Source organism: Sphingobacteriaceae bacterium, assembly GCA_016715905.1.
GTDB lineage: Bacteria > Bacteroidota > Bacteroidia > B-17B0 > Aurantibacillaceae > Aurantibacillus.
Genome location: JADJXI010000004.1, coordinates 346030 through 461372 on the forward strand (window position 1 = coordinate 346030; position 115343 = coordinate 461372).

Genomic DNA, 115343 nt, shown 5'->3' on the forward strand with positions numbered 1-115343 from the left:
GGGCGGGTGCAAACAACTCTTTGATTTATTTTAGTAAAGGAAAACGAGTAGAAATAAAATCGCACAAACAATCCATTGGAAAAACAGATAAAATTACGCCATTTCCTACACATCCTATTCCATTGGTGAAAGGAGATGTATTTTATTTATATTCGGATGGGTATGCAGATCAATTTGGAGGAGAAAACGGCAAAAAAATAATATTAAAAAATATGTTGGCCTTATTTGAAAATAATCATCAACTTCCGTTTCAAGAACAAAAAAGCATCATCACAAAATATTTTGATGATTGGAAAGGAAACCTAGAACAAGTGGATGACGTTTGTTTAATCGGAATTCGAGTTTAATTTCTACTTTTTAAGTAGTTTAAAAGCATGGCTCCATTTACCTTCTCGCATTCCGGGTATACACCAAAGCATGGCTAAAGGTTCTATTGCGCGAGCAGCTTCTACCATTCCCATATCTTCAATTTCCCAGCCAAATTTGGTAAGTATTTCTTTCACTTCTACTTTGGCTTGTTCATTATTTCCACAAATAAACATGCTGGGTTTAGTACCTCCAAAATCCGGCTCAACCATAAAAGCACTTCCAACGCAAGAAAAACCTTTTACAAAGTGAGCATCCGGACAAATTTCCTGCAACTCTTCCATTAACGATTTATTTAAATTACTGCTATACTGTAATACGCCATTAACCGGAGCTAAATCGGCAATCGGGTTTCCGGTATCAATAACGGTTTTGTTTTTTAAATTATCAATACCTATTTCCGTAATCGCATTTTTGGCAGCATGTCCTTTAACGGCCAATACTATAATATCAGCGCTCTTAGCGGCATCGGCAAAACTGGCAGTTTTAATATTACCTCCGATTTCAGCAGCCAGCGCCTTTCTTTTTTCTTCGCTCCTCGAAGCAATCGTGGTATCATATCCGTGTTTTAAAAAACCTTTGGCCAATGTTTTACCAACTGCGCCTGAGCCAATAACTGCAACTTTTTTCATAGATTATATTATTTAATTAATTACCATTCGGCAATAATGCTTTGTGAGCCTTTTACCACATCATTTAATTTTACATTTAATTTTGTACCAATTGGTAAAAATAAATCTACCCTCGAACCAAATTTTATAAAACCCATTTCTCCGCATTGTTCTGCCTGATCTCCTTCTTTACAATACCATACTATTCTTCTTGCAAGAGCACCGGCAATTTGTCGGAATAAAATTTCTTTTCCGTTATTATGTTTAACTACTACTGTTGTTCTTTCATTTTCTGTACTGCTTTTGGGTTCCCAGGCCGCTAAAAATTTACCGGGATGGTATTTAAAAAAACTAACTACACCTTTTACAGGGTAACGATTGATGTGTACATTTATTGGACTCATGAAAATACTTACTTGTAAACGTTTATCCTTAAAATATTCGTTTTCTTCTGTTTCCTCAATCACCACCACCTTACCATCCGCAGGTGCAATAATGAGGTTGTCGCCCTTGGTGAATTCCCGCTTAGGATCTCTAAAGAATTGGAGAATAACGATGAGTAAAAATCCACTTAATACATAGGCAAATAAATGCGCAATAAAAAATGTGGGAAAAAAATAATGGGCAATTCCGGTGATAATGGCTCCAAATATCAGTACTAATATTAAACTTACATATCCTTCTTTGTGAAATTTCATTGATAATCGCTTTTTGTTCAAATATAAGGGATAAATATCAATAATATTTCGCTAAAAAACATTGATTAAATCATTTGCTTTTTTACTTTTGTTGTCTTAAAAATTAAATCAATAGCAGCATGTCAAAAATTAAAGTAGCCAATCCGGTTGTGGAATTAGACGGTGATGAAATGACCCGTATTATCTGGAAATTTATTAAAGATAAATTAATATTACCTTATCTTGATTTGGATATCAAGTATTATGATTTAGGTGTTGAACATCGTGATGCCACTAATGATCAGGTTACTATTGATTCGGCAGAAGCCATCAAAAAATACAATGTGGGTATTAAATGCGCCACCATTACTCCGGATGAGCAACGTGTGGAAGAATTTAAATTAAAACAAATGTGGAAGTCGCCAAATGGCACTATCCGTAATATATTAGACGGAACTGTTTTTCGTGAGCCCATCGTTTGTAAAAATGTACCTCGTTTAGTGCCGAATTGGACCGCACCGATTTGTATTGGACGCCATGCTTTTGGTGATCAATATCGTGCCACAGATTTTGTAACTAAAGGAAAGGGGAAATTAACCGTAACCTTTACACCGGAAGGTGGAGGAGAAGCTCAATCTTTTGAAGTGTATAATTTTAAAGGAGATGGAGTTGCATTAACCATGTACAATACCGATGAATCAATAAAAGGATTTGCATACTCTTGTTTTAATACTGCATTAGCTAAAAAGTGGCCATTATATCTTTCAACCAAAAACACAATTTTGAAAAAGTATGATGGTAGATTTAAAGATATATTCGAAGAGATTTATCAAAAAGAATTTAAAGCAAAATTTGAAGCTGCAGGTATTGTTTACGAACATCGTTTGATTGATGATATGGTGGCTTCTGCATTAAAATGGAACGGTAATTTTGTTTGGGCTTGTAAAAATTATGATGGAGACGTTCAGTCAGACACCGTAGCACAAGGATTTGGTTCATTAGGTTTAATGACCTCTGTGTTAGTTACTCCGGACGGAAAAACCATGGAAGCTGAGGCTGCGCACGGAACAGTTACTCGTCACTATCGCGATCATCAAGCAGGCAAACCAACTTCTACCAACCCAATTGCCAGTATTTTTGCTTGGACCAGAGGTTTGGAATTCAGAGGTAAATTAGATAATAATCAAGAATTAATTAATTTCTGTCATGCATTGGAAAAAGTTTGTGTTGAAACAGTTGAATCAGGTAAAATGACAAAAGATTTAGCCGTTTGTATACATGGTAATAAAGTAAAGCATGGCGATCACTATTTATATACAGAAGAATTTTTAGCAGCAATTGATGCGAATTTAAAATTGGCACTTTCAAAAGCAACAGTCTAAAATTATTTGTACATAATTTAAAAGCCCCATCTGTCTTTGGCGAGATGGGGCTTTTTTTTTGTATAGTGAATATAAAACAAAGGATAAATTTGTGATGAACTGTAATTATCTCTATCTTTGCGTCAAATTAAAAAATCCATAAAAACAATGAAAAAATATTTTACATTAATTGCTTGTTTTGTATCTTTTTACAATACTGTTAAAGCACAAACAATTACTGCAGTTCCAATTGTAACGCTAACTGGAGCCCCAGGAACTCCAATGATGATTGCCTTTAATCCGATTTTTAACCTTTATTACGCAAGTTCAGGAGGCGGTGGATGTAATCAAATGACGACTTATACTAGTACTGGAGGAGCTCCTATTTCAAATACAAGTGTTTGTTATGACGCAAGGGGTACTTGGTGGAATCCTAATACTAATGTGTTAGAAGGAAACGGATACAACGGTTCAGGAATATATACGGTAACACTAAATGGTTCTGGAATTCCAACTAATGCAGGAGCTTTTTTTCCTGCAGGAAACATTCAGCCAGATCCACAAAGTATGGGCTCCTATGATCCTTCAACTAACAATATTATATACTATAATAGCGGTAATTTAATAAAGCGAAACAGAACCACCAGCGCCTTGGTTGCTACAATTCCTATAACAGGATTACCTGTTGGTTTTGGAAATTTAACTACAAATTGTGGATTCTTCACTGGAATTCCAGGAATCGAGTATGCAGTATATGATTATGTTAATAGAAGGGCATATCATATTAATTATAATACTGGCGCATATGTTTCTACTGTTCAATTCCCTCCAACTGCCGGTGCGCCATCCTATTACAACCTTTCTTATTCAAATAATATGTTCTTTATTTGTAATGCAAATGTTTGGCAAGGTTATAATATTTGTATTACTGCATCATCATCACCAAGTGCAATTTGTATAGGTTCTAGTGCTACTTTAACCGCAGAGGGAGGGAATAGTTATACTTGGTCTCCTGGAGGATTAAATACTGCTAGTATAGTTGTAAATCCAACTCTTACTACTAATTATACTGTTGCAGGAGTTGCTCAACCTGGTTGCCCTTCTACTGTTACGTTAACATTAAATGTCAATTCAATACCTACAATTGCTGTTAACAGCGGTACAATTTGTACTGGACAATCATTTACTATGAATCCTTCTGGCGCCAATACATATACGTATGAAGGTGGTAATGCTGTTGTAAGCCCTACTACAAATACGAATTATACAGTTGTAGGAACTAGTTCTGCTGGTTGTATTTCAAATGTCGTGACATCAAGTGTAACTGTGAACGCATCACCTATACCTACTATTACAGTTAATAGCGGTTCAATTTGCTCAGGAAATTCATTTACTATGTCTCCATCCGGAGCTGCTTCTTACACGTATCAAGGAGGAAATGCAGTTGTTAGTCCAACTTCAAACACTAACTATACAGTTGTAGGGACAAATACTGCTGGTTGTATTTCAAATGTTGTTACATCAAGTGTAACGGTTAACGCATTGCCTTTACCTACAATTTCAGTAAACTCAGGTACTTCTTGTGCCGGTGCTAATTTTACTCTGGTACCTTCAGGAGCAAATACCTATACTTTTCAAGGCGGAAGCGCAGTTGTTAGTCCAACTGCAAATGCCAGCTACACTGTAGTTGGTACAAATAGTGCGGGTTGTGTTTCTGCTACATTTGCTACAGCAAACATAACGGTTACAGCCGGTCCATCAGTTTCTGTTGCCGGTAATCAAACAATTTGTGTTGGAGAAACTACAACCTTAACTGCAAATGGAGGAGATTCTTATTTGTGGTTTAACACGGGTTCTAGTTCAAGCACAATTGCCGTTAGTCCAACTGTTACTACAGGTTATACTGTGCAAGGTACGTCTTCGGTGACGGGTTGTTCAAGTACATTTGTATCTAATGTTACAGTTAACTTGTGTACAGGTTTATCCAATCTGACAAACGAATTAAAAGGACTACAGGTTTATCCAAATCCTGCTGTAAATACTGTGATTGTTGAATTAAATAATGGTAAAGAGAAAAATATTATGCTAAGTGATTTATCAGGAAGAGTAATAAGCGAAAAAACAACTACTGATAATAAAGTTAGTGTTGATTTAAATAAATTATCTAACGGATTATACTTAATAAAAGTTCAAAGCGGAAATGCTGTAGAAACTATTAAATTAATCAAAGAGTAATCTTATTCTATAAATCTATTAAAAGCTCCGATCTAAACCGATCGGAGTTTTTTTATGATAATAATTAATAATTTATCTGTGCTGAAAGGTAAATTTCACTAGATTTATGGTAAAATTAAAGTAAAAACATGATAAAAAATTTACAAAATTTCAAGACAGGTTTAACTTTCGCAGTGCTATTTGCAGCGTGTGTTACAACCAAAGCACAATGCCCAACGCCTACGTCAGTTACGGCAACGCCAAGCATTATATGCTCCGGAGCAACAACTAGTTTGAATGCAACTGCTGTGGGTGCTTCTATCAATTGGTATACTGTTCCATCCGGAGGTTCGCCAATTGGTTCTAGTGCGAGTGGCGCTGATTTTAGTATAACTCCAGTTAACACAACGACATATTATGCTGAATCTTTTGTGTCTGGTATTAATACATTTACCTACACAGGAAGTCTTCAAAATTTTACCATTCCAGTAGGTGTTACTCAAATTACAATTACTGCTGTTGGAGCTGCAGGCGGATCTTTAACGGCTTATGGATTATATCCGGGCGGAATGGGTGCAAGTATGCAAGGTGTATTTGCGGTTACGCCTGGAAATGTTTTAAATGTTGTAGTAGGTGCAAGGGGTAATTCAGATCCGTCTTCAAGCGGTGGTGGAGGAGCTTCAGGTGTTGGTTTAGGAGCTACCCCTATGATTATTGCTGGTGGTGGTGCAGGTGTTGATTTCCAACAATATAATTACGCAGGCAGACATGCTGTAATAACAACAGCAGGAATAGTTGGTGGAGGAAGCGGAGGTGCCGGAGGAACAGGTGGTGCTGATGGAGGTAATTATACTTATAATGTAAATAATATTAGTAAAGGTGGGAGAGGTTGGAATTTTAATAATAATGGATCTTTGGGTGAGAATGGATATAGTATAAATACCACTTCAACTACAGGAACATGGGGATTAGGTGGAGGAGGAGGATCTGTTGGATATGGATTCTGTAATTGTGGCGGCGGTGGCGGTGGTTATTCAGGAGGTGGATCAGGAAGTGCTAATTACTCCGGTGGCGGTGGAGGTTCTTATAATTCAGGAACTAATCAAAATAATGTCGCAATGGTTGGGACAGGATTTGGTACTGTTACAATTAACATAGGTACAGCTTGTACTTCAGTTTCACGCACAGCTGTAGTTCTGTCTGTAACTCCACTTCCAACTATATCTGTAAACAGCGGTTCAATTTGCTCTGGTAATTCATTTACTATGTCACCTTCAGGTGCATCAACCTATACTTATGAAGGCGGTAACGCTGTGGTAAGTCCGACAACAAATACAAATTATACTGTAGTAGGAACAAATTCATTAGGATGTAATTCTTTACCTGTAACATCAAGCATAACGGTTAACGCATTGCCTTTACCTACAATTTCAGTAAACTCAGGTACTTCTTGTGCCGGTGCTAATTTTACTCTGGTACCTTCCGGAGCAAATACCTATACTTTTCAAGGCGGAAGCGCAGTTGTTAATCCAACTGCAAATGCTAGTTATACTGTAGTAGGTACAAATAGTGCGGGATGCGTTTCTGCAACATTTGCAACGGCTAATATAACCGTTACAGCCGGTCCATCAGTTTCTGTAGCCGGTAACCAAACTATTTGTGTTGGAGAAACTACAACCTTAACTGCAAATGGAGCAAATTCTTATTTATGGTTTAACACGGGTTCTAGTTCAAGCACAATTGCCGTTAGTCCAACTGTTACAACAGGTTATACTGTGCAAGGTACATCTTCGGTAACGGGTTGTTCTAGTACATTTGTATCTAATGTTACAGTTAACTTGTGTACGGGTCTATCCAATCTGACCAATGAATTAAAGGGTTTACAGGTTTATCCAAATCCTGCAATAAATTCAGTGATTGTTGAATTAAATAATGGTAAAGAGAAAAATATCATGCTAACTGATTTATCAGGAAGAGTAATAAGCGAAAAAACAACTACAGATAATAAAGTTAGTGTTGATTTAAATAAATTATCTAACGGATTATACTTAATAAAAGTTCAAAGCGGAAATGCTGTAGAAACTATTAAATTAATAAAGGAGTAATTTTACACCAATAATATATAAAAAGCTCCGATTTATACCGATTGGAGCTTTTTTTTGGAAATTATAAAAATCTGTCTTACATTTGAACCCATGAATAATCAATTACACGTACATCATCATGCTCTTACCCTCGGGTAGGCTTTGATGCTATTGTGTAATTCTTAAATAATTAACAACAGAACAGGCTTACCAAATGGTAGGCCTTTTTTTATTTTTAAACTAATAATAATTATGAAACTTAGAATAGCCATACAAAAATCAGGAAGACTAAACGAAGATTCCGTGAAACTTTTGAAAGAAATCGGAATCGAATTCTCCAGTCCCAACGGTAAATTAAAAACCGATGCTAATAATTTCCCCCTCGAATTATTCTTTTTGAGAGATGATGATATTCCACAATATGTAGCCGATGGGGTAGCGGATATTGGTATTGTGGGAGAAAATGTACTGATTGAAAAACAGAAAGACGTTCAAATCAAAAATAAACTGGGATTTGGTAAATGCCGTCTATCTATTGCAATTGATAAGTCGGCAATTTATAAAAATGTTCGCGATCTTCAGGGTAAACGCATTGCTACTTCTTATCCTGTGCTTTTGCAAAAGTATTTAAAGTCCAAAAAAATAAAAGCTGAAATTCACGAAATCAGCGGCTCTGTAGAAATTGCCCCGGGTATTGGTTTGTCGGATGCAATTTGTGACTTGGTGAGCTCAGGTAGTACTTTGCTTACCAACGGACTTAAGGAGGTAGAAGTAATTCTCCGTTCTGAAGCTGTTTTAATTTCCAATAAAAAATTAAATAAAGAAAAAAAGGTATTATTGGATAAATTGCTTTTCAGAATTGAGGCGAGTAAAAGAGCAAGAAACAACAAATATATCTTACTTAACGCGCCGAATAACAAATTAAAAAAAATTATTTCTATTTTACCGGGCATGAAAAGTCCTACGGTTTTGCCCTTGGCTGAAAAGGGATGGAGTTCCGTTCACTCCGTTGTGAATGAAAATGATTTTTGGGAAATTATAGAAAATTTAAAAGTTAACGGAGCACAGGGAATTTTAGTGGTTCCCATTGAAAAAATGATAATATAAGATAGAATGAAAATTTATAAATATCCGAAAGGAAAAAATTTGAGTCTTCTTTTAACACGACCTTTAATGGATACGGGTTTATTGGAAGAAAAAGTGGCCAAAATATTGCGCGAAGTAAAAAGTAAGGGCGATTCTGCTTTAAAAAAATTCTCCCTGCAGTTTGATCAGGTTAAGTTAAAAACATTGCAAGTTAGCGATGCGGAAATTCAGAATGCTATCCTGCAAATAAGTCCGGATTTAAAAAACGCCATTAAGTTGGCTGCTAAAAACATTAAGACTTTCCACGCATCACAATCTGAAAAATATAAAAAAGTAGAAACTACTTCCGGCGTAAGTTGTTGGCGTAAGGCTGTGGGAATTGAAAAAGTAGGTTTATATATTCCTGGTGGTACCGCTCCTTTATTTTCTACGGTTTTAATGTTGGGCATTCCGGCGGCTCTTGCCAAATGTAAGGAAGTAATTTTGTGTACACCTTGCGATAAAAACGGAAAAATAAATCCCGCAATTTTATATGCTGCTTCTTTAGTGGGTATTAAAAAAATCTATAAAGTAGGCGGGGCTCAGGCCATTGCGGCCATGGCTTATGGTACGGAATCTATTGAGCAGGTTTATAAAATATTCGGACCCGGAAATCAATATGTCACCTGTGCGAAACAATTGGTTTGTAAAGAAGGGATGGCCATTGATATGCCTGCCGGCCCCTCTGAATTAGCAATTTTGGCCGACTCATCTTGTGAACCTGCTTTTGTGGCTGCTGATTTACTTTCTCAGGCCGAACACGGAGCCGATTCGCAAGTAATTCTCATTAGTCAGGAAGAAAAGGTTATAAATAAAGTGAAGCAAATGGTGTTGACTCAATTAGAGGAATTGCCGCGAAAAATAATAGCAAAAAAAGCATTGGAGAATAGTAAATTTATTTTGGTGAAAAATCTGAAGGAAGGAATTGATGTAGTTAATGCTTATGCACCTGAACACTTGATAATAGCATGCAAGAAAGCAGAAGCAATTGGCGAAAAAATCACAAATGCAGGTTCTGTCTTTTTAGGAAATTTTACACCCGAAAGCGCCGGTGATTATGCTTCAGGCACCAATCATACCCTTCCTACCAATGCACATGCACGCGCCTACAGTGGTGTGTCCCTGGATAGCTTCCTCAAAAAGATAACCTTTCAAAAAATTACTGAAAAGGGTTTAAATAAAATTGGATTGGCCATTGAAATAATGGCAGCAACCGAGCAATTAGATGCACACAAAAATGCAGTTAGTATTCGTTTAAAGAAAAAATAAAATGAAATTTGATTTATTAAAAATTATCAGAAGCAATATTTTAAAGTTGACGCCTTATTCTTCAGCTCGTTCAGAGTTTAAGGGAAATGCTGATGTTTTTTTGGATGCGAACGAAAATAGTTTTGGTTCCCCGCTCAATGAAAATTTTAATCGTTATCCCGATCCTTATCAGCAAAAATTGAAAGATAAATTATCCACTATCAAAGGCCTTCCGCCAAAAAATATATTTTTAGGTAACGGCTCCGATGAGGCTATCGATATTTTATTCCGAATATTTTGTGAGCCGGGCAAAGACAAGGTAATAATTTGTCCTCCAACTTACGGCATGTATGAAGTTTCAGCTAATATCAACGATGTGTTATTGGTAAAGGTTCCATTGTTACCGGAAACATTTCAGTTGGATATAACTAATATTTTAAAAGTAATATCTGATCAAACTAAATTGATTTTTATTTGTTGTCCCAATAACCCAACCGGTAATGGGGTTCAGTGGTCGGATATTAAAATGATCATTGAAAACTTTCCGGGTATAATAGTGATAGATGAAGCTTACATCAATTTTGCCTCTTACCGTAGTTTAATTCCTGAATTACTCAATTATCCTAATTTAGTGATTCTACAAACCCTTTCTAAAGCGTGGGGACTGGCAGGATTAAGATTAGGAATGGCTTTCGCGTCGGAAGAAATAATTTCTTTGTTTAATAAAGTTAAACCACCTTATAATATAAATGAAGCCACACAACAATTGGCTTTGCAAGCGCTCGATAATATTCAAGCTGTGAATGAGTGGATTAAAGTTAGCGTACAGGAAAGAACGCGATTAAGAGATGAGTTGAGCACTTTGTCTTTTGTTTTAAAGGTGTATGATTCGGAGGCTAATTTTTTACTAATTAAAATGCAGGATGCTAATGCCGTTTACGATTATCTGGTGAATGAAGGCATCATCACTCGAAACAGAAGTAAAATTGAATTATGCGAGAATTGTTTACGTATTACGGTAGGAACAATGGAAGAGAATAAAAAATTAATCAGCACATTAAATAAGTTTAAATAATATGAAGAAGAAAGTTTTGTTTATTGATAGAGACGGCACGCTCATTGTGGAACCGAAATCGGATTTTCAGATTGATTCACTTGAAAAATTAGAATTTATTCCGGGCGCTATAACTTCTTTAGCTAATATAGCTAGGGAATTAGATTATGAATTGGTGATGGTAAGTAATCAGGACGGATTAGGAACATCATCTTTTCCCGAAGAAACATTTTGGCCGGCGCAAAATAAAATGTTACAAACTTTGACAGGTGAAGGAATAACTTTTGCGCAGATACATATCGATAAGAGTTTTGAAAAAGAAAATAAACCCACGCGCAAGCCCAACACCGGTATGTTGCTTAATTATTTTTCTGATGAATATGATTTAAAAAACTCTTTTGTAATTGGAGATCGAATAACAGATATTCAATTGGCAAAAAATTTAGGAGCTAAGGCAATTTTCATTATGAATGAAGTGCACGATCAAACCATAGATAAAAGTTTAGAAGATACTTTGGTTTTAAAAACATCAGCCTGGAATGATATCTATGTTTATTTGAAATTGCCTCCTCGAACGGTAAGTTTAGAGCGAAATACGCAGGAAACAAAAATTTCTATTTCCTTAAATCTCGATGGGAGCGGAAATGCTGAAATTAAAACAGCATTAGCCTTTTTTGATCACATGCTCGATCAGATTGCCAAACATGCAGGTATCGATTTAAAAATTGACGTAATAGGCGATTTGCAGGTTGATGAACATCATACCATTGAAGATACTGCAATTGCATTAGGAGAATGTTTGCTAAAGGCACTGGGAAATAAAAAGGGAATTGAACGCTATGCTTTTGTTTTGCCAATGGACGATTGTTTGGCGCAGGTTGCTTTGGATTTTGGAGGAAGAAGCTGGTTGGTGTGGGATGCTAAATTTAACAGAGAAAAAATTGGTGAAATGCCTACGGAAATGTTTTTTCATTTTTTTAAATCTTTTTCAGATGCGGCTAAATGCAATTTAAATGTAAAGGCGGAAGGGGAGAATGAACACCATAAAATTGAAGCTATTTTTAAAGCATTAGCTAAGTGTATAAAACAAGCGGTAAAACGTGATGAAAATAATATGCAATTGCCAAGTACCAAAGGATTATTATGAATGTAGTCATTATTAAATACAATGCCGGTAATGTGCGTTCCGTTTCCTTTGCTTTGGAAAGATTGGGTGTTCAATCTGTTGTTAGTGATATTCCGGAAATAATTGCAAAGGCTGATAAGGTTATTTTTCCCGGTGTGGGTGAAGCATCAACGGCCATGCGTTATTTAAAAGAAAAAAAATTGGATCAGCTTATTGTGAATTTAAAGCAACCGGTTTTAGGAATTTGTTTGGGTATGCAATTAATGTGCGCCTTTTCGGAGGAAGGAAACACGGATTGTTTGAAGATTTTTGATCAAAAAGTTTTGCTATTTAAAAGTGATACTAATGCATTTAAAGTTCCCCAAATGGGATGGAATAATATCGAAAACCTAAAAGGTCCTTTGTTTAATGGGATTAAAGAAAAGGAATACATGTATTTTGTACATGGATTTTACGTGGAAAAAGGTGTGCACAGCATAGCTACTACAGATTATATTTTGCCTTATAGTTCGGCATTGCAAAAAAATAATTTCTATGCCGTGCAATTTCATCCGGAAAAATCAGCGGAGGCCGGACAAAAACTAATTACTAATTTTTTGAATTTATAAAATGCAGATTATTCCGGCAATAGATATTATAGAAGGTAAATGTGTTCGCTTAACGCAAGGTGATTACAATCAAAAAATTATTTACAATGAAAATCCTTTGGAAGTTGCAAAACGGTTTGAGGATATTGGCTTATCTCGTTTACATTTAGTGGATTTAGATGGGGCAAAAAAAGGTGAGGTTGTGAATAGCAAGGTGCTGGAATCTATTGCTTCTAAAACATCGTTGGTGATCGATTTTGGTGGGGGTATAAAAACGCAAAGGGATATTGAAAACGTTTTCAATTCAGGTGCTCAGATGGCAACTATTGGAAGTTTAGCAGTTAAAAATCCATTTCAATTTCAAAAATGGATCAAAGAGTTTGGTTCGGACAAGATCATGTTGGGAGCTGATGTTCGTGATGAATCAATTGCAATTTCAGGGTGGCTTGAAAAAACGGAATTAAATATATTTGATTTTATACAATCGAATAAAGAATTTGGATTGAAACAATTTTTTTGTACCGACGTGAGTAAAGATGGTATGTTAGAGGGGCCAAGTATTGAATTATATAAAAAAATTATTAATAAGTATCCAGATTTAAATTTTATAGCAAGTGGTGGCGTTTCATGTTATCAGGATCTAGTAGATTTAAAAGAGATTGGATGTAAAGGAGTGATTGTTGGAAAAGCTATTTATGAAGGAAAGATTAGTTTAGAAGAGATCAATGGTTTTAAATGACGAAGTACGAATGTAGAAGTACGAATATAGAATGACGAATGTGGAAGTGTGAATGTAGAAGTACGAATTATAAGTATGAATAGAATTAATTTTTAGATATGAAACAAAATGATTTAAAGGATAGAACAAAAAGGTATGCCATCGTTAATTATAATTCGTCAATCTTCATTCTTAAATCTTCATTCTTAGATAGTAAATAGAAACCATGTTAACCAAACGCATAATTCCTTGTCTGGATATTAAAGACGGTCGTACTGTGAAAGGCATCAATTTCGTAAATATTCGAGATGCCGGTGATCCGGTTGAACTGGCCAAGTGTTACTCTGAACTGGGGGCTGATGAACTGGTGTTTCTGGATATCACGGCGACCAACGAAAAGAGAAAAACACTTTCTGAATTGGTAACTAAAGTAGCGGCAGCAATTAACATTCCGTTCACCGTGGGCGGTGGAATTTCTTCAGTTGAAGATGTTGAAGTTCTTTTGAATTCCGGTGCTGATAAAGTATCCGTCAATACCAGTGCATTCAAACGACCTGAACTCATCAATGAACTTGCCTCTCGATTTGGCTCTCAGTGTGTGGTTTTGGCAATAGATACGAAATTTGAAAACGAAGATTGGTTCGTGTATTTAAACGGCGGGAAATTAAAAACCGAAGTAAAAGCTATTGATTGGGCCAAGGAAGGAGCTAAAAGAGGTGCGGGAGAAATTTTACTCACCTCTATGAATAACGATGGTACAAAAAACGGATTCGCAAACGATATTACTCAATTAATTTCTGAAAATGTTTCTATACCGGTAATTGCGAGTGGTGGAGCAGGTTCTATGCAACATTTCGCGGATGCCTTCCTCATTGGTAAAGCTGATGCGGCATTGGCGGCCAGCGTTTTTCATTTTAAAGAAATTGAAATAAAAGCACTAAAAGAGTATTTAATAACTAAACAAATTGAAATAAGATTATAATATGAATATAGATTTTTCAAAAGCATCAGACGGACTGGTACCGGTAATTGTACAAGACAATCAAACTTTAAAAGTATTAATGTTGGGGTACATGAATCCCGAAGCTTTAACACAAACCATTTCCACCAAAAAAGTTACTTTTTACAGCAGAAGTAAAAAACGTTTATGGGTTAAAGGTGAAACTTCCGGTAATTTTTTAAATGTGGTAAGTATTAATCAGGATTGTGATGATGATACAATTCTAATAAAAGTTGCGCCTGAAGGTCCGGTTTGTCATACCGGTTCGGACACGTGTTTCAATGAAGAGAACAGGGGTAATTTTTTGTTTGAGCTGGAAGCTACGATTCAAAACAGAAAGAAGAATCCGCAAAAGGAATCTTATACCAATCAACTTTTTAATAAAGGAATCAATAAAATTGCTCAAAAAGTAGGGGAGGAGGCTGTTGAATTGGTAATTGAAGCAAAGGATGATAATAAAGATTTGTTTTTAGGCGAAGCTGCTGATTTAATGTATCACTATTTGGTCTTATTGGCGGCTAAGGGTTATTCATTAAATGATGTAACAACCGTACTAAATAATAGGAATAAGTAAATTTAATTTTTGATTTGTATTAAAATGGTTATTTTGGTACGATATTTTATACAACATGCGATTAACTTTAGTCCTATCTGCTCTGTTCTTGTTTTTAGCATGCGATTTCAAAGCTCAAGAAGGTAAAATTGACTCTTTAATTCTCGCTTTAAAAACAGAAAAAAATGATTCAATTAAAATAAATGCTTACATCGCTTTAGTAGGTCTTTCTAATGGTAATGCCGAAAAATTAACTTACTTACATGAAGCCATTGGTTTAGCCAAAAAAAACAAGCACAACAAAAGGATTTCCGGCTTAAGTTATTACTTGTCTAGAATTCATGAAATGTCAGGTAATCGCGATAGCTGTTTATATTATTTAAACAGTATGCGTCATTATGCCCAATTGGCTAATGAAAAAAGTTTGTTGGCGTATTTCTATATTCAAATAGCCTATATTAAAAGTGTTTATTTTAAAAATAATGAAAACCAACTGGTTTATTTGGATTCAGCCATCACGATTTATGAAGATTTGTATTTAAATCACAATAAAAATTCGACTCTATACGCTGAAGCTTTATGGCGTAAAACCGAAGCTTTAATGAATGCCTTAGGAGATCATGAAGTAGATGTAGTTAAATATGAAAAGGAATTAATTGAAATCAGGAAATTATTAGGCAAAGCACAAGTATTAAAAAAGGAGAATGGAGAGTTGATTAGTGAAACGGATACGGCAATACCGGATGGCTGGATGAATTATTATTTGTTAACGGGTAATAAAGATTCTAGCTTGTACTATGCTTTAAGGTCTGTAGAGATAAATAATAGATTAAATATTGATCCGGCTAGAATGTCTTATTCTTATGCCCGCCTTTCGCAAATCTATCAATCGCGTAAAGAATATAAAAAGGCAGAAGAAGCTACATTAACCGGTATTCGAGTTGCTAATGAACATAATTTGGTAAAAGAGTTAATTGATAATTATTCAATTTTAAGAAACTTATATTATTTACAAGGTGATTATAAAAACGCACATGATATACTGGTGCGAATTACTGCGTTTAACGACTCTGTTAATTCTAAAGCCGCACTCAATGCCGAAGAAGTTTTTCAAAGTCAGATGAAGTCTGAAAAATTACAACAAGAGGCGCTTCGTCAGGAAGAAAATGCTAAAATGCAAAAAACGGTAACTACGCTCACAATCGCCGTACTTTTTTTGGTTTTAATTTTTTCTGTTTTAATAGCCTTGCGCTGGCGAAAATCTATCGCGCAAAACAAAATAATTGAACAACAAAAATTTATAGTGGATCAAAAAAATACAGAGATTACGGAAAGTATTACTTATGCTAAACGCATTCAACAGGCCAAGTTACCCGCCATAGAAACCATTAAAGCCTCTTTGCCCAATTCCTTTGTTTTGTTTAAGCCTAAAGATATTGTGAGTGGCGATTTTTATTATTTCCGTGAAAAAGATGGCTTTCAGTTTTTGGCTGTAGCTGATTGTACCGGACACGGAGTTCCCGGAGCAATTATGGCAATGTTAGGTAGTGAAAGATTAGATGATGCCTTAAATCAAACCAATGATACATCCGAAATTCTTAAAATTTTAAATCAAGGGGTAAAGGCTTCTTTAAAACAAGATGATAGCGATTCTACTTCACGCGATGGAATGGATATTATTATTTGCAGAATTGATAAAAAAAACAACAAAGTTTGTTTTTCAGGAGCAAACAGACCTTTATGGATTGTGCGACATCAAACACAAAGTATTGAAGAATTTAAACCCACTAAATCGGCCATAGGCGGATTTACAGCGAATGAACAGGAATTTTCCAAAGCGGAAACTATGGTGCAAAGTAAGGACGTAATTTATTTATCAACCGATGGATACTCCGATACGTTTGGCGGGGCGAACGACAAGAAATTAACTTCCAAACGATTTAAAGAATTATTGATTTCCGTTCACTCTAAATCTGCAGATGAACAATTTGCATATTTATTAAACTTTATTGAACAATGGAAAGGTAAAATAGAGCAAATTGATGATATTCTGGTGGCCGGAATAATAATCTAATTTATGCTGACTAATGTTACTTGTATTTACCCCGGTAGAACAGAAATATTTTTGTCAGATTCATTTGTAATATTTAATACAGTCGAAGGTACTCGTAAGAGGTGCTAAGTGAACCATTAATATATCCCCAATAAACTTTATTTGAAGCAATACGATAATTTTCTGCGGTGAACTTTGATTTAAACTCATCGTCCCGAATTTTAATCAAAGCTTCAGTTTTAATGGTGGAGTCTATGAGGTAAGAAATTTTAGTCGCGGAAATCCGTGTCGTATCGTCATAAACAATAAATGTGCGACCATTTAAAGGAACGTGCTCGTCGAAAGCGCAAATTATTAAGGAAGTATTAATGGAGTCTGGAATTTTAAACTCTTCGAGTTTTTCAGGAGGGAGTCCGCCGTTTACATAGTCCTGAAGACTTGGAACAGTTCCAATAGGTCTTTGACGCTCGTCCGTGTTGTACTTATTGTTGCTTTCGTCGCAACCGAAGTTAATTAATAGAGAAAGAAAAGTTGTCAATAGGTATATTTGATTTTTCATGGTATTTATGTCAAATGCCCACTAACGTTTTGCAGCTACCCGAAGGGCGGGACTTTTACCACTCCCGATAGCTATCGGGATGATTTGAAAAACTAATGTTTGATTAACCACAAAACTGTCTTTGGAACACGAATCCCCGCCTTTTGGGTAGGTGCTGTTATATGCCGTTATTTTTTTAGTAAATATATTTTATAGTTTTTCTTAAATGAGTCGTTGATTTCCGCGCCTATTTCATAATTGTCTTTGTCGTCTATTGAGTCAAATTCTTTGTCATTTAATTTAATTTTCGTAATTGTTGCTTTGCTGATTCTTTCTTTATTTTTTCCAATTAATACATCACCCTTGTTAATGATTTGATTATTCGTTTTAAAGCAGACAACCTTCCCATCTTTAAAAACGTCAGTAATTTCACCTAACTCTATTCCAGTTGCTTCAAGTTCTCTATATAAAAGGTCCTTTCGCAATACCTCTATTAATGCAGAGGAATATGCTTCAAAAAAATCTAGATAATCTATTAAAATATCATTTTTAATAATCTCACTAGTTATGCCATGCGCTACATAATTTCTATACTCGGCTAAATCATTTAAAATCTGAAATGATTCATTAGGAATTAATTCGCTACTCTCACTCAAACCTAATTTTGTGTTTGAGTAGTTTATGAAGGATTCTACTTTTAATACCTTTTGACTTATTTGATTAATACCGATATGTGAAAAAGATTCTTCCACAACTTGCAATCTGAAATTTGCAGTATGCTGTGCGAACGCATCTTTATTCAATTGATATCCTTCATTAATATTTATACAAGTGTGCAAATTTTTAATTACATCTTCTTTTGTTAATGGTCCTCCGTATTTGGGTTGTTCAATTTTATTAAGTAGTGAAAGTGAAAGCGTAAAGTGATTTTTTAATATTGACTCTGGAAGATTTTTATATGAATTGACTAAGTTGTTCAAATTGTCAACATATGTAATAAGACAATTTTCAATAAATCTTTCAAAAGAACCATAAAGTGAAATTATTATGGAATTATAATTATACTGGAGCTTTGAAAGTTTGAACTTTTTTAACGTTTCTGAAAGTTCTAGAATTAATAGTTCCTCCTTCGTAGTTGGTGTATCCATGAATGTATCGTGAAGCTTAAATTCTGCTTCATAAAACAAAATCAAGTTTCTTAAATCCAAAATTTCTTGATGAAATTTAATCCGAATTACATCCATATTACTTCGAAAGTTCTTGAAATAATTCTCTTATCCGTTCTTCTCTTTTGCTAATTATTCCTTGATTAGTATTTCTGCCTTCGAAATCATCATAATATTTGGAATAAAAACTTTCAAGCAAAGTGACAATTCCATTCTTTTTTTCTAAAATTTTGCCTTTAGCGCCTAAGAACTCAGATGCAATAACAGTCAGTGGATCGTATACGGCAGTTGTCGGTCTGGAATACCAATTCCACTTTCCGTTTCTGTTTCTGTATAAACAAAATGCTTGTTCGCCTAATAATTCATACAAAAATTCTATAGTTTCATTAAACAGCTTACCCATTTCAATCAATGTTTCTGATGGTAATGAATTGCCGTATTTTAAATAGTTATTCAAATAGTCTTTCAGACTTCGAGTGTATTTAATCAATCCTTCTCGTTGTCTATTCGCGAAAAATCTTAATACAAGTTCAACATCACCCATGTCCCTGAATAGGTCATTTTGTATCAATTCATCGCTGGGGTTATTATTACTAATTTCATCTTCTGTTTGTTCTGGTATCTGCCAAGTTTTACAAAGGAATTTATTTCTCGCAAGTTTAATACACAGTTCATTTAATGGGCCATTAAAAACAGCATTTCTAGATTCTTGTGGCTCTAATTTGACGCCACCACTGTTTATCCTTTCAAATACTAGTTGTTTCAATTGCATTGCATCCAACTCATTTTTAGCTGTTTCTTGCAATAATATTATAGAAGATAAATATCTTCTATCGATACCCTTTTTAATCTGTATTGGTAATGATGAATACTTTTTCCCATTTAATTCTGGCCATTCCTCTAAGCCATCCAAAACGAATTCATCCTTGTAAAACTCCTTTATTGCAGTAAGCCTTTGCAATCCATCCATCACTTCGTAATGAGAATAACTGTCTTCATACAAAAAAATTGGCGGTATAGGTACATTCATAATAAATGACTCAATTAGTTTTGATTTCTGAGTGATATTCCATCTATGGCGTCTTTGAAACTCAGGATTTAGTTTATAGTCAGTGCCAGAAAGCATAACTACAATTGAAGGCAAAGGATACCTAGCTTGCTCTGTAATAATTCGGACTTCACCTTTAACATACTTCTGATTTATTTCTTCGTCTGACATTTTTAAGTCTACTGAAGGTTCTAAATGTTTAAAAACGATTTCTTCTCCTGCTATTAATTTCATATCTTTTTGTTTATAATAATGGCATATAACTTCCCGCTACCCGCATAAATAAATACTTACAATTGCTTACAAGTACTTAAAGGCCCTTAGCTTAATTTAAATTAAAGTTAAAACAATTTACTTTAAAATATAAGTAAAATATTAATTATTGAAAAATGTTTGGGCTTAGCTAATAATGGTTTTTAGACAATTTTGATAGCTTAATCCGGTTCATAGCTGTTATTGGTCGGATTATCTTTATATTGGGGTTAGTTAATACTCTTTTACTAAAATATCCGTGGGTATGCTTAATACTTCACTCAACTTGCGTATCATATCCAGCGTAAGTTTTCTTTTTCTGTTTAATATTTCACTCACACGGCTTTTTAATCCAATGGCTAAGGCTAAGTCTTTTTGTTTATAGCCTAATTGTTCCATTCTGAATTTGATGGCCTCAATAGGGTCGGGCAAATCAATAGGGTATTTATCTTGTTCATATTTTTCAATGAGCAAAGCCAGCAATTCTAATTCATCTCCTTCTTTTGTTCCTTTTTTTGCATCAAAAATTTTTTCCAAGCGGCCTAAGGCTTTCTGATATTCTTTTTCGTTCTTAATTACTTTGTATTCCATATCAAATTGTTTTTGCGTCTATTTTATCGTATTGTGGATGCGTTCCTATAAAACGAATCCATAAAATGCTATAGTCATAATTAATTTTAACTATTAATCTGTATTTATTTCCTTTTATATTAAATACCACCCGGTTGTTTTGAATAATACTGGCAGATGGAAATTCTTTTTTGATGTCACTCGGACTTTTCCATTTTGCCTTCAATGCTTCATAATACCAGGATTTTAACTGCGATTCACAATCAGTATGCCTGTTCCAAAATTCACGAAGTATTTTTTTGGCAATTACTCTCAACTTGATTAATACTTAGCAAATATACAAAAAGTTCCCGAAATGGGAATTATTTTAAGACTATTTTTAAAAGGTTTGCCACCAACAGTCGGTGAGCATGGTATTTCTATATTGTCGCGCAAACAACTTGATCTAACAGGCAGGCTCTTCGATTAAAGGGAAGTAAAGCGTAACTCGATCAATTCTTTACTTGTTAAAAATAGTCAAATAGGAACTTTTTCTTCATTTCTATTGAACTTATTGCTAGCTTGAGTGTACTGAGCTTACATGTCGCAATCAAATTCCTTAGCCAATATAGCTTGTGAGCAATTAATGAACTTCATTTCAGAAGGAAGAACAGAGGCTTTTGATGAATTGTACAAAAGGCATGCAGCAACGTTAACCAGGTATTTTTTTCGAATGCTGAATAATGATAAGGAACTTGCCCTGGATGCTGTGCAGGATCTTTTCCTTAAAATTGCTGAATCCCCCGGAATTTTTAATAGATCAAAACCATTCAAGACCTGGATGTTCTCTATAGCCTCTAATTACTGTAAAAATTTTTACCGCCATAAAAAAGTTGAACAAACTTATGTAGAGTTTTATATGCATGATAAGGGAAGTATATCCACTGAGATCGCCGATGTAATACAAAGTATAGACAGGAGATATTTGTTAAGGATGTTGGATGAAGTGCTTTTGGAACTTCCGATCGAAAAACGAGAAGTGATTATATTAAAATACCAGGAAGAGCGCAGTATTGCTGAAATTGCGGAGATCCAAAAATGTTCAGAGGGAACGGTAAAATCAAGGCTTCATCATGCAGTCAAAATACTACAGGAAAAATTAAATAAATTTAAAAATGAAAATTCCAATGAAAAATACAAAACAATTGGATGAGCTTTTACATGAAGCTCTGATGGAAGGCTGTGAGGATCTTGTTATGCCTCAGCTAAAAGATTTAGAGTTGGCAAGACAGGCTGTAGCGAAAAATGCAAAGATCATGGTTCCTGAGGCTACAGACCTATACTGGAGGATCGCCTATTTTTTAAACCGCAATTTTAAATTGTATCAAGTAGCTGCCGTTTTAATATTGATTGGAATAGCCGTTATTTTGTTTCAATACAAAAATGAAAGTAAAACAGAAGTCGGAAAACAGCCTATGGCAGCAATCACTAATCCTCCTGCTGTGAGTTTTACACTGATGGCTTGTATCGCATCCGATAAACTAAATAATAAAAACTAATTATGGAAGAATTGATTCAACAAACAAATGCGGGTTCGTTCAGGTACTTTCCTTTTTTCAAATCGAAGCAGCCCTATTTCATTTTGACTTTGCTAGCGTTAATATTCTATGTCACCACCTTGAACAATGAATATGCGCTGGATGATGGTATAGTGATTCATCAAAACGATTATGTGTTGAAGGGTGCGAATGGTATTCCGGATATATTAATGAATGATCAGTATCACAGTTTTTACGAGCGCATGAACGCTAAGGATCAGTTGATGGGTGGAAGATATAGACCATTGCCTACCATGAGTTTTGCACTTGAACAAGAATTCATTGGGAAATACAGGACAGGTCGTTATTTATTTTGTGAAGATTTAAATAAGAATGGTTTGCTGGATAAAGAACCGGTGAATTATTGGAATAAGGATAATCAGGCAGTTCATGGCTATGAATACAATGAAAGTATTGATTCGAATCATGACGGTATTACTCAAAGCACCGAGTGTAAATGGTGCTGGGACAGAAACGAAAATGGCAAGAATGATTATGAGGAAGACAGAAATCAGGACGGCGTATATAATGAGATTGATTGCCAGGTTTATGGTGCTTCATTAAGACATTTGAATAATATGCTTCTCTATCTACTGCTTTGTCTGGTCGTGTACATATTCTTGAAAAAAGTTGTGTTTACTTCTAACAGCGATATGGCTTTTTTAGGAGCTCTACTTTTCCTTATACATCCGGTGCATACAGAAGTAGTTGCAAACGTTAAGGGCAGAGAGGATATCCTTTCCTTACTATTCATACTTTTATCATTATTATACTTTGTTATTTTTGTCAATGAAAAGAAGATTGGTTCCGGTTTATTGGCTTCTTTTTTCTTGTTCCTGGCCTTGCTCTCCAAAGAGTATGCCTTGCTGATGCTTTTTATGGTACCGCTCACAATTTATTTTTTCAGGAATTCAGACATGGATAAGAGAAACAGACTTTTAGTTGGTACATTCCTTTTTACGCCTTTTTTGATCTATTTAATTATGCGTGCTAGTTTTGTTACCTTTTCGCCAGGCGTTGGGGATACAGAATTACTCAACAATTCATTTCTTCTTGCTAACGGTCAGCAGGCATTTGCCTCGCAGGTTTATGATCTTCTTCTTTATTTGCGTATAATGTTCTTGCCACATCCATTGGTATGCGATTATTCTTATGAAGCCTTGCCCTACAATGATTTTTCAAGCTGGAAATTTTGGCTGGCATTCTGTTTGAATGGAGGTTTACTGATTTATGGAATTAGAAAAAGTAAGCAAAGGCACGCCTTAAGTTACGGCATTCTTTTGTACTTCTTATTCCTTCTTCCGGTTTCTAATTTGTTTTTCAATACTGGAATTCGATTATTGGAGTCTAATCTATTTCATGCTTCCTTTGGATTTAGTTTGGCTTTGGCATGGCTGCTAATTGCCGGACTCGACAAATTGGAGAAATGGTCCTTTTCGAAAAAAAGGAATTTAGTTAACACATTGGCGATCGTGTTGATCATTCTAACTTTGATAAAAACTTGGGAACGCAATTGGGACTGGAAGAATGATATTACCTTGTTTATGAAAGATGTGAAGAATTCACCGAATTCTGTTTTGATTTTAGGAAATGCCGGTGCTCGCTGGATAGATCTTGCGGATACCAAGGAGATTACCGGTGTTGCCATTCCGGGTCAAGATCCAAATGTTTACAATGACTACAATGGTGTTCTCATGATTTCGGATGAAGAATTGAAAGAGAGTGGCGCCGCATCCAAGAGAGAATATGCCTTGAGAAAGGGAATTGGCTATTTAGAACGCGCTGTAGAATTGCATCCGAGATATGTAAATGGATTTTTGAATTTAGGTTTAGCTGAATTTAAGTTGGATAAGCATGATCGATCACTTTTTTATTGGAAACATGCGGAATACTTGTATCCAAACAATCCTTATCTGATGAATTATTACACCGTTGTGAATAATATTTTTATGCAGAAGGCTAAAGAAAATTTAGAACAAGGTGATTATAGTGAAGCGGAAAAATTGTATTTGTATTGCAAGACGATCGATGCGAACAATGCCGGTGCTTGGCGCGGATTGGAAGAGACTTACAAGAGAATGAATTTAAAAAGAGCTGAAGCAAATGCCAGAGATAGAGCAAGTGAGATTGAAGCGAATGCTCCCAAAGTAAAACAAAAAGCCAACAAGGAAAATGAATGTTGACAATGAAGGGGTTTATTCTTAAGGCAATTTAGCGATGCTTTTATAGCGGTTAAACAAAAACTTCAGTTTGATGCTCCATACGTAATGTATTGAACGCTGTCAGTCCGAAATTTACATGTGAAACTTATTCTTTAAGAAAGCTTCTGATAAGTCTGCCACCAACGGTCTGGAATCTCTCCGCTTACGGCCAGTTCGTAATCTTTGTAATTGCAGGGAATTAAAGTATGCCTCTCAAATTTTGAGCCTTTAATGGGCGGGTAAGGAATTTCCATCCACCATCTATCGCTCTTTTTACTTTTGTAAAAATTAATTTCGTGTTTTTCATTTTCCATTACCACATGAAAGCGCATGTAATCGGGATTGGTTCGTCCGGGAAAATCATTTTTACGGTGGTAATAACCATCCATAAAACACCAAATCATTTGCGCGGCTAAATGCGCGGTTTTTCCGCTGATATCAAATTCCGGATTGATTTCGTAAATGCCAATGGATGAAAGTCTATCATTCATACCTGCGTATCTTAAAATCTGACAGGCTTCTTCGGCATAAAATCCATTGGGAGAAGCATTGGGATTGGCCGGCGCATCGGCATGTTTAATGCTGGTGATATCAAAACTCAGCATGTCGGCTTGGCGAATGATGGGTTCTGCTTCTTCAATTTTATCTCGTATTTGTCCTAAACGATAAAAATCAAAATACAATTTAGTCATCATTCCCAAACTGTTTTGATCGACTAAATAAGATTGATAACCTACATTACTGTAATTGAATAAATAATTGGGCTGATGTAAAATTATTTTTCCGAGGTATGAGTGATTGGTAATATTTTCATCCGGATTTCCTAAATCAAAAACACTATCCACCGAAACCAGATTAATAGTTTGTTCTAAATCCTTATATCCTAAAAACTGGGCATAAGTTAAATCTTGCGAGCCACCTAAAATAATGGGAATAATATTTTTACGAATTAAATGATCAACACAAGAGCGAACGGCAAAATAGGTATCGTCTGTACTGTGGCCGGGCATAATATTTCCTAAATCGGCCACCTTGGTTGTAAAACCCGTGCCGTATAATTTGTATAAAAAACTGCGCACACTATCCGGACCATTATTGCAACCCGCATTATTTACCGCATTGCGATCTTCACACACCCCAATGATGGCCAGGTTGACTTCCTCTAAATCCGGAAAATCACCTTCGCTTTTATAAATCTGAAATTGCTGCCCGAATTGCGATTCATTGGTTTCAGAACCGTTTAAAATTTGTTCTAAGTTTAACGGCGATAAAAAATGCATTATGTCACTCATGAGAATTGTGTTTTCACGAATGTAAGGGCTTTGGAGCTTGGGAAATGCTCTGAATTGAAAGAGTAATTAAAAGGGGAATGTTGATGATTTTAGAAGGACGAGTTTAGAATGACGAAGTTAAATGACGAATATAGAATGTCGAATTAAGGATTCGCAAATCGTTCTTCTAACTTCTAAATTCGTACTTCGCACTTAGTGCCTCGTACTTCAAACTTCGTAAATCGTACTTTTAACTTCTAAATTCGTACTTCGTAAATCGTACTTCGTAAATCAACAATCTAAAATCTTAAAACGGTGGTTCATTAAAATCTTCAATATCATTTTTCTTGATGATATCTTTTGAATCTCCACTATCATCTGCTTTATCCCAGTTTCTGGATTGTACGGTTTTTGTTCCGTTGTCGTTTAAGAAGTCGGTGTTTTGTTCTAATCCTCCTTCACTGTTATTGCTGAATGAACTCATGCCTTCGGTATAATCCAAATCCGCAAATTTGGCGTACTGTCCCACAAAGCGAAGTTTTACGGTAGAAAGGGAACCATGTCTGTTTTTAGCAATGATTATTTCAGCTTTTCCTCTTGTTGGTTCATTGTCTTCATCTACTTCCAATCCGTAATATTCCGGACGGTAAATAAACATCACCATATCGGCATCTTGTTCAATAGCACCCGATTCACGCAGGTCACTTAATAAAGGTCTTTTACTGGAACCCGGACGATTTTCAACCTGTCGACTTAATTGTGATAAGGCAATGATGGGAATTTCCAATTCCTTAGCCAAACTTTTTAATCCTCTGGAGATGTGAGAAATTTCCTGCTCTCTGTTTCCTTTACCATCCGGTCCACCACTCATCAACTGTAAATAATCAATAATAATTAATTCCACCTTCTGATTTTCTTTCAAACGACGTGCCTTGGCTCTTAATTCAAAAATGGAAAGGGCAGGGGTATCATCAATAAACAAGGGAGCTTCCGCTAATTTTTTAATACGCTCGTTTAATTGCTCAAACTCGTGCATTTCTAAATTCCCTTTTAATATTTTATCCTGTTCCAATTCCGTTTCACTGGAAATTAAACGTTTTACTAATTGGATGGAGGACATTTCTAAACTGAAAATGGCAACCGGCTTATTCCATTCTACTGCTGCATTTTTTGCCATGGAAACTACAAAGGCCGTTTTACCCATACCCGGACGAGCAGCAAGAATTAATAAATCTGATTTTTGCCAACCTCCGGTAATTCTATCCAAGGCTAAAAATCCGCTGGGTACGCCCAATAATCCGTCTTTTTTATTGGCGGCTGCTTCAATTTCTTCAATTGCACGTGAAATTAATGTGCTCATTTTATCGTGCTGCTTGCGCACGTTAGAATCTAAAATTTCAAAAATATGACGGGTAGTTTCATCCAATAATTCAAACACATCCGTTCCATCTTCATAAGCCGTTTTAATCGTTTCGGTACTGATGCGGATTAACTCACGTTGTAAATATTTTTGCGCAACAATACGCGCATGAAATTCAATATTGGCAGAAGAAGCAATGCGATTGGTTAAAGAAGAAACATAATACGAACCGCCAACAATTTCAAGTTCGCCTGATCTTTTTAATTCCTGGGTAACCGTTAAAATATCAACCGGCTCTGAGCGATTGAATAAAGTGATCATGGCGTTGAAAACGCGCCCGTTTTGCTCTTTATAAAAAGCTTGTGGACTTAAAATGTCAATTACTGTACTTAAGGCTTCGCGCTCCAATAACATGGCACCTAAAACAGCTTCTTCTAAATCTATGGATTGGGGAGGTAATTTTCCCAATTCATTTACGGAAGTAACCGGAGTAAATAATTTTTTCTTAGTTTTATTTTGTTGATCTTGGTTCATAAAAGTCCTCTTCTTTTCTTTCTGGTGTTGGTATTTGCATTAACCGTTAAATTTGAACGGGGGGTAAAAGTGCAAATAATTCGTCTTTCTTAAATTTACGAAAGTCAATTGTTGTTTCATAACTTGTGTATAACGCTTTATTCACAATCTAACAACCAGTAAAATCAGTAGTTCCACGGCCTTGGGCCTGTTCATAATTCAAGAATACAGTTGTAAACAAAATGTATGTTCAATAAATGTTAATTCTTTAATGACTTTCATTCTCAATTAATTAAACCTTTGTGCCTGTTTGTACCTTTGTTTAATCCAATTATTCAACATTAATAATGCGCGTTCTGTTTGCCGATACCAATCATCCTATTTTGCACGAATTATTGCAACAAGCCGGTTACACCTGTGATTTATACTGGGATAAGTCGGTTGAAGAACTTAAAGTATTACTTCAAGATTACGATGCCCTGGTATTACGAAGTAAATTTCCGATTACCGAAGAGCTGATGAAAAGTGCACCACGTTTAAAATGTATTGGTAGAGTAGGTGCAGGTATGGAGAATATTGATTTAGCGGCTGCCAAAAAATTGGGAATTAATTGTGTAAGTGCCCCCGAGGGAAATCGGGATGCTGTGGGCGAACATGCTTTGGGTATGTTATTGATGCTTTTAAATCATTTAAAAAAGGCAGATGCCGAAGTGCGAAAACATATTTGGATAAGAGCAGAAAACCGGGGCTATGAATTGGGGGGGAAAACCGTAGGTATTATTGGATACGGACACATGGGCAGTAGTTTTGCTAATAAATTAAAAGGTTTTGATTGTAAAATTTTAGCTTACGATAAGTATTTAAAAAATTATAGGAATGAATTTGTGCGTGAGAGTGAAATGCAGGAAATTTTTGAGGAATGTGATATCCTAAGTTTACATACGCCTTATACGGAAGAAACAAAATATTTGATTAATGCTGATTTTATTAGTCAATTTAAAAAACCCATTTATATAATTAATACCGCGCGTGGTAAATGTTTAAAAACCGAAGATTTGGTTAAAGCTTTAGAGTCGGGAAAAGTTTTGGGTGCCTGTTTGGATGTGTTGGAATATGAATCAACCAGCTTTGAAAATTTTGATTCGTCACAAATTTCTTCAGCTCATCAATACATTTTACAGAGCGAAAAAGTGATTTTGAGTCCGCATATTGCCGGATGGACGCACGAGAGTAATTACAAGATGAGTAAAATAATTGCCGAAAGGATGATTGCTTGTTTATCTAAAATTAAAAAGTAACTTTTAATTCGGGTGTGGTAATGGTGTTGGATTTATTACCCGCCACATCGGTCACAAAAAATGTGTATTTGAAAGTTTTAACCGAATCGCCGCTACGGAAAGGCGACATGGGTAAGTAAATTTCACCGCGTATAGATTTGTTTTTATAACTGGCATCTTTAGGTTGAATGATGGTTTGCGTAATACGTGCGGTATCGTTGGTGATATTATCCTTAATGGCGGTAAATTTTCCGGTAGCAGAATTGAGGTAATAAAAAGTGCCGATTACATTAGGACCCTGAGTAGCGATATCCAAAAAAATATCGCCGTCGCCATCCTCGTAATTTAAAATCAAAACGGCCGTATCAATATTGGTTCTCACTTTCCAGGCTTGAAAATCGTTAAACTCTAAAGTAGGGATGGGACTTTTACTTGGTTTTTTTACACAAGAGCTAAAAACTACAATTACCGAGAATATTATGATAACAATACGGAACATTCTAAAATCAATACATAAATTTACAAAAAAATGATTTAAGGCCAGCAATGGATTTTACGGCAAACGATATATTTAACATTAATTCGAAGGAAAGATTCAATGAACTGGCGCTTCAGGTTTTTAAACACCAATATCAGCACAATAAAGTTTATCAAAACTGGTGTAGTTTATTGAAAACCGAAATTAACCGGGTACAATCCATTGATCAAATTCCCTTTCTTCCAATTGAATCGTTTAAGAGTCACCGGGTGATTTGCGAAGATAAAAGTGCCGATGAAATAATATTTACCAGCAGCAGTACCACTTCTCAAATCCCGTCAAGGCATCATGTACTCGATATTTCCATTTATAAACAAAGTTTTTCAAAAGGTTTTGAGTTGTTTTATGGTAAGGCAAATGAATATTGCATATTAGCCTTATTGCCCGGTTATTTGGAAAGAAAGGGTTCATCCTTGGTGTTTATGGTTGACGAATTAATTAAACAATCGGATCACGAGCTTAGCGGTTTTTATTTAAATCAAATACAGGAACTGAAAAGTAAAATCGAGCGTTTAAAACAAAGCGGACAAAAAACCATGTTGTGGGGAGTATCTTACGCCTTATTAGACTTGTGTGGCGAAGTGCATTTAAATGAAAACTTTATAGTGATAGAAACAGGAGGCATGAAAGGGAATAGGGCAGAGCTCAGTAAAAGCGAATTACACGAACAGCTTAAAGCCGGATTTGGAATTAAACATATTCACAGCGAATATGGCATGACTGAAATGTTGAGTCAGGCTTACAGTAAAAGCGATGGAATTTTTCAAGCTCCACCCTGGTTACAATTTAAAATCAGAGAAATTAACGACCCTCTACATCGAGCGACTGAAAATAAAACCGGGGGTATAGATGTGATAGATTTGACCAATTTCAATTCCTGTTCCTTTATTGCCACCAAGGATTTAGGAAGAATAAATGAGCGGGGTTTACAGTTGATGGGCAGATACGATGTAAGCGATGTAAGAGGTTGTAACCTGATGTATCCCGGGCTTTAAAATTCTTTAACCTCACATTGTTATTATTTTGTTTTAATTCAATCGTTATTTTGCATATATAAAAGTATTTTTGTTGCGCATGTATATTTTGTATTTAAAGGAAATTCGAAGTTTTTTAAGTTCATTGATTGGATACATGGCCATTGGCGTGTTTATCAGCTTAATTGGGGTATTTATGTGGATTATTCCATCAGAAAGTGGAGGCTCTAATATATTAGATAATGGTTTTGCTAATATTGATCCCTTATTTTATATCGCCCCCTGGGTTTATCTTTTTTTAATTCCAGCCATTACCATGCGCTCTTTTTCCGAAGAAAGAAAAAGCGGAACGCTGGAATTGTTACTTACCCGCCCCTTAAGCGACCTTCAAATTGTGCTGGCTAAATATTTTGCCGGATTAACCTTGGTTTTAATTTCATTATTACCTACGCTCATTTATTATTACAGTGTTAATGCGCTTTGTCAAAAAAACACCGGTATGGATACCGGCGGCATGTGGGGTTCTTATGTGGGCTTGTTTTTTTTAGGTGCAGGTTTTGTTGCAATTGGAACTTTTGCATCAGCCATTTCTGAAAATCAAGTTATCGCCTTTATTTTTGCTTTGCTGCTTTGTTTTGTATGTTACATTGGTTTTGATTTTATTGCCGATAGCGGCGTGTTTGGCAAATATGCGGCGCTCATTAAAAATTTGGGAATTAACGAACATTATACAAGTATGAGTCGCGGAGTTATCGATACGCGAGATGCCATTTATTTTATCAGTGTTGCCGCTTTGTTTAATTTATTAACCCGTCTTGTTTTAGAAAGCAGAAAATGGTAAAGACGAAAGAAGATAAAATAAACCGGAAAAGAAAAGACATCACCGCGCTTTTTATGCTTTTAGTTATAGTGGTGCTGATTAACTTTGTTAGTCATTATTTTTTCAAACGTATAGATCTAACTTCTGAGAAGCGTTATACCTTGGCGGCTTCTACCAAGGAAATGCTGAAAAAAGTGGATGAGGAAATTTTATTTAAGGTTTATTTAGAGGGGAATTTTAATCCCGGCTTTACGCGATTAAGAAATGAAGCCCGTGAAATTCTGGATGAATTCAGGGCTTATTCCAATGAAAATATTCAATATGAATTTATCAATCCGGCAGAAGAAGGATTAACGTTAGAAGAAAAAAACAGTATTCAAAAACAATTATTTGAAAAAGGAATAATTCCCGAAGAAATTATTGAAAAAAAGTCTGATAAAACATCCAACTTACGTATATGGCCGGGTGCCATTGCTTCTTATAAGGGGAGAGAAGCGGTTTGGCAGATTTATTCGCATCAGGCTTTAATTGGGGTTAGTTCTGAACAAAGCATCAATAACAGTGTACAAGAATTGGAATATTCTTTAAGCAATACCATTCGTAAATTGCAAAGAGATCGTAAGCCGGAAGTCACTTTTTTAGATGGACATAATGAACTGGATACCATAAGCCGTTATGATTTTGCTCGTTCCTTAAGTGAGTATTATAGCGTAAACCGAACCCTAATCAAGCAGGGCGTAGAGTTGGAATCTTTGAAGGGAACCGATGCTTTAATCATTGCTAAACCCGATAGCTCGTTTACCGACAAAGAAAAATTTATTATTGATCAATTTATTATGGAAGGGGGAAAAGTGTTGTGGTTGATAGATCCCGTTACCATCAATATGGATACGTTAAATCTTCGTGGTTTTTCCATTGGATTAAATCGTCCCTTAAATTTAGAAGATATGTTGTTTAAATACGGTGTTCGTTTAAATCCCGTATTAGTGCAGGATATGCAATGCGGTATGATTCCCATCAACATCGGATTTAAAAAAGGACAGGCCAATATTAAAATGTTTCCTTGGGTGCATACTTTATGGGTGTTACCTGATGTTGCTCATCCCATTGTAAAAAATTTAGATGTAATAAAAATGGAATATGTATCGAATTTAGATACGGTAACAGCACATGGCATTAAAAAAACGGTTTTGTTACGAAGTTCAAGAAACAGCAGAATTCAGCCTACGCCGGCTCGTATAGCTTTACAAATGGCCACCTTGCCGGTAAAAGAATCGCAGTTTAAAGATGGAAGTCAAATGCTGGCCTTATTGCTTGAAGGTGAATTTACCAGTTTTGCAGAAAATAGATTGCCAACTATTTTACGTTCTAATCCGGATTTTAAATTTTTGGAGCACGGTAAAAAAACAAAAATGATTGTGGTGGCCGACGGTGATATTGCAGCTAATGATTATCAAAGGTCAACCGGACAAGTTATGCCTTTGGGCTACGATAAATATTCCCGTCAGGTTTTTGCCAATAAAACATTTTTATTGAATTGTGTGAATTATTTGTTGGATGACGAAGGTATGTTGCAGTTACGTTCACGCGAAGTGAAATTAAGAATGTTGGATAAGAAAAAACTAAAATTGCAGCGCACAAAATGGCAAATGATTAATGTAGTTTATCCGATTATTTTAATAGCCTTATTGGGAACCGTACAGTTTTATGTAAGACGCAAGAAGTACGGAGTTTAGAAATAAATTTTAAACAAAAAATTTCTTTATCAATAAAGTCAAGTGAAGTGCTGTCCTACTCGTAGTAACTAAACTGTCAGTAGTAGTGCCGCTTTATCGTGGTATGCCTGCCTGCCGGTAGGCAGGTAGCGAGACCTAATTACAAAGAATCACTTCTCGATACGCCGATAAACATTTCCATATTCGGCTACTCGAAGCGACTAAACTGTCAGGTCGAGTAAAGCATGTGTATTCGGTGTGCTTGTATCGAGACCTTTCTTAAAACACAAAGTTTTAATTAAAACGCAGCGTTTTAATAGGGGTAAGTTTAGTTAAAATTAAAGTGGGTAAAAACAGCATGAGTAAACAAACTACAAATGTGCCAAGGTTTAAAAGTAAATAATTCAACCAATTTATATCAATGGCCACATGATCGATGTAATAGGTAACACTATCTAATTTCATGATTTCAAAATAATACTGAATATAGCAAAGTCCTATTCCCAAAATATTCCCCCAAAGCAATCCCTTACCAATTAAATTTAAACTCACATAAAAAAATATTTTACGCACCGATACATTATTCATACCTAAAGATTTCACCAAACCAACCATATTGGCACGTTCAAGAATTAAAATTAGCAGGGCTGTTATCATATTAATTACGGCAACTATAATCATCAATACAATAACTATTATCCCATTAATATCTAATTTATCCAACCAAATAAAAATATTCCCGTAAATTTCTTTCACACTGCGAATACTGTATTGATAACCCAATAATTCTTCCAACTCTAGCTTCAACTCATCCACTTTTTCAAAATCCTTTACATTTACTTCAAATGAACCGGCCATAGCATCATCCCAGTAATTTAATTTTTGAATTTGTCTTAAATCTACATATGTTAAGTTATTATCAAAGTCGGCAAAATCGGTTTTAAATATCCCGCATACTTGTAATTTACGAGAACGTTGTTCGCTTTTAATATAGGTTTCATTACTGGCACTATCTGTTACTTCATGTTTAACCATAAAATAAAACAGCAGCTTATCCTTTAATTTAATATTCAATCGATCAGCCAATACCTGGCTGATTAGTATTTCTTTACTTGAAGTTGTATCGTTGAATTGCAAACAAGAACCTTCGGTGATGTGTTGTTTAATATAATCGAAATTATAATTTTTGGTTACGCCCTTGAGCAATACGCCTTCGTTTTCTTCATCTGTTTTCAGAATAGCATTTTTAAATGCTGTTTTTTGCACGTTGGTTATGCCTTTGTAATTTTTTAACAGACTTAATGAATCGGCTGGTATATGAATAGGATCTTGTTCATTTCCCGGATTAATATTAACGCTTGTGATTACCAAATGCGTTGTTAGGCCCGTAATTTTTTTGATAATTTCTTTCTTAAAACCGCTTACAATACTAATAGTTAGTATCATTACTGCTACTCCAAGTACAATGCCAATTATAGCAATTTTAACGATTGGTTTAGAGATATTAGCCTTATCTTTAACAGCACCCGTAATTTTATTGGCTATAAACTTTTCTATATTCAATGATTAAAAAAAACAAAAATAAGCATTTCATCGGCTTGGTGTTTTTTCTGGCCTTGTTTGTGTCTAAGCTTTTTGCACAAGATACGCTGTTGATTAAACCTTTTGAAAGTGTTACATGTGGAAATGCTCGTTTTGATCTTTATTTACCCTTACTGAAAAATAAAAAAGTAGCCGTGGTTACTAATGTTACCGGTTTAGTTGGCAAAACCAGTATTGTAGATACTTTACTTAAACTAAAAGTTAAAGTGGTGAAAATATTTGGTCCTGAGCATGGTTTCAGAAGTAATGCGGATGCGGGTGAAAAAGTTGCCAGTAGCATTGATAAAAAAACCGGCCTGCCAATTATTTCTCTTTACGGTGCTAATAAAAAACCAAAAAAAGAACAAATGGCCGGTATAGATATTGTGATTTACGATATTCAAGATATAGGTGTTCGGTTTTACACCTATATTTCTACCATGACCTACATGATGGAAGCCTGTGCCGAAACTAAAAAAAAGTTTATTGTGCTCGATCGTCCGAATCCTAATGGATTTTATATTGATGGTCCGGTTATGAAAGACGAATTAAAAGGTTTTTTAGGATTACATAGTGTTCCATTGGTGTATGGCATGACTTGTGGTGAATACGCTAAAATGGTAAATGAAGAGGGTTGGATGAAAAACAGAAATATGTGTGAGTTGCTTGTAATTCCCATGCGGGGTTATGATCGTAATGCCAGTTATGATTTACCTGTACATCCTTCACCAAATATTCCTAATAGTACGGCGGTATTGTTGTATCCATCTCTCGGATTATTTGAAGGAACAATAGTAGGATTAGGAAGAGGAACTGATAAGCCCTTTCAGCATATAGGTCACCCGGACTTTAAAGACACTACGTATTCATTTATTCCAAAAGCTTCAAAAATTTCGGCTAAGCCCAAATATTTGAATGAAAAATGTTATGGTAAAGATTTGAGTAAAGAAAAATACTTGACTTTACATCCACGACAAATTGAATTGAGCTGGATACGATTAATGGCCTTGCAATTAAAAAGAGCCGATTTTTTCGATAAATATTTTGCTTCGCATGCCGGTAATCACGATTTAGAGAAACAACTTGTTTCCAGAATTAGTTTAGAGGATATACGAGCAAGTTGGAAAGCTGGTTTGGACAGCTTTAAAGTTATTCGGAAAAAATACCTGCTTTATCCGGATATAGGTCAATGATATAAGTGAAAAAGCCGGGTGGTATGAAGCGGAATATGGTATTTCTCAATTTTTGAATCTTTTTTTGGCTTTTCACCTTTAGAAAGCTATTTTTGCATAGATAAGAACATGGCAAATTTTGATTTGATTATGCCCAAAATGGGCGAGAGTGTGGCAGAAGCCACCATTATTAAATGGACCAAAAACGAAGGCGATTTTATAAAAATTGACGAAACGGTTTTGGAAATAGCAACAGATAAAGTAGATAGCGAAATACCTTCGCCATTTGAAGGGAAGTTGATTAAAAAATTATTTAAAGAAGGTGAAATTGTACAAGTGGGTGCAGTTATTGCACAAATAGGCAGCGATGCAGCAGGAGGAAGTTCAGAAACACCAAAATCTGTGGCACCGGAGACCAAAAAAGTGGAAGAGGAGGTGGTTAAAGTTGCACAGCCTTTACAAGAAAATAAAACAGCAGTAAGTGTCGATTATTCTAACTCCAACAAATTTTATTCGCCTTTAGTAAAAAGTATAGCCAAAGAAGAAGGTATTTCACTGGAAGAATTAGAAAGTATTAAAGGAACGGGACAGGAAGGAAGAGTAACCAAGGCAGATATTTTAGCGTATTTACCCAATAGAAATAAGGGAGCTTCATCCGGAAGCACACAAAAAGCGGATGTAAAATTAGAGGGCGGAACGGCCATGAACATAAATCGCCCGGCTGTTTCAGTTGGAGCAGGTGATGAGATTATTGAAATGGATAGGATGCGCAAACTTATTTCCGATCACATGGTAATGAGTAAGCACGTTTCACCGCATGTAACATCCTTTGTTGAAGCAGATGTTACCGCTTTGGTGATGTGGAGAGAGAAAATGAAAAAAGAGTTTGAAAAGAAAGAAGGCGAAAAATTAACCTTTACCCCTTTATTTATTGAAGCAGTAGCTAAGGCCATAAAAGATTTTCCGATGATTAATGTTTCCGTTGATCCAACAGGAACAAAAATAATTAAGCGTAAAAACATTAATATAGGAATGGCAGCTGCATTGCCAAGCGGAAATTTAATTGTACCGGTGATTAAAAATGCCGATGAGAAAAATTTGTTAGGTATTACAAAAAACGTGAATGATTTAGCAAGTAGAGCAAGAGCAAATAAACTAACCCCTGATGAAATACAAGGAGGTACTTTTACCCTAACCAATGTTGGTAATTTTGGTAATGTAATGGGTACGCCTATAATCAATCAACCGCAAGTAGCTATTTTAGCAGTAGGAACAATCAAAAAGAAACCTGCAGTAATTGAATCACCTTTAGGAGATATGATTGGTATACGTCATTTTATGTTTTTAAGTTTAAGTTACGATCATCGAGTAGTAGATGGATCATTAGGAGGAAGTTTTGTAAGAAGAGTGGCCGATTACTTAGAAAATTGGGATATTAACCGTACTGTTTAAATCAATAAAAAATGAAAAAAAATGTAATTCTTGTAGCGGCATTTGTAGTGATTGCCTTTGCTTGTAAAAAAGACAGAACTTGTGAATGTACGGTAACCAAAAAAGGAACTTCATCCACACAAGGAAAAGTGGAGCAGAATCTTTTCGGATTTCCGGTAGCTTTGGCCGATACCACATTTGAAACTAATGTAAGTGAAATTCAGACTTACGAAATAAAGATGGAAAAGGTGACCAAGAAAACGGCAAAAGGTAATTGTTATAAATACACGGAGCCCTACAACGAAAAAACAATCACTTCAGTTCCGGCGGCTTCATTTAATTTATCGGTAGTGGTAACGGATAAAGGTGAAAAAACTTTCGATTGTAAGTTGAAATAAACTAATCGTTAACTTCCGCTTCAGGATTACTTTCTTTATTGCCATTCAAAATATCATAAATCAACTGCGTTTGATAAGCCGCTTTATTGAGTTGATTGCTTAATACAATAATGGTTAGTGAATCGTTTAATTTCCGGTGAAAAGAAGAACGGTAGCCGTGCCACCAACCGTTATGATATACTTCAATATTTCCACCTTTTTTATAATCTTTTAATCTCCAACCAAAACCATAATTGGTTGCCACTTTTTCCTTACTATAAGCTTTGTAAGCCAATGATTGCGTACCGGCTGAAAGTATTTTGTTATTGTACATGGCTTCGCTGAATAAAAATAAATCGTAAGTTGTTGAGTACACACTTTTATCTCCCAAAACGTAATCGCTGGCATCAAATTCTACAGGTTTCCATCGTTCATCGTAAGGTTTGGCAATATTCGGATCGGTTAATTTAATTTTATCTATCGTGGTACTGTGTTTCATTCCCAGCGGAATAAAAATTTCATCTCGTATAAAATCGGAATATTTTTTCCCACTTACCTTTTCAATAAGTATGGCTAATAAAGCATAATTGGTATTGCTGTAATTGAATCGGCGGTTCGGACGTAGATAGCGACTTGGTTTTTTCTCAACAAATAAATCATACATGTCTTTATTGGTCATTTTATAATTTTCAATGTATAGCGAACTGTGAAAAGCATAGATGTAATTAGGCAATCCGGAGCGGTGAGCCAGTAAATGTTTTATAGTAATACCTTCATACGGAAAATCGGGTAAATATTCAGTTACGTTTTTTTCCAAATCAATTAATCCTTTTTCCATTAAAATTAAAACAGCGGTTGATGTAATAACTTTGGTAACTGAAGCGAGTTGAAATAAGCTAGAATCGTTAACTGGATTTTGTTTCTTTTTGTCGCAAACACCATAATGATTTCTGAAAAGTACTTTTCCTTTTTTGGCTACTAGCACACTGCCGTTAAATGCTCCAATGACGTTGAAGAAAGAAAAAACCGAATCTAGTCTGTTTTCCAAAATAGTTTTGGGAGATTCATTGTTGGCTTTTTCACTTTTCACCAACGCAGCTTTGTTTTGACTTATTTTTTTAGAATTGGAATTATCGGAACAATGATAATTGAATAAGGTTAGGATCAGTATGTAGACTAGTCTTTTCAAAAGGAATGAGTAGGTTATTTTTTTTCTTTAGTTGCTTTTTCACTCTCTTCCTCATCATCATTATATTTATCATAATCTAATTGATTCCCCCAAAAACTCATTTGTTGTTTAATCCAGGTTTTTCGTTTTTGAATATAAGGGCTGGCCGGACTCGCTTTATAACTTAAAGGTTTTGGAAGAATAGCGGCTATTGCAGCGCTTTCATCCTTATTTAATTTTTTAGCACTTTTATTAAACCAATGCATAGCTGCGGCTTCAGCTCCATACACGCCATTGCCCATTTCAATACTATTCAGGTAAACTTCCATAATTCTTTCTTTTGACCAAAATATTTCTATCAGTAAAGTGAACCAGGCCTCAAAAGCTTTGCGGATGTAACTGCGTCCCGGCCATAAAAAAACATTTTTTGCAGTTTGTTGTGTGATGGTACTGCCCCCTCTAATTTTTTTGCCACTTTCATTCGCTTTCATTGCTTTTTCAATGGCGCCCCAATCAAAACCAAAATGCTTTAAGTAGTTTTGATCTTCGCTACACACAACGGCTAATTGCAACTTTGGGGAAATTTTTTCAAGTTCAACCCAATCGTGTTCAAGTTTTAATGTTTTTCCTTCCGATTTTTGTTCCATACAACGAATAATCATTAAAGGAGTAAAGGGAATAGGGACCCAACGGAAAATGATTACAGATAGGATAGAAAGGATTAAAAATCCTATACAAATTTTTAACAATAGTTTTAGCAACTTGTAAACCAAAATCATAATCAATTGCAAAGCTATTTGTATTTTTAAGCCGCTAACATTGAATTAGACGAGTAATTAACTATCCTATTTTAATTTCTATGAACAATAAAATAAAACTCATTTTTGCCGGAATATTAATTTTTCTGGTAGCCTTATATTTTGTAAATAAATATCGCGTAGCGCCTTCTGTAGATTTAAATCAACTACCCTTATTTACACTAACAGGCGATAAAGTGAATTGGCAAGATTACAAGGGGAAAAAACTAGTCGTTTCTTTTGGGGCATCCTGGTGTGGCAATTGTAAAGAAGAATTGAGGGAAATTAAAAAAATTAAAAGTGAAAAATTAAGTGATGTGGAAATTGTAGTTATTTCAGATGAGCCGGTGGAGAAAATTGAGAGATTTGCTTCGGCGTATGAAGATTTTACTTTTCTTAAATTGAATTTAGATTTCCCGTCTATTGGAATTAATTCTATTCCGGTATCCTATATTATCAATACGAAACTTGAAGTAAAAGAGAATCAAGTGGGATATATCAATTGGGCCGATGCCTCCACCGTTGAACACCTACGAAGTCTAATGAATCAGTGATTAAATGGATTTAGTTTAATACAAACGGAATTTTTATTTGTTTTAACGGTTTCTTATTCTAACTTTGGTTATCAAAAATCAGATTTATGAATACTTACAAAACCATTGTTATTTCGGTTCTCGTTCTTTTCAGTACAAAATTTATAGCTAAAGATTATCCAAAAGATATTTTTGGAACTCGCGTTTTTGTTGAATATAAGGGTCAACTCAAACCTTCGGTAAGCTTAAGTCATATTGAATTTATTTATGATCATTGTAACGATCGTATCTTTTTTACGAATGAAGGTTTGTGTTATGAATTTGAAAAGCCTAAAAAATTAACGCATCGTCAAAGGGAATTAATTGAACATGGACATGCCGATAAAGTAAAGCGTAAAAAGTATTACGTTAAAATGAATTGGTTAAATTGTAATGCTAACATTCAAATTATTCCTGACGAAAAACAATCGTATTACTTCTCTTACGGTTCGGAAGGTGATAAAGCGACAGTTTATAAAAAGCTAACTTATAAAAATGTTTATGATAATATTGACATAGAGTATTTTTTACCGGATGAAAGAACGGGTGGAATAAAATACAATGTGATTCTGCATCCTGGAGCTGATATTACAGCCTTGAAAATAATTTATTCTGGAGATGTGAATGATATTGAGTTGTTGGATGATGAAGTGAAGATTAAGATGCCCCTTGGACCAATTACTGAACATAAAGCTATAGCATTTAATGCGAACAACGAGACGATATCTTGTCAATACAAATTAGAAAAAAATAGCATTCAATTTGTATTGGGTGATACCTATAACCCATCAATTACCACCACCATTGATCCTTGGGTAACTACAATAACTACTATGAGTACCAATAATTATGGTTATGATGTAGAGTATGATGTAAACGGAAATTTATTTGTGTATGGCGGAAATCCTCCATATAAAGTAGCCAAATATAATTCATCGGGTGTTTTGCAATGGACATTTCCCGGAGTATTAGTTTCCCCTTCTTTTACTGCAAGTCAGTTTTCTACTGGTTATGTCGTAAATCGCTCTGACGGGAAATCATATGTTGCTGGAACAATTGGTGGCAATGCTGTGATAAGATTAGATCAAAATGGAATCTATGATAATTTTACTTCTCAATCTGCTCCAATTGAAATTTGGGATTTGGGTTATCACTGTCCCACCAATGGAATTTTCGTGTTTGGAGGAGGTGCCGGCACTACTAATGGCATCTTAAATCAACAAACAGGGGTGTACACCGGCGCCCCATTTACCCAAGGATTTCAAGATGCTGTGAGTCATGCATTAGACGATAATGGAAATCCATTTATGTATTTTTCACAAGGTGTGACCCAAGGCACTACTGGCGTAAATAATAATATTGCCAGAATAAATACCATTCTTACAAATACAGTTTGGCAAGGTCCAAGTACATATTCTTCCATGGGTGAAGTAATAAACAAAAACAATTACATAGGGTCGGGGCTGAATTTTTTATATGGGCCATATACCCTTTCCAATAATGAATTTAATTGTTTAGATGTGAACGGGAATTTTTTATTTTTTTATGATGGATTTAATTTGGCAGCATATAATAAAAACACTGGTGCAATGGTTAGTTCAACAACTATTGCAAGTCATACTATGTTAGAACAAGGTGGAATTGCTGTGGATGATTGTAATAATATTTATTTAGGTGGAAATACGAATATTAGAGTTTTAAATTTTAATGGAAATTCATTCTCCAATGTGGGTACTATTCCTTTAAATATTAATCCGGCCCCTCAATATCAATATATTTATGATATTAAACTAAATCGTGGTACAAACAAACTTTTCGTTTGCGGAAGTGGTTTTGTTGGACAATATGATGCGGTGTATAGTACAGCGTGTGGCTTTAGTTCAGTCAATGTCTCTTGTATTGGTACGAATACCGGAAATGCGGTAGTTACCATATCAACAACAATTTTATCTCCAACTTTTTCTTATGTATGGACAGGTCCCGGTGGTACGGTCAGCGTTACGAATAACACCTTAAGCAACAGTAACGGAGTTAACGGATTGAGCAATGGTACTTATACGGTTTATAGCTCTATTAATGCACCTTGCGGACCTGTATATGTATCTACCTTAACGGTAAATTGCGCTACGTTATGCCCTTCATCAATTAATATTACGCAGGTTTCATGTACTAATTCGGTTTCTACTGCAACCTTGGTAACCGCTTGCCCTCCCGGAAATATTACTTCCATCGTATGGAATCCCACTCCGGGAAGCGTATCGGGAAATTCTTTAAACGCTTCGGGTTTGGCTCCGGGTATTACAACAGTTTCTATTTTCAATGGAACAATATTAATAGGAGCTTCTACTGTTGCGGTAAATCCTCCGCCTCCTCCGGTAACATTTACAATTAATAATTTATCCGGCACTAGCGTTTTAACATGCAGTAATCCAATTATTAATTTGGCCGCCGTTTCAAATTACACGTATGGGTCTTTAAATTATTTCTGGTCGAGTATATCTTTTACAGCAAATACTTCAACAGTGTCCATTAGTCAGGCCAACACCATAACCTTAACGGTGACTGATCCTGCTACAGGTTGTTCTGCACAAGAAACTATAGCAATAACTTCAAATACTGCTGTTCCAATTAATTCCGTAAATCCGGTTTCGCAAGCCATCACTTGTAATTCGGGTGCGCCAGTTACTTTTTCGGGCACTGTTACTAGCCCCACTATTAATATTCAACACGATTGGTATAGTCCTTTAAATCCATTGCCCGGAGGAGTGCCAATTGCAACTTCGAACAATACAATTGCTATTTTAAGTGGAGCTTTACCGCCGGGTGTTTATACATTAGTAACCACAAATCTGGTTAATGGTTGTTCTGCACAAAAAACAATAACGATAACTTCTTTATCAGCCTGGCCAACATTTTCTTTAAACAGTCCAACTAATTTTTCGGTAGGTTGTAATCCTTTACATCAAACCACCATTTCTATTGTAAATCCGGTTTCTACACAAACACCACCTGCAACCTGCAGTTATACTTTTTTAGCGCCTTCGTTTACCGGAGTAGTTACTCCAAGTGTTGTTTTAGGTAACAATACTTCCACGGTGACTACAACACCCGGTACATGGACCATTATTGTGCAGGATAATTCTAATTTTTGCAGAACCATAATTCAGGTTCCAATTATACAAAATACCGTTGCGCCAAACGTTTCGGCCAGTATGTTTACGCAAACATTAACATGTAAAAATCCAACAGTTATTGCTACAGGCACCACTACAACTCCAAATACAATCATTACTTGGAATGTTCCTTCAACACCACCAACCTTGTCAACACCAAGCGTAGAAATTGGTAATCCTTCCAATGGTCCAAATACCAGTACAACTTCGTTAACCTACGCTAATTTTACGGTGGTAGCAACAAATTCATTAAATGCTTGTCAGTCAACTTCGGTAGTCACAATCCATCAAAACTTTAAACCGCCAATTTCTAATCCCACTATTTCTATTGCTACTCCAACTGCAATTTATTGTACGGTAGGATCAAATCCGGTGGTATTAACAACGGGAAGCAGTACCACAACAAGTGGGGGAGGACCCGGCGCATTTGTGGCTAATCCATGTTGGGAAGGGCCATCGCCGCAAACGCCAACCTGCGGACCGTCATCTTACAGCTGTTATGTACCCGGTGTTTATTCATTAACGGTAGAAGATGCCTATAACGGATGTAAACACACAGGTACTGTAAATGTTTTAGACAAAACGCAGCCACCGGTAATAACCAATACGCTTTCCAGCGCTGTATTAGATTGTGGAAATAACAAAGCCGATTTATTTATAGCCATTAGTGGAACAACCACAGGGTACCGATATTATTTTTATCAATACCCAATCGGAGCATCATTTTCGCCATCGAACGCTATTAATTTGGCTGGTGTTTCTAACGCATCGGTTTCGGTTGATTTAACAGGAACCTATGTTTATATTGTAACTAATACCTTAACGGGATGTGTTGCCAATGGTTCTATAATGGTAACTCCCGGAACATTAATTGCACAATTTGATGCCAATCCAATTCGAGGGTATGCACCGTTACAAGTTAATTTCTTAAATACCTCATCAAGTTCAATTGGTACATCAAGCATTAACTCTGTATGGAATTTCGGAAACGGAACTGCTAACAGTTTTACGAATAATAGTTCCGTTAGTTCAATTTATAATTCGCCAGGAACCTATTCTGTTATTTTATATACATCAAAAGGATTTTGCAAAGATTCAGCAATTAAAATAATTAAAGTGGATGCTCCTTCGAAATTGGAAGTTCCGAATATATTTACACCTAATAATGATGGAAGTAATGATGTTTTCTTCTGTAAAACCTCGGGAATTAAAAAGATTGATGCCATAGTTTATGATCGATGGGGAACAAAAGTGTACGAAGTAATGAGTAGCACCGGAAACATTGCATGGGATGGAAAAAACTTTGCCGGTAAAGAATGCTCGGCTGGTGTATATATGTACATAATTCATGCGGAAGGAGAAGATGGCGCTACTTATGAATCTAAAGGAAATGTAACCCTATTAAGATAATTTTTTCTGCGCAGATTGGATTTATATTCTTTTTTATTACTGTGTTTTATTTTGAATTCATTTCAAGTTAAAGCACAACATAAAAAAGATACAACTTATATTCACTTAATTAATTTAAAAGGACATCCTGTTCAACTTTCTGATTACCTGGGTAAAGTTTTATACATTGATTTTTGGGCCAGTTGGTGTGGCGGGTGTAAAATTTTTATTCAGCATGGTGATTCATTATATGATAGATTCACTAAAGCTCAACATAAAAAAATAGAGTTCATTAACATTTCTATTGATGAAGATGAAAAAAGTTGGAAGAAAGGAGTAGAAAAACATCAGCAAAAGGGCGTCCATTTATTATCTCGTTTATCAGATTCACTGGGCGCTGCCAAATATTTTCGCTTGACCGGTTTACCGAGATATGTCATAATTGACAAAAAAGGAAAAATTAAATCGTTTATTGCGCAAACTCCCTATTACACGAATGTGTACGAGGAGCTTTTAGAATTAATTGAAGCAGATCAAAACTAGTTTCGGATTATTTTTCCCGTTTTTATATTATTCGACCCAGTGAATTTATAAAAATATAGTCCGGATTTTAATTCCCTAAAGTCTATATGATTTTCTCCTTCCATTAGGGTAACTTGCTTGATCATTTTCCCTGTGTTATCAAACAATTGCAATAATCCGGGAGTAATTGAGTTCACATTTAATAAATCATTAACAGGATTTGGGAATATGTTTAATTCAATATTTGCGATTACTAGCTTGGATAAACCGGTACATAAATCAACACTTAAGCTAACCACAGCGGTATTTTCGCAACCAACATTATCTGTACCTGTTACAGTGTAATTGGTAGTTAGGGTTGGTGAAACTACTTCAACACTATTTGTTCCGATGTTTGTCCAGCTATAATTCATTGCGCCGCTTACGCTAAGTGTTGCATTTTCTCCCACACAAATAAATGTGGGATTTATTAATGCTACTACATTAGGTAAAGGCAATACGCTAACCGTTAGTGCAACGGGTGTATAATTCACGCAGCCTAATGAACTGGTTCCGCTAACTGAATAACTGGTATTTGCAGTTGGACTAACCACTGCTGAGCCTCCTGAAAAAGTATAGGTTTGAGCACCCGAAGGCATGATAGTAAATGATTTACCCACACAAATACTTCCATCGCTTACAGAAATAACAGGTGGTGGTATAACTGTAATTGTACTAATGCCGGGAACGGGACTTACACAACCGTTAGTTCCGGTTCCCGTTACTGAATAGGTTGTGGTAATTGTTGGGTTTACCACAGCAAAGCCGTTGGAAAAGGTGTAAGATGGCGCACCGGAAGGAACCATGGTGAAAGATTGACCGTAACAAATACTTCCGCTGGTTACCGACATTACAGGAGAAGTTAAAACGCTAACCGTACTGATGGCAGAACTCGAACTCACGCATCCAACACTATTTTCGCCAATTACCGAATAGGTGCTGGTGCTGGTTGGAGTTACAACTGCATTTCCACTTGAAAAAGTATAATTGACAGCACCGCCAGGAACCATGGTGAAATTATATCCGCTGCAAATGCTACCGCTATTTACAGTAACTGTAGGCAAATTGTAAACCGTTACAGTACTTACGGCGGCAATCGGACTTACACATCCATTTGAATTAGTACCTACTACAGTAAATAAACTGGTGTTAGTTGGACTTACAACCGCGCTTCCACTCGAATAAGTGTAGGAAACAGCGCCGGAAGGTATCATGGTAAACGATTGTCCTGTACAAATGCTTCCGCTATTTACGGTAATGGTTGGATTCGCAAACACGGTTATACTTACCGGAGCTCTATTAATGCTATTGGTACAAGTATATGCTTCGGCGTAATAAGTATAAGTTCCGGTTGTTAAATTTGGAGTTGTAAATACAGTGCCTGTTCCAAGTATGGTGGTTGAAGTTGGTGTTGCATACCAATTAACGCTGCCGGTAATGATTGGCTGTGCCATAATTGTTGCTGATTGTCCACTGCAAACCGTTAGATTCGAAACTGGAGTAACATTAGTTGGAGTAGGCGGAGCGACAATATTATTTACTTTCCACATGTCATTTAAAAATCCTGTACCTCCGCTACCCGGAAATCCTTGTCCACTAAACAACCAAAGGTTTCCGCAATAATCTGCCCAACCGGTAGCATAAGCTCTTCCTCCTGAAATATTAGCCGGCGCAGGTACAAATAATGTTCCGTATGTGCCATTTTGATTAATGATTTGACTTCCTTTAGCCCAGGTCCAATTGTTAGTAGTCATATCAAAAGTCCAAAAGTCATGTAGCATACCAGTACCGCCACTAGCAGGATAACCAAATCCTCCTAACATCCAAACTAATCCGGAAGGATCTATCCATGATATAGGTCTTCTTCTTCCGCCAGGATTATTTGTTGCACTTGATACGCCTATAGTTCCGTAATTTCCATTCTGATTAATTAAATTACTTCCTTTCATCCATGTCCATTCGAGCGTGCTTGGATTAAATCGCCATACATCATCTAATAATCCGGTTCCTCCACTTGCGGGGTAACCAAATCCGGCGTAGGTCCAAAAGTTTCCTGAAAAATCTTTCCATGCATTTCCTACGTGTCTTCCACCGGGTGTATTTAACGGCCCGGGGGTGCCTTGCGTACCGTAAGTTCCATTTTGATTAAAAGAATTACTTCCCTTCATCCAGGTCCATTGATTTAATGAAACATCATATTTCCAAACATCATTCAAAAAACCACTTCCACTTAGTGCAAACCCTGTTGCACCAAAGGTCCACAAGTTACCATTGTTGTCTGTCCAACCTGCGCCTCCCCATCTTCCTCCGGGGTTATTAATAGCAGCACCAACACCCATGGTTCCATAAATCCCATTTTGATCAATCAAATTTGTTCCTTTCATCCAAGTCCATTCGTTAGTTGAAATATTATATTTCCAAAGATCATTCAAGTGTCCTATTGCTCCAGAGCTTGGCCAACCAAAACCTCCAAACATCCAAAGATTTCCTGAAGCATCCACCCAGGTTACTGCATCGGCTCGTGCACCCGGATTATTAGCCGGTGCGGCAACTCCTTGCGTTCCATAAGTACCATATTGATCAATGCTATTCGGACCCTTAATCCAAGTCCATTCATTCGTTGATGAATTAAATCTCCATAAATCACTTAAACGTCCAACACCTCCTGATGCACCGTAACCATATCCTCCAAAAATCCAAAAATTACCGGATAAATCTTTCCAATATTGTGCATTTTCTCTACCGCCCGGATTATTAGCAAGCGCAGGTACACCTTGGGTTCCATACACCCCTAATTGATTAATTCCGTTAACACCTTTTACCCATTCCCATTCACCTTGTTGGGCCATTAAAAAATTTGTGAGTAAGAAAATAAATAAGAGTATTTTAGTTCTCATAAGTATACTTTTTAATAAAGAAACAAAAAAAAACTTTAATACAAATTCTTGTTGCAATAATTTTTTCAAATGTTAGTTACTTATCATCTTACAAATGCGTATTTCAAGTAAATTTAAGCCTGAGATGAAGAAAGAGAAGGATATTGCCACATTAAGTCCCAAGGAATATATTATTATTAAAGGAGCACGCATGCATAACTTAAAAAGTTTGGATGTGGCCATTCCAAGAAATAAAATGATTGTGATTACCGGACTATCAGGATCGGGGAAATCCTCATTGGCTTTTGATACCTTATATGCCGAAGGACAGCGCAGATATGTGGAAAGTCTTTCTGCTTATGCCCGTCAGTTTTTGGGTAGATTAGAAAAACCGCAAGTAGATTATATTAAAGGAATTTCTCCGGCTATTGCTATCGAACAAAAGGTAATTTCTCGAAATCCCAGAAGTACTGTGGGCACAGTAACCGAAATTTACGATTATTTGAAATTGTTGTTTGCCAGAATCGGAAAAACATTTTCACCGGTGAGTAATAAGCAAGTGAAACGCCATAATATTTCTGATGTGGTTGATTATGTTTCCGAAGTTGAAAATGGAAAAACAATTTTAATTTTAAGTACAATAGCCGACAGAAAAGAGAAAAACTTGGCTAAACTTTTGCAAATATTAATTCATCAGGGATTTTCAAGAATGGTGGTGAATGGTGAAATCTGTAAAATTCAAGATATTGATTCTAAAAAAATTAAAAAAGACGCAGAAGTTTATTTACTAATTGATAGAATAATCAGTAACCCATCTGATGAAGATACCCGTAATAGAGTTGCGGATAGTGTGCAAACAGCTTTTTATGAGGGGAACGGAGCCTGTTTTGTGTGGATACAAAGGGGGGAGGGATTATTTGATAAAACAAATTTCAATAACCGATTTGAGTTGGATGGATTAACTTTTACAGAGCCGGATGTGAATTTTTTCACCTTTAATAATCCCGTGGGTGCTTGTAAAAAATGTGAAGGGTTTGGAAGTATTATTGGTGTTGATCCGGATTTAGTGATTCCTAATAAAAGCTTATCGGTTTTTGATAATGCGGTTGCGTGCTGGAATGGCGAAACCATGAGTTGGTATAAAAAAAAACTCATTAAAAATGCACATAAATTTAATTTTCCGGTACATAAACCTATTGTAGATTTATCTAAGCAACAATATCAATTATTATGGGAAGGCAACGAGCATTTTGAAGGTATCCATGATTTTTTCAGGATGTTGGAAAAAGAAACCTACAAAATTCAATATCGGGTAATGCTGGCCAGATACCGAGGTAAAACAAATTGTCCGGATTGCCGGGGAACTCGTTTGCGTAAGGATGCAAACTATGTGAAGATAGGGGAGGCTTGTATAAGCGATTTAGTTTTAATGCCGGTGAAAGATTTGTTGCAGTTTTTCAATACACTAAAGTTGGATAAACAAGATGAGCAGATTGCCAAAAGGTTATTAATTGAAATTAAAAACCGCTTACAATATTTAAGCGATGTGGGTTTGGAATATTTGACGCTAAATAGAGTTTCGGGGACTTTAAGTGGCGGTGAAAGTCAGCGAATCAATTTAGCCACGCAACTTGGTAGCACCTTAGTGGGGAGTTTATATATTTTGGATGAACCCAGCATAGGTTTACATCCGCGCGATACCGCTCGATTATTAAAAGTATTAAAATCATTAAAAGCACAAGGTAACACGGTAATTATTGTGGAACACGATGAGGAAGTGATGAGAAATGCCGATCAATTGATTGATATTGGTCCGGAAGCGGGTAGTGGTGGAGGAACCTTAGTTTTTCAAGGTGATCATAACGAATTATTGGCAGATAAATTAAGTTATACGGCTGCCTATTTAACCGGAAAAATAAAAATTGAGCTTCCATTTAAAAGAAGAAAATGGAAAGAGTTTATAGAAATAAAAAGTTTAAAAGAAAATAATTTAAAAAATGTGAGTGTTAAATTTCCTATAGGCGTGATGTGTTGTGTAACCGGGGTAAGCGGTTCAGGAAAATCAACTTTGGTAAAAAAAGGATTGATTAATTACTTGCAAAAGTATTTAGACGGCTATTATGAAAATGTGAAGTTTGATTTTTTATTAGGAGGAAATTTAAATCATATCAAGGCCTTGGAATTTGTTGATCAAAATCCAATCGGAAAATCTTCAAGAAGTAATCCGGTAACTTACGTTAAAGTGTATGATGATATCCGGAATTTATTTGCCGATCAGCCTTTAGCCAAGGCCCGTAATTTTAAGCCCGGATTCTTTTCCTTTAATGTAGAAGGTGGACGATGCGAGGCTTGTCAAGGCGAAGGAGTAACCACAGTTGAAATGCAGTTTATGGCCGATTTATTATTGACCTGTGAATCCTGCGAGGGTAAAAGATTTAAAGATGATACTTTAGAAGTGAAATACAGAGACAAACATATTGCGGACGTTCTGGATTTAACGGTTGATGATGCCGTGCAGTTTTTTGGAGAAGAAAAATTGAACAGAACGGCAAATAAAATTGTAGAGAAATTACATGCCCTTCAGGCCGTTGGTTTAGGGTATGTAAAACTCGGACAAAGCAGCAGTACTTTAAGCGGTGGAGAGGCGCAGCGTATTAAATTGGCCAGTTTTTTATTAATGATAAATAACGATACGCCAACTATGTTCGTATTTGATGAACCAACAACCGGTTTACATTTTCATGATGTGGCCAAATTACTTCGGTCGTTTGAAGAGTTATTAAAACGCGGCCATTCCTTAGTTATCATAGAACATAATTTGGATGTGATTAAGTGTGCCGACTGGATCATTGATTTGGGGCCGGAGGGTGGAGAAGAGGGCGGTAATATAGTATTTGAAGGCACGCCTGAAGATTTAGTGAAAGAGAAAAATAGTTTTACAGGGAAATACCTCAAAGAAAAGTTGAATTGAAATAAATTATTAATGATATTCATTAAATATTTTCCAACCCAAGGCATAAGCTTTTTCTAATTCTTCCCTATTTAAATTCAAACCAATTTTTTCAGCTTCAGCAAATTTCACCAATTTCTGCGTAGAAATATTGCCTGTTAATTCATCTTTGGCCATTGGGCAACCGCCAAAACCATGAATGGCCACATCAAATTGAGTACATCCAGCCTGGTGAGCTGCTTTTATTTTTTCGGCAGCCGTTTCACGGGTTGAATGTAAATGGGCGCCAATTTTCACATTTCTTAAATCCGGAATCACAGAACTGAATAATTCTTTAATATTCTCTGGAGTTGAAGTTCCAATGGTATCTGCTAAAGAAATATTTTTAATCCCTATTTTTTCTAAACGGCGAGACCAATCGATAACTAAGTCTGTAGAATATGGATCATTGTATGGATTTCCAAATGCCATGGAGATGTATACCACTAATTCTTTTTTGTGTTTTCGGCATAAACGATGAATTTCTTCTACCCGTTTTACAGATTCTTCAATAGAAGAATTGGTGTTTCTTTGCTGAAATGTTTCAGAAATAGAAAAAGGAAATCCCAGGTAAGAGATTTCTTCAAAGTCGCAGGCATCTTCGGCTCCTCTTTTATTGGCTACTATGGCTAATAATTTTGAATTTCCCGCTGAAAGATCAATTCCGTTTAAAACATCGGCAGTATCCTGCATTTGAGGAATGCTTTTTGGAGAAACAAAACTGCCGAAATCTATCGTATCAAATCCAACTTTTAATAATTGAGTGATATATTCAATTTTTAATTCCGTAGGAATTTGTTGTTTAATTCCCTGCATTGCATCTCTTGGACATTCTGTAATTTTCAACATGGCAATTTTTTTTTAAATTTTATTTCAAGTCGACTTCTAAAAGTTTATCATTTATTTCTTTCACCAATTTTGGTCCGTGATAAATAAACCCGGTATAAAGTTGAATTAAATCAGCACCGGCTTCCAGTTTTTCTAATGCATCCTCAACCGAATGAATGCCTCCAACTCCTATAACCGGAAAAGTAGGATTGCTTTTTTGTTTCAGATATTTAATTACTTCGGTACTGCGTTTGGTTAATGGTTTACCACTTAAACCTCCTGCCCCAAATTCTTGAATTTCTTTTTGGGTATAATCTAATCCATCTCTGGAAATGGTGGTATTGGTGGCAATTACTCCATCGATAGCAGTTTCTTTTACTATTTCAATAATGTCATCTAATTGGGTATTCGTTAAATCCGGAGCAATTTTTAATAAAAGGGGTTTTGATTTTACTTTGGATTTATTTAATTCGGATACTGATTTAAGCAAAGCTTTAAGTGGCTCTTTTTCTTGTAAATCTCTGAGGTTTGGTGTGTTAGGTGAAGAGACATTTACAACAAAATAGTCCACATAAGGATATAAATCTTCAAAACATTTTAAATAATCATCCACTGCTTTTTCGTTGGGAGTAACTTTATTTTTACCAATATTGCCCCCAATAATGAGTTTATTATTTTTGCGTTTAGCAAGTCGCATTGCTGCAGATTGCGAGCCTTGATTATTGAAACCCATTCGGTTGATAAGGGCTTCATTTTTGATTAATCTGAATAATCTCGGCTTATCATTTCCGGGTTGGGCAAGCGGGGTTAATGTTCCTACCTCAATAAAACCAAATCCCATATCACCCAATTGTTCAAACGCAATAGCGTCTTTATCCAATCCGGCTGCGAGCCCTACTTTAGAGTAAAAGGACAATCCAAAAAGCTTAGAAACCACTTTTTCTTGTTTATTCCCATACATTGTTCTCGTAATTGCAGAAAATCCGGGTAAAAATTTGCTTATTTTAAGCAATGAAAAAGTGAGATGGTGAGCTTTTTCAGGGTTTAAACGGAAAAGTAGGGGTTTTAGCAGCGAATACATGGTAGCCAAAATTAACTTTTTAAGCCCGAATTATACGCTGAAAACCCTTAAATGTCGAAAATTTAGAGATTTTTTTAATATTTAAGTATAATATCAAAAAATCATTAATTTTGCCCTCAAATCAAACCCAAAATAAAAAACTAAAATGAAAAAAGTATTATCAATTGTAACAGTTGCTGCTTTATCAGCAATGTTTGTTGCCTGTGGTCCATCAAAAGAAGAAATTGAGGCTCGCGAAAAAGCAAAGCAAGATTCTATTGCTGCTGTTGAAAAAGCAAAGCAAGATTCTATTGCTGCTGTTGAAGCTGAAAATGCAAGATTAGCTGAAGAAGCTGCTGCTGCTGAAAAAGCTAAAGCTGATTCAACTCGTGTTGCTGATTCAATGGCTAACTTAAAAGGTGGCAAGAAGAAATAATTAAATTTATTTTAATTAAGGAAACCCCGACAATTATTGTTGGGGTTTTTTGTTGGGCAAACTTTGTATATGCTCATAGAGGGCCAACACAGCTTCCACATCGGTTTCGCAATACGAGAGGATGTCTTGTTTGAGTATTTCTTTCTCTATTGGATTTGAAGAAGCGCGTAAATTTTCGAAGTAATTCATAGCTTCCAATCCGCTTTTAATCCCCTTAAATTCTATTTGCGGAGTTAAAACACTTGCAATTGATTTTAAGGTGAAACTGTTTTGAAATTGATAATTGTAAATGGCTAGTTTTTTAAATAGATTACTTATATCAATTAATTTTTCTCCCACCATTTTTAGTTCAGCTTTTAAATCGGGAAAAAGAAGAGCAAGTTGGTGAATGCATTGTTCTTCCATTGATTTATCATATACCAATAAAGATTGATAGGCTTCCGTTTTTTTAATAAGTTCAATCGCGAAAGATTTTCTTTCATCCTGTTGGTGCTCGGTAAAATATTCCAGTTTATTTTTACCATCAAATAAACAAAATAAAAATGGAATTTGTTGGAAGGGTTTGGTGTTATTTAAAACCGGAATTGCCGGAGTCCAAATTTCTAAATCTATTGCAGCCACCGGTTTTTCTATTCTTTCACAAAACGATTCAACTTCATTTTTTTTAATAATGGTATCTTTTTCAATAAAGGATTTCTGGATGATTTGAATTTGTTCCTGATTTAAGAGATTAGCAGGAATATCTTCAATTCTTTTAATATTGCTGTAAAAAAGTTCAAATAGTTTTTCCTTAGTTAATAATGGAAATTGAAAAAATATTGGAATTTTGGATTGTATTTTTCCAACAATACCCATAAAAATCGCAGGTATAGGGTTTAAAACAATGTTCGCCTATATTGATTTGTGGTATATCCGGGCATTCTAAAACTTCATTGGCAGCATTAATTCTAGCCTGAAAATATTCCGAATTGGCCAGCGCTTCTTTTAAAATACTTCTTTTCTTAAATAATTTTTTTAAATCAATTTGTTCTTCATTTTTAATATAATCACCATTTAAGGTAACCAGAAAAAAATCTTTTAAATGATCAATAGAATTGTTCAGAACGTAATGTTGTAAACAGGCATCGAGCAAATAAACCTCCGTTACTTTTAATGAACTTTTTATTTCGTAAGCATTCCAGCCCCCATTTTCCCAGGTTAAGATATCAACCATTATTAGCACACCGTTATAAACAAAAGTGGCTTCATAAATGGTTTTTTTCTCCGCAATCAAATTAGTAGTTAATAGAGCAGCTTCTTCTAAATTTTTAGATTCCTCACTAACATCAATGCCATTAGGAAAAAGTTCTTTTGATAATGAGCCAATTAAATGACCTCTTTTAAAGGTTAGGTTTTTATCAATAGAGAATTTATCTTTTAATTGGGGAAAGTGCTTATTCAGAAAGAATGCTTTTTTGCATTGCTCAAATTTGAGATATGAACTTTTGCTAATCGAATATTTGGACATTCTAATCGAATATTTGGACATTTTAATCTATTTAACAAATTACGAATTTAAATTTTCATTATATTTACTTGTTAACAATAATATAATGTCAATTAAAAAACTTAGCATTTTCATTATTCTATTTTTCACAATCACAAAAGCTAGCGTGGCTTCAAATGATTCGTTAAAGATAGTTTTTTCAGTTGACGTGAATATTAAAGATGTTACTCAGTTGAAAGAATTATTGAATGCTGACAATGCAGTTTCCATAAAGGCTTTTTGTGATAGGCAACATTCCTTTTTAATTTATGTAAACGCTACAGCATATAATTCTAAGGAATTATTTATTACTAATTTAATCAAGATTGCGAATCCTCAATATCAAATAAAACTTTTAAACGAAAGTGTAAAACTCTTCGCTGAAAAATGTGAAGCCTTTGATTCGGTAGAAGCGGAGAGAGTAAAATACATCCATCTTAACGAATAAACTATTTAAAGTGAAATTAAAGATTTTCATAGCACTTTCATTATTTTGTATTCTAAAAGGATTTGGACAATTTTCTTATAGTTTTCAAGCTTTATCGGGGGCCTTTACGCCGAATGCAGGACCAACAGTTGTGCATAGCAGTGGAGTTGACGACGCGTTATCAGCAGCAATTAATATTGGCTTTACTTTTAATTATGCTTGCGTAAATTATACCCAATTTAAAGTAAGTACAAATGGTGTTATGTTTTTAGGAGCAGGTGCAGTTGGTTCTAACCTTACCAATAATTTAAATACAAGTTCTGATCGGCCAGCTATAGCACCATTATGGGATGATTTGGCCACAGGTACAGGTGGCTCGGTTAATTACAGGTTAACCGGAGCTGCTCCTAATCGAATACTTACAGTTGAATGGTTGAATATGGAATGGAGTTATTCCGCATCAAATCCGGTGATTTCCTTTCAAGTAAAATTGTATGAAACCAGTAACAGAATTGATTTTGTGTACAGGCAAGAAGCGGCCGCTGTGGTTGTAAACGGAGCATCAATTGGACTTGGTCATACAACCAGTGGAGTATTTTATTCTTTAGACGGAACAGGAGCTTCACCAAATGCTGTGTTCGGTTCAGAAACTACCAATTTATCTACCAAACCTGCCACTAATCAAATTTACCGATGGGATTTGCAATCTTGTACTGCACCGGTACCTTCTGGCACAGCCATTGCCACTCCTAATTCCAGTTGTGTGGCATTTGTTACCTCGTTGAATGTTTCAGGTAGCACCAATGGTTGTGGCGCAACTTATCAATGGCAGAGTGCCCCTGCGCTAGCCGGCCCATATTCAAATATAGGTGGGGCAACAGGAGCAACACACAATGCGAATGTTAGCACAACCACTTACTTTCGCAGAATAACCACTTGTGGAGCTTCAACTGCAACAAGCAATGTGGCCTCTGCAACGGTTGGTTCGGTAACAATTCCATGTAGTTTATCTTCTTACGCCTCATCAACTGTCGCTTATAACTTCAATGCTTTTGTGGGAACAGTTTTGCCAACAACTGATGACGTATTGTTTTCAGCAGTAAGCCAGTTTGGCTTTCCTTTTTGTTTTAGTGGTCAACAATTTAGCGGTGGGTATGTTTCGTCTAATTCCACTTTTGTTTTTGATGCCGTTCCATGTTACCCAAATATTTTAGCCATGCCAGGGGGTGTAAGTGCAGCGCCTGGAATTGGAACGGGTTGGTCTATTGCCACCGCTGCACCAACTCCCTCATCAACAACACCACGTAATGCTATTTTAGGCCCTTGGCATGATATTAATCCCGGTACAGGTGGCACCATGAGAATGGCCACTTTGGGCGCTGCTCCTAACAGAAGTTTTGTAGTTTCATTTGAGAATATCCCCATGTTTTCTTGCACAACTTTGTCATTTACAGGACAAATAAAATTAATGGAAACTACAAATGCTATTCAGATTCATATCGGGAATAAACCTCTTTGCTCTGGCTGGAATTCGGGACAGGCTATTATGGGTTTACATAGTTATGACGGAAATACATATATTCCTCCTGTAAATATGGTGGCTCATAATGCACCTACACAATGGACTATGGTTAACACAGCTTATTCGTTCACTTCTTCTTGTCCTTCTCAAAGTATATGTGGTGTTATTTTACCAAATGAGTTTAAAAACTTGTACGGTCAACAAGTAGATGGCATCAATAAGTTATGGTGGGAAACGAACGAAGACAATAACACTAAAGAATATATTGTTGAGCGAAGCGACGATGCAATAGCTTTCAATCAAATTCACATTGAGTCATCAGGTAAAGGAGAAAAATATCTTTATAATGATAATACCTTCAAGCGTGGGGGTGTTAGTTATTACCGGGTTACTGCAGTAGCCTTAAATGGTAAAACAAGTACAACCTCTATTTATGCAATTTACAGCACAGAAGATCCGGTTTTAGTCGGTCGCATTTATCCTAATCCATCTTTCGATCAAATATATATTGATGTTACCGGTAGAGGTGCTATTTCTAATTGCAAGTTTAATATGTATGACCAATTGGGTCGTAAAGTAATTTCAATGGATTATAATATTGAATTTGGAAAAAATACCATTGAAATGGATATTCAGGAACTGAATAAAGGTATCTATATATTGGAAATAATTGCCGATGAAAAAACGGTCATTTCTAAACAGAAGTTTTCCCGTTATTAATACAAATCACATTTTTAAAATAGGAAAGGAGAATATTTCTCCTTTTTTTATTTCTTTTCCTTAAATTAGTTACCTAATTTTTTAAATATGTCAACTACTCCCGAAGGCCGTCAGATTATTTTCAGCATGGTGAATGTATCCAAAATTCATCCACCGCAAAAGCAAGTATTAAAAGATATTTATATTTCCTTTTATTATGGAGCCAAGATTGGTGTTTTAGGTTTAAATGGTTCCGGTAAATCTACCTTATTACGAATTATGGCCGGAATAGATAAGGATTATATTGGTGAGATTCATCAAAGTCCCGGTTATTCTATTGGTCTTTTAGAACAAGAGCCACAATTGGATGATAACAAAACCGTAATTGAAGTGGTGCGTGAAGGAGCGCAAAAACACGTGGATATATTAAATGAGTTTGAGGAAGTAAATAATAAGTTTGGTGATGAAGAGGTGATGAATGATCCGGATAAAATGGAGAAGTTAATTAATCGTCAGGCCCAATTGCAGGAATTAATAGACCAATTTGATTTATGGAATTTAGACAATAGATTAGAAAGAGCGATGGACGCATTACGCTGTCCGGAAAGTGATACTTCTATTAAAATATTATCCGGAGGTGAACGACGACGTGTTGCACTTTGCCGTTTACTTTTACAAGAGCCGGATATTTTGTTATTAGATGAGCCCACCAATCACTTAGACGCCGAGAGTGTAGATTGGTTAGAGCAACATTTAAAACAATATAAAGGAACAGTAATAGCAGTAACCCACGATAGGTATTTTTTGGATAATGTGGCCGGTTGGATTTTAGAACTAGACAGAGGAGAAGGTATTCCATGGAAAGGGAATTACAGTTCATGGTTGGAACAAAAAGGTGAAAGATTAAAACAAGAAGAAAAAACTGAAAGTAAAAGACAGAAGACTTTAAAAAGAGAGTTAGAGTGGGTTAGAGCCGGCGTAAAAGGCAGAAACGTGAAACAAAAAGCACGTTTAGGTAATTATGAGAAAATGTTAAATGAGGATGTAAAATCGAAAGAAGAAAAACTGGAAATATTTATTCCTAACGGTCCGCGATTAGGTAATGAAGTAATTGAAGCTATTGACGTAAGTAAAGCTTTTGGAGATAGATTATTATACGAACATTTAAATTTCAAACTTCCTCCGGCGGGAATTGTAGGTATTATTGGTCCAAACGGCGCTGGTAAAACTACTTTATTCAGAATGATTATGAAGCAGGAAACGCCTACCAGTGGAGAATTTAAAGTTGGGCCTACCGTTAAAATCAGTTACGTAGATCAATCGCATAAAGATATTGATCCAAATAAAACCGTGTTTGATGTGATTAGTGGTGGATTAGAAAATTTATTATTTGAAGATCGTTCTATCAATTCTCGTTCTTATATTTCAAGATTTAATTTTAATGGAAGTGATCAAGGTAAAAAATGTGGCGTACTTTCCGGGGGTGAAAGAAATAGATTGCATTTAGCCATTGCATTAAAAGAAGGCGGAAATGTATTGCTATTGGATGAACCCACCAATGATTTAGATGTAAATACCCTACGAGCCTTAGAAGAAGGTTTAGAAAGTTTTGCGGGTTGTGCCGTAATCATTTCTCACGACCGTTGGTTTTTAGACAGGGTGTGTACGCATATTTTAGCTTTTGAAGGTGATAGTAGCGTGGTTTATTTTGAAGGAGGTTATTCAGAATATGAAGAGAACAGAAAGAAAAGAATGGGGAATACCGAACCTAAAAGATTACGATATAAAAAATTATCAGTTTAGTTAAAATACAGACTGATCAATAATAGGCTCGTACGATTCAATCAACACATCATCAATATTAATGGGTGATTTACCTTTGTTTTCGATTGTAAAATAAAATCTATCGCGTGTGCTCCTTAAATCTTCCGGAGTAAGATATGTGAATTCAATACGATTCCAACAATTAATTTTTAAAGTTGTAAAATTAAATTTAGGTCTTGTTAATTTAAAAATGTATTTATTGTGAGACATATGTAGAGCAATGCTAATATCGTTTTCCATTGGTATTTCCTGTAAGAATACCCATAAAGATGCTTTTATCCAAGTATATTTTTTTTGAGTTAAATTTTCCAACGATTCCTGTAGTGAAAATTTCTGTAAGCTTCCGCTTTTCAGTATTAATGAACTTTTCCCACTATGTTTAATGTCAGTACTTAAATCCTTAAGTGAAATTTGATCTCTACTTGTTTCAAAATTCTGAATTCTAAAATTAGCCAATGAGTGAATCAGGGAATCATTTTTTGTAAAAATTTCTTCATATGAATTTATTTTACCTCTTAATAATAATTTATTTTGTTCTTCGTTTGGTGGTGAAATCTGTAAAAAGGTTGAAAAATAGTAAGCACGAGACATATTTGATTCATGTAAAATGCCCTGATAAATTTGCCAGGATTGAAAACAGTTTAAAGTTGTGAATAAACCAACGAGAATTAAAAAAATTAATTTCATTTTTGATGTTATAAAGTATTGTACACTTAATGCTAAAGGAATTGATAATGCAACATAAGTGGGTATTAATGCTCTGTTTCCAAAACAACTGCCAAACCACCAACATGACCAGCTTGCGACAATGTAAAAGCTTAAAAAACAATAAATCAGTATTGATAAAAAGATTTCTTTTTTCACTTTCCATAAAAAGTGAAAACCCATAAAAGCGAAAATCAGAATGGGCGTATAAATAAATAGTCCTTTTCGAAAACTAAATAATATTTCCGAAAAATGAGGGTGTAATAATTCGAGTCCCTCTCCCGGGTTGCTCGCTCCATAAGGATTAATAAAAAAACTACCGGAAGAGTATTTCCAATAAAGGAGTTGGATTGAATTTACTGCAATTAATATTATTGCAAATAGGATGATTTGATTTTTAAATTGCTTAAGTAGTTTTATTTTTTCGAAAAAACTCGACTTATTAAAAATATTAAAACTTATTGGAATTAATAAAGCTACAACTTCTGATGCCCTGCTAATCATGGCAAGGCCAATGAAAAGGGCCAGGAAGATTACATCCTTTAATTTATTGTGTTTATGCCAAACAATTGTATAATAAAAAATTAAAGCATATAAGGTAAATAAAAAATTATGTGACATAGCTCCTTGCCCATGAATTCCGGCATGAAATAAATAATTTGTTCCAAGTGCAATTATGACCATAGTTATAGCCACGTATTTATCATCCACAAAAAACAATAAAACTTTTCTTAAAGTAAACAATCCAATAAGTGAATAAATTAAACATCCAATTAAAATGCAAATTTGATAGGGTTTTGAAAAACCGTCGGCAGGATAAGAAGTAAAAGGAGTTATAATATCGGCCAGAAAATAAAAGGGTAGATAGAATATTGATAACCCAATAGGGTAACGCATCACATAATTTCCGTTTTCATATTGAATAGCCTGATAAAATGTTTCGCTCGCATGATATTTTTGTAATATTAAATCAATTGTAGAGATGTTTTGAATTGTTAAATCATGATATTTAAAGGTTAATGGTAAATACATATAATACCCGAAAACATCATAAACAAATACATTTTTAGGAGGCCAACTTAAGATAAGAATAGTTAGGATTAATCCTATAATGAAAACAAGTTATCTTAGAAATAGGGTTCATTAATTTGTTACATGATAAATTACCGTTTAATTGTGTTAGCGCTTCCTGATTAAAAGAATCAAATAAACTTACACTTCCGGCTTGCAAAAGCACACATTCTGAGTAAAATTAAACCGTGCTTAAAGCGAGAAATATTGGTAGATCCATAAGTTCTTTCTCTGTATCGAATGGGCACTTCAACAATTTTAAGATTAAGTTTATGTGCTCCAAACAATAAATCAAAATCGCCAAAAGGATCAAACTCTCCAAAATATTTTCTGTTTTTGGTGAGTTTGATGTAATCTTCTCTAAACATCACTTTTGTACCACATAAAGTGTCTTTAAAACGTTGTTCCAATAACCAAGTAAAAGCCCAACTGAAAAAATGATTCCCCAAATAATTTAAAAAACGCATAGCTTCTTTATCCATTGGATAAACTAATCGTGTTCCATTAATAAAATCGCCTTTTCCGCTGGCAATTGCATTATAAAATTTGGGAATATCTTCAGGAGGGACGGTTAAATCGGCATCTAGGATCATTAATATATCGCCGGTTGCTATTTTGTAACCTTCGCGCACCGCATCTGCTTTTCCTTTTCCTTTTTGTTGTCCAATTTTTATATCATGCGTAGCAGCATACTTTTTTTGAATCTCCTGAATTTTTTCCCAGGTGTCATCAGTGCTGTTTCCTTCAATAAAAATAATTTCAACGTGTTTACCAAACTTGGGTAAACGAGTGATCGCATTTTCAATATTGCCGCTTTCGTTTCTTGCCGGAATTACCACGGTGGTACTGTATTTCTCCGAATAAAATTCCTCGTGCACTTCCGGTAATGGCTTTGCGAAACTATAAATATTCAGACTAAAAAATCTGAAAAACGGAAACTTAGCCAAATATCGATTAAAAATAAAAGATAATACCGGAAAGTAAAATGGAAAAATTAATCGTTTGGTATTGCGATAAACATCAAAGCCGGATATAAATAACAAATTATTTATATCTCTTGTGCTTAACCAATTTTGAGTTGGAGTTTTGGTTTTTATTCCGATTAATTCTGAGAATTTAATCATTGGTTCCCAAAATGAATTATAAAATTGCACAATAACTTTTGTATTCGGATGACAACATTTTTTTACCTCTTCCAAAACGTGTTGAATATCATCTATAAATCCAATCAGGTTGCTTATTATTATTAAGTCGTATTTATCATCCAATTGAATATTATTGGCATCCATCACCAAAAATTCAATCCCTTTATCTCCGTTTTTTTCTTTGGCCCATTGAATGTATTCTTCACTAAAATCAATACCTGTTTTTTTAGAACCGCTAATTTCTGCTAACAAATCTCCACTGCCACAACCAATCTCCAACACCTTACTGTCTTCGTGTGAGAAGTATTTTGCGTAATTACTTATTTCATTCCAATAATAAGCACTAAAAAGCCTGTTTTTTCTTTTTTGGGCTAGTGTATTAAAATATGTTTTTTTATCTGTACTCAAAATTAATTTCGTGTTGCAAAAATATTATAATACAATTCTTCTTGGTGTGTGTCCATTTCCTTCACCTTTTTTAAGTCCAATTTTATTAATTGTTCTTTTTCCAATAAATAACAATTAAAATTTAAGGAGGTAAGATACTCAAAATATTCAGTAGCCGAACTGCCGGTTAATTTTAAACCATAGGGCCAAAATTCGCTTAGAATTTTTATGGATTCATTTTCTTTTAAAATTCTTTCCATTCCTCTTACTGCACTCATTTCAAATCCCTGAATATCCATTTTGATAAAATGCACTTGCCCTAAGTTTTTAAAATAATCATCTGCGTTAACGGCATCAATTTCAATTTCGGCCTCGTAAACTTCTGGTTTATAAGTACGATGATCTACATTTAAAGTTTTTGAAGTGTAAATTTTTATGCGTTCGGTTTTTGGACCAATGGCTTTATTATTTAAAATAACGTTATGGAGTTTACCGCACAATTGAACCAGTCTTTTGTAATTTACCGGATCAGGTTCAAAAGCATGAACTTTACCTTTTGATCCTACTAAATTTGATAAAATGCGAGTGTAGTAGCCAATGTTAGCGCCAATGTCCATTATTACATCGCCCGGCTTTATGTTTTTCTTGATCAAGGCAATTTCATATTTATCTTGCTTATTTTTAAAAGCAATATACATGGGTTTGTACAATCGATACGCTTTTTTGAAAAGAAAATTTCCGAGTTTAATATTAAATGACATGGTTCTTATTTATCGTAATCAAATTCGTAAAGCGCACATTCTTCAAATGCTCCTTCGGTATGAACCAGCTTTAATTTCTGTGGATATTTTTGTGCGATAGGAGCAAGGATGTTGTGAATGGTATTGATAAAACCGTTTGAAGGATCGTTAGGGTTTAATCTTAATGTTGGTAACATGATGTGTGTTACTTTATTTTGTTTGAAGAATGTTAATGCACTGTCCGGGTGAGATTGTTCTGTGGTTGGATCTTTTTTAATTACACTATATACGGGGAAAAACTTTTTGCCTTTACCATAAACAAAACTCATAGGTGCTTTTCTGCTGGCAACCAAAGTTTCTTTGGATAAACTATCGGCACACCATTCACTACACTTCAAAAAATTAATCCAGTCGGGTGTATAACCAAAATAAGTATCACCTTTTAAATTTTTTTGTACGATGGGTAGATTTTTTAAGCCTCTTTTGAATGAAGATACGTTTACAGAAACAATAATTGTTATACCAATAACAGCATATAAAGTTTGACCTATACCGGGTTTATTTGTAAAGTGATAAAACGCATATAGCATTGCAGTTAACAGCATGGGCATGGTTACCAAAATTATTCTGGCCTGATCCCAACGAGCAGCCAAAATAATAAAAGAAAGAGAGGCTTGTGCGAGAGAGAATAAAACAAAAAAAGCCACATGCTTTTTTTTATGTTTGATAATAAACCACAGACCAATTAATATAATGACGATGGAAATAAACGTTACGAAACCATATTCTTCCATCACTGTTTTTTCACTTATATAATTTTCATCTCTTATTCCCAATAACTGATAAAATCGTTTTCCAATATAAAGGTTACTGTTGTCAATAAAACGTTGAATGAATCCGGATAAATCTTCATTTCCTAACGATCTGTTATAAGGATCTTTCTGAAGTAGAATTTTACTTTGATCCTGAAATTGACTTTGCCCATGCCAGATGGTACGTACAATTACTTCATACAAACCTTTGATAATTCCATAAGACAGAAGTGAAAATCCTAAAGCTTTCCAATTTCTTTCCGCAGCAAAAAATAGTATCACAACAGGAATGGCTACTATGGCCGCACTTTTACAGGTAGATAGTAAAAACATGCTTAAACCAAATAACAACCATTTTTTTAGTTGTACTTTAAATTGTACGCCATTTTGCGATACGGTTTCAATTAAATCACCGGAAAAGTAGAAAAACAGACCCTGAAGAAAAAAGTAAAAGGCTTCTGTAAAAGTCATGCTGGCATAATACATGATTAAATGATTTACCGCTTGAAATACAACTACGGGAATAAAAACTACGCCAGGCACACGTTTATATAATGCCTTAAATAGAAATGTTAATCCCAATAGGGTAAACACAACCGAAAAAAGTTTAAACAAAACTAATTTGAAACCAAACAGTTTAACAAGCAGGCCAAGAAATAGGGGATAAAGCGGTGCATTTTGGGTATAGAAATAATCAGGATATTCGTTTACAAAACGCCAACCGCCTTCAAGATAGAGCGCGTCATCATGTGCCTCACTGATTCGGGCGTTGAAAGAGATTAAACATAAAAATGCACTTAAAGCCAATAATAGCCAGAATAATTTTTTATTATTCCGCTCAAGCCATAGATCAACTTTGCCATATAAAGAAACAGTATTTTGCTTCGGAATTGGATTGGCTTTTTTAGTTTGATTCATTACCGCAAAAATAAGAAATTTGGCGGGAAGGGGAAATTATAATCGAATAAAAATTGAGCAGTTTAAACGCTTCAATTTAAGCATTTAGTCCCTGATTTTATCCAGTAAATTATTCATGAGTTTAATTTCCTGTTCTGATAAATTTATAAATAGTTCAATGGTTTCCTGATCTACAAAGTCCAACTTCTTTAGAATGTCTTGTCCTTTTTTGGTAAGTAGGATATTTATTTGTCGGCGGTCATTCGGGCATTCGGTTCTTTCGGCCCATTTTTTTTGAATAAGTTTATCGATAATTCTTGAAGAATCGCTCATTCTGTCGATACTTCTTTCTTTAATCAATTTAAGATTACACGGCTTGGGGTACTGACCTCGTAATATTCGAAGAACATTGTATTGTTGTGCAGTTATATCTAATTTTTTAAGGTGATGATGTAAATTATATCCTAAATAATTAACTGTATACATCAAATTAATAAACAATTTGTGTTGAGGGGATTTGAACTCCTCTTGTTTTATTTCATCTTCAATTTTCACAAGCTAAATAATGAGCTCTTATACTTGAATGGGTATAAGAGCTCAAATTTAATTAAACCTTTGCTTTATTCAATTCTATTTTAATGTCCAAATTCACCATTTCACTAACTACCACTCCTCCAGATTCTAAAACTGCATTCCAGTTTAAACCAAAGTCTTTTCTGTTTACTTCGCCTGTAACTTTAAAACCAAATTTAGTATTTCCGTAAGGATCCTTTACTGCTGCACTTGATCCAATAGCAAATAGTTTAACTCTTTTGGTTACCCCTTTCATAGTTAAATCACCTTCTAAATCATATGCTGTTTTTCCTTTCTTTGGATTTGGCTTCATAGAAGTGGCTACAAAAGTAATGTTAGGATATTTCTCTGCATCAAAAAAGTCAGCACTTTTTAAATGTCCGTCTCTTTTTTCATCATCTGTATTAATTGAATTTACGTTGGCAGAAAAATTAATTTTTGCATCAGTAAAATCGGTTTCTGATTTAGAAGCTACCGATCCTTCATATACTTTAATCTTTCCGTCAGTTTCAGTTACCATCATGTGCATAACCGAAAATCCCAATTTAGAGTGACTTGCATCTACATTCCAATTGGTTTGTGATTGTACTATTGCTGCAGTAAACAGCAATCCGCTTAAAATAATTTGTTTCATGTTTATTGTTTTTAAAATTTAATACAAATATATGTTACAACATATAATGTTATAACATATAAAATGGAAAAATTGTTAAAACTCCATTTCCCCTTCTTTTAAATCACCTAAAGTAAACTCCTCAATTCTAACTCTTTGTAAGCGTAAAACGTTATAACCTAAGGCCTTGCACATTTTGCGGATTTGTCTGTTTTTTCCTTCAGTTAATATTACTTTTATTTTTTGCAGGCCTATTATTTCACATCGGCAGGGTTTTGTGACATAATTCTTTATTGAAATGCCCGTTTCAAATTTTGCTTTAAAATTTTGATCAAGCTCTTGGTCTAATTCAACCAGATATTCTTTTTCTTTATTCGAATCCGGATTAGTAATGTTGCGAATAAACTCTCCATTATTACTTAGTAGTAATAGTCCTTCTGAATCTTTGTCCAGTCGACCGGCTATTGCTAAGTTTTCAAAATCTTTAAAAAATGAATGTATATTATCGTTCACCTTTAAATTTAAAGTGCTTTGGTAGCCCTTGGGCTTGTGAAAACGTATATATACATATTTGAATCCGCGTTGAATAATCTGATTCTCCACTTTTACTTCATCTGTTTCATTCACAAATACATTATCATTAATAATGTGTTTATTTATTTCCACCTTCTTTAAATCAATCAAAACTTGTGCTTGCTTATGGCTAATATATAAGGTATGTACCAGTAAAAATTTTATCTTGTTTCTATAACTCACAATTAATATAAAAATGTTTCATTCGTGCCTACAAATAAAGTAAATTTACCCTGATGAATGAGATAATTTCCATTTCACATATCAGTAAAGTTTACCAAATTGGTGAAGAAACTATTCATGCATTAAAAGACGTTTCGCTTAAAATTTTCAAGAATGAATATGTGGCCTTAATGGGACCTTCGGGCAGTGGAAAATCAACACTCATGAATATGCTGGGCTGTTTGGATAGTCCGAGTGGTGGGGAGTATATTTTAAATGGCATTTCAGCTGCTAAAATGAGCGATAATGAGTTGGCTGAAGTGCGGAATAAGGAGATTGGTTTTGTTTTTCAAACATTTAATCTATTACCCAGAGCCAGTACCTTAGATAATGTTGCCCTACCTTTATTATATTCCGGCTTTTCTAAAGCCGACCGAATTGCAAGAGCTAAAGAGGTATTAGATCAAGTAGGATTAAAAGACAGAATGAATCATAAACCCAATGAGCTGAGTGGGGGACAAAGACAAAGGGTTGCTATAGCCAGGGCATTAGTGAATAAACCCGCTATTATTTTAGCAGATGAGCCAACCGGTAATTTAGATAGTAAAACCTCCGTTGAGATTATGGGATTATTCGAAGAAATTCACAAAAACGGCAATACCATAATTTTGGTTACCCACGAGGAGGATATTGCTTTGCATGCCCATCGAATTGTGCGTTTAAAGGACGGATTAGTTGAAACTGATCAGAAAAATCCTACCATTACAACGTACAAAAAAAGAATAGAAGAAATTAATTAGCCATTAAACCTTTGTTTATTTCTGACGTCCAATAAAAAACGGAATGAAAACATTTAAAAACAATCTTATTTTATTAATAATACTTCTTTTTGGCTATACGTCTTGCGTAAAAAAGGAGTTAGAAGCTGATAATGAATTGGAATCTTCCTTAGATGTATTTTTAGCATCGGCCATTTCAAATGATATGGTAAATATAGCAGATGAAGCGGCCCGTACTTTTAGTATTGGTAGTTTTAAAACCAATGCGCAAAGTGGTTTATTAGCAAACTGCGCAACTTTAACATTTGATACACTAATTGCAAGTAATGTGGATACGATTACGGTTGATTTCGGTTCTTCAAATTGTATGGGTAATGATGGTCGCAATCGCAGAGGAAAAATTCAAATTCTTTTTAGCGGTAACTACAGAGATTCCTTAAATAAAATTACAGTAACGCCAATCAATTACTTTGTAAATGATAATGGGGTAAGTGGTGTTAAAACGATTACCAATTTGGGTCATAATTTCACAAAACATTTGATTTATGAAATAAAAGATAATTTAACAATTGTGAGAGCGGATGGAAAAGGAAATATAACACATTTTGCTATTCGTAATAGAGAGTGGTATAATGGTGAAAATACCTTAACTTGGGATGACGATGTATATTTAATATCGGGTAATGCAAATGGAGTTAGTTCAACCGGAAGAGAATATAGATCTAATATCACTAAGCTGTTAACTCGAAATATGGCACCAGGCTGCAGAAAGTACTTTACTGTCGGGGAAATTGGACTTACACCACTAGGAAAAGCTACAAGAACTATAAATTTCGGTAATGGTTTATGCGATAATGTCGCTATTGTTTCCGTTAATGGAAAAGAATACGAAATTACCCTGCCTTAACTCATTTTTTTATTCTGAATTTATAACTTAATTTTATTCCCATGCGCACATTGCTTTTTAGTTTGTGTTTATGGCCGGTACTAATAAACGCACAAATTGACTCTACAATTGCTATACCAATGGTTGAGATTCATTTCGGTGGTCATCTTCCCGGAGCTGATTTAAGTGAGCGCTTCGGCCCTAATTTAAATGCCGGCGGTTCGTTCATGTACAAGACAAAAAAAAATTATTTATTCGGTGTTGAATCCAATTATTTTTTTGGACGAAATGTAAAGGAAGATGTTTTGGTAAATATGAGAGGGTCGGGTGGATTTGTTATCGATAATGAAGGATATCCGGCAGATTTAAGAGTTACGGAAAGAGGAATAGGTATTCATTTAATTGCAGGGAAGGTATTCCATGTTTTATCTGCAAATCCTAATTCCGGATTAGTTTTTTCACTTGGTGCAGGTTACATGCAACACAAAATTCACTTGTATGATGCGCAACAACGTGTGGCAGCGGTAAGTGGGGATTTAAAATTCGGATACGACCGATTAAGTAATGGTATTTCTTTTTCTCAATTTGTGGGTTATTTATTTATGAGCGAAAATAAAATGCTTAATTTTTTCGCCGGATTTGAATTTTATGAAGGCTTAACATCAAGTGTACGAAAGCTGAATTACGACACCGGTTTGCCGGATACTAAGAAGCGGATGGATGTTTTATATGGGTTACGCCTTGGTTGGGTTTTGCCACTTTACAAAAAACGACCGCAAGAATACTACTACAATTAACCATGCTGCTTTACAATTTTGTAATACGTTTATATAGTCTTATAATTCGATTAGCCTCACTTAAAAATGAAAAAGCGGCGCTGTGGGTGAATGGGAGGGTGAATTGGCGCAGTCAATATAAAAAACGTATTGCTGAATTAGGCAATGCCCGAAAAATTTGGTTTCATTGTGCATCCTATGGTGAATTTGAACAAGGCCGTTCATTAATAGAAGCGATAAAAAATAAATATCCCGATCAGAAAATTATTATTTCTTTTTTTTCACCAAGTGGTTACGAATCATTTAAAAGCTGGAAGGGTGCCGATTTTGTTTGTTATTTACCAAGCGATACACCCGGCAATGCCATTGATTTTATCAATATAATAAATCCGCAAACAGCCATATTTATTAAATATGAGTTTTGGGTAAACTATCTTTTTCAACTAAAGAAACATGAAATTCAAACCTATCTGGTTTCAGCGGTATTTAAGCCTCATCATCCTTTTTTTAAATGGTATGGAGGTGTGTTTAAAAGATCTTTGTCAACTTTTAATTTTATTGATGTGCAAGACGGACAGTCTAAAAAACTATTAGAAAGCATTGGTGTTAAAAATGTGAGAATAAGCGGTGATACTCGTTTTGATAGAGTGATAAGTATTAAAAATAAAAACGAGAAAATTGATGTCTTAGAGAATTTCTCAAATGGGTTGCCATTATTTGTAGCCGGCAGTACCTGGCCAAAGGATGATGAATTTATTATCAGAAATCTGGCTTCCGGTAAATTACCATTCGATAAAATTGTTTTAGTGCCGCACGAGGTGGATAAATCTTCCATTCAACAATTAATTAATTTACTTAGTCAATATGAATTAAGTTTTGTAAAATATTCTGAATTTCAAAACAACACTATTAATCATCAGGTTTTAGTAATTGACACTATCGGATTATTGTCTAAAATATATCGTTATGCTAATGTAGCATATGTGGGTGGTGGATTTGATGACGGTTGGCATAATGTTCTTGAGCCTTCTGTATACGGTATTCCGGTTATACTTTTTGGTGTTGACGAAGGAAAGTTTAATGAAATTACAGAATTAATAAAAATGAAAACAATTGGTTTGGTAACGAATGATATTGAATTTGTGAATTATGCCAACGAATTTTATAATTCAGAGAATCTGAAAAATGAAATCAATAATAAGTTGGCTTTATATTTTAACGAAAAATCAAATGCAACTGCCAGGGTATTGGAGGGAATGAATTTATATTAACGCATTGATTTCTTCATGGATTCCCATAATAATTCAGCAGTTTTGTCCCACGAAAATATTTCTTTCTGTCTATTGCCTTTAGCAATTAGCTTATTTCTTAAGTTTTCATCACTATCCATTTTAAGCATTGCATCTTTTATTTCGTTTACTTGATTTGGATTTACCATAATTGCGGCCTCTCCTGCTATTTCGGGTAAACTGGTTACATTAGAGGTAATAATAGGTACCTGAGCTTGCATGGCTTCTATTAGCGGTATACCGAAGCCTTCGTAATAAGGTACATATGTCATGGCTTTAGCACCACCCAGTACCATGGCTAAATTTTTATTATCTAATCTGCCGGTAAATAAAATATCTTTTTCCAATTTATTTTTCCGGATGTATTCGTTAATTTTTTGGAGCCCCCAATATGGCCTACCGGCTAAAATTAATTTTGTATCACTTTTACTTTCTTTTTTAAAAATAGAAAAAGCTTCAAGCAATCTTAAAATATTTTTTCTGGGTAATATACTTCCTACATAAACAAAATATTCTTCCCCATTCGCAAAAATTTGTCGAGCTTTAGTTTTATCCGATTCACTTAAGGGTTTAAAAAACTCATTTATACCATTGTAAACTACATCAATTTTATTTTCATTTATTTGGTAGTTATTAACGATATCTTTTTTGGAGAATTCAGAAACGGTAGCCAGTCTGTTTGCTCGTTTTGCGAAAAGCGGAAAATATTTATTGTAATAAATGGAGGTAAGCCATCTCACATCATTTGGATGATGTAAAAAATTAATATCGTGTATAACGCCGTGTTGTTTACATTCGGTATTCAGTACCAAAAATCCGTCAGGCGAAAAAAACAAATCGGGTTTCATTCTATTTAATAAATTTTTCACCGATTGCTGAAACCATAAATGATATAAAATTGGATGACGAGCCTGAGGAGAAAGTACAATTGGGGTTATATTTTCTGAAAATATAAATTCTTCTGAAAATGGACGGTCAAATAAAAATACAAAATGCACATCAGGATTGGCAACTGTTATTCTTTTTAAAGTTTGAAATGTAAACCAGCCTATACCATCGAGTTTATCCGGTAATAGTAATCGGGCATTAACAACAATCTGCATGATGCAAAGCTATAAAAAGATTAGTATTTGCATGAAAACAAGCAAATTACTGTTAGGTAAAACCGTAAATTATCCTAACTTTGCCAACCTTTTTGTGCAAAAGAAAAAATTCATATTCGATCTAGCTATCCTTTTGATACTAAATCTTTTAATAAAACCATTTTGGGTAATTATTATCGAACCTAAGGTTCAGGATCATGTAGGTAATATCGCATTTGGTGAGTATTCTGTTTTATTTAATTTCTCATTTTTATTAACTACGTTTTTAGATTTTGGTTTAACTCAATTCAATAACCGAAATATTGCTCAAAACACACATTTGCTTAATAAACACTTTAGTAAAATGATGGGTTTAAAGTTTGGGCTTGGCATTTTATTCATGTTGGTAACTATGCTTATCGGCAGCATCATTTTTAATTTTGATGTGCGATATATTAAATTACTATTCATCTTAGGAATAAATCATTTTTTTATCAATTTAATTTTCTTCTTACGATCAAACCTTTTAGCATTACATGCCTTTAAATTGGATAGTGTTATTTCGGTATTAGATCGGGTGATTATGATATCCTTGGTGGGTGTTATGATTTTAGGTTGGTTTGGTTTAGAACCAAATATTATGAATTTTGTGTATGCACAAACTATTGGATATGGATTAACCGCTTTAATAGCCTTTATAGCAGTTTTAGGTAAAACGCATACGTTTAAAATGGAATGGGACAAAAAATTCAATATGCTCATTCTGAAAAAAAGTGCACCATACGCAATTCTAGTTTTACTAATGACTTTTTACAATCGTTTGGATAGTGTGATGATTGAGCGTTTATTACCGGGCGATGTTGGAAAAGAGCAATGTGGAATTTATGCTAAAAGTTTTCGATTTTTAGATGCCGCTAATATGATCGGTTATTTGTTTTCGGTTCAATTACTTCCCTTATTTAGCAGAATGTTGAAACAAAAAGAAAACATAGAAAATGTAGTAAAATTATCATTTACCTTACTTATTACGCCGGCACTTATTGTATCCATCAGTACTATTTTTTATGCCGATAAGTTTTTCGAAAAAATTTATACCGGTAATACAGAAGGGTATCAAATATTTGCCGTATTAATGAATTGTTTCACCGCCATGTCGCTCACCTATATATTTGGTGCCTTACTAACAGCCAGTGGAAAATTAAAACAATATAATATAATGGCTGTAGGCGGTATTATTCTAAATTTAATTTTAAACATCATTCTTATACCTAAATTTCATGCCATGGGGAGCGCAATAGCCAGTGTATCTACGCAATTTGCCATGGGTTTAGCGCAAGTTTGGTTATGTTACAAGTTTTTTAATTTCAGGGTCAATAAGCGTATTTTACTTGCTCTTTTTTTATTCATAATTGGTCTGGTTTTGGTAAATTATTTAACGTTAAGCTTAACCAAACAATGGATGCTAAATTTCGTAATTATGCTTACATTTAGTGGCTTATTAGCTTTCGTTACTGGAATGATTAACCCTAAATCGGTTGTCAGATTTTTAAAGTATAAATAATACATATGGTTGATAATATATCAAGCTCAGGATTAATAGTAAAAATATACAAATGGCGTAAAAAATTCCTTTACGTTTCAGTTGTATCATTTGTAGTTACGGCAACCATCGTATTGATTTTGCCAAAACAATATAAATCTACAGCTGTTTTGTTTGCTTCACGTCATTTTTCTGTTTCTAAGTTGGTGATTGAAGCCAATTCCGGAAATCAAGAAGATTATATGCAATTAGGCGATGAAGATGATTGTGAAAAATTAATACAGGTGATTAGTTCTGATGAACTAAAATTAAGAGTGGCTAATGCATTTGATTTGTGGACAAGATGGGACTTAACAGATTCGGCGTTAAAATACCATTACCTGAAACAAAAATGGCAGGATATGGTTATTATTAAAAGAACCGAATTTAATAGTATTAAAGTAGAAGTATATGATTACACTCCGGAAGGTGCTGCTGAAATTGCCAATGGAATTACAGATTATTGCGATACAATTAAAAAAGAAATGTCGCGTCAAATGGCCGGCAATGTGTTGAAAATAGTAAAAGAAGAATACGATAATACTTTATTGCGCATGAAAGTGTTGGAGGATAGTTTGAATGAGTTACGTCAATTAGGCGTTTTACACTATAAAGAGCAAGTAAAAGCTTATTCTAAAAGTTACGCCAAAGCCATTGAAAAAAATGATTTGGCCGCGATGAAAAGGTTAGAGTCAAAATTAGATACCTTGAAAAAATACGGTAATGCCTATCAAACTGTTCACGATAACCTTGAAAAATACAGTTTTAAGTATCCCGATATTAAAGGCAAATACGATGAAGCTCTCGTAAATTATAATTCAATAATACCAATGAAATTTGTAGTTGAAAAAGCAAAGCCGAATCAATATAAAGAAAAACCAAAACGAATTGTGATAACCTTATTGGTTTTAGTGGCCAACAATCTTATTACGCTCTTATTTTTGTTAGTGAAGGAAAAGTTTAATAAAATATCGTTTAAATAGTATGGAGAATTTGAACACTATTGGCATTTTTAATTTAATGGTCAAAAATTTAAAGACCTTAATTATTGTGGTTGTTGTTGCCGGCGCGTTAGCATTTGCCGGTTCATTCGCCATCAAAGAAAAATTTAAATCAATTGCTGTTGTTTATCCAATAAACATGTACGAAACTTCAGAGGAAAGTACCAGCGAGCAATTGTTGCAGTATTTTTTCAGTGAAGATGTAAAATATCAATTAGCCCGCGAATTTGAACTTTTTAAACGATATGGAATTGATACGATAAATGAAAAGGGTGGAAGAGCGCTCTTTAGTTATATGTATCAGGATAATTTTAAATTTTCGCCCACTTTATACGAATCAATCGAATTATCAGTAACAGATACCGACCCGGTATTGGCACAAAAAATGAATGCTCGTTTAATACAATTAACCAATCTTTTAATTCGTCAAAATAAACAATATACCATGAAACAATATGTGGTAAATGCTAATGCCATTATTAAAAGTGAAGAGCGAGAATTAGATTCTTTAAGTAAAGAAATTAAAAAAATTAGAGAGGAATATAATATTGTTGATGAAGAAAAGCAGGGAAAAGAATTAGCGAAAGAAATTGCTAAAGGAAATTCCTTAAGTGAAGAAAGAGCCAAACAAGCAAAAGGCATCAAACAAAAAGGAAGTGATTTATCGGTGTTAAAAGGAAGAATTCGAACTACTTTAAAATCTATGGTAGATATTAAAGAGCAATCCTATAAGTATTTACTCGATGCCCAGGGCGAGATTGACTTTGTATTGTATGTTTCCAACCCAACCTTACCCGATAAAAGATGTTATCCGATTAGATCTGTAATCGTAATTCTGGCATCCTTATCGGCCGCTTTTTTAACCGCAATTATCCTGATAATCCGTAATAGAGGAAAGGCATAAGCAATGGTTAAGTACATACGTGCGTATATATTTGAAATTTTAATCTTTTCCTATATTGTAGGAAATGCGTATGTGCTCGTAAATCAAAAAGATTATTTCTATCAGTTTAATATGATTCCTGTTGCTGTAATTATGGCTTATATTGCCATTTTTCATTTGCAGCGTTTGGTCTTCTTTTTGGCATTTGCTACTCCATTGTCAATTAGTTTAAAGGAATTGCACATTACCGAAGCGTTAGATATGAGTTTGCCCAGCGAACCCATCATGATCGTAATTATGTTGCTGTACATTTTTAATGATATAAGTTTTGGAATTACTGATAAAAAATTTTTCAAACATCCTATAACCATTCTCATCCTTATACAACTAAGTTGGATTTTAATAACTTCTTTTACCAGTAGCGATGTAGTTGTATCTGTTAAGTTTCTTATCTCCCGACTTTGGTTCGTGTTTAGTTGTTATGTAATAATGCCCATTCTGTTTAAAAACCGCGATAACATTATTCGTTTTGTGCTTTGTTATGGCAGCGGTTTGCTAATCGTTGTTATCATTACCACTATAAAACATGCCGCTTTTAATTTTAATGATAAAGCCTCTGATTGGATTGTTTCACCTTTTTATAATGATCATACTGCTTATGGCGCCGCTTTAGCCATGTTTTTTCCTGTTACTTTCGGTATATTACTTATGAAAAATATTTCTCCCATTACCCGAATTTATACTTTATGTCTTTTTCTGGTATTTAGTTTAGGACTAGTGCTCTCTTTCGCCAGAGCTAGTTGGCTTAGTCTTGTGATATGTGTAGGTATTCTGTTTACACTGGCATTAGGCTTTAAGTTTCGCACGCTATTAATCTCTTTTATTATTATTGGCAGTTTATTTTATGCTTTTCAAACCGAAATATTAATTGCCTTAGGAAGAAATAATACGGATGCTGAAGGTGGATTTGCAAATAATATCGAATCTGTCACAAATATTTCAACGGATGCATCTAATTTGGAAAGATTAAACCGATGGAGTTGCGCTATTCGTATGTTTGAAGATAAACCATTAATGGGTTGGGGACCCGGAACCTATATGTTTAAATATGCGCCTTATCAATTAAGTCGCGAAAAAACTATTATTAGCACAAATTTCGGCACCAATGGAAATGCACATAGCGAATATTTGGGTCCACTCGCGGAACAAGGAATTTTAGGTTTGGTGATTATGTTGGTTTTACTACTGTATACCACATCATTGGGTTATAAACTAACCTATTCTTTGCAGGATAGAGATGATAAAATTTTATTGATTAGCATTTTTGTTGGTATAATGTCTTATTTAATTCATGGGTTCCTGAATAATTTTTTGGATACAGATAAGCTCTCTTTGCCTTTTTGGGCTTATTTGGCGGTTCTGGTAACAATGGATATCTATTATACCAAAAAACCCCTCTCAAACAAGGCTTAATCATCGTAAGGAAAAATTTGTTATATTTGTCTGAATTTTAAAACCTTAAAATTCATTAGCATGGCTTCTCATTCAACAAGTAACAGGTTTGTTCCCGAAGGACTAACTTACGATGACGTATTGTTAGTGCCCGGTTATTCCGAAGTATTACCTCGTGAGGTAAATATTTCCGGTTATTTCAGCAAAAAAATAAAACTGAATACGCCTATAGTTTCAGCTGCTATGGATACAGTTACTGAATATAAAATGGCCATTGCCTTGGCGCAAGAAGGCGGTATAGGTGTGTTACATAAAAACATGACTATTGAAGAACAAGCTGCGCAGGTAAAAAAAGTGAAAAGAAGTGAGAGTGGGATGATTCTTGATCCGGTTACATTAAATGAGAGCGCCACCATTAAGGATGCTTTAGCGGCAATGGCTGAACATAAAATTGGCGGGATTCCAATAGTGGATAAAGGCAATAAATTAAGCGGTATAATTACAAACCGTGATTTAAGATTTGAAAAAGATTTTTCTAAATCTGTTCTTAAAATCATGACTCCCAAATCCAAAGTTATCTCAGCGAAAGGCGGCATCACCTTAAAACAAGCCGAAGATATTTTACAATCACATAAAATTGAAAAACTACCTATTTTAGATAGTAGCGGTAAATTAATTGGTTTAATTACCTATAAGGATATTATAAAGATAAAAGTAAGACCAAATGCCTGTAAAGATGAGTTGGGAAGATTAAGAGTTGCGGCAGCGGTTGGAGTTACTGCAGATACTATGGAAAGAGTAGATGCCCTTGTGAAAGCCGGCGTTGACGCCGTAATCATTGATACCGCGCATGGGCATAGTAAAGGCGTAATCGCTAAATTAAAAGAAGTTAAATCAAAATATAAAAACTTGCAAGTAATTGTAGGTAATATAGCAACAGGTAAAGCTGCTTTGGATTTAGTAAAGGCCGGGGCAGATGCGGTTAAAGTCGGTATTGGTCCGGGTTCAATTTGCACAACTCGTGTTATTGCCGGTGTTGGTGTGCCTCAACTAAGTGCAATACTTGAAGTAGCTGAAGCATTAAGGGGCAAAGGAGTTCCCTTAATTGCGGATGGAGGTATTCGATTTACCGGCGATTTGGTAAAAGCTTTAGCTGCCGGTGCGGGAACCGTTATGATGGGCGGCATGTTTGCGGGTACTGAAGAGAGTCCTGGTGAAACTATAATATTCGAAGGAAGAAAATTTAAATCTTATCGCGGAATGGGTTCCTTAGAAGCTATGCAAAAAGGAAGTAAAGACCGATATTTCCAAGATGCGGAAGATGATATTAAAAAACTAGTCCCTGAAGGAATTAGCGGCAGAGTGCCTTATAAAGGAAACCTGGCTGAAATTGTTTATCAACTCATTGGAGGTATTCGTGCCGGTATGGGATACTGTGGTGCAAAAAAAATGCAAGAGTTACAAAAAGCGAAATTTATTAGAATAACCGCAGCAGGTGTTAAAGAAAGTCATCCACACGATGTAGTAATTACCCGAGAAGCGCCAAATTACAGCAGATAATAAAATGATTTTACCAATTGTAGTATACGGAGATCCCGTTCTCAGAAAAGTGGGATTAGATATTGATAAAGATTATCCTGGACTTGAACAATTGATAAAGGATATGTATGATACAATGTATAATGCCAGTGGCGTGGGTCTTGCGGCACCGCAAGTCGGAAAAGCCATTCGTTTATTTATTGTAGATACTCGACCTTTTGCAGAATCAGAGGACGACGATGACGATGATGAAGAGTTTACCCCGGAACAAATATTAATACTCAAAGATTTTAATAAAATTTTTATAAACGCCAGGATTTTAAATGAAGATGGAAATGAATGGAGTTTTAGCGAAGGCTGCTTAAGTATTCCAAAATTAAGAGAAAATGTGGTTCGGAAACCTGATATCGAAATTGAATATTATGATGAAAATTTCGTGAAGCACACCGAAAAGTACGATGGTATAATAGCACGCGTAATACAACATGAATATGATCATATTGAAGGTGTTTTGTTCACCGATAAAATAAGTCCGTTTAAAAGAAAAATGATTTCCGGAAAATTAAATGATATTGCCAAAGGCAAAATCCATGCCGATTATAAAACAAAAGTTTATCGCCCTAAAAAATGATAAATAAGTTAGCTGTATATTTTATTTTGTTGGTAAACCTTTTAATGCTTTCTTGTTCTGATAAAGAAAAAGAAAAGGTTACAGTTAAAGATAGTATAATAACCGATGATGATAAATATCGTGATCCAAAGAACTATTTTAAAGATTGTAAAGCCTTGTTTGCAAAAGCACAAAAGTTAGATAGCATCTTATATACGCAAGAAGAATTAGACAAAAACACAGCCAATCAAGCAATAAAAGCTTTTACAGATTACGCTTATTATTGTAAAAATGACAGCTTAAGTCCTATTTTCTTGATAAAAACAGCTCAGGTTGCATTAGCAATCAATAACGTTACACAAGCTAAAGTAAATCTGGAAAAGTGTATACAAGATTATTATCAATTTGAAGGAATAGCCTCTGCTTTTTTTCTGCTTGGACAATTGTATGATGAAAAAGAGTATTTAAATAATGAAGAAGAGGCGAGAAGAATTTATCAGGAACTCATTGACCGTTATCCGAATAGTCCGGAAGCAGAAAGTGCAAAGGGAGCAATAAAGTATTTAGGTATGACGGATAAAGAAATAATAAATGAACTCAAGCGAGAAGCTAAATCGCAACCAAAAGTAACCATTCAATAAAATGAGATTGCAATGTAAAGTAATTCAGATTGCAGTACTTATTTTATTTTTCCCTTTCTATTACGTTTCGGCTCAAGTTGATTTTACCGGACTAAAGGAATTCTACAGTACTAAAACAGCATTTAAATTAAATGATTCTTTGTATACAAAATGGTCTGCTCAAAAAAATGCACCATTTTGTTATGTATACGTTTCTAAAAAAAATCAGGTTCAAAATGTTTTTAGCGCTGCATTTATTTATTGCGGTACGGATTCTTCAAAATCATTCAGTACCAGTAAATCCTATGAAAAAATAGGTTATAGTACATTTAATTACAAAACATTTGGCACTTCTGAAGCATTGATTACTGAAAATTTAATGTCTTTTCCTTCTGAATCTGCATCCTTTATAGTCATGCATGAACTAACGCATAACTATATTAAAGATAATCAACTAAAAATCCCTTACGTTTTAAATGAAGCTATGTGTGAAGTTTTGGGAATTTATTTTTGTGGAGAGTTTTTCAGCATCAAGCAAAATCAATACAATATTAATAAATTCAAAAGCGATACCATGGCCTTAAAACAAATCTATCGTTTAATAAACTCTACGGTTTTAAAAATAAATGCCGATAGCATGCATTGTAATCAGTATTGTGAGCAGGCCGAAAAGGAAATTAATAAGATTACAGTTAACTTAGATCAGTTTTACAAAGGAAGATTTAATTACCCCGTAAATACCGCATATCTATTGAAAAACCAGAATTATTCCACTTATTTTTTCGATATTGAAAAATTATTTTTATCAAATAAAAATTTCTCTAATTTTATCCATGAAGTAAAAAATTATGCAAACCGAATAAATGAAAAATAAAAAACAAGTATTTATAATAGGTCTGTTTGGCGCAAGTGCTGTAGCATTAGGCGCTTTTGGTGCGCATAGCTTAAAAGGATTTCAGACAACGGGATTGGTTAGTGCCGATCAGGTTAATGGTTTTGATACAGGTGTAAAATATCAAATGTACCATACCTTGGCCTTGTTAGCAGTTTTTATTCTTAATCAAAACTATTCCGGCAAATATTTAAATTGGGCTCGGCGTTTTTTCATTTATGGAATATTGTTATTCAGCGGCTCCTTGTATCTTATCACTACCCGAAATTTGTTGGGTGCCGAATTTTTAAAAGTTTTGGGTCCGGTTACTCCAATTGGCGGTTTGTTATTTATTTTAGGTTGGTGTATGCTGTTATTCACCGCTTTTGATAATAAGTCTAACAATTAATTCTTGATTCAATAATTCCAAAAATGCAATTTTATTTGCATATTTACCTAAACGATACACTATGAGAAAATTAAGTATTTTATTAGTTGCACTCTTTACGCTTTTCATAAATAAATTGCATGCACAAGATGATAATCCGGCTAAAAAAGCAGGTTGTACCTTACGCGTAGATTTTGGAAGTCCAGGAAGTGGAATTGATTTAAAAGCCTACGATAATATTAAAAAACTAATTACCGATAATAAATTGGAGATGAAAGAAGTTCCGAATGGAAGAGAAGGCGAAGTTTATTTTTGCCTATCCTTAAAAGAGTTAAAACGTTGTAAGAAGAAGAAATTTATTAAAGAGTTGAAAAGTAAGGCCAAGGAAGGTCAATACGTTTCTGTATCAACTAGTTAGAGGTTCAAAACTTTGAATTTTCTGTGGAAAAACTGCCAATCGAAGGCTTGTTATTTCATTATCTTTGCAATCTAAATCATTGGATTTTTTATTATGAACGAAATAGGATTAAGAGCACAGGATGCAAGTGTTGCTCAACTCGGTTTATCTAATGTTGAAATGGCTTATTGGAACTTGCATCCAAGTGAGCTTGTTGAAGAAACTGTTAGCAGAGGAGAAGGAGTTTTAACGGATGTGGGCGCTTTAGCGATAGATACCGGTGAGTTTACCGGAAGGTCTCCTAAAGATAAATTTGTAGTATATGATGAGAATACCAAAGATAGTGTTTGGTGGGGGGATGTGAATAATCGTTTTGATGCTGATAAGTTTGACGTGCTTCATCATCGCATGTTGGCTTATTTAGGAGGAAAAGAAATATGGATTCGCGACTCTTATGCGTGTGCCGATCCAAAATACAGAATTAATATTAGAGTGGTAACTGAATTGCCTTGGAGTAACTTATTTGCAAATAATTTATTTTTACGACCTACAGTAGATGAAATTAAAAATTTCAAAAGTGATTGGGTTATTATTTGTGCACCCGGATTTAGAGCCGATCCTAAAATTGATGGTACTCGTCAGCATAATTTTGCAATTCTGAATTTTACCAAAAAAATGATTTTAATTGGTGGTACGGGTTATACAGGTGAAATTAAAAAAGGAATTTTTGCTGTACTCAATTATATACTTCCGCATGAAAAAGGTGTTTTACCTATGCACTGCTCGGCTAATATTGGCGAGAAAGGTGATACTGCCATATTTTTTGGTTTATCCGGCACAGGTAAAACAACTTTAAGCGCCGATCCTAACAGAAAATTAATTGGTGACGACGAGCATGGCTGGAGCGATAAAGGAGTGTTTAATTTTGAAGGTGGATGTTATGCTAAATGTGTTGATTTATCGGCAGAAAAAGAACCACAGATTTTTAATGCCATAAAATTCGGCTCTTTACTAGAGAATATTAATTTTTACGACGGAACAACTACAGTAGATTACGAAAACATTTCAAAAACCGAAAATACACGAGTAAGTTATCCATCTAATTATATTTTAAATGCAGTTAATCCTGCAGTAGGTGATGTTCCAAAGAATATCTTCTTTTTAACTTGTGATGCTTATGGTGTTTTACCTCCAATTTCAAAATTAAGTCCGGCACAGGCCATGTATCATTTCATAAGTGGTTACACCGCAAAAGTAGCCGGCACAGAAATGGGCGTAACCGAACCTACCTTAACTTTTTCGGCATGTTTTGGCAAAGTATTTTTACCCTTGCACCCAACAAAATATGCTGAATTATTGGGCGAAAAACTGAAAAAAGGAAATGTTAATGTTTGGTTACTAAATACCGGTTGGGTGGGAGGAAAGTATGGCGTAGGAAGTCGTATTAAATTATCCTATACTCGTGCACTCATTACGGCAGCTTTAAATGGCGAACTTGATAAAGTTGAATATGGCAATACACCTTATTTCAAATTAGCATTCCCTAAAACATGCAATGGAGTTCCTTCTGAGATTTTAGAACCTATTAATGCATGGAAAGATAAAGCTTCTTATAATCAAACAGCGCAGAATTTAGCTAGCTCTTTCGTTAAAAACTTTGAACAATATGCTTCGGCAGCTAATGCTGAAATATTAGCAGCCGCTCCGCAAGCTCAGGTAACTGCTTAAAATCAACAACACATTTAATCCTCTTACTGATGAAGTAAGAGGATTTTTTTTATAATTTAATAGAACTTAACAGTTCTTAATACTTATATTTACTAATCAAGTGAATTGGATAAAAATAGGCTGTCTTTTGACTTTGTTTTCTTTGCGTTGTATAGCGCAAGAAGGCTTAGAGAAAAAGTATAAAAGGATCGATTCTTTAAAATTTATACTTGCCGAAAGCAAAATAGATACCGTTAAAGTTGATGTTTTAATTAAAATCGCAAAATCGTATTTAAGAATTGACGAAGTGGATGAAGCGGTTAATGCAGCTGCCGACGCACTTACTATTTCCGGAAATATAGGATTTAAGAAAGGAATTGCATTATCCTATATGTTACTTGCATCTACTAGTAGAGATAAAGCCGATTACGATAAAAGTGAAGAGTATTATAACAAATCCCTAATCATTTTTCAGGAGCTAAAGGATCAAAAAAATATTGGCTTAATATATGGTCATTTAGGCATACTTTATCGTTTAAAAGGAGACTTATATCAATCGAAAAAATGTCAAGAGAAATCACTTCTGATAGCTAAAGAAACTAAAGATTCTTCGGCTATTTGTACTTCTTTAAATTCCTTAGGCGCAGTATCCTTTGAAATTGGTGAAAGATCTATTGCACTTGATTATTATATTCAGGCTTCCCGAATTGCTCAAAAATTAAATTTAAAAAAAGAAATTGCCTCTACCTTAAATAACATAGCTAATATTTATATTTCCTCAAATAATTTTGAGAAAGCAATAGAGTATTACGAAAGAGCTTTGCAAATAAATGAAGAAATGGGTTATAAAAAGTGGCAGGCTATTAATTTATCCAATTTAGCCAGTTGTTATAGTCATTTAAAAAATTACGATAAAGCCTTAGAATTATTGCATTTGTCTAAACAAATAAGAGATGAATTGGGCGATAAAAAGGGCTTAACTTTTGTAATCTTTAATTTGGCTGAAACATATTCATTTATGGGAAGTATAGACGAAGCAATTGCTAATTACAATGCTTGTTTAAATTCTGTTATTGAATTGGGGGATAAAAATAAAATGGCAGATTGTTATGTTAGACTTGGACTCATTTACGCTAAAAAAGGAGATAAAAAGAAAGCAGTTGAATATATTGAAAAAGCCATTCAAATTGCTTCAAAACTAGAGTCTAGGTTTGTTTTCATTGATATATACTATAACGCTTCAGAAGTATACAATATTTTGAAAAATTTTGAGTTAGCGTTTAAATATCATAAAGGCTATACTCAAATTAGTGATTCGTTTATCAATCAGAAAAACAATGAACAAATTGCGTTGTTGAATACTAAATATGATGCCGAACAAAAGGATATACAGATTAAATTATTGAATATTGAAAATGAAAAAAATCAGGCGATTAACGAGTCTACACAAAAAGAAAAAAATATTATTATTGTTTCCGGGTCTTCCATTTTGTTATTGATTTTCATTGTTACTATCATTACGTTCAGAGCTTATCGTAGAAAAAAGAAAGACAATAAAGAAATTAAAACTCAAAAGGAAATTGTAGAAAGTAAAAGAAAAGAAGTGGAGGCCAGTATTACTTATGCTTATCGTATTCAATCGGCCATTTTACCTTCAGATCAATTTATAGCAGATACTTTACCGCACGCATTCGTTATTTATAAACCAAAAGATATTGTAAGTGGAGATTTTTATTGGGTAGAAAAAATCCGCAATAAAATACTAATTGCTGTGGTTGATTGCACAGGTCATGGAGTTCCAGGTGCTATGATGAGTGTAGTGGGCTATAACGCATTAAACCGTACAGTTAAAGAATTTAATTTATCGAAACCTTCATTAATATTGGATAAACTGAATGAGTTGGTAGAAGATACATTCGCCAAATCAAAATCTACTTTAATGGACGGAATGGATATATCACTGTGTTTATTTGATCCTGATAGTCTTGTTATTGAATGGGCAGGCGCTAATAATCCTTTATGGATAATTAGCAATAATGAATTAGTTGAAATTAAAGGCGACAAGCAACCTATTGGTAAATTTGAAAATCGAAAACCGTTTACCAATCACACTAAACAACTAAAAAAAGGAGATCAATTGGTTTTACTAAGTGATGGCTTTGCAGATCAATTCGGCGGACCAAAAGGAAAGAAATTTAAGTACAAAAAATTAATGCAAGTATTACTCGAGTTACAAGGCAAAGCAACGGTGGAACAAAAAATCAATCTGGAGCAAGAATTTGAAACTTGGAAAGGTAATCAAGAACAAGTTGACGATGTGTGTCTGTTTGGATTAAATGTTTAATTCCTTTGTTATGGAATTTTAGGGTTATAAATGATTATAATAAATATTAATATAACCTATAATTTGATCGATATCCACCGGTTTAATAAATAAATGACTTTGTTTTATCTCCTCAATTTGTTTTTTAGTATCTTCATATGAATTGCCGGTGGTAAATGCAATGGGACAAACAATTCCATTATTCCTGATTTTAATTGCGGCCTGAATACCATTACCTTTATTTTTTAATTGTATATCTAAAATAATCAAATCAGGTTGTATTTCAGTCGCAGCCTGAACAGCTTCTTCTTCACTTGTAACATGTTTAACTTCAAAATTCTTTTTTACCAAAATAATTTTTAAGACGTTCGCAATTAGCAACTCATCTTCTACCAATAATATTTTAGAAATTGTTTTCACGAAGTGGGAAATTTTATCTGGTAAGAAGGAGGAGTTCTATTGACTAATTCTATTTTTCCGTTAAGCTGTTCAATAAAGGTATGAATTAGCATTAATCCCGTTGTGGTTGTATCATTAAAATCAATATTGGCTGGAAATTCACCATTACAGTCACAATAGGTTAAATTTATTTCTCCGTTTTTTATATCCGAAGTAATTTTAATTTGCGAATTCACGCCTTGTTTGAAGGAATGTTTGAGAGAATTCATGATTAATTCATGAATTAATAAACCAAATGGTAAAGCCTGTTTTAAATCTACCACACAATCTTGGCCTTCAAATTTTAAAGAAAAATGAGGGTTGGCATTAATATTATTAAATACTTCAATTATATGTTCTTTGATACTTATTTTATCAAACTTTTCTTTTCGGTATAATAGCTCATGAACCAAGGCAGTAGATTTAATACGTTTTCGACTATCTGCTAATGCCTCTTTTGCTTTATCATTATCAATGTTCATTTCTTTTAACTGCAGCATACTGGAAACTAGCGCAAGATTATTTTTAATACGATGGTGAATTTCGGATAATAACAGTTCTTTTTCCTTTAATGCATTAAGCAGCGATTCTTCATTTATTTTTTGTTCTGTGATGTCTTTAGAAAAAATAGATATTCCAATTATTTTACGGTCATAATCAAATATAGGATGATAGCTGGTTTCGAAAAATAAATAATTTGAATTGGAAATGGTAAATTTTTCAGTTTCACGAATAAATTCTCCTTTAAAAACTTTTTTATAAATTTCCTTTAATTTTTCGTGTTTGGTTGGATCAATAAAATTTAATACATCTTTGCCAATTATCTCTGAATTTACCCCAAGTTTTTCAACTTGCTTTATAAAAGCTGCATTACATTCCGTAATTCTATGTTCACGATCTATGGATAAAATAATATCTTCTGTATTATTGATAATTGAAAATAGTTTCTCTCTCTTGTTTTTTAATTCATTATCCATTTTTTTGGAAGCAGATATGTCTTTAGAAATCACAAGGATATTTTCAACTTCTTTTTTATCATTCAATACGGCTGAAATATTTAATTCATACCAAACATTCTCATCCGGATTTAAATTATTTAATACTTCTAATTCAAATTGGGCTTTCTCTTTTGTTTCTTTTACTTTCTTTAAAACCGCGCTGTAAGAATCTTGATAAGCAGGAGGCACATAATTGAGTACGGTAGTTCCTAATACACTTTCTTCATCATAACCGGGTTGGGTGTAACTGATGTAATTAATAGTTAATTTATCTGGGTCAACCAAAACTACAATATCCTTAATTAAACCGGTAAGCGCGTTAAAGTAAGGGTTAATATCAGTTTTTGAAGATGTGTTTTTATCCATTATTAATTGATTATACCAAAGTTAATTAACTTTCTTACTTCACCATATTTTTGTGATAAAAATTAACCATTTTGTTAGCTGTTTATCTAAATGAAATTAGGTTCTAGTACCAACAAGAATTGATTCTATACCGTTAATCATGATTGTTAGCAAATTATCAGTAAATCCTTATTTATAGAAGTTTTTCTATCCCCATTCCAAATAGCGCAAAGTCGTATTTTACCGGGTCATTCGCGTCGCATTTCCTTAAAAAAGTTGTTAGCTCGGTCACCGACTTCCAATCATTTTGTGTTCTTGCTAAAATGCCCAAACGCCGGCTAATATTACCGGTATGTATATCCAGGGGTAAACATAATTCTGCCGGTTTAATAGTTTTCCATATACCGAAGTCAACTTTTCTCATGTCATTTCTTACCATCCACCTTAAGTACATGCAAATTCTTTTAGCGCTTGAGTTTTTTAGTGGATCTGATATGTGTTTTTCAAGTCTGTTTGGATGGTTAATTTTTAAAAACAGATTTCTAAAATGATGAATTCGATCAGCTAATCCCGTTTCATTCAATACTGCAAATGCGCCCTCTAATCCTTGATGTTTGAGGTATAAATTTTTTAATGATTTAATGAAAAACTCAAAATCCCGGGCATTAAAAGTTCGGTGAACAAATCCATTCAAATTTGATAAATCTTTTTTAGTATGATTCAATACAAAATGATAAGGGTCATTGTCCATCCGCTGCATCATGCTTTTAGCGTTAGTCAAAATTGCCTTTCTATTTCCCCATGAAATGGTAGCCGTTAAAAAACCTGCAATTTCTATATCCTCTTTTTTACTGAAAAGATGAGGAATGCTGATAGGATCATTTTCAATAAAATCGGGATGATTAAATCGATTATGCTGATGATCTAATAAATCTTTAATTTCTGAAAATCGAAGTTCACTTTTCATAATTCAGATAAATCGAGTTTTTTCAATTCAGGATTTAAACGGTTAACACCCAGCACAACACCAATAGTTAATACACCCCCCAATACAATAGAAGGAATTAAGCCAATTAATTTAGCGCTTGCCCCACTTTCAAAAGCACCTATTTCATTACTACTGCCAATAAAAATGCTGTTAATAGCACTTACTCTTCCCCGCATATGATCAGGGGTACTTAATTGAAGAATAGAATGCCGAACAACCACACTCACATTATCAAAGGCTCCGGTTAATGCCAGGCAGGTAAAAGCAATCCAGTAGTTTACACTTAAGCCAAACAATATGGTAAATAATCCAAATGCAAAAACCGACCATAACATGGCCAAGCCTGCTTTTTTAGCCGGGGGAATAAATACCATTATTAAAGCCATTATAACAGCACCAATAGCAGGCGCAGTTCTTAATAAACCGTAGGCTTCGGGTCCCAAATGCAAAACTTTATCCGTAAATGCCGGTATAATGGCAACGGCCCCACCAAATAAAACGGCAAATAAATCAAGTGATAATGCACTAAATACCATTTTGTTTTTTAATACAAAACGTAAACCCACTTTCATGCTATCCATAACCGATTCTTTTGCATTTTGATTGCTGGGTATGCCTTTATTCTTAATGAGGTAAATTAATATAAACGTAATGGCAAACAATACCACTTCAATACCATGACATAAATTCGCATTAAACTTATCATTTATCGAATATAAAATACCGGCTATTACAGGACCCAAGATTGAACCAATGTGCCAACCTGTGCTGTTCCAGGTAGCTGAATGCGTATATAGAGAACGAGGCACGATTTGACTCATAAATGCGGGCATAGTTGACGCTAAAAAGGAGCGTACAATTCCGAAAATAAAAACGATTACAAAAAGGGTACTCATACCAAAAGAACGGAGAAACTTAAAAGAAGAATCACTATTTAAAAAAAGAACAACGGCGCCCAATAAAAGAAAAAATATAGCAGCCAGAATAATTCTTTTCCGTGCAATTTTATCAGCCAAATAACCGCTAAAAAAAGAAGATAAAATAAAAGGAAGGGCCTCTGCCAAACCAATTAATCCCAGGGCTAATTCTTCTTTGGTGTATTCATAATAAATTTGAAGGCTAATGGTAGCAAATTGCATTTGAATGGCCAGCGTAAGAATAAAACGTGCAAAAACGAATAATCTGAACTCGGGTATTTTTAAAATTTGTAGCGATTCAGCTTTGAAAAAGGACATAAGCAAAGATATGGTTTTTACTAATTTGCTCTAATTTGTAGCAATCAATTTTAAACTTGGCCCGTACTTTTGTGTAATGAATGCATTGGAACAAAGAATAACACTAAAGTTTTTGGCTGAGGCCGATAGACCCAGGGAAAAAATGGCCAATAAAGGCAGGGCTTATTTGAGCGATGCTGAATTGCTAGCCATACTTTTAGGTTCGGGAAATAAAAAAGAAACAGCAGTACAACTTGCTCAGCGTATTTTAAGTGATCAGGAAAATAACATCAATAAACTGGCCAAATTAGATATTAATGCGCTCAAGAAATACAATGGAGTAGGCGAAGCCAAGGCTATACATATTGTTGCCGCTTTTGAATTGGGTAGGAGAAGGATTGGACTTGATACAGATCCTATTCAAAAAATTCAGTCCAGTAAAAATGCCTATGATATTTTGAAAAAGTATTTGAGTGATTTACCTCATGAAGAATTTTATGTTTTGTATTTAAATAGAGCCAATCAAATAATAAAAGAAGAATCGATTAGTAAAGGCGGGGTTAGCGGAACAGTAGTAGATATTAAAATAATATGTAAAAAAGCGCTTGAATTATATGCAACCGGCATTATTATGGCACATAATCATCCAAGTGGCCAACTTCAACCTAGTAGTGAAGATAAGCATATCACCAAAAAGATTAAGGAGGCATTAACTTTATTTGAAATTCAATTATTGGATCATTTAATAATAGGCGATCAAAATTACTTAAGTTTTAACGATGAAGGAATACTTTAATGTATTCACATTATTTTTAAAAAGTAATTTGGAAAACAACAAGATTTTAACGTCATTCGCTCAATGATTAAGATAATAACGGTAATAGGAGCCCGACCACAAATTATAAAAGCCGCGGCATTAAGCAGAGCCATTTCAAATAAATTTAAATCTGAAATCGAGGAAATCATTGTTCACACCGGGCAACATTACGATGCCAATATGAGTGGTGTTTTTTTTGATGAACTCAATATCCCTAAACCTCATTATAATTTAAATACCGGTAGCGGAAGTCATGGCGTACAAACCGCTGCCATGATTGTTGGAATAGAGGAAATATTAGTAAAAGAAAAACCACAAGCTATTGTTCTTTATGGTGATACTAATTCTACCTTGGCCGGAGCAATTGCTGCCAGTAAAATTCACATTCCTATTATACATATTGAAGCCGGATTGCGATCGTTTAATAAAGCGATGCCTGAAGAAATAAATCGCATCATGTGTGATCATGCCAGTACATTGCTTTTTTCTCCTACAAAAACCGGATTCGCTAATTTATTAAAAGAAGGTTTTCGGGATAATAATAAAGCACCTTATAATTCTGATAATCCTAAAATATATCATTGCGGCGATGTGATGTATGATAATAGTTTATTTTTTTCGGCAATTGCTGAAGAAAAAACATCAATTTTAAATACACTGCAATTAGAAAATGGAAAATTTGTGTTGGCCACCATACATAGAAATAACAATACAGATGACCCTACACGATTAACAGCCATTTTTAAGGCTTTAAATCGTATTGCCGTTGAAAATAAAATTAAAGTTGTTTTGCCTTTACATCCGCGTACTTCAAAATTACTGAATCAAAATCTGGAAGCTGAGTTATTAAACGAAGTTAAAAATAATGGATTATTGCATATCACTGAGCCGGCCAGTTTTTTAGAAATGATTGCCTTAGAAAAAAATTGTAAAATGGTGATTACCGATAGTGGGGGAGTGCAAAAGGAAGCGTTTTATTTTGAAAAACCATGTATAATTCTTAGGCCGGAAACTGAATGGGTTGAACTTGTGGAATGCGGAACAGCCGTTATTGCAGATGCGAATGAGAAAAAAATTGTTGCTGCTTATCAAAATTTTTTAAATGCAAACAATTTAGATTTTCCAAAATTGTATGGCGATGGACATGCTGCTGAATTTATTTGCGCTCAAATTGTCGAAAATTTCAAATCAAAAATTTAATGCTCGATTTGCAAAGAGTCTGTAATATTTAGGCTTTCAGGAATTGAATCTTCTTCCTGAGTTTTAGCATCGTAGTTTAAACGTCCATCTTCTCCATATAAATCTCTTAAATAAGAAGAATAGTCGCGCTTTTCGTTTTTTGGTACTCGAATAATATATAATTTTTGGTCAGGGTTTGGTAGCGCATCTGATAAAATCCACGGATTAAATAATTTGATTACTGTATTATTTACCCGAATATGCTTTGATAAGGAAGATATACTTTGAACAGAGGAATCTATTTTAATTTGTTTTAACTCCATTAGAGACAAATATTTCCATTTTTTTAGTTTAATATCAAAGTGTTTAGGACTTGAAAACAAAGTTTTATAAGCAAGTATTCTATAAACAAAACTACCGGTTTCATTATTAAGTAATAGCTGATAATAACTTTCAGCGTTTTGAACTTTTAAAGCTTTTTGTATTCCCCCAATTCCTCGGTTATAGGCGGCGGCGGCTAATGTCCAGTTATTAAAAACTTTGTGTGCTTCTTTTATCAGCTTACAGGCTGCTTCGGTTGATTTTTCCACATGATATCTTTCATCAATGTATTCATTCACTTCTAATCCATATTTTCGGGCAGTGGAAGGTATCAATTGCCAAAATCCGGCAGCACCGGCCGGCGATTTTATATTGGATAAATGACTCTCAATGAAAGCTACATATTTAAAATCGTCAGGCACTCCATTTTTTTTCAAAATGGGTTCAATATAAGGAAACCATTTTTGAGCTTTCAGAAATAGTGCACGCGAATTGGTTTTCCAATATTTATCGGTAAAAAATTCCTTTTCCAGACTTTTGCTTATGGCAAAATTATTGGAAGGTATTTTTTCACCACAAAAATCCAAATGTGTGGGTATATTCATGCCGAGAACACTAAAATTATTATTTGAATACGATAAGTTATTTACTGATGAAGGAGAAATAAAGCTTCGGAAAATAATATAAGCTATCGAAAAAATCAGAAAGAAAAGTATAATTAGTTTTCCTAAAGTAAGATTATTAAAAAACTTAAATATACTATGGCGTATCATTTCTCCCGCTTAATCACTGTATTCAAATACAAAGTTATAAAAACGAGTAAAGCAAATGAAAAACCAATATACATTAATGTAGTTGAAAATGATATGATTAGTCTGTAAGCAATAAAAACTCCTATACTTGAAATGAGAAAATACAAAATGGCGATTCTTTTCTCGGTTATTCCCTTAAAAAATAAGTGATGTGTGGTATGATCTTTACCACCTACAAAAGGTGAATTCCCGGCTTTAAGTCTATTTATAATCACGGTAATAGTGTCTACTAAAGGAATTAAAAAAACAAGCGCAACTATTAAAAAATTTAGTATAGTATGATTAAAATTAAAGTCAGATTGGAGGTCTGTATTCCAGCAATTATCAATTCCCATACAAGCTAAAAATAAGCCTAAAAATTGGCTACCCGTATCACCCATAAACATTTTGGAAGGATGAAAATTATAAATCAAAAAACCACATAAGGCTCCAAGTAAGCCAATACTTAAAATGCTTGCATAACTTTTAGTTTGCATTAAAGTAATGTTCAGTAAAATAGTGAATAAGCAAATACATATAGACACGATGGTAGATATGCCATCCATATTGTCGAGCATGTTTATTGAATTCATAAATCCAACAACCCATAATACAGTTAGTATATAATTTAAAAAATCGTTTTGAAATATACCGATGGAATGACCGGTGGCGATTAGAACAAATCCACAAATTACTTGTGTTAAGAATTTTAATAATGGTTGAGTATTAAAGGCATCATCGGCTAAACCCATAACAAAGGCGAGTGTGCCGGCAATTAAAATTCCGCTTAGTCTCAAATTAATTGTATTTGATTTTTCGGATATAAAAATGGTTACAATAAAAGCGAAAAGAAAAATTACATAAAATGAAATTCCGCCAAGGGCAGGTTTAGAATTGGGGTTCCATCGAACCTGTTGTTGCTCTTTGCCACGAATTCCCAATGTTTGAACAAACTTGAGCAGAATGTAATTAATAATCATGGAAAAAATAAAGCACAGAAAAAAGAATGAAGTAAGTATAAATGAAAAATTAAAATTCATCACTTAAAAGTTACTTTTAAAATCGCTGAATTTTTCTCCTGTTAGATCTTTATCTGAAAGTTTTGGATTAGAAACTCTCCAATCAATATTTAAATCAGGATCATTCCAAAGAATGCAACCTTCAGAATCTTTATTGTAAATGTTGGTGCACTTATAAGAGAAAATGGTGTTATCTCGGAGTGTGGCAAAACCATGAGCAAAACCGGGTGGAATATAAAACATGGTTTTATTTTCTTCAGTTAATTCTACAGCATGCCATTGACCATAGGTGGGAGAGTTTTTACGAATATCAACAGCAACATCAAGTACAGCGCCTGTTATTACACGAACTAATTTTCCCTGCGCATGTGGTGGATTCTGAAAATGTAAACCTCTTAATACACCTTTTTGTGATAAAGACTGATTATCCTGCACAAATTTTAAATCTAATTGGTGCGCTTTAAATACACTTTCATTATAACTTTCAAAAAAATAACCTCTTTCATCGGCAAACACTTTGGGTTGAATGATGATTAGATCATTTATTTTTGTTTTAATAACCTCCATGTAGTTTAACTTTTCTTTTTCGACTTTCTTTTAAAATCTTCTTCATCCGTATAATATCCTCCGCCATATCCTCCTCCATAGCCATAACCATATCCATAACCATAGTTATAGCTATAAATTTTTCTGCTTATATCCACATCATTTAATACCACGCTCAAATTTTTTATTTTACTTTCATTTTTCAGCTTATCTAGTATTTGAGTAAACATTTTTTTAGAATATCCTGCACGAAATACATAAATCGGGAAATCAGCTTTTTGAATAGTAACAATACCATCAGTTACCAAGCCAATAGGAGCATTATCAATTACAATGTAATCAAACTCTTTTTTTAAGTACTCAATTACTTCATTCAGTTTGCTACTCATAATTAATTCGGAAGGATTTGGAGGCGAAGGACCCGCCGTAATAAATTTCAAATTTTCCATTGGACTTAAGTTATAACACTCTTCAATAGAAGAGGTATTGGTTAAAATGGTACTCATGCCAATATTGTTGGTTACACCAAATCCTTTATGAATTTTTGGTTTCCGCATATCCAAATCAATAATGATTACCTTTTTTCCGGTAAAGGCCAATATACCGGCAATATTTATGGCCACAAAGGTTTTACCTTCTCCACTGATAGTTGATGTGATAGAAATGATTTTAGATCCCGCAGTATTACTTATAAAACCTAAATTGGTTCGAATGGTACGGAAAGCTTCACTGATTAAGGCTTTCGGATTTTTATCTACAATTAACTGAGACACCGGGATATTATTTGGATACTTTGGAACTATACCTAACAAAGCAACATTACCGGATGAATATTTGGTAATATCTGAAAGCGTATAAATTTTATCATGAAATATATAACGAATAAACAGCAACGCAGCACTTAGTAATAAACCGGATAAAAAAGAAATAAGAATTGTATTTCTAGTGCTTGGAGAAATTTTCACTCCATTACCCTGTGCTTTTTCTAATATTACGTTTTTACTAACGGCACTGGCTTTTGAAATAGAGTATTCTGTTTTTTTCTCTAAAAGTAAAGTATAATACTTTTCATTAATGCTATATAAACGAGTTAATCTGGAAAATTCCACTTCATCTTCAGGATTTTGGTTGAATTTTGATTTATAAGAACTTGATTTTTCAAGTAAATTTTTATACTTGGTTCTGTATTTTATTTTTACAGAGTTTAAGCTTTCAATTAACAACTTACGTTGATTCTCTATTTGATAGTTGATTTGTTCAATTTGCTTTGAATTTGGAGTTACACTGTAAAGCATATTTTCTTTTTCAAGCAATAACTTTTGGATAGATTGAGTAATTTCCTTAATTAAATCTTCATATTCTGTTCCTGAAATCAATGAAATTAATTCATAAATATCTATGCTCTTTTTAGCATTGATTTTATTTTGTATTTCCTCAATTATTTTTTCATCTAATTCAATTTGAAGTAATTGATCCTCTAATTTGCTGTACCTGGCTAACTCAGAATTTAATATAGTTTCCTTTCCGCCAATATTTTTCTCCTTTCGAAACTTCTGTAGATCACTCTCTGTTAATCTTAATTCATTATACACATTACCCAGTTGACTTTCGATGAAATCTAAAATCTTACGTGAACTTTCACTTTTTCGTGTTATATCATAAGTAAGATATTCTTCAATCACTGCGTTTACAATATCTGAACTTTTAGTTGGGTTAAAATCTTTAACCCTAATCATTAATGTTTTTGCGTACTCATTAGTAATTTTTATTTCGAGTTTAGATGCTATTTGAGCTGTAACAACATCAATATCAGAAAGTGTGAAATAAAGCCCTTTATTTTCTTCTAAAGTGGCAAAAATTTCCGACTCCGACATTTCAGGATTCAAATAAATATTGATATCAAATTCCTCTAATTTAAGCCATTTATTAAATTCAAATTTTTCAATTCTGTTACCAAAGTTAAGTGCACCGCCTTTTAAATCTTTATTAATTTGAACCACAATTTTATTCCCATAAATTCCTTTGTTCTTAACGTTAACTTTTAACTTGTAAGGAGAATTGTTATATAAATCGTTGCTTTTAAAGGTACCTTGACTAAAATAATTTACAGAAATATCTAAATTTTCAACAACATAGTTCTTTAAAAAAATTTTAGATTTCAACTGCTCAACAGCCTCTGCCAATACATTAGTACCTTGATCTATATTATTCAATCGGAGTAAATTGTCTTTACTGGCATCGGCAATTTGAATAATAGCTCTAGATTCATACACAATATTACTATAGCGTAAGTACAAATAGCCACAGATAAAGGAAGCCACAAAAAAGCAAATGATCCAAAATCTACTTTTGTGAAATAAATAAACAAGTATGCCAATATCAAAATTGCTATTAAGCCTTTCTGTTATATCCTTCAGCTGATTATTATTACTCGAAACCTGCGGGTTATACATTTTATCTCAATTTGGAGAATTGATAAAGAATTAAAAAACTGGTTATGATGGATATTAATGGGGCTAATTCAGTAGCAAATGTTTTAAGCGCGCGGTATCGGGGCTCAACATAAATGATGTCATTGGCCTGAACCTTCGTATTGGCCACTTTTAAACCTTCTATTTTAGATAAATCAGCCAGGTAAACCAATGGCTTTTGCTGTGGGTCAATATTTTTTCGAATTAATTTAGCTTTATAGGCTTTTCCATCTTCCGGTATCCCTCCGGCTTGAGCAATTACCTCTAAAAGCGTTGTGCTGTTATTAGATAAGGTGATAACTTTTGCAGCCCCGCTATTTCCCGGAAATACGATGACACGCTTGTTTATTACCCTTAACGTTACAAAGGGTTTAACGTAATATTCTGAATATTTTTCTTCCATTAATTTTTCAGCTTCATTAATGGTTAAACCTTCAACCGGTAATCTGCCGATTAATGGCATTTTTATCATTCCATCGCTTTCTACGGTAACATCAATATCCGATCTGAAGGCATTTGAGGTACTGGCTAAGTCGATTAATTTAAATCCGTCGTTAGTAAATACTCTGTATAATATCGCATCATTAGCTGCTATTTTATAATCTAACTGTCCTATAGAATCATTCAATTGATCATATGTATAATCTCTTGGGGTTTTGAGCATTAAATTAGACTTAAATAATTTACAAGACGAAAAAGCTAGTAAAAATAAAGTAAGGATATAAATTTGGCGCATAGCTATGATATACAAATATAACTTATTCAGGCTAAAAATAAAAATCAAGGCTATACGGGGTATTCAATACGCACATGGTAAATATTCATTAGTCGTTGCTTGAAGATTTTTTTAATTAAAGTGATGTCCTTAAAGGTAATGTCTGAATTAATAAGCTGATTTTGGGCTATTTTAGCGTCAATAATCTGGTCTACCAAATCATTGATGGTTAACGCGTCAGTAATTTTAAGACTTCTTGAAGAAGCCTCCACGGCATCGGCTAGCATAAGTACAGCAGTTTCTTTACTAAATGGAATAGGGCCCGGATACCTAAACAATTTATCTTCCTGTTCACTTATTTTTCGGTCTTTTTTATAAATATTTAAAAAGTAGGCTGTACTTGTTGTACCGTGATGGGTTCGAATAAAATCGATGATTTGTTCGGGAAGCTTATGTTTTTTAGCTAATTCAACACCCTTTATTACATGTTCGATTATAATTTTAGCGCTTTCTTGAGGCTGCATTTCCATATGCGGACTGTAACCGCCTAATTGATTTTCGGTAAAATATTTCGGATTAAATAATTTGCCGATGTCATGATACATAGCTCCTGTTCTAACCAGCAATGAGTTACCTCCTATGTAGTAAATAACCTCTTCCGCCAAATTCGCCACCTGTAAACTATGTTGAAAAGTACCCGGAACATCCTGTGACAATCTTCTTAATAAAGGTTGGTTTAAATCCGACAATTCAAGTAATTTAAAATCGGAAATGAAGCCAAAAACTTTTTCACTCAAATATATAAGAGGAAAGGCCATAAGTACCAATGATGAACTAATTACAAATGGCAAATAAGCACTCAATTTAGTAACGAAACCTTCATTTCCATTGAATTTTTGATAACTGAAAAATACCAGAAAATAAATGACCAGTGTAACAACACCCGACATAAAAATTTGCTGCCTTTTTCTCATTTCTGCAACAGCAAACAAGGTGCCAATACCCGCAGTTAATTGAAGTAGGATAAACTCCAATTTATCCGCCATAAAAAAACTAACCATTAAAACTGTAATTAAATGGGTGAATAAAGCGGTGCGACTATCAAAAAATACGCGAACCAAAATAGGAATCAAACAATAAGGAAGAGCATACATGATTAAGCCCAAATTGAAAAATACAGAAGTAGTTAGTGTGGCACATACCACAAGAAAAAATAAAAAGAAAACTTCTTTGTTTTGACCAAAAACCGATTGCCTGAAAAAGGCGAGATAAAAAAGAAGAAGAATTAAGAGTACAGAAAATAAAATAACAGCACTTACTGTTTTGCCCAATGATCTTTTACTCTCAGAATTAATTTCTTTGTAATAAGAATTCACTAATTGCCTTTTATATTTTGTTAATGCTTCTCCTTTTTTCACCAAAAGATCTCCCGGTTTAATTACATGCTCGTAAATGGAAACAGACTTCACTTTTTCATCTAAATACCTTTCCGTTTTTTCCTTATCAAAATAATAAGTAATTGTTAGAAAAGGAAGAATATCACTTTCGTTAACTTCCGTTTGATTGTCACTTTCCAGTTTATATTTAATAAACTTTCTCACAGAATCTATAGTAAATACATTTTGGAAGTCGGTAACCCTCGAATAACCATCTCTCGAATTAACCAAGATAATTTTTTTATGTTTATCAAAACCTAGATCCTCAATTATTTCTGAGTAATGAATAGAGTCTATAATTTGAACAATGTACTCTTTGTACTTATTAGATAAATTAGCGAGTTCTTTTGTTTTTAAATTATATTCTTCTTTATTCTCAGTAAAAAAGATAGGAGCTTCGCTTTTTAATTCTACGATCTCTTTTTTCAATTTAGTAGGATCTTTAGGTATAAGTAATGATTTTTCGGCAATTAAATCCTGATAAACCCATAAGGGGTCAAATTCATCCACTAAATGGCCTTTGACTTCAGAAGTTGGTTGTAAAAATGCAATTATAATAGCACTAATGAATACAATGAATAGTTTTAAAATTAAATTGTGTTTAGCTCTTAAGTATTCAAAAATCATTCATACAAAGTAAATGTATGCGTTAGGAAAAATGGCCCGGCTTTAAGTATATTGTTAACAATGTCGGTTTGATAGATTAAAAGATGCCGAAAATGGCCGGAATTTTATGGAATTCAGGTTCACTCATCTTTTTCCAATCCGCTACAGAAGCACTTTTGTTCAACGATTTTTTACCGGTTAAATTAATGCCAACGTATAATTTTGTATCACCTGTTAAATTTTTGAGCAAAAACTCAAATAACTGTTTGTTCCTGTAAGGTGTTTCAATAAAATATTGCGCCTGTTTTTCTTTTTTACATAAACGCTCCAATTCTTGTACCCTCTTTTTTAAAGCATTATTCTCACGGGGAAGATACCCCACAAAAGCAAAATTCTGACCATTAAATCCACTTGACATAACAGCAAACAAAACCGAACTTGGACCAGTTAATGGGATTACTTCAATTTGATGATGATGTGCCATTTCCAGAATAGGTGCACCGGGGTCGGCCACGCCAGGCACCCCTGCGTCACTCATTAACCCTAAATCATCACCTTCAAGTAAAGGTTTAATTAACCCTTGTAATTCATTTATAGGTGTATGTTGATTTAGTTCATAAATTTGAGCCTGATCAATGGCGGGGTAACCAAAAATTTTAAGGTGTTTTCTGCATGTTTTTGCGTTTTCGGAAATAAAATACTGTAAAGTATTTACAATAGTATGATTTAATTCGGGCAGGTGCTGAAGGCCTTCTTCTTCACTAATGGGTACCGGTATTAAATACAATTTACCTCGCTTATTCACGTTGTAATATTAATAATTAATTCTTTATCGTTGCTTATTCGTGTCGGTTGAAAATACTAAAATGTATATTTGCTTCTGATTATTTTGAAAATTGGTTGACTATAAAAATATTTTAATCATTCAAACAGCATTTATTGGTGATGTAATTCTTTCCACTTCATTAGTGGAAAAAATGCACGCTAAATTTCCAACTGCTAAAATCAGCATATTGGTTCGAAAAGGGAACGAAACACTTTTTAATGCTCATCCATTTTTGAACGAGGTAATTGTGTGGGATAAATCTAATAACAAGTATTCCAATTTATTCAAGATTTGTACAGCGATAAGAAAAAAGGCCTTTGATTGTGTAATTAATTGCCATCGCTTTGCCAGTTCTGGTTTTTTAACTGCATTTTCAGGTGCTAAACATAAGGCAGGGTATAAGCAAACTCCTTTTTCATATTTATTCAATACAACTATTAAACATGTGATAGGAAATGGGAGGCACGAAATTGAGCGTTATAATGATTTGGTATATGATTTTGCGGCAGGTAATCCATTTCTCCCAAAATTATATCCCAGTGATAAAGATTTTTTTAATATTAAAAACTTTATAGATAACGAATTTGTTTGCATTTTTCCCGCTTCTGTTTGGTTTACAAAACAATTACCGGAATCAAAATGGATTGAACTCGTAAATAATTTTTCAAAAACAGAGAAAGTGTATATACTTGGCGCAAAAAATGATTTTGCAATGGGAGAAAATATTAAAAATAAGTGTTCTCAATATCCCGTAATCAATTTATGTGGTCAGTTAAGTTTACTTGAATCTGCTGCATTAATGAAAAGTGCTAAAATGAATTATGTAAACGATAGCGCTCCCTTACACTTGGCTTCGGCTTTGGGTGCAAAAGTTACAGCCTATTTTTGTTCAACTGTACCTGAATTTGGATTTGGTCCACTAAGCGATAACGCAATAATAAAAGAGGTCAAGAATTTATCTTGTCGTCCCTGCGGATTACACGGACATCAAACTTGTCCTAAAGGTCATTTCAAATGTGGAATTGAGATGGCGGTATGATTAAAGAAAGGAAAGTATTTTTTCTTCAACCTCCGTGCTATCCCACTTTTTTTCGATTTCCGGTAAAGCCATTATCTTATCCATTATTGCTTGTTGCTTAAAGCCTTCTTTTTGTGCATCACTATATCGGATATGAGGGCTATAAGTAACCATGCTGTATAAGGGAATCCATTTATCCGGGTACTTTTCTGAGAATTTAGCTTCAATTTTTTTCTGTAAAAGGAAAATCGGATCTCCGGTTTTATCACGCATTTCCACAAAATTGGCAATGGCCAAATCGGCAATAGCATCTGCATCCGGTTTTCTCAATTCTTCATATTTAGGCATAATCTTAGTCCAGTCTTCTTTATAAACATCAATCAACTGATTAAGAACAACGCAATCTTCAAATCCGCAATTCATGCCTTGTCCGTAAAAAGGCACAACCGCATGCGCTGCATCTCCAATCAATGCTGTTTTGTTGTTAAAGGTCCAAGGAAAACATTTTACGGTAACTAAAGAAGAAACCGGATTGATGAAAAAATCATCCAGCAAAGTTGGCATCAAAGGTACAGCATCCGGAAATTCTTCATCAAAGAATTTTTTTACATCATCTTTGGTTTTTAATTTATCGAATGATTTTTCACCATGAAATGGAAGAAATAAGGTACAGGTAAAATCACCATCTAAGTTTGGAAGTGCAATCATCATAAAACTGCCTCTGGGCCAAATATGCAAAGCATTTTTTTCTAATAAAAATTTACCGCCTTTTCCGGGCGGAATAATTAATTCTTTATAACCCGCTTCAATATAATGTTGTTTATACTCGAAACGATCTGTGCCTAATTGCATATTTAATCGAGTGGCTGAAAATGCACCGTCGGCTCCGAAAATTAAATCCGGATTCACATAATCTATTTCTTTGGTTTCAATATCTTCAAAAGTTGCGCTTAGATTCACTAAATCTACATGATTACATTTTTTGCTAAAATGAATTTTTACATTTTCTTGTTTTTCCGCTAAATCCATCAATCGCATATTTATTTCTGCTCTTGATACTGAATAAATGGCTTGTTCTTTTTTACCGTAAGGTTGAAATGCTGTAGTGCTATCCTTATGGTGAATAAATCTGCCGTACATCGGAATTGCAATTTTTTTAATATCATCAGCTATTCCTACACCTTCAAGGCCTTTCCATCCTCGGTCGCTTAGCGCAAGATTAATTGATTTTCCTGCACTCATAATCACTTTACGCATATCATTTCTTCGCTCGTAAATATTTACCTTATAACCTCTTTTGGCTAAGTAAATGGATAGTAAAGATCCTACTAGTCCTGCTCCTACAATTGTGACATTTTTGCCCATTTGAATACGTTTTTATTAGATATTACTTTTCAAACTTAAATAAAAAAAACAAGTATTCATACCTGAAAAACAGGGGTATGATGAACATCATTCGTTCTGATTTTAGTAAATTAGCTTCGTGGAGCAAGCCGTATTTCAATACATTAAAGCACAAAAACTATTTAAAGAGAAAGATGAAATACTTTTGGCCTTAAGTGGTGGGGTTGATTCAGTGGTTTTGGTAAAGATATTATCACAAAAGTATAAAGTTACGGTAGCACATTGCAATTTTATGCTCAGAGGTAAAGAAAGTGATGCCGATGAAACATTTTGCAAAGGAATGGCTTCAAAATTAGGGGTGCAATTTCTCTCTAAAAAATTGAATGCCGCTGCATACGCCACAAAAAATGGTCTAAGTATCCAAATGGCGGCCCGTGAATTACGTTATAATTGGTTCAAAGAGATTTTGCAGAAAAAAAAACTTGACTATTTAGTTACAGCCCATCATCATGATGATAATATTGAAACTTTTTTTCTGAATTTGTTTAAAGGAAGCGGAACAAAAGGCTTAAAAGGTATGCAATCTTTAGAGAGCACAAGTATTAAACCTCTTTTACCATTTACCAAAGATCAAATAATAAATTATGCCAAAATAAATAAGCTAAAATTCAGAGAAGACTCTAGTAACACTAAAACTCTTTACGAACGAAATTTTATTCGATTGGAGTTGGTACCACTTATTCAGAAAAAGTTCCCAATGTTTGAAGAGGTTATGAAAAAGAATTTCAGAAATTTAAGGGAAGAGCATACAATCATTAATTCAGTATTAGACAAGGCGACTGAAAAACATGTTTTTATTAAAAAAGATGTTGTTTATGTAGCATTAAGTTTTTTTAAAAAGTGCAAGTATAAAAATAGTTTTTTAAATTACCTTTTAACGCCTTATCAATTTAATTCAACTCAAATAGATCAAATTATTGCTTGTTTAACTTCCAAATCCAGTGTTGGTAAGAAGTTTTTAAGCAAAGAATTTGTACTCACTGTAGAAAGAGAGTTTCTTACCATTGTTAATCACAAAATAAAAAAAGAGAATTTGATGCTAAAAGATTTAAAAGAAATTCAGCATGTAAAATTTTTAGAATTCAGTTTTGTGAAAAAATTTGAGAAGGTTTTGAAAAATGAACTGATAATTCACAAAAATGATTTGGTATTTCCTTTAACCATTCGTACCCGCAAAACGGGCGATAAGTTTAAACCTTTTGGCATGAAGGGTTTTAAATTGCTGAGTGATTTTTTTAAAGACGAAAAAGTGAGCAATGCTCAAAGAGATAAAGTAAAGTTATTGGTAAATAATAACGGCGATATTATTTGGGTGATGGGATTAAGAAGTGACGAGCGTTACCGGGTAAATAGCAAAGAAAAAGATCTTATTAAATTAAAATACCTTGAATAAGGAAGAAATACTTTTGGAAGAAAAGCAATTTATGGGCCATAACAGATTAAGTATGGTGATTAGGTATTTATTGGCTATCTTTTGCTTTATTGGATATTACTGGAGCCAGAATCCCAAGCCGGTGCAGGTTTCTATATTTCATATTGGCTCTTATCCTATTGAAAATGTGACCAATTCGGGTTTGATCTTTTTTGTATTAGGTATTGTAATTCTCCTTTTTTCAGCTGCACTCACCTACGTATTACATATACAAACACGCTTGTATTCTAATATGTTAATATTGGATGGATTTTGGACAGCCAGGAAGGTAAAAATAGATTTACATACCATTACAGCCATCCGGCAGGTACGCTTTAAACGCAATATTTTCAGAAGGGCAGTTTATAATTTACATAATAGAGGGATAATAAGTTTTTATACGAGTGGGGAAGACTCCATTGAACTAACGGATAAAAGCGGTTTAATTTACAGGATAGGAACGCACAAAGCTGCTGAATTTCACCGGGTTTTAAAACCCTTGATAAATAATAAGTAAATAATGAAACCTTTTTACTTAACAAATCGTTAATAGGTTGTAAACTGAAAAATAAGTATATTTATATTTATATCTTATGATAACAACTGCCACAGATTTCGAATTGATTGAAAAGGAAAAAATTGTTGATTTAAAATTCCCCGACGAAGATATTTTATCGGATTCAGCTTCTATCCAGGAGCGAAAATTGGATTTGGAAACTGCATTGAAATTAGGGAATAATGATCACCATAAAATAAAAATTTATTTTGAGGATTCATTTTCAAAAAAAATGGTAGAAACAACCGTTTGGGGTGTAACTGATAAACGAGTAATTCTAAAACAGGGCGTTGTTATACCCATACATCGTATTTATCGCCTTAAACTTTAAGCAAAAGTAAAAGCAGATAAACCATCGGCGAAACCAAAAGCAAACTATCAAATCTATCCAGTATGCCTCCATGGCCGGGCATTAACTTTCCGCTATCCTTTACATCTGCTTCCCTTTTTAATTTACTTTCTATTAAATCTCCTAACGTAGCAAATATCGGAACTAAAACGCCCATAATCATCCATAAATAATTAGGAAGTGGGATGAGCAGGGTATTTAATAAAAAACTAAGCGCAAAAGACAGTATTATACCTGTAAATGTACCTTCCCAAGTTTTACCGGGAGAAATTCTTTCTATCAATTTTCGTTTGCCAAACAAACTTCCGCCTAAATATGCAAAGGTATCATTACACCAAATCAAAAGTATTATCCCTAATACCATTTTTGGATCATAAGTATAACCTGTTTCTACATTAAAAACCAATTGATTTAATAGCGATAACGGCAAAACAACATAAATTACCCCTCCAATTGTAAATAAAGCATCGTGAATGGCATTTTCTTTTCTGGATAAAATTGAACCGGTAAAAATTAAAATAAAACCTAAAGCCAAACTAATTTTAGTGCCCAAAATTACCATTTTCATGTTAAGACCTAAATCATCGAAATCAAACAGGCAATTACTTAAATACAACAAAACAGCAAAGACGTAACCTGGTACTATTAATGGCTTTGCGTTTAGTTTACCCGAAATTTTGTAAAATTCATACAAACCTATCATAGCTACCACAAAGAAAAAGAGGCTAAAACTGTAATAATTCCAAAGCATAAAGCTTAACAAAACCATAACAAACACTATTCCTGTGATTGATCGGGTGAGTAATGTTTTAATGTTTAGCGCCATTCTGATTGGTCAAAAGTAGAATAAAATTGCAAATAAATTGCGCAAATAAAAACTTACTTTCTAAAATATAATTTAGATAAAAAGTTATTGAAAAATTGGTTATTTTTAACTGCAAGTTTTTTCATCGCTGTAAGGTAAAACTTACAGAGGAAAGTCCGGGCAACACAGAGCAACTCGCCGCTTGATAAAAGCGGGTATTCGGTACCATATATCGAATAACAGATAGTGCCACAGAAACCAGGTAGCCAAGAGGTAACACTCTGGGTGATAGTGAAAATGTGAGGTAAGAGCTCACAGGTAACAATGGTAACATTGCTACATGGTAAACCTCGGGTGTTGAAAGGCCAAATAGGCTGTAACCATAAGGCGGCTCGTCTTTTCTTCGCAAGAAGAGTTACAGTGGGTAGGTCGCTAAGATAAATGATGAATATATTTTATTTTGGGCAACCAAATAAAATGAAACAGAACCCGGCTTACAAACTTGCATGGAATAATTTTTATGTTTAAACGTTTTTTAGTTTTAGTTTTTCATTTTGTTCTTTTTACATTAAAAGCACAGTGTCCTTTGGTATTGGATGGAAATGCTATTCCATCATCAAACCCTTATTGGTTAAGTTGCTCCGGAAGCAGTGTATATGTATTGAACTTTCAATCTCCAACAAGTTGGGGAACCTATACCTTGAGTTGGGGCGATGGATCGCCCGATTTTACTTCTGTTTTTTACACGGCTAACTCAATAATTAATCATACTTACACCTCTGTTAATCCAGATACTTTTGTGGTTACTTTAAATGTTCCTTCATTGTCATGTACTTTAACGGGCGTTGTGGTTATGGAAGAAGCTGTTATTCCTAATGTTTCAATTCCCATTGGTGGAACAACAGCCGCTTGCGCTCCAGCAGTTTTACAATTCAGTAATTCGAGTACAAAAACAAGCGAAACTACCAAATACATATGGAATTACGGAGATGGAAGTCCGTTAGTTCAGTTATCTTATACCAATGCCGGAGCAATTGTGAATCACACTTATCTTGCGGGAACTGTGAATTGTCAAACAGCAGTGGTATTAAATGCTTGGAATTATTGTAGCTTAAACAATACGGCTACTGCTACATATTCTCCGATTAATATATACGGAAAAGACAATGCTACATTTCTGCCCGATAAATTTGTTACTTGTTGGCCCAATAGTGTTTTCACTTTTTCGAATACTACGGCCCAAAGTTGTTTGGCCCAGGGAAATAATTTTCAAAGACAGCAATATTGGAACTTAGGAAATTATTGGGGAATGCCGGGTGATTCGATTCATAATTGGACGCCATGGCCTCCGGCTCAAACAGTAAGTGTTTCTTATAATGCTATAGGTACTTATTCTGTTATGTTGCGTGATAGTAATTTATGCGGAGTTGATACAGCAATTTTAAATGTTACTATTTTAAACCCTCCAACTGCTAGTGTGGTTGCACCTCCGGCTCCAATATGTCAAAACACATCAATTACATTTACAAACGCGAGCTCACCGGGATACACTTATTTTTGGAATTTTGGAGAAGGCGGTGGATTTGTAAACTTGGGAGCAGGAAATAAAACTTATACGTATACAAATCCGGGAACATACACAGTACAATTAGCAGCCAAGTTTGTACCCGGTGGTGCGCCTTGTACAACTACTGCAACAATAGTAATTGATATATTGCCACAACCCGTTGCTAATTTTTCTTTTAATCCGGCAACCGGCTGTACATCCTTATCGGCTGTAAGTTTTACGGATAGCTCAACAAATGCAGTAAGTTGGAATTGGGATTTCGGAAATTTAGTCACAAGTACTTTACAAGCTCCACCGCCGCAATCTTATTCAAACGCAGGGGTGTATACAGTTTCATTAGCGGTTACCGGAAGTAATACCTGCGTACATAGTTTTACAAACGCACTAACGGTTTACAATACCCCAACGGCTAATTTCAATCCAACAGTGGTTTGTCAAAATTCGTCGTTAACTTTTACCAACACATCTGTTATTAGCGGAACTAATCCAATTACCAGCTATACTTGGAATTTGGGTGACGGATCTCCATCTCAATTTGTTCAGCATGCAAGTAATACCTATACAACTCCAGGATTTTATAATGTTTCGCTAACAGTCGCTTCTGCTTTTTGTAGTGCTACCATCACAAAAACATTAACTGTAAATGTAAAACCGGTGGCAGATTTCACAATGAGTCCATTAACAGGATGCTCCCCTTTAGCGGTTAATTTTACCAATACAAGTACTAATGCTTCTTTGTTTTTGTGGAATTTCGGCACAACACCTACCAACACTTCTAATTTAGTAAACCCTTCATTTACGTTTACTAATAATTTACTAGTGAATGCTGATTTTACAATTACAGTTATTGCTACCAGCTCTGCAGGTTGCGTGGATAGCATAAAAAAATCAATCAATGTTTTTCCAACTCCTCAAACAAGTTTTAATCCCATAAATTTATCCGGTTGCTCTCCATTGAATATTACTTTCACAAACAATACTATCGGCGCCAATTCTTACACTTGGTCATTTGGAGATGGAAACACATCTAACTTGATAAATCCTTCTCATACTTTTACAAATGGAGGGGCTGTTCCGGTAGTATATTCTACTTCTTTAACTTCAAGTAATAGTTTGAGTTGTTTAAGTAGTGTAGTGAGTAATTTTACAGTTAATCCTATTCCAAATTTTGCTTTAAACTTAACTCCATCTGTGGGATGTACGCCTTTGTCTATTAGTTTCCCAACATGGAGTGTAGTAAGTTCGTATACCTGGGATTATGGTGACGGATCTCCTTTAGATAATACAATTAATCCAAATCACACTTTTACTAACGGAACCCAGTCTAATATAAATTATACGGTTTCTGTTATTGGTGCAAATTCTTTTGGTTGCGTTAATACGTCATCTGCAAACCTCAATGTTTTATTTAAACCAACCGCTAGTTTCACAATGGATTTGAATAGTGGCTGTTCTCCTTTATTAGTCAACTTTACCAATACTTCAATCGGCCAAAACAATAATCTATGGGACTTTTCCAATGGAACTACTTCAACATTAATTTCTACGCCTGCTACATTTTCTAATTCAAAAGGAAGTTCGGCTTCTACATTTACCGTTAAACTTGTGGTGAACAATATTAATAATTGTAAAGACTCCTTAAATTCAATTATCAATTTATTCGATAATCCTAAAGCGCAATTTCAAATAGACACACCGGCCTGTTCTCCAAAACTAATTACGTTCACTAATACGTCAATTGGTGCAAACTTAAATAATTGGAATTTCGGTTCCGGAACTTCAACATTAACTAATCCTACGTACAATTTTGTAAATTCAGGAACATTGAATATTACACAAACTGTTACTTTGGCAGTTGAAAATTCTTCAAATTGCAAAGACACTTCTGTCGTCAATTTTGTTTTACACCCCAAACCAAATTATAGTATCATTTCTTCACCGGATAGTGGTTGTACTAATTTAAAAGTAAATTTTTCTGCATTAAATGTAAATTCTTATAGCTGGAGTTTTGGTGATGGAAGTAGTTCAACGACTAGTGTAAGTTCCAAAACTTATGTAAACACAACATCATCCGTGCGCGAATTTACAGCTCAGTTGATTGGAACAGATATTTATAATTGTGCCGATACAGTTAAAAAAGTAATAAAAGTTTTTCCGAAACCAACTGCACTATTTAATGTAGATTTATTTGAAGTCACTGTTAAAAATCAACCTGTACCACTTACTAATTTATCAAGCGGAGCTACAAGTTATAGCTGGTTGTTTGGTGACGGTGGAAGTTCTACTGATTTTTCACCAGTTTATAGTTATCAAGAACCGGGAGAGTATAATATTAAATTAATTGCAATTAGCGAAAAAAACTGTAAAGACACGTTTTTATTGGCTGAAAAAGTTAAAGCTATTGTGGAGGCAGGTGTGTTAATTCCGAATGCATTCACGCCCAATACTTCGTCATCTCCAGGTGGAATTTATGACCCGAAAGATAAAAGCAATGATGTATTTCATCCTGTATTGCGAAATGTAGAAGAATTTAACATGAAAGTATTTTCTAGATGGGGCGAACTTTTATTTGAAACAGAAAACGTGAATGAAGGTTGGGACGGATATTTTAGGGGTAAATTATGTTTGCAAGATGTTTATGTGTGGAAGATTCACGCTAAATTTAAAGATGGTCAAACATTTGATAAAACCGGAGACTTAACACTTTTAATAAAATAAGGTTTGAAAAAAATAATTTTAATATACCTGCTTTTTTTATTATGCATTCGTGTGAGTGCTCAGGATGCTCAATTCACCCAATTTTCTAATAACCCAATTTATCTTAACAGTTCATTTACCGGATTAACGGATATGCATCGCTTTTCAGCAGCATATAGAAATCAATGGCCGGGGATTAAAAAAACATTTAGTACATATTATGTGGCTTACGATAGAAATATTAAACAATATAATTCAGGAGTAGGCGGTTATATTATGCAAGACAGAATAGGTTCTGGTGGTTTGGTTAATACTATGGGAATAATTAATTATGCTTATAAAATAAAAACCGGTTTTTCATCTCAAATTCGTCCATCAATTTCTGTTGGTTTTGGTCAAAAGAAAATAGATCACAGCAAGTTGATTTTTAATGATCAGTTAATTACCGGTAATGCCTTGTCGGAAGATGTTACAACGAGTAACACTAAGAGTTATGTAGATTTTGGGGCAGGAGCATTATTTACTTCAAAAAGGTTTTTTGGTGGAATATTTTTGAAGCATATCAATCAACCTAACGTGAATGTACTTGGAGGAAATGAAAATCTGCCTGTTTATTTTACCTCTCATGCAGGATATCAGATTGTTTTAAAAGCTAACGACACTAATGATGCTAAACCTACTGAAGCATTAAATTTTATTCTTAATTATCGCCATGAAAAAACAAACGATCAAATTGATATTGGTGTTATTTATCAAATCAAGGCCTTGATGGCCGGGGCTTATTACCGGGGAATTCCCCCAAAGTATCTGAAGTATAATCATAGCGGTAGTGATGCTGTAGCTTTGATGGTTGGCATCGATGTTCCCGGTAAAAATCTCCAGATAAATTACAGTTATGATTTTACAATTTCAAAATTAAATAATACGTCTACTACCGGAGCCCATGAAATAATTTTCACGTATCAGATTCCTGATCCTAAAGGCAAAGAAATTGTTTACAAGAAAAAGAAAGCAAAAGTTAAACAGAAATTTTAAATTAGGTTTTTGTTTTGGCTACTTTCTCAGCCATTTTTACGGCTTCATATAAGTTAATAATCCCACCATTTTTCCCTAAACTTTCAAATTTAACCATTTCGTCTTTTGTACCCGGCTTAATAACTTTTTTGCCTTTGTACGTTTTTAAACTAGACTTAATTAGGATTTTTTTAATTTGCTTAGGGGTAAGAGTAGGGTAGTAGGATTTTAATACAGCGGCAACTCCACAAGCAACAGGCGTGGCCATACTTGTACCGCTGGCATCTGCATAACCATTTTTTGGAGTGGTTGAATGAATTTCAACTCCAGGTGAAAATAAATCAACCGTTTTTTTACCATAATTACTAAATGTGGCAGGAATTTTTTCATCCGGCTTCCAGCTCAAAGCTCCAATATCCATAAAGTTGCTTGCTTCTTTTCCGTTAGCATATTTTTTAGTTGGATAATGAATTTCTTCATCAATATTGGCGTGGTCATTTCCGGCAGCATGCATTAACAACACGCCTTTTTCTTCGGCATATTTAACTGCATCATCCACAATTTTTTTATCCCAACTGAATTTTTTTCCAAAACTCATATTTAAAATTTGCGCTCCATTATCAACAGCATAGCGTATAGCGTTGGCAACATCTTTATCATGCTCATCTCCATTAGGCACGCAACGAACAGCCATAATTTTTACGTTTGCTGCAACTCCATCCATACCTATTGAGTTGTTACGTTTAGCCGCAATAATTCCGGCAACATGCGTTCCGTGAAAACTGTTCGGGCCATTACAATCCGGATTGCCATAAAATCTATCATTCGGATCATCGTAATTATCACCTATAATGTTACGTGGATTGTAATCTAAATTCACACCACATTTAACGTAAGGTTCAGTTGATTCAACTCCTTTTTTCATTTGAGCAACTACTTCATCCAAATTATGGACTTTTTCACTTTTCATCATTAAAACGGCTAACATTTTAGCTTGTTTATCTTCTTTAGCCTCCGGTTCAAATTTTTCCAATTCAACTAAATGAACAGTATCGATGTTTGATTGCGATTTGATTTTATTATTTAAATCATTTAAGTGTGTATATAAAAAATTAGTTTGATTATACGCTGTTTCAAATTTTTCTTTAGTTGCAGTCCAATTTGCTTTTGCTTTTTCATATAATGCAAACTCTTCTTTTTCTTCTTTGGTTTTACAATCTGCTATAGTTTTTCCATCGTACTTTGGTTTTAGTTTTCTTAATAGCCGTGTTGCTTCTAAATTTTCGCATTCTACGTTAGTGCCATCTTTACCACCTAAAAAATTCCATCCATGAATATCATCTATATATCCGTTTTTATCATCATCAATACCATTTCCGGGTATTTCGCCCGGATTTGTCCACATAACGTCCTTTAAATCTTCGTGATTAAAATCTACTCCGCTGTCTAAAACACCAACAATAACAGTTGTTGCTGTTTTGTCCTTAAGGAGTTCCTTGTAAGTTCGTTCAGTACTTACACCATTTACTTTATCTGTAGTTGGATCTAAATTGAACCAATTATCTGGTCTTTTTTCTGTTTGCGCAAAAAGTGAAACAGAAATAAGGACATAAGCTATTGAAAGAAAATTTTTCATATACAAATTTTAGTTTAATAAAGTAAAGCAATAATTTTTAACCCGCGTAAGATTTTCACATGCCTTAACGTTCTAGCATATTAAAATCCCCTTATATGGGGGAAGTAAAACTATATAAAGCAGGCATTAAAGACGGTTAGTTAGACATCTTTGCTACTGCCTGAATAATATCATGCTTGGTAATGATATGCATATTACCTCCCAAATCCTTTAACAGTACAGCATTATTGTCTTTATTTATGAGTTTACTAATATCTTCAATAGATGCCGACTCACCAACTACCGGAAATGGCTTTTGCATGATGTTCTTAATGGTTTCTCCTTTAATATCTGTATTATCAATTAGTTTATTAAAAATATAACTATCATTTATAGAACCAATAAATTCATTGTTTTCAGTAATCGGAATTTGAGAAATATTGTATTTCCCTAAAATAGTTAAAGCTTCATTTACAGTGGCTTTGGAATCTAAAGTTAAAAGTTTTTGATTTTTGTGATTAGCAACCAAATCAATTGCTTTGGGTTTTGTTACTTCTAAAAAGTTTCTATCACGCATCCAATCATCATTAAACATTTTACCCATATATCTTGTGCCATGATCGTGGAAAATGATAACTACCACATCGCCTTTTTTGAATCGATCTTTCATTTGCAATAATCCCGCAAGTGCAGAACCTGCACTGTTTCCAACAAAAATCCCTTCTTCTTTAGGAATTCTTCGAGTCATAATGGCCGCATCTTTATCAGTTACTTTTTCAAAGTAATCGATTATTTTAAAATCAACATTGGCCGGAAGAAAATCTTCGCCAATTCCTTCCGTGATATAAGGGTAAATTTCATTTTTATCAAATATTCCGGTCTCCTTATATTTTTTGAAAACGGAGCCGTATGTATCAATACCTAATACCTGTATGTTTGGATTTTTTTCTTTTAAAAATCTTCCGGTGCCACAAATAGTTCCACCAGTGCCTACACCAACCACCAAGTGCGTGATTTTGCCGTCCGTTTGATCCCATATTTCAGGTCCGGTTTGTTCGTAATGTGCAATACTGTTACTTAAGTTATCATACTGATTCGGTTTCCATGCATTGGGGATTTCGTTCACCAAACGAGATGAAACTGAATAATATGAACGTGGATCTTCAGGTTCAACATCAGTTGGGCAAACGATTACTTCTGCACCAAATGCCCGTAATGCATCTACTTTTTCTTTACTCTGTTTATCTGTGGTGGTGAAAATACATTTATAGCCTTTAATAACTGCGCCAATGGCTAAGCCCATTCCGGTATTTCCGCTCGTCCCTTCAATAATTGTACCACCCGGCTTTAGTCTGCCGTCTTTTTCCGCATCTTCTATCATTTTGATGGCCATTCGGTCTTTGATGGAATTGCCCGGGTTAAATGTTTCTACTTTGGCATAAACATCACAAGGTAAATCTTTCGTGATTTTATTTAATTTAACTAAGGGCGTATTGCCAATGGTTTCTAAAATATTTTTACAGACTTTCATTTTTTATTAATTTGTTAGTTCGCCGATAATATTAGTGTTTATTAATTTTTTATTTTTTGATAATGAATTTTTTGTTCCGAACAAAAACATAAGTTTAGTAACTGCGCTTTCGAAAGTTAAATCTTTCCCGCTAATTACTCCAATTTTTTTTAAGTGGCTGCTTGTTTCATATTTGCCTTGAATAACTTTTCCTTCACGGCATTGCGTTATATTTAAAATTAAAATTCCGCGATCAATGGCTTTTTTTAATTCATTAGTAAACCAAGATTCGGTAGTGCAATTGCCTGAGCCAAAAGTTTCCAAAATCACCGCTTTATTGCTTTTTGTTTGTAAAACAGATTGAACTGTGAATTGATTAATTCCGGGAAACAATTTTAATACGGCAATGTTATTGCTAATTGTGGAGTGAACTTTTAGTTTTTGCTGCCCCACTTTTTTTAGTGCGGCGTAATTGTATTTAATTTGAACTCCGGCTTCAGCAAGTACCGGATAATTAGGAGATTTGAATGCATCAAAATGTGAGCTGTTAAATTTAAAGGTTCTATTCCCTCGGTATAATTTATATTCAAAATAGATGCAAACTTCTGATACCACCGGTTTGTTTTTTTCTTTTGCAGCAGCAATTTCAATGGCGGTAATTAAATTTTCTTTACCATCGGTTCTAATAATGCCTATGGGTAATTGCGAGCCTGTTAATATTACGGGTTTGTTCAGATTTTCGAGCATAAAACTTAATGCACTCGCCGTAAAACTCATGGTATCTGAGCCGTGAAGAATCACAAATCCGTCATACTTTTGGTAATTTTTCTCTATAGTTTTTGCCAAATCAACCCAAATTTCCGGTTGCATATTTGATGAATCAATCGGTTTTCCTGTAGTTATTACATCTAAGCGTACAGCAAATTTATTCAACTCCGGAATTTGCTTGGTTAATGCATTAAAATTGAATGGTTTTAATTCCCCACTTTTAGGGTCTTGCATCATGCCAATGGTGCCACCGGTATAAATTAGCAATACAGAACTTTGAGCAGACTTCATGGTACTATCTTGATTATATAAAAGAGCGGATATTTCCGCTCTTTATTCAACTATTATTAGAAAGGTAAATCGTCATTATCGTCTACATTTCCGGTAAATACCGGCGTACTGCCAGAGTTATCTTTTGTGGCATTATTTTGAGTTTGTGTGTTCGGTTGGGTTTGAGAAGAGTTTGCAAACTTTTCAATTCTCCAGGCTTCCAATGTATTAAAATATTTAATTCCTTGTGGACCATTCCACTCACGTCCACGTAAATTAAATTGTACTCTTAATTCTTCACCAATATTGAATTGATCAAGCATTGTACATTTATCTTGCGTTACCTGAAAACTAACGTGTTGCGGATATGGTGTATTCGCCTCAGTAGTTAAAATGAATTCTCTCTTTTGGAAACGATCATTAATTTTTGTCGTTTCAAACTTTGCTTTAAGTGTTCCTGTTACTTCCATGTTATATATATTTATTTTATTATTTACTTAGTTAATACCTGCCAGGCTTCTTTCACTTTTTTTGTGGAAAGTAAAGTTTGAGCATAGCGGTGCTTTTCTTCCTGATTTTTAAAAGTCGGCAATTTCAATTGATTATCTTGTTCGGGAATGTTTTCTACACTGGCTAACAAGCCTAAATCATTACCGGTTAATACCTTACTGTTTTTAAGTTCTTCGGGCAAATTATCAATACCGATTCCAATGCTGGTAATTGGTTTTTCCACCTCAAATAAAGCATCTCCGGATGCTCGGCAATAATAATTATCTCCCATTCGG

Annotated in this window: 99 protein-coding genes and 1 other RNA gene (2 of these 100 only partly in view); 56 read left to right on the forward strand and 44 right to left on the reverse strand. The window is 34.3% G+C overall.

Translation table 11 applies throughout. From position 1 onward, the window contains the following. A protein-coding gene (locus tag IPM51_05740; GenBank protein MBK9283806.1) for a tetratricopeptide repeat protein crosses the window boundary here: on the forward strand, positions 1-347 show its 3' portion. The gene continues 1771 nt to the left of window position 1, outside the view; the window shows 347 of its 2118 coding nt (coding positions 1772-2118); its start codon lies off the left edge, out of view; its stop codon occupies positions 345-347. Between the two features lie 3 nt (positions 348-350). Here IPM51_05740 and IPM51_05745 read toward each other — a convergent pair whose 3' ends face one another. Together IPM51_05745 and IPM51_05750 are read right to left on the reverse strand one after the other, a co-directional pair. After that, entirely contained in the window at positions 351-998 is a 648-nt protein-coding gene (locus IPM51_05745) for an NAD(P)-binding domain-containing protein (GenBank protein MBK9283807.1), read from the reverse strand. 20 nt (positions 999-1018) lie between these two features. Continuing rightward, complete coding sequence (locus tag IPM51_05750) at positions 1019-1675, reverse strand: phosphatidylserine decarboxylase family protein (GenBank protein ID MBK9283808.1); 657 nt, start codon at positions 1673-1675, stop codon at positions 1019-1021. A gap of 119 nt (positions 1676-1794) precedes the next feature. Between IPM51_05750 and IPM51_05755 the strand changes: the two genes are divergently transcribed. From IPM51_05755 to IPM51_05810, 12 genes are all read left to right on the forward strand, one after another. After that, positions 1795-3036: an isocitrate dehydrogenase (NADP(+)) gene (locus IPM51_05755; GenBank protein MBK9283809.1), complete on the forward strand. Its 1242-nt coding sequence runs from the start codon at positions 1795-1797 to the stop codon at positions 3034-3036. Between the two features lie 147 nt (positions 3037-3183). Further along, positions 3184-5250 (forward strand): T9SS type A sorting domain-containing protein, encoded by a 2067-nt coding sequence (locus tag IPM51_05760; protein ID MBK9283810.1) that lies wholly within the window; start codon positions 3184-3186, stop codon positions 5248-5250. Between the two features lie 128 nt (positions 5251-5378). Next, entirely contained in the window at positions 5379-7334 is a 1956-nt protein-coding gene (locus IPM51_05765; protein ID MBK9283811.1) for a T9SS type A sorting domain-containing protein, read from the forward strand. A 231-nt stretch (positions 7335-7565) separates the two neighbouring features. Next, the gene (locus IPM51_05770) at positions 7566-8420 is read left to right on the forward strand and encodes an ATP phosphoribosyltransferase (GenBank protein ID MBK9283812.1); all 855 of its coding nucleotides are present in this window, start codon (positions 7566-7568) and stop codon (positions 8418-8420) included. A 6-nt stretch (positions 8421-8426) separates the two neighbouring features. Then, on the forward strand, positions 8427-9707 hold the full coding sequence (gene hisD, locus IPM51_05775) for a histidinol dehydrogenase (protein MBK9283813.1): 1281 nt from the start codon (positions 8427-8429) through the stop codon (positions 9705-9707). Position 9708: 1 nt separating this feature from the next. Next, positions 9709-10761 carry a histidinol-phosphate transaminase gene (hisC, locus tag IPM51_05780; GenBank protein ID MBK9283814.1) on the forward strand — a complete coding sequence of 351 codons (1053 nt, stop codon included), beginning with the start codon at positions 9709-9711 and terminating at the stop codon, positions 10759-10761. 1 nt (position 10762) lies between these two features. Then, the gene (gene hisB / locus IPM51_05785) at positions 10763-11887 is read left to right on the forward strand and encodes a bifunctional histidinol-phosphatase/imidazoleglycerol-phosphate dehydratase HisB (GenBank protein MBK9283815.1); all 1125 of its coding nucleotides are present in this window, start codon (positions 10763-10765) and stop codon (positions 11885-11887) included. Beyond that, the gene (gene hisH, locus IPM51_05790) at positions 11884-12474 is read left to right on the forward strand and encodes an imidazole glycerol phosphate synthase subunit HisH (protein MBK9283816.1); all 591 of its coding nucleotides are present in this window, start codon (positions 11884-11886) and stop codon (positions 12472-12474) included. The genes hisB and hisH overlap by 4 nt, the downstream gene beginning before the upstream one ends. Before the next feature lies 1 nt (position 12475). Then, positions 12476-13192, forward strand: coding sequence for a 1-(5-phosphoribosyl)-5-[(5-phosphoribosylamino)methylideneamino]imidazole-4-carboxamide isomerase (gene hisA, locus IPM51_05795; GenBank protein MBK9283817.1), 717 nt, complete (start codon positions 12476-12478; stop codon positions 13190-13192). 205 nt (positions 13193-13397) lie between these two features. After that, positions 13398-14153 carry an imidazole glycerol phosphate synthase subunit HisF gene (gene hisF, locus IPM51_05800; protein MBK9283818.1) on the forward strand — a complete coding sequence of 252 codons (756 nt, stop codon included), beginning with the start codon at positions 13398-13400 and terminating at the stop codon, positions 14151-14153. 1 nt (position 14154) lies between these two features. Beyond that, entirely contained in the window at positions 14155-14745 is a 591-nt protein-coding gene (locus IPM51_05805; GenBank protein MBK9283819.1) for a bifunctional phosphoribosyl-AMP cyclohydrolase/phosphoribosyl-ATP diphosphatase HisIE, read from the forward strand. Positions 14746-14800: 55 nt separating this feature from the next. Then, positions 14801-16798, forward strand: a complete 1998-nt coding sequence (locus tag IPM51_05810; GenBank protein MBK9283820.1) for a SpoIIE family protein phosphatase — start codon at positions 14801-14803, stop codon at positions 16796-16798. Between the two features lie 73 nt (positions 16799-16871). On the opposite strand, the gene IPM51_05815 is transcribed toward IPM51_05810, so the two are convergent. The 5 genes from IPM51_05815 to IPM51_05835 all read right to left on the reverse strand — a co-directional run bounded on the left by IPM51_05815 (position 16872) and on the right by IPM51_05835 (position 20667). Then, positions 16872-17315, reverse strand: coding sequence for a hypothetical protein (locus IPM51_05815; GenBank protein MBK9283821.1), 444 nt, complete (start codon positions 17313-17315; stop codon positions 16872-16874). A 188-nt stretch (positions 17316-17503) separates the two neighbouring features. Next, the gene (locus IPM51_05820; GenBank protein ID MBK9283822.1) at positions 17504-18559 is read right to left on the reverse strand and encodes a hypothetical protein; all 1056 of its coding nucleotides are present in this window, start codon (positions 18557-18559) and stop codon (positions 17504-17506) included. A gap of 1 nt (position 18560) precedes the next feature. Continuing rightward, positions 18561-19763: a DUF262 domain-containing protein gene (locus IPM51_05825; GenBank protein ID MBK9283823.1), complete on the reverse strand. Its 1203-nt coding sequence runs from the start codon at positions 19761-19763 to the stop codon at positions 18561-18563. A gap of 252 nt (positions 19764-20015) precedes the next feature. Further along, on the reverse strand, positions 20016-20372 hold the full coding sequence (locus tag IPM51_05830) for a helix-turn-helix domain-containing protein (protein ID MBK9283824.1): 357 nt from the start codon (positions 20370-20372) through the stop codon (positions 20016-20018). Position 20373: 1 nt separating this feature from the next. Further along, a complete protein-coding gene (locus tag IPM51_05835) occupies positions 20374-20667 on the reverse strand; it encodes a type II toxin-antitoxin system HigB family toxin (GenBank protein MBK9283825.1) in 294 nt (97 codons plus the stop codon). Positions 20668-20931: 264 nt separating this feature from the next. Here IPM51_05835 and IPM51_05840 point away from each other — a divergent pair, with 264 nt between their 5' ends. From IPM51_05840 to IPM51_05850, 3 genes are read left to right on the forward strand one after another with little or no spacing between them, the layout of a single operon-like run. Beyond that, positions 20932-21543, forward strand: coding sequence for a sigma-70 family RNA polymerase sigma factor (locus tag IPM51_05840; protein ID MBK9283826.1), 612 nt, complete (start codon positions 20932-20934; stop codon positions 21541-21543). Continuing rightward, the gene (locus tag IPM51_05845; protein MBK9283827.1) at positions 21506-21889 is read left to right on the forward strand and encodes a hypothetical protein; all 384 of its coding nucleotides are present in this window, start codon (positions 21506-21508) and stop codon (positions 21887-21889) included. The genes IPM51_05840 and IPM51_05845 overlap by 38 nt, the downstream gene beginning before the upstream one ends. 2 nt (positions 21890-21891) lie before the next feature. After that, the gene (locus IPM51_05850; GenBank protein MBK9283828.1) at positions 21892-24111 is read left to right on the forward strand and encodes a glycosyltransferase family 39 protein; all 2220 of its coding nucleotides are present in this window, start codon (positions 21892-21894) and stop codon (positions 24109-24111) included. A 131-nt stretch (positions 24112-24242) separates the two neighbouring features. On the opposite strand, the gene IPM51_05855 is transcribed toward IPM51_05850, so the two are convergent. Both IPM51_05855 and dnaB read right to left on the reverse strand, forming a co-directional pair. After that, positions 24243-25421 carry a formimidoylglutamase gene (locus tag IPM51_05855; protein MBK9283829.1) on the reverse strand — a complete coding sequence of 393 codons (1179 nt, stop codon included), beginning with the start codon at positions 25419-25421 and terminating at the stop codon, positions 24243-24245. A gap of 286 nt (positions 25422-25707) precedes the next feature. After that, entirely contained in the window at positions 25708-27294 is a 1587-nt protein-coding gene (gene dnaB / locus IPM51_05860; GenBank protein ID MBK9283830.1) for a replicative DNA helicase, read from the reverse strand. A 326-nt stretch (positions 27295-27620) separates the two neighbouring features. Between dnaB and IPM51_05865 the strand changes: the two genes are divergently transcribed. Then, positions 27621-28571: a hydroxyacid dehydrogenase gene (locus tag IPM51_05865; GenBank protein ID MBK9283831.1), complete on the forward strand. Its 951-nt coding sequence runs from the start codon at positions 27621-27623 to the stop codon at positions 28569-28571. On the opposite strand, the gene IPM51_05870 is transcribed toward IPM51_05865, so the two are convergent. After that, entirely contained in the window at positions 28561-29049 is a 489-nt protein-coding gene (locus IPM51_05870; GenBank protein ID MBK9283832.1) for a hypothetical protein, read from the reverse strand. The two genes, IPM51_05865 and IPM51_05870, sit on opposite strands and share 11 nt — an antisense overlap. A 47-nt stretch (positions 29050-29096) precedes the next feature. Between IPM51_05870 and IPM51_05875 the strand changes: the two genes are divergently transcribed. The 3 genes from IPM51_05875 to gldG all read left to right on the forward strand — a co-directional run bounded on the left by IPM51_05875 (position 29097) and on the right by gldG (position 32618). Beyond that, entirely contained in the window at positions 29097-30083 is a 987-nt protein-coding gene (locus IPM51_05875; protein MBK9283833.1) for an acyl transferase, read from the forward strand. Between the two features lie 79 nt (positions 30084-30162). Next, positions 30163-30903, forward strand: a complete 741-nt coding sequence (gene gldF, locus IPM51_05880; GenBank protein ID MBK9283834.1) for a gliding motility-associated ABC transporter permease subunit GldF — start codon at positions 30163-30165, stop codon at positions 30901-30903. Beyond that, a complete protein-coding gene (gene gldG, locus IPM51_05885; GenBank protein MBK9283835.1) occupies positions 30897-32618 on the forward strand; it encodes a gliding motility-associated ABC transporter substrate-binding protein GldG in 1722 nt (573 codons plus the stop codon). Before gldF ends, gldG begins: the two co-directional genes overlap by 7 nt. 273 nt (positions 32619-32891) lie before the next feature. On the opposite strand, the gene IPM51_05890 is transcribed toward gldG, so the two are convergent. Continuing rightward, positions 32892-34160: an ABC transporter permease gene (locus IPM51_05890; GenBank protein ID MBK9283836.1), complete on the reverse strand. Its 1269-nt coding sequence runs from the start codon at positions 34158-34160 to the stop codon at positions 32892-32894. On the opposite strand from IPM51_05890, the gene IPM51_05895 reads away from it, so the two are divergent. The 3 genes from IPM51_05895 (at position 34160) to IPM51_05905 (ending at position 37179) form a co-directional block, all read left to right on the forward strand. Next, a complete protein-coding gene (locus IPM51_05895; GenBank protein MBK9283837.1) occupies positions 34160-35371 on the forward strand; it encodes a DUF1343 domain-containing protein in 1212 nt (403 codons plus the stop codon). The two genes, IPM51_05890 and IPM51_05895, sit on opposite strands and share 1 nt — an antisense overlap. A 108-nt stretch (positions 35372-35479) precedes the next feature. Further along, positions 35480-36802: a 2-oxo acid dehydrogenase subunit E2 gene (locus tag IPM51_05900; protein ID MBK9283838.1), complete on the forward strand. Its 1323-nt coding sequence runs from the start codon at positions 35480-35482 to the stop codon at positions 36800-36802. A gap of 11 nt (positions 36803-36813) precedes the next feature. Further along, complete coding sequence (locus IPM51_05905; protein ID MBK9283839.1) at positions 36814-37179, forward strand: hypothetical protein; 366 nt, start codon at positions 36814-36816, stop codon at positions 37177-37179. 1 nt (position 37180) lies between these two features. Here IPM51_05905 and IPM51_05910 read toward each other — a convergent pair whose 3' ends face one another. Both IPM51_05910 and mtgA read right to left on the reverse strand, forming a co-directional pair. Continuing rightward, complete coding sequence (locus tag IPM51_05910) at positions 37181-38347, reverse strand: beta-lactamase family protein (GenBank protein ID MBK9283840.1); 1167 nt, start codon at positions 38345-38347, stop codon at positions 37181-37183. 14 nt (positions 38348-38361) lie between these two features. Then, entirely contained in the window at positions 38362-39099 is a 738-nt protein-coding gene (mtgA, locus tag IPM51_05915) for a monofunctional biosynthetic peptidoglycan transglycosylase (GenBank protein ID MBK9283841.1), read from the reverse strand. 86 nt (positions 39100-39185) lie between these two features. Between mtgA and IPM51_05920 the strand changes: the two genes are divergently transcribed. The 3 genes from IPM51_05920 (at position 39186) to IPM51_05930 (ending at position 44800) form a co-directional block, all read left to right on the forward strand. Next, positions 39186-39677, forward strand: a complete 492-nt coding sequence (locus IPM51_05920; protein ID MBK9283842.1) for a TlpA family protein disulfide reductase — start codon at positions 39186-39188, stop codon at positions 39675-39677. A gap of 86 nt (positions 39678-39763) precedes the next feature. Continuing rightward, positions 39764-44278 carry a gliding motility-associated C-terminal domain-containing protein gene (locus tag IPM51_05925; GenBank protein ID MBK9283843.1) on the forward strand — a complete coding sequence of 1505 codons (4515 nt, stop codon included), beginning with the start codon at positions 39764-39766 and terminating at the stop codon, positions 44276-44278. A 51-nt stretch (positions 44279-44329) separates the two neighbouring features. Further along, positions 44330-44800, forward strand: a complete 471-nt coding sequence (locus IPM51_05930) for a TlpA family protein disulfide reductase (GenBank protein MBK9283844.1) — start codon at positions 44330-44332, stop codon at positions 44798-44800. On the opposite strand, the gene IPM51_05935 is transcribed toward IPM51_05930, so the two are convergent. Then, positions 44797-47715: a T9SS type A sorting domain-containing protein gene (locus IPM51_05935; protein ID MBK9283845.1), complete on the reverse strand. Its 2919-nt coding sequence runs from the start codon at positions 47713-47715 to the stop codon at positions 44797-44799. The genes IPM51_05930 and IPM51_05935 overlap by 4 nt on opposite strands. A 124-nt stretch (positions 47716-47839) precedes the next feature. On the opposite strand from IPM51_05935, the gene uvrA reads away from it, so the two are divergent. Further along, positions 47840-50665, forward strand: a complete 2826-nt coding sequence (gene uvrA, locus IPM51_05940; protein MBK9283846.1) for an excinuclease ABC subunit UvrA — start codon at positions 47840-47842, stop codon at positions 50663-50665. A gap of 9 nt (positions 50666-50674) precedes the next feature. On the opposite strand, the gene IPM51_05945 is transcribed toward uvrA, so the two are convergent. Both IPM51_05945 and IPM51_05950 read right to left on the reverse strand, forming a co-directional pair. Continuing rightward, on the reverse strand, positions 50675-51532 hold the full coding sequence (locus IPM51_05945) for a hydroxymethylglutaryl-CoA lyase (protein ID MBK9283847.1): 858 nt from the start codon (positions 51530-51532) through the stop codon (positions 50675-50677). A 19-nt stretch (positions 51533-51551) separates the two neighbouring features. After that, complete coding sequence (locus tag IPM51_05950) at positions 51552-52592, reverse strand: quinone-dependent dihydroorotate dehydrogenase (protein ID MBK9283848.1); 1041 nt, start codon at positions 52590-52592, stop codon at positions 51552-51554. A gap of 145 nt (positions 52593-52737) precedes the next feature. Here IPM51_05950 and IPM51_05955 point away from each other — a divergent pair, with 145 nt between their 5' ends. Next, positions 52738-53007 (forward strand): hypothetical protein, encoded by a 270-nt coding sequence (locus tag IPM51_05955; protein ID MBK9283849.1) that lies wholly within the window; start codon positions 52738-52740, stop codon positions 53005-53007. A 33-nt stretch (positions 53008-53040) separates the two neighbouring features. On the opposite strand, the gene IPM51_05960 is transcribed toward IPM51_05955, so the two are convergent. Both IPM51_05960 and IPM51_05965 read right to left on the reverse strand, forming a co-directional pair. Then, positions 53041-53862, reverse strand: a complete 822-nt coding sequence (locus IPM51_05960) for a DUF2779 domain-containing protein (GenBank protein ID MBK9283850.1) — start codon at positions 53860-53862, stop codon at positions 53041-53043. Then, entirely contained in the window at positions 53798-54514 is a 717-nt protein-coding gene (locus tag IPM51_05965) for a hypothetical protein (protein MBK9283851.1), read from the reverse strand. Before IPM51_05965 ends, IPM51_05960 begins: the two co-directional genes overlap by 65 nt. An 85-nt stretch (positions 54515-54599) precedes the next feature. On the opposite strand from IPM51_05965, the gene IPM51_05970 reads away from it, so the two are divergent. The 3 genes from IPM51_05970 (at position 54600) to ettA (ending at position 58983) form a co-directional block, all read left to right on the forward strand. Then, entirely contained in the window at positions 54600-54980 is a 381-nt protein-coding gene (locus IPM51_05970; GenBank protein ID MBK9283852.1) for a hypothetical protein, read from the forward strand. 10 nt (positions 54981-54990) lie between these two features. Then, the gene (locus IPM51_05975) at positions 54991-57201 is read left to right on the forward strand and encodes a T9SS type A sorting domain-containing protein (protein ID MBK9283853.1); all 2211 of its coding nucleotides are present in this window, start codon (positions 54991-54993) and stop codon (positions 57199-57201) included. Between the two features lie 87 nt (positions 57202-57288). Further along, a complete protein-coding gene (ettA, locus tag IPM51_05980; GenBank protein MBK9283854.1) occupies positions 57289-58983 on the forward strand; it encodes an energy-dependent translational throttle protein EttA in 1695 nt (564 codons plus the stop codon). Here ettA and IPM51_05985 read toward each other — a convergent pair whose 3' ends face one another. The 7 genes from IPM51_05985 to IPM51_06015 all read right to left on the reverse strand — a co-directional run bounded on the left by IPM51_05985 (position 58984) and on the right by IPM51_06015 (position 66631). Then, the gene (locus tag IPM51_05985) at positions 58984-60741 is read right to left on the reverse strand and encodes a hypothetical protein (protein ID MBK9283855.1); all 1758 of its coding nucleotides are present in this window, start codon (positions 60739-60741) and stop codon (positions 58984-58986) included. Positions 60742-60911: 170 nt separating this feature from the next. Beyond that, the gene (locus tag IPM51_05990; protein ID MBK9283856.1) at positions 60912-62333 is read right to left on the reverse strand and encodes a glycosyltransferase; all 1422 of its coding nucleotides are present in this window, start codon (positions 62331-62333) and stop codon (positions 60912-60914) included. Between the two features lie 2 nt (positions 62334-62335). Next, positions 62336-63073: an FkbM family methyltransferase gene (locus IPM51_05995; protein MBK9283857.1), complete on the reverse strand. Its 738-nt coding sequence runs from the start codon at positions 63071-63073 to the stop codon at positions 62336-62338. Positions 63074-63078: 5 nt separating this feature from the next. Continuing rightward, the gene (locus IPM51_06000; GenBank protein ID MBK9283858.1) at positions 63079-64782 is read right to left on the reverse strand and encodes a hypothetical protein; all 1704 of its coding nucleotides are present in this window, start codon (positions 64780-64782) and stop codon (positions 63079-63081) included. Positions 64783-64866: 84 nt separating this feature from the next. Then, the gene (locus IPM51_06005) at positions 64867-65316 is read right to left on the reverse strand and encodes a MarR family transcriptional regulator (GenBank protein MBK9283859.1); all 450 of its coding nucleotides are present in this window, start codon (positions 65314-65316) and stop codon (positions 64867-64869) included. Between the two features lie 52 nt (positions 65317-65368). Beyond that, a complete protein-coding gene (locus tag IPM51_06010; protein ID MBK9283860.1) occupies positions 65369-65968 on the reverse strand; it encodes a YceI family protein in 600 nt (199 codons plus the stop codon). 75 nt (positions 65969-66043) lie between these two features. Continuing rightward, the gene (locus IPM51_06015) at positions 66044-66631 is read right to left on the reverse strand and encodes an rRNA pseudouridine synthase (GenBank protein MBK9283861.1); all 588 of its coding nucleotides are present in this window, start codon (positions 66629-66631) and stop codon (positions 66044-66046) included. Positions 66632-66765: 134 nt separating this feature from the next. On the opposite strand from IPM51_06015, the gene IPM51_06020 reads away from it, so the two are divergent. From IPM51_06020 to IPM51_06035, 4 genes are read left to right on the forward strand one after another with little or no spacing between them, the layout of a single operon-like run. Beyond that, positions 66766-67482 carry an ABC transporter ATP-binding protein gene (locus tag IPM51_06020; protein ID MBK9283862.1) on the forward strand — a complete coding sequence of 239 codons (717 nt, stop codon included), beginning with the start codon at positions 66766-66768 and terminating at the stop codon, positions 67480-67482. 43 nt (positions 67483-67525) lie between these two features. After that, complete coding sequence (locus IPM51_06025) at positions 67526-68368, forward strand: hypothetical protein (GenBank protein ID MBK9283863.1); 843 nt, start codon at positions 67526-67528, stop codon at positions 68366-68368. Between the two features lie 41 nt (positions 68369-68409). Then, positions 68410-69144 (forward strand): hypothetical protein, encoded by a 735-nt coding sequence (locus tag IPM51_06030; GenBank protein ID MBK9283864.1) that lies wholly within the window; start codon positions 68410-68412, stop codon positions 69142-69144. 2 nt (positions 69145-69146) lie between these two features. Beyond that, on the forward strand, positions 69147-70394 hold the full coding sequence (locus IPM51_06035; GenBank protein ID MBK9283865.1) for a 3-deoxy-D-manno-octulosonic acid transferase: 1248 nt from the start codon (positions 69147-69149) through the stop codon (positions 70392-70394). Here the strand turns inward: IPM51_06035 and IPM51_06040 are convergent. Beyond that, positions 70391-71515 (reverse strand): glycosyltransferase family 4 protein, encoded by a 1125-nt coding sequence (locus IPM51_06040; GenBank protein ID MBK9283866.1) that lies wholly within the window; start codon positions 71513-71515, stop codon positions 70391-70393. The genes IPM51_06035 and IPM51_06040 overlap by 4 nt on opposite strands. On the opposite strand from IPM51_06040, the gene IPM51_06045 reads away from it, so the two are divergent. From IPM51_06045 to IPM51_06100, 12 genes are all read left to right on the forward strand, one after another. Beyond that, entirely contained in the window at positions 71514-73055 is a 1542-nt protein-coding gene (locus tag IPM51_06045; protein MBK9283867.1) for a polysaccharide biosynthesis C-terminal domain-containing protein, read from the forward strand. The genes IPM51_06040 and IPM51_06045 overlap by 2 nt on opposite strands. 5 nt (positions 73056-73060) lie before the next feature. Further along, entirely contained in the window at positions 73061-74056 is a 996-nt protein-coding gene (locus tag IPM51_06050; protein MBK9283868.1) for a hypothetical protein, read from the forward strand. Between the two features lies 1 nt (position 74057). After that, positions 74058-74978, forward strand: coding sequence for a hypothetical protein (locus IPM51_06055; GenBank protein MBK9283869.1), 921 nt, complete (start codon positions 74058-74060; stop codon positions 74976-74978). A 3-nt stretch (positions 74979-74981) separates the two neighbouring features. Then, positions 74982-76430 carry an O-antigen ligase family protein gene (locus IPM51_06060; GenBank protein ID MBK9283870.1) on the forward strand — a complete coding sequence of 483 codons (1449 nt, stop codon included), beginning with the start codon at positions 74982-74984 and terminating at the stop codon, positions 76428-76430. Positions 76431-76490: 60 nt separating this feature from the next. Next, positions 76491-77969, forward strand: a complete 1479-nt coding sequence (gene guaB / locus IPM51_06065) for an IMP dehydrogenase (protein ID MBK9283871.1) — start codon at positions 76491-76493, stop codon at positions 77967-77969. A 4-nt stretch (positions 77970-77973) separates the two neighbouring features. Then, entirely contained in the window at positions 77974-78579 is a 606-nt protein-coding gene (locus IPM51_06070) for a peptide deformylase (protein ID MBK9283872.1), read from the forward strand. Continuing rightward, positions 78576-79199 carry a tetratricopeptide repeat protein gene (locus tag IPM51_06075; GenBank protein MBK9283873.1) on the forward strand — a complete coding sequence of 208 codons (624 nt, stop codon included), beginning with the start codon at positions 78576-78578 and terminating at the stop codon, positions 79197-79199. Before IPM51_06070 ends, IPM51_06075 begins: the two co-directional genes overlap by 4 nt. Before the next feature lies 1 nt (position 79200). Continuing rightward, positions 79201-80052: a hypothetical protein gene (locus IPM51_06080; GenBank protein ID MBK9283874.1), complete on the forward strand. Its 852-nt coding sequence runs from the start codon at positions 79201-79203 to the stop codon at positions 80050-80052. Next, positions 80042-80458: a DUF423 domain-containing protein gene (locus tag IPM51_06085; protein MBK9283875.1), complete on the forward strand. Its 417-nt coding sequence runs from the start codon at positions 80042-80044 to the stop codon at positions 80456-80458. Before IPM51_06080 ends, IPM51_06085 begins: the two co-directional genes overlap by 11 nt. 61 nt (positions 80459-80519) lie before the next feature. After that, the gene (locus IPM51_06090; GenBank protein MBK9283876.1) at positions 80520-80855 is read left to right on the forward strand and encodes a hypothetical protein; all 336 of its coding nucleotides are present in this window, start codon (positions 80520-80522) and stop codon (positions 80853-80855) included. Positions 80856-80948: 93 nt separating this feature from the next. Then, entirely contained in the window at positions 80949-82562 is a 1614-nt protein-coding gene (pckA, locus tag IPM51_06095; GenBank protein ID MBK9283877.1) for a phosphoenolpyruvate carboxykinase (ATP), read from the forward strand. A gap of 100 nt (positions 82563-82662) precedes the next feature. After that, entirely contained in the window at positions 82663-84885 is a 2223-nt protein-coding gene (locus tag IPM51_06100) for a tetratricopeptide repeat protein (GenBank protein ID MBK9283878.1), read from the forward strand. Between the two features lie 24 nt (positions 84886-84909). On the opposite strand, the gene IPM51_06105 is transcribed toward IPM51_06100, so the two are convergent. The 4 genes from IPM51_06105 to IPM51_06120 form a co-directional block, all read right to left on the reverse strand. After that, the gene (locus tag IPM51_06105) at positions 84910-85284 is read right to left on the reverse strand and encodes a response regulator (protein ID MBK9283879.1); all 375 of its coding nucleotides are present in this window, start codon (positions 85282-85284) and stop codon (positions 84910-84912) included. Beyond that, positions 85281-86666 carry a PAS domain S-box protein gene (locus IPM51_06110; GenBank protein ID MBK9283880.1) on the reverse strand — a complete coding sequence of 462 codons (1386 nt, stop codon included), beginning with the start codon at positions 86664-86666 and terminating at the stop codon, positions 85281-85283. The genes IPM51_06105 and IPM51_06110 overlap by 4 nt, the downstream gene beginning before the upstream one ends. Before the next feature lie 172 nt (positions 86667-86838). After that, positions 86839-87612, reverse strand: coding sequence for a TIGR02757 family protein (locus IPM51_06115; GenBank protein MBK9283881.1), 774 nt, complete (start codon positions 87610-87612; stop codon positions 86839-86841). Continuing rightward, on the reverse strand, positions 87609-88868 hold the full coding sequence (locus tag IPM51_06120; GenBank protein MBK9283882.1) for an MFS transporter: 1260 nt from the start codon (positions 88866-88868) through the stop codon (positions 87609-87611). Before IPM51_06120 ends, IPM51_06115 begins: the two co-directional genes overlap by 4 nt. Positions 88869-88944: 76 nt before the next feature. On the opposite strand from IPM51_06120, the gene radC reads away from it, so the two are divergent. Both radC and wecB read left to right on the forward strand, forming a co-directional pair. Further along, positions 88945-89643: a DNA repair protein RadC gene (gene radC, locus IPM51_06125; GenBank protein MBK9283883.1), complete on the forward strand. Its 699-nt coding sequence runs from the start codon at positions 88945-88947 to the stop codon at positions 89641-89643. 63 nt (positions 89644-89706) lie between these two features. Then, positions 89707-90864 carry a UDP-N-acetylglucosamine 2-epimerase (non-hydrolyzing) gene (gene wecB / locus IPM51_06130; protein MBK9283884.1) on the forward strand — a complete coding sequence of 386 codons (1158 nt, stop codon included), beginning with the start codon at positions 89707-89709 and terminating at the stop codon, positions 90862-90864. Here the strand turns inward: wecB and IPM51_06135 are convergent. The 7 genes from IPM51_06135 to IPM51_06165 all read right to left on the reverse strand — a co-directional run bounded on the left by IPM51_06135 (position 90861) and on the right by IPM51_06165 (position 99553). Then, positions 90861-91937: a lytic transglycosylase domain-containing protein gene (locus IPM51_06135; protein MBK9283885.1), complete on the reverse strand. Its 1077-nt coding sequence runs from the start codon at positions 91935-91937 to the stop codon at positions 90861-90863. The genes wecB and IPM51_06135 overlap by 4 nt on opposite strands. Further along, a complete protein-coding gene (locus IPM51_06140; GenBank protein MBK9283886.1) occupies positions 91934-92935 on the reverse strand; it encodes an undecaprenyl/decaprenyl-phosphate alpha-N-acetylglucosaminyl 1-phosphate transferase in 1002 nt (333 codons plus the stop codon). Before IPM51_06140 ends, IPM51_06135 begins: the two co-directional genes overlap by 4 nt. A gap of 63 nt (positions 92936-92998) precedes the next feature. Further along, the gene (gene rfbC / locus IPM51_06145) at positions 92999-93541 is read right to left on the reverse strand and encodes a dTDP-4-dehydrorhamnose 3,5-epimerase (protein MBK9283887.1); all 543 of its coding nucleotides are present in this window, start codon (positions 93539-93541) and stop codon (positions 92999-93001) included. A gap of 5 nt (positions 93542-93546) precedes the next feature. Next, entirely contained in the window at positions 93547-95973 is a 2427-nt protein-coding gene (locus tag IPM51_06150) for a polysaccharide biosynthesis tyrosine autokinase (protein MBK9283888.1), read from the reverse strand. A 1-nt stretch (position 95974) separates the two neighbouring features. Beyond that, the gene (locus tag IPM51_06155) at positions 95975-96655 is read right to left on the reverse strand and encodes a polysaccharide biosynthesis/export family protein (GenBank protein MBK9283889.1); all 681 of its coding nucleotides are present in this window, start codon (positions 96653-96655) and stop codon (positions 95975-95977) included. Positions 96656-96777: 122 nt separating this feature from the next. Beyond that, positions 96778-98769: an HDIG domain-containing protein gene (locus tag IPM51_06160; GenBank protein ID MBK9283890.1), complete on the reverse strand. Its 1992-nt coding sequence runs from the start codon at positions 98767-98769 to the stop codon at positions 96778-96780. A 76-nt stretch (positions 98770-98845) separates the two neighbouring features. Next, the gene (locus tag IPM51_06165) at positions 98846-99553 is read right to left on the reverse strand and encodes an SAM-dependent methyltransferase (protein MBK9283891.1); all 708 of its coding nucleotides are present in this window, start codon (positions 99551-99553) and stop codon (positions 98846-98848) included. Between the two features lie 172 nt (positions 99554-99725). Here IPM51_06165 and IPM51_06170 point away from each other — a divergent pair, with 172 nt between their 5' ends. Beyond that, entirely contained in the window at positions 99726-100613 is an 888-nt protein-coding gene (locus IPM51_06170; protein ID MBK9283892.1) for a glycosyltransferase family 9 protein, read from the forward strand. On the opposite strand, the gene IPM51_06175 is transcribed toward IPM51_06170, so the two are convergent. Next, positions 100614-101957, reverse strand: coding sequence for an FAD-dependent monooxygenase (locus IPM51_06175; protein MBK9283893.1), 1344 nt, complete (start codon positions 101955-101957; stop codon positions 100614-100616). A 118-nt stretch (positions 101958-102075) separates the two neighbouring features. Between IPM51_06175 and tilS the strand changes: the two genes are divergently transcribed. The 3 genes from tilS to IPM51_06190 all read left to right on the forward strand — a co-directional run bounded on the left by tilS (position 102076) and on the right by IPM51_06190 (position 104294). Continuing rightward, a complete protein-coding gene (tilS, locus tag IPM51_06180) occupies positions 102076-103389 on the forward strand; it encodes a tRNA lysidine(34) synthetase TilS (GenBank protein ID MBK9283894.1) in 1314 nt (437 codons plus the stop codon). After that, a complete protein-coding gene (locus tag IPM51_06185; GenBank protein ID MBK9283895.1) occupies positions 103382-103924 on the forward strand; it encodes a hypothetical protein in 543 nt (180 codons plus the stop codon). The genes tilS and IPM51_06185 overlap by 8 nt, the downstream gene beginning before the upstream one ends. A gap of 76 nt (positions 103925-104000) precedes the next feature. Next, on the forward strand, positions 104001-104294 hold the full coding sequence (locus tag IPM51_06190; GenBank protein ID MBK9283896.1) for a hypothetical protein: 294 nt from the start codon (positions 104001-104003) through the stop codon (positions 104292-104294). On the opposite strand, the gene IPM51_06195 is transcribed toward IPM51_06190, so the two are convergent. Then, on the reverse strand, positions 104284-105138 hold the full coding sequence (locus IPM51_06195) for a phosphatidate cytidylyltransferase (protein ID MBK9283897.1): 855 nt from the start codon (positions 105136-105138) through the stop codon (positions 104284-104286). The two genes, IPM51_06190 and IPM51_06195, sit on opposite strands and share 11 nt — an antisense overlap. 108 nt (positions 105139-105246) lie before the next feature. On the opposite strand from IPM51_06195, the gene rnpB reads away from it, so the two are divergent. From rnpB to IPM51_06210, 3 genes are all read left to right on the forward strand, one after another. Further along, positions 105247-105630, forward strand: an RNA gene (gene rnpB, locus IPM51_06200) — RNase P RNA component class A. Between the two features lie 7 nt (positions 105631-105637). Then, on the forward strand, positions 105638-109402 hold the full coding sequence (locus IPM51_06205) for a PKD domain-containing protein (GenBank protein ID MBK9283898.1): 3765 nt from the start codon (positions 105638-105640) through the stop codon (positions 109400-109402). Positions 109403-109405: 3 nt separating this feature from the next. Further along, a complete protein-coding gene (locus tag IPM51_06210; GenBank protein MBK9283899.1) occupies positions 109406-110416 on the forward strand; it encodes a PorP/SprF family type IX secretion system membrane protein in 1011 nt (336 codons plus the stop codon). Position 110417: 1 nt separating this feature from the next. Here the strand turns inward: IPM51_06210 and IPM51_06215 are convergent, their stop codons facing one another. The 5 genes from IPM51_06215 to IPM51_06235 form a co-directional block, all read right to left on the reverse strand. After that, entirely contained in the window at positions 110418-112031 is a 1614-nt protein-coding gene (locus IPM51_06215) for a S8 family peptidase (GenBank protein MBK9283900.1), read from the reverse strand. 136 nt (positions 112032-112167) lie between these two features. After that, a complete protein-coding gene (locus tag IPM51_06220) occupies positions 112168-113541 on the reverse strand; it encodes a pyridoxal-phosphate dependent enzyme (GenBank protein ID MBK9283901.1) in 1374 nt (457 codons plus the stop codon). A gap of 6 nt (positions 113542-113547) precedes the next feature. Beyond that, the gene (locus IPM51_06225; protein MBK9283902.1) at positions 113548-114579 is read right to left on the reverse strand and encodes a type I asparaginase; all 1032 of its coding nucleotides are present in this window, start codon (positions 114577-114579) and stop codon (positions 113548-113550) included. Positions 114580-114635: 56 nt separating this feature from the next. Continuing rightward, positions 114636-115028 (reverse strand): DUF3127 domain-containing protein, encoded by a 393-nt coding sequence (locus IPM51_06230; protein MBK9283903.1) that lies wholly within the window; start codon positions 115026-115028, stop codon positions 114636-114638. 23 nt (positions 115029-115051) lie between these two features. Then, positions 115052-115343, reverse strand: the 3' portion of a protein-coding gene (locus IPM51_06235; GenBank protein ID MBK9283904.1) for a flavin reductase family protein. It continues 551 nt past the right edge of the window; 292 of the gene's 843 nt are visible here — the last part of the coding sequence; the start codon falls outside the window, past its right edge — the gene reads right to left on this strand; it ends in the stop codon at positions 115052-115054.

What these genes read in the sequence shown, in the direction of transcription:
- IPM51_05745 (MBK9283807.1), bottom strand. Translation starts at nt 998, where the DNA reads ATGAAAAAAGTTGCAGTTATTGGCTCAGGCGCAGTTGGTAAAACATTG.
- IPM51_05750 (MBK9283808.1), bottom strand. Translation starts at nt 1,675, where the DNA reads ATGAAATTTCACAAAGAAGGATATGTAAGTTTAATATTAGTACTGATA.
- IPM51_05755 (MBK9283809.1), top strand. Translation starts at nt 1,795, where the DNA reads ATGTCAAAAATTAAAGTAGCCAATCCGGTTGTGGAATTAGACGGTGAT.
- IPM51_05760 (MBK9283810.1), top strand. Translation starts at nt 3,184, where the DNA reads ATGAAAAAATATTTTACATTAATTGCTTGTTTTGTATCTTTTTACAAT.
- IPM51_05765 (MBK9283811.1), top strand. Translation starts at nt 5,379, where the DNA reads ATGATAAAAAATTTACAAAATTTCAAGACAGGTTTAACTTTCGCAGTG.
- IPM51_05770 (MBK9283812.1), top strand. Translation starts at nt 7,566, where the DNA reads ATGAAACTTAGAATAGCCATACAAAAATCAGGAAGACTAAACGAAGAT.
- hisD (MBK9283813.1), top strand. Translation starts at nt 8,427, where the DNA reads ATGAAAATTTATAAATATCCGAAAGGAAAAAATTTGAGTCTTCTTTTA.
- hisC (MBK9283814.1), top strand. Translation starts at nt 9,709, where the DNA reads ATGAAATTTGATTTATTAAAAATTATCAGAAGCAATATTTTAAAGTTG.
- hisB (MBK9283815.1), top strand. Translation starts at nt 10,763, where the DNA reads ATGAAGAAGAAAGTTTTGTTTATTGATAGAGACGGCACGCTCATTGTG.
- hisH (MBK9283816.1), top strand. Translation starts at nt 11,884, where the DNA reads ATGAATGTAGTCATTATTAAATACAATGCCGGTAATGTGCGTTCCGTT.
- hisA (MBK9283817.1), top strand. Translation starts at nt 12,476, where the DNA reads ATGCAGATTATTCCGGCAATAGATATTATAGAAGGTAAATGTGTTCGC.
- hisF (MBK9283818.1), top strand. Translation starts at nt 13,398, where the DNA reads ATGTTAACCAAACGCATAATTCCTTGTCTGGATATTAAAGACGGTCGT.
- IPM51_05805 (MBK9283819.1), top strand. Translation starts at nt 14,155, where the DNA reads ATGAATATAGATTTTTCAAAAGCATCAGACGGACTGGTACCGGTAATT.
- IPM51_05810 (MBK9283820.1), top strand. Translation starts at nt 14,801, where the DNA reads ATGCGATTAACTTTAGTCCTATCTGCTCTGTTCTTGTTTTTAGCATGC.
- IPM51_05820 (MBK9283822.1), bottom strand. Translation starts at nt 18,559, where the DNA reads ATGGATGTAATTCGGATTAAATTTCATCAAGAAATTTTGGATTTAAGA.
- IPM51_05825 (MBK9283823.1), bottom strand. Translation starts at nt 19,763, where the DNA reads ATGAAATTAATAGCAGGAGAAGAAATCGTTTTTAAACATTTAGAACCT.
- IPM51_05830 (MBK9283824.1), bottom strand. Translation starts at nt 20,372, where the DNA reads ATGGAATACAAAGTAATTAAGAACGAAAAAGAATATCAGAAAGCCTTA.
- IPM51_05840 (MBK9283826.1), top strand. Translation starts at nt 20,932, where the DNA reads ATGTCGCAATCAAATTCCTTAGCCAATATAGCTTGTGAGCAATTAATG.
- IPM51_05845 (MBK9283827.1), top strand. Translation starts at nt 21,506, where the DNA reads ATGAAAATTCCAATGAAAAATACAAAACAATTGGATGAGCTTTTACAT.
- IPM51_05850 (MBK9283828.1), top strand. Translation starts at nt 21,892, where the DNA reads ATGGAAGAATTGATTCAACAAACAAATGCGGGTTCGTTCAGGTACTTT.
- IPM51_05855 (MBK9283829.1), bottom strand. Translation starts at nt 25,421, where the DNA reads ATGAGTGACATAATGCATTTTTTATCGCCGTTAAACTTAGAACAAATT.
- dnaB (MBK9283830.1), bottom strand. Translation starts at nt 27,294, where the DNA reads ATGAACCAAGATCAACAAAATAAAACTAAGAAAAAATTATTTACTCCG.
- IPM51_05865 (MBK9283831.1), top strand. Translation starts at nt 27,621, where the DNA reads ATGCGCGTTCTGTTTGCCGATACCAATCATCCTATTTTGCACGAATTA.
- IPM51_05870 (MBK9283832.1), bottom strand. Translation starts at nt 29,049, where the DNA reads ATGTTCCGTATTGTTATCATAATATTCTCGGTAATTGTAGTTTTTAGC.
- IPM51_05875 (MBK9283833.1), top strand. Translation starts at nt 29,097, where the DNA reads ATGGATTTTACGGCAAACGATATATTTAACATTAATTCGAAGGAAAGA.
- gldF (MBK9283834.1), top strand. Translation starts at nt 30,163, where the DNA reads ATGTATATTTTGTATTTAAAGGAAATTCGAAGTTTTTTAAGTTCATTG.
- gldG (MBK9283835.1), top strand. Translation starts at nt 30,897, where the DNA reads ATGGTAAAGACGAAAGAAGATAAAATAAACCGGAAAAGAAAAGACATC.
- IPM51_05895 (MBK9283837.1), top strand. Translation starts at nt 34,160, where the DNA reads ATGATTAAAAAAAACAAAAATAAGCATTTCATCGGCTTGGTGTTTTTT.
- IPM51_05900 (MBK9283838.1), top strand. Translation starts at nt 35,480, where the DNA reads ATGGCAAATTTTGATTTGATTATGCCCAAAATGGGCGAGAGTGTGGCA.
- IPM51_05905 (MBK9283839.1), top strand. Translation starts at nt 36,814, where the DNA reads ATGAAAAAAAATGTAATTCTTGTAGCGGCATTTGTAGTGATTGCCTTT.
- IPM51_05920 (MBK9283842.1), top strand. Translation starts at nt 39,186, where the DNA reads ATGAACAATAAAATAAAACTCATTTTTGCCGGAATATTAATTTTTCTG.
- IPM51_05925 (MBK9283843.1), top strand. Translation starts at nt 39,764, where the DNA reads ATGAATACTTACAAAACCATTGTTATTTCGGTTCTCGTTCTTTTCAGT.
- IPM51_05935 (MBK9283845.1), bottom strand. Translation starts at nt 47,715, where the DNA reads ATGAGAACTAAAATACTCTTATTTATTTTCTTACTCACAAATTTTTTA.
- uvrA (MBK9283846.1), top strand. Translation starts at nt 47,840, where the DNA reads ATGAAGAAAGAGAAGGATATTGCCACATTAAGTCCCAAGGAATATATT.
- IPM51_05945 (MBK9283847.1), bottom strand. Translation starts at nt 51,532, where the DNA reads ATGTTGAAAATTACAGAATGTCCAAGAGATGCAATGCAGGGAATTAAA.
- IPM51_05950 (MBK9283848.1), bottom strand. Translation starts at nt 52,592, where the DNA reads ATGTATTCGCTGCTAAAACCCCTACTTTTCCGTTTAAACCCTGAAAAA.
- IPM51_05955 (MBK9283849.1), top strand. Translation starts at nt 52,738, where the DNA reads ATGAAAAAAGTATTATCAATTGTAACAGTTGCTGCTTTATCAGCAATG.
- IPM51_05960 (MBK9283850.1), bottom strand. Translation starts at nt 53,862, where the DNA reads ATGGGTATTGTTGGAAAAATACAATCCAAAATTCCAATATTTTTTCAA.
- IPM51_05965 (MBK9283851.1), bottom strand. Translation starts at nt 54,514, where the DNA reads ATGTCCAAATATTCGATTAGCAAAAGTTCATATCTCAAATTTGAGCAA.
- IPM51_05970 (MBK9283852.1), top strand. Translation starts at nt 54,600, where the DNA reads ATGTCAATTAAAAAACTTAGCATTTTCATTATTCTATTTTTCACAATC.
- ettA (MBK9283854.1), top strand. Translation starts at nt 57,289, where the DNA reads ATGTCAACTACTCCCGAAGGCCGTCAGATTATTTTCAGCATGGTGAAT.
- IPM51_05985 (MBK9283855.1), bottom strand. Translation starts at nt 60,741, where the DNA reads ATGTATTTACCATTAACCTTTAAATATCATGATTTAACAATTCAAAAC.
- IPM51_05995 (MBK9283857.1), bottom strand. Translation starts at nt 63,073, where the DNA reads ATGTCATTTAATATTAAACTCGGAAATTTTCTTTTCAAAAAAGCGTAT.
- IPM51_06000 (MBK9283858.1), bottom strand. Translation starts at nt 64,782, where the DNA reads ATGAATCAAACTAAAAAAGCCAATCCAATTCCGAAGCAAAATACTGTT.
- IPM51_06010 (MBK9283860.1), bottom strand. Translation starts at nt 65,968, where the DNA reads ATGAAACAAATTATTTTAAGCGGATTGCTGTTTACTGCAGCAATAGTA.
- IPM51_06025 (MBK9283863.1), top strand. Translation starts at nt 67,526, where the DNA reads ATGAAAACATTTAAAAACAATCTTATTTTATTAATAATACTTCTTTTT.
- IPM51_06030 (MBK9283864.1), top strand. Translation starts at nt 68,410, where the DNA reads ATGCGCACATTGCTTTTTAGTTTGTGTTTATGGCCGGTACTAATAAAC.
- IPM51_06035 (MBK9283865.1), top strand. Translation starts at nt 69,147, where the DNA reads ATGCTGCTTTACAATTTTGTAATACGTTTATATAGTCTTATAATTCGA.
- IPM51_06045 (MBK9283867.1), top strand. Translation starts at nt 71,514, where the DNA reads ATGATGCAAAGCTATAAAAAGATTAGTATTTGCATGAAAACAAGCAAA.
- IPM51_06040 (MBK9283866.1), bottom strand. Translation starts at nt 71,515, where the DNA reads ATGCAGATTGTTGTTAATGCCCGATTACTATTACCGGATAAACTCGAT.
- IPM51_06050 (MBK9283868.1), top strand. Translation starts at nt 73,061, where the DNA reads ATGGTTGATAATATATCAAGCTCAGGATTAATAGTAAAAATATACAAA.
- IPM51_06055 (MBK9283869.1), top strand. Translation starts at nt 74,058, where the DNA reads ATGGAGAATTTGAACACTATTGGCATTTTTAATTTAATGGTCAAAAAT.
- IPM51_06060 (MBK9283870.1), top strand. Translation starts at nt 74,982, where the DNA reads ATGGTTAAGTACATACGTGCGTATATATTTGAAATTTTAATCTTTTCC.
- guaB (MBK9283871.1), top strand. Translation starts at nt 76,491, where the DNA reads ATGGCTTCTCATTCAACAAGTAACAGGTTTGTTCCCGAAGGACTAACT.
- IPM51_06070 (MBK9283872.1), top strand. Translation starts at nt 77,974, where the DNA reads ATGATTTTACCAATTGTAGTATACGGAGATCCCGTTCTCAGAAAAGTG.
- IPM51_06075 (MBK9283873.1), top strand. Translation starts at nt 78,576, where the DNA reads ATGATAAATAAGTTAGCTGTATATTTTATTTTGTTGGTAAACCTTTTA.
- IPM51_06080 (MBK9283874.1), top strand. Translation starts at nt 79,201, where the DNA reads ATGAGATTGCAATGTAAAGTAATTCAGATTGCAGTACTTATTTTATTT.
- IPM51_06085 (MBK9283875.1), top strand. Translation starts at nt 80,042, where the DNA reads ATGAAAAATAAAAAACAAGTATTTATAATAGGTCTGTTTGGCGCAAGT.
- IPM51_06090 (MBK9283876.1), top strand. Translation starts at nt 80,520, where the DNA reads ATGAGAAAATTAAGTATTTTATTAGTTGCACTCTTTACGCTTTTCATA.
- pckA (MBK9283877.1), top strand. Translation starts at nt 80,949, where the DNA reads ATGAACGAAATAGGATTAAGAGCACAGGATGCAAGTGTTGCTCAACTC.
- IPM51_06110 (MBK9283880.1), bottom strand. Translation starts at nt 86,666, where the DNA reads ATGGATAAAAACACATCTTCAAAAACTGATATTAACCCTTACTTTAAC.
- IPM51_06115 (MBK9283881.1), bottom strand. Translation starts at nt 87,612, where the DNA reads ATGAAAAGTGAACTTCGATTTTCAGAAATTAAAGATTTATTAGATCAT.
- IPM51_06120 (MBK9283882.1), bottom strand. Translation starts at nt 88,868, where the DNA reads ATGTCCTTTTTCAAAGCTGAATCGCTACAAATTTTAAAAATACCCGAG.
- radC (MBK9283883.1), top strand. Translation starts at nt 88,945, where the DNA reads ATGAATGCATTGGAACAAAGAATAACACTAAAGTTTTTGGCTGAGGCC.
- wecB (MBK9283884.1), top strand. Translation starts at nt 89,707, where the DNA reads ATGATTAAGATAATAACGGTAATAGGAGCCCGACCACAAATTATAAAA.
- IPM51_06135 (MBK9283885.1), bottom strand. Translation starts at nt 91,937, where the DNA reads ATGATACGCCATAGTATATTTAAGTTTTTTAATAATCTTACTTTAGGA.
- IPM51_06140 (MBK9283886.1), bottom strand. Translation starts at nt 92,935, where the DNA reads ATGATTATTAATTACATTCTGCTCAAGTTTGTTCAAACATTGGGAATT.
- rfbC (MBK9283887.1), bottom strand. Translation starts at nt 93,541, where the DNA reads ATGGAGGTTATTAAAACAAAAATAAATGATCTAATCATCATTCAACCC.
- IPM51_06150 (MBK9283888.1), bottom strand. Translation starts at nt 95,973, where the DNA reads ATGTATAACCCGCAGGTTTCGAGTAATAATAATCAGCTGAAGGATATA.
- IPM51_06155 (MBK9283889.1), bottom strand. Translation starts at nt 96,655, where the DNA reads ATGCTCAAAACCCCAAGAGATTATACATATGATCAATTGAATGATTCT.
- IPM51_06160 (MBK9283890.1), bottom strand. Translation starts at nt 98,769, where the DNA reads ATGATTTTTGAATACTTAAGAGCTAAACACAATTTAATTTTAAAACTA.
- IPM51_06170 (MBK9283892.1), top strand. Translation starts at nt 99,726, where the DNA reads ATGCACGCTAAATTTCCAACTGCTAAAATCAGCATATTGGTTCGAAAA.
- IPM51_06175 (MBK9283893.1), bottom strand. Translation starts at nt 101,957, where the DNA reads ATGGGCAAAAATGTCACAATTGTAGGAGCAGGACTAGTAGGATCTTTA.
- IPM51_06190 (MBK9283896.1), top strand. Translation starts at nt 104,001, where the DNA reads ATGATAACAACTGCCACAGATTTCGAATTGATTGAAAAGGAAAAAATT.
- IPM51_06195 (MBK9283897.1), bottom strand. Translation starts at nt 105,138, where the DNA reads ATGGCGCTAAACATTAAAACATTACTCACCCGATCAATCACAGGAATA.
- IPM51_06205 (MBK9283898.1), top strand. Translation starts at nt 105,638, where the DNA reads ATGTTTAAACGTTTTTTAGTTTTAGTTTTTCATTTTGTTCTTTTTACA.
- IPM51_06215 (MBK9283900.1), bottom strand. Translation starts at nt 112,031, where the DNA reads ATGAAAAATTTTCTTTCAATAGCTTATGTCCTTATTTCTGTTTCACTT.
- IPM51_06220 (MBK9283901.1), bottom strand. Translation starts at nt 113,541, where the DNA reads ATGAAAGTCTGTAAAAATATTTTAGAAACCATTGGCAATACGCCCTTA.
- IPM51_06225 (MBK9283902.1), bottom strand. Translation starts at nt 114,579, where the DNA reads ATGAAGTCTGCTCAAAGTTCTGTATTGCTAATTTATACCGGTGGCACC.
- IPM51_06230 (MBK9283903.1), bottom strand. Translation starts at nt 115,028, where the DNA reads ATGGAAGTAACAGGAACACTTAAAGCAAAGTTTGAAACGACAAAAATT.